We start from the raw sequence: 113434 nt of genomic DNA, 5'->3' as shown, positions 1-113434 counted from the left end.
GCGGACCTCACCAGCACCCGCGATTTGCGGCGGCTGGACGAGCGCCTGCTCGCGCTGGGCCGGTGACGGCGGTGACCCTCATGCCCGCCGCCCGGCACCTGCCCGGCACGTCCCGCCCGGCCGGCCCGGTGCCGGAGCCGCACGGCGCATACCCGTACCAGGACTCTGCCCGCAGGAGTGCCGGGACCAGTGCGCGCACCTTCGCCGGCCTGACGCTGTGGCCGGACCAGGACGAGGCGGTGCACCGCGCCTGCGAGGCGCTGGCCGAGGTCCCGCGGGTCGTCCTGCTGATGGCCTGCGGATCCGGGAAGACCGTGACCGCGGGTGCCATCGCCCAGGAACTCCTCGACCCGCGGACCGGCAGCGTCCTGATCGCCGTGCCCACCCTCGACCTGGTCGCCCAGACCCTCGCGCAGTGGCGGTGGGCCTTTGGCCGCGACGCCCTCGGTGATGTCCTCGCGCTGTGTTCCGACGCACGCGTGCTCGACGGGGTCAGCCACGGCACCGATGGTGCCCGCGCCCGCGTCGTCAGCGACCCCCGGCGACTCGCCGACCACATCGCGGCGGGGCGGCGGATCACCGCCGTCTGCACCTACCAGAGCCTGCACACCGTGGTCGCCGCCCACCAGGACGGGGCCGGCCCGTGGGACCTCGTCATCGCCGACGAGCTCCACCGGGCGGACGGCAACACCTGGGCCCAGATCCATGACGACCGGCTCGTTCCGGCCCGCCGCCGGGTGTCCATGACGGCCACGCTCAAGGACCTCATCGGCACCGACGGCCTCCTCGCGCGGCGCGACCGCTTCGGCCCCCTCGCCTACTGCCTGACCGTCGGCGAGGCGATCGAACGCGACCGGCTCGCCGACTACGCGCTGGTCGTCGCCGGCGCCACCGAGCGGGCCGTCACCGACCACGTCCAGCAGGGCACCTTCCTGACCGTGGGCCCTATGCACGTCGAGGCGAGCGTGCTGGCGAAGGCGATCTCGGTCCTGCGCGCGGCGACCGAGCACGGCGCCAGCCGCATGATCACCTACCACGCGACGGTGGCCTCCGCCCGCGCCTTCGCCCAGGTCCTCCACCACGCGATGGAGTACCTGCCGCCCGAACACCGGCCGCGGTCGCTGTGGACCGGGCACGTCAACGGCCGACAGGACCGCTCCGTCCGCCAGCGCCTCCTCGACCGCTTCCGCGCCGGCACCGACGGGCTCGCGGTGCTCACCAACTGCCGGCTCCTGACCGAGGGATTCGACGCCCCGGACACCGACGCGGTCGCCATCGTCGATCCCCGCCGCTCCAGGATCGAGATCGCCCAGATCGCCGGCCGGGCGCTGCGCCGAGGCGATCGCAGCCGCCGCAAGGTCGCGGCCGTCATCGTCCCGGCCATCGCCACCGAAGGCGCGGCCGAGCGCAAGGACAGCGGCTTCGACGCCGTGATCGCCACCATCGAGGCCATGGCGGCACTGGACGAGCGGCTCCACCTCCACCTCACCCGGATGCGCCGCCCCCAGGACCGCACCGCCCGCCCGGCGCCCCCGTCGCTGCTGCCGGCGTGGATCTCGTTCAGCGGCACCGGCATCCCCACCGGCTTCGTCGAGGCGATCACCACCCGGACGATCCTGTCCACCGCCTCGCGCAGGGAGCGCCACCTGGAGGACCTGCGGGTCTTCCGTGCCAAGAACGGGCACCTGCGGGTCGAGCGGGACTGGATCGGCCCCAGCGGCGAGAGGACCGGGGTCTGGCTGAACAACGCCCGGCACCGGCACCGCCAGGGCTCCCTGCCCGGAGCCGTCGCACGACGGCTCGAAGAGCTGGGCGTGGTCTGGGACGCCCGGGACGCCGAGTGGGAGCAGCTCGTCCAGGATCTGACCGACTACAAGGCCGCGAACGGCGACCTCCTGGTGCCGGCCACCTACGTCACCCCCGTCGGCCAGCGGCCCCTCGGCGCGCAGGTCCGCGGCAGGCGAAAGCAATTCGGCTCTCTCAGCGCGGACCAGCGCCGGAAGCTGACCGGTCTCGGATTCGTGGCCGACGTCGCGGAGGCCAGATTCCGGAACAACCTGAAGCTGCTGAAGGCGTTCGTGGCGCAGAACGGCCACGCGCGGGTTCCGGTGTCGGGGAAGGGCGGTGAGCGCGACCGGCTCGGGAACTGGTTGAAGAACTGCCGGAAGAAGGCCCGTGAGGGCTCGCTCGCCCAGTGGCAGTCCGCCGCCCTCGCGGCGTGCGGAGTCGATCTTCCCCCACAACCCGACAACATGGCCGACGGCACCGCGCCCCAGGACTGTGGAGCCCCCCAGTCATGACATCCGCCCACCTCTTAGCGGAACCACGGCGGGGATGCTCACCGAGCTCACGGTGGCCCGCGCGCGGGTCAGGCCGCTATCTAAGGCTAGGCCTCGCCGCCCCGGCCCCCAGCCGAAAGGCGCCCGGGGGCTCTTCGATCGCGTCGGACTTCGAGACCGAGCTCCAGCGCGAGGAGCGCACTCGGGACTCGGTACGAGCGGCCGTTACGCCGGAGCGGCACGGGATACTCGCCCCGCCGCGCGAGCTCGTACCCGCGAGTGCGGCCGAGGCCGAGCGCGCGGTTGGCGGTGTCAAGGTCGACCACGGTAGGGAGTTCGAGCAGCTGGGCGATGGTCATGCCAGGTCGGGCTTGGACAACGTTGCGTGGCATAGAACGCTCCCACTAGACCAGAAGTTGTTCCCTTTCAGAGAACACCCTGCCATACGATCCGATTCTGATCGAAACTCATGATGTACTGTTCTTATATGGATCAGAAAGCGTGGTCGGCCGCCGTAGACGCGGCCATCGCCCGGGAAGTCAAACGCCGGCGCGCGGAGCTGGGTCTCTCCGCCGAAGCCTTGGGGGCCCGGTGTGCCGATCTCGGCTATCCGCTGACCCGGCAGGTGATCGCCAAACTGGAGTCCGGTGCCCGGAGCGGGCCAACTCCAGCAGAACTCTTCATCCTGGCACGCGCGTTGGAGATGCCGCCGGTCAGCCTGATCCTGCCGCTCGACCAGGGGCCGACGACCCGGCCGACACCTCTCTCGGAGTCCACTCCATGGGAGGCGGCCGCCTGGTTCACCGGCGAAGACCGCGCAACCCTGCCAGATCCCCCGGAAGCCGGTTCGCCCCAGGCCGTCCTTGACGCCTTCCGTCGCCATGACCGGCTCGTCCGCACTGCGCTGCTGTCCACCAGGATGGCCGCCGAACGCCGTCGGGACGCCCAACTGGCGCCGCCGGACGAGTACGAGCGGGCCGACACCGCCGCCGCCCAGCTGGAATACGTCGCGCAGGCGGACCGAAGCGATGTCCTCGCCGCCCGCCGGGCACTGCGCGACCAGGGCCTCTTCCCGCCCCCGCTGCCGGCCGACCTCGCCCACATCGACCGCGAGGAAGCCTGACCAACAACCTGCCGCCGGCTCGCCCCGGCCATCACGGTCTCCGAGACGGCATCCGCCTGCCAGCTTCCGTCCGCCCCGGAGACCCGACCTCCCAGCCATCTAGACGTCGTCGTCGAGGAAGCAACCGTAGCGCAGCCGCGCCGCCACCTCGGCGGGGAGGCCAAGCAGTTCCTTCTGTTCCCACCGTTCAGAGGGCACTTCCCGCACGGCGTCTCGACGCGCGGCCAACAATCGCCACAACGAGCCGAGGGAATGGACACCGCCGGGGAACCGGCAGGCGGCTCCGACGACCGCGACCGGTTCGTCCCGACTTGCTCCGGGCGCCGTGACTGCGGGGTGCACATGCATGACCCGTCCGCCCTTCACCGTGAAACCGGGGAAGTGGCCGATGCCAGCACGTTCCGTACCGCGCTCCGCATCGACCGTGTGATATCCGTTGTGTCGGTACGCGGCGGAGGCCTCCGAAGAGCGCTTTTACCAGCGATTGGTGGAGTGCCAGGGCACATCGACAAGCGAACACGCCAGGTTCAATCCATCGAATGAATCTCTTCTCGTCGACCCGCACGGCTGCTCGCCCGTCGTGCGGCAGGACGGGTCGGCTTCCGGTCGTGATGCGTCCGCGCCGGCCGCCGGTCTCGCGCCCGATGGAACGGTTGCCGCCGGGGAGTCGGGGTATCCGCCCGAGCCGTTCGAGCGCTCCTTCGTGATGGACCACTCGTGGGCGGCTCAGCCAGAGTCGATTTACCTGGAAGGCTGATGAAGATCTTGGTGTGATCCGGGGCGGTCGCCGTCAGGCGGCAGCCCCGGCCTGCAATGTGGTGCCGTTGTGGATGAGACCGAGGCCGACGACAGTCGGCTTGACCGATGCCACCACCCATTACCTCTTGACATGGCTCAAGCGGGACGGAATGGTTGTTTTCGTACGTATTAACTGATTGTCGACAGAGTGTGACGCCACAGATTCGCCGCTCCCCTCCACTCCAGGAACCCTGCCATCGAACTGTCGGTCGTTCGGCTCCGCGCCGTCCGGGATGAGCCCGACGGCGGTTGCAGGGTCGACCTGCACCGGCTCGAACACGGTTTCGGCGTATCCGTGCCGAGGGTCATCATCGGGAGTCACCCGCAGCGTGAGCACTGGCCGACACTCTTGTGACCTCGTGACCCTTCATCTGAGGTAATGAACGAACGATGGACAGATTCACCGCACCCCACCTCGTCGGCGGTCCGCAGGAGTTGCTGCGGACACCGCCGCCGCCCGTCCGCGAGGACGCCGACCGGCTGACGTACCGCTGGCGCAACGGCTACGAGCACTACGAACGCGAGGAGCGCACCACCGACACCCCGTACGAACCGACCTATCGCTGGGCCTACCACACGACGATCGCCGAATGACCTGCCCGGCGGGCCGGAGGAAGACCGCGACCCGTACCCGGGGCCCGGCTCCGAATCCCAGGCCCACCCGGCAGGCCCCGGCCGGACACCTCACCAGGCCACCACCGAAAGGGGGGCCATCCGGTGGACACTTCCCCCATCCTCGTCGTCGGCGCGGGCCCGTGTGGGCTCACCGTGGCCTGCGAACTGCTGCGCCACGGTGTGGCGGTCCGCGTCGTCGACGCTCTCCCGCAGCCCCCCGCCCGGCTCCCGATCCATCCTGCTGTGGCCGCCCCAGCACGCCGTCCTGGACGACCACGGGGTCCTCGACGAGGCGCTCGCGCTCGGCAGGCTCCCGGAAGCCTTCGGGTACAGCACCGGCCCCCGCCGTCTGGCCCGCTTCCGTTTCACCCCCGGCACCGGCCCCCTGATCCTCCCCCAGCACCACACCGACCGACTCCTGGAGAAGGCCCTCATCGCCCGGGGCGTGCACAGGACCAGCACCGTCGCCACACCGTGGCTAGGTGCGGACGGCGTCCGCTCCACCGTCGGCTGCCACGCGGACCGCACCCGCGCCCGCACCCGTTTCCTCCTGGCCGAGGGCTCGCTCGCCCCCGCCCCGGCGGTCACCGACATCGAGTACGTCCTCACTTCGCAGGAGGCGCTCCTCATCGCGCCGCTGCCCGACGGTTCGTACCGGGTCGCCGGAAACGTGGACGCGGCCACCGAGCCCGGCCCCGAGGAAGTGCGGGCACTCCTGAAGCGCAGCCGCAGCGACCTGTCCGCGGGAGACCTCACCGTGCTGACCGGTTCACCTCGGAGGAGTCCCTCGCCCACACGCACTACCCGGTCGGCAGCCAGAGCGCGAACCTCGGCATGCAGGACGCCAGGAACCTGGCGTGGAGGCTCGCCGGCGCCATGCACGGGACCGAGTGCCGGGCCGCCGCCCGGCACGTACTGCACATGACCGGCCTGGTCGCCCGGGTCGCCCTGCTGGGGAAGCCCTGGAGCAGCGCCCGCGACCTCGCGCTGAAGGCGGCCGCGGCGTTCTCGGCCGTCCGGAGCCGGTACACCACCGAACTCGCCGGCCTCAGGATCCGATATCCCCGCACCGCGCTCGGCGCGCCGCCGCCCGAACGGCCCCGGCGGCCGGGCCGACTGTCACCCGCCTCGGCGGTGGCCCGGCCCTTCCCGGACTGGGCCCGGCCACAGGGGCCCGCCACCACCTACCGGCTCGTCACACGCGTGCGGCACGCTCGCCACTGCGGGCCCGCGCCGCAAAACTCGCACGCAACCACCCGCCACCATCCACCAACACCTGAGCGGGCCGGCCGACCGGTACCTCCTCGTCCGACCGGACGGCTGCACCGCCGTCGCCGCGGACACCGCGGGCCTGGAGGACGTGGCCCGCCTGCTGGACCGCTTGGCCGCTCGATGACCACCTCTCGCCGCCGCTGGCGGACAACGGAGGAACCATGAACATCCCGGCAGAACGGGACAGACTCTTCCGCGCCTGGGCGCATGCCGTGTGCGCCGACGACCTCGAAGCGTACCTGTCGTGCTTCGCCGACGACCTGCGCGTGGAGGACCTCGCCACGGAGATCGTGGTGGAGGACAAGTCCGGACTCCGCAAGGCCGGAGAAGCCTGGTTCACCGCGTTCCACGATCACCACCTCACCCTCGACGGCTACCTCGTGGGGGAGAACGGCGACATCGGAACCCAATGGACGCTCTCCGCCACAGTGGTCGGACACTTCCCCCGCCTCACCGAGAACGCCGTGATGGGCCGCCGCTTCACGAAACACGGACTGAGCGTCTTCACCTTCTCGCCCGACGGGCGCTTCCGCACCGAGATCGCCTACTGGAATCTCGCCACCCTCATCCGACAGATCACCTGACTGGCCCGCGCTACATCGCCGACTCCTGGTCGACGATGACCAGGACGGTGGAGGCAATGGCGCGCTCTTCATCCGAAGCGGGGGTTGCGTCCCCGAAGGGAGCGGTCCTGATGTCCACCGAATCGTCCACGGCCACGGCGCCCGCCGAGCAGACGCGGGCCCCGATCGCCGTCATGGGGATGGACTGCCGATTCACCGGGCCCGCGACGTCCCCTGAGGGGCTCTGGCGGATGCTGGCGGCCGGCGAGTACTCGGCCAGGGAGCTGCCGCAGGACCGCGGTTGGAAGCTGGAGGGGCTCTACGACCCGGACCACACCGTCGAGGGCACCACGTACCTGCGGGCGGCGGGCTTCCTCGACGACGTGGCGGGCTTCGACGCCGAGGTGTTCGGGATCGGCCCGCGCGAGGCGTCCGCGATGGACCCGCAGCAGCGGCTGCTGCTGGAGAGTACCTGGCACGCACTGGAGCGCGCTCGCATCGCCCCGAGGAGCCTGCACGGAAGCCGCACCGGCGTCTACGTGGGGATGAACGACAGCGGCTACAGTCAGCTTACCGGCAACGCCCCGTCCGGACTGGAGAGTTACCTCCTCACGGGTACGCAGGCCAGCGTGGCCTCGGGCCGGATCGCCTACGCCCTGGGGCTGAACGGCCCGGCGATCACGGTGGACACCGCCTGCTCGTCCTCCCTGGTGGCCCTGCACCTCGCCGTGCAGGCACTGAGGGCCGGCGAGTGCGATGTGGCCATCGCCGCCGGCGCCACCGTGATCGCCTCGCCCGAGCAGCTGAAGTGGTTCTCCCGTCTGAAGGTCTACGCCGCGGACGGGCGGTGCAAGGCCTTCGCCGCCGAGGCGGACGGCTTCGCCCCGGCCGAGGGCGTCGCGGCGGTGGTGCTGATGCCATGGGAGCACGCTCGGGCCGCCGGGTACCCGGTGCTCGCCCTGGTGCGCGGCAGCGCGATCAACCAGGACGGCGCCAGTGACCGGCTGACGACCCCGAGCGGGCCGGCCCAGCAGGCCGTCATCCTCGCCGCGCTGCGCGACGCCGGCCTGGAACCGGGGGACATCGGGGTGGTCGAGGCGCACGGCCCGGGGACCCGCGCGGGGGACCCGATCGAGGCGGCGTCCCTCCAGGCCTGCTACGGCCGCCACCGCACCCCCGAGGATCCGCTGTGGATCGGTTCGGTGAAGACGAACATCGGGCACACCACCGCCGTCGCGGGCCTGGCCGGCGTGGTGAAGATGGTACTGGCCCTCCAGCACGAGCACCTGCCCGCCACCCTGCACGCGCAGAACCCCACCCCGGCCGTCGACTGGAGCGCGGGCACGATGCGGCTGCTGCACGAGCCGCGGCCCTGGCCGCGCGGGCCGCGCCCGCGCCGGGCGGGGGTCCTGGCGTACGGCATCAGCGGCACCAACGCCCACGTGGTGCTGGAGGAAGCTCCGGTCGGCCTGCGCAGCACCGACCCCGAACGTCCTCCCGGGGATGACGGGGCGAGGAACGAAGGCACCTGGAAGGACGGGACCGGGGTCTGGCTGTGGCCGCTGTCCGGGGCCGGCGAGGAGGGCCTGCGGGCCCAGGCCGCCCGCCTGGCGCGGCACGTCCGCGCGACGCCTGTGGTCGAACCCGCCGACGTGGCCTGGTCCCTGGCCACGACACGCAGCCCGCTCCCGTACCGCGCCACCGTGGTCGGCGAGGGTGTCGACCAACTGCTGGACGGGCTCGACGCCCTCGCGCGGGGAGAGGCGTCCACCGCGGTGGTGAGCGGAAAGGCCCTGCCGGGAACGGCCCCCGTCTTCGTCTTCCCCGGGCAGGGCGCCCAGTGGCCGGGTATGGCCGCGGCGCTGATGGAGGCCTCACCGGTCTTCGCGGCCGCCCTGCGCGACTGTGGCGCGGCACTGCGGCCGTGGCTCGATGCGGACGTGGTGGACGTCGCGTGCGGATCGCCCGGCGCGCCGCCCCTGGAACGGGCCGAGTACGTCCAGCCCGCCCTGTTCGCCGTGTACGTGGCGCTCGCCGCGCTGTGGCGTGCGCACGGTGTCCGGCCCGCGGCGGTGATCGGGCACAGCCAGGGCGAGATCGCCGCCGCGCACGTCGCCGGGGTGCTCCCCCTGGAGGAGGCGGCCCGCGTCGTCGCGCTGCGCAGCCGGGCCCTGCGGCACGTCACCTCCCGGGGAGGGATGGCCTCCCTGGCCGCTCCCGCCGCAACGGCCGCGCTCCTGATCGCCCCCTGGGCGGGCCGGGTGGAGGTGGCGGTGGAGAACGGCCCGGCGGCGACGGTGGTGGCCGGGGACACCGACGCCCTCGCGGAGGTCCTGGAGCGCTGCGCCCACGAGGGAGTGCACGCCCGGCGGCTGCCCGTCGACTACGCCTCCCACAGCCCGCACATGGAGGACGTCCGCGAGGAGATCCTCTCGCTGCTGGGGGACGTGGCGTGCGGGCCCGGCCACACCCCGGTGTTCTCCGCGACCCTGGGAGGTTGCGTCGACCGCACCGTGATGGACGCCGGGTACTGGTACCGCAACCTGCGGCAGACGGTGCGTTTCGACGCGGCCGTGCGGGAGGCGGTGGCCGCCGGGCACCGGCAGTTCGTCGAGGTCTCCCCGCATCCCGTCCTGGCCGCGGCCGTCGCCGACATCCTGGCCGACACCGGCGTCGAGGCCGCGGTGGTCCCCACCCTGTACCGGGACCAGGGCGGCGCGACGGTCTTCGCCACCGCGCTCGCCCGTGCCAACGCCTGCGGTACGCGGTTGGACTGGGGCGCCCTATACCCCGGGGCGCGCACCGTCGACCTGCCCGTCCACGCGTTCCGGCACCGTCGCCACTGGTTGCCCGCCGAGCCGGCCGGAGCCGGCCTGCGGGACGCCGGGCTGGACCCCCTCGGCCACCCCTGGCTCGCCGGGGCGGTCGACCTGCCGGACGGCGGCACCGTGTTCACGGGGAGCCTGTCCCTGTCCGAACACCCCTGGCTCGGCGGGCACGTCGTGCACGGCACGGTCCTACTGCCCGCCACCGGCATGCTGGAACTGCTGCTCCGGGCGGCCGACCGGCTGGGCTGCGAGCGCCTGGAGGACGTCGTCCTCCAGGCGCCGCTCGCGCTGCCCTCCAGCGGCGCCGTCGACGTCCGGGTGAGCTGCGTCCCGCGGGCGGCCGACCGCCAGGCCCTGGCACTGCACTCCCGTACGGCCCTGGGACGGTGGACGTGCCACGCCCAGGCCACCGGTACGGGGGCCGTCGAGACGGAACAGCCGGAACAGCCGGAACAGCCGGAACAACGATGACGGACCGAGGATGTGAGAACGCATGACGACCTGGCCGCCCGCCTCGGCGGAAGAGGTCCCCGTGGAAGAGCTCTACCAGGACCTTCACGCACGCGGCTACGCCTACGGCCCGGAGTTCCGCCTCCACGGCCTGTGGCGCGACGACGCCGGGTTCCACGGCGAGACCGCGCCGAGCGGCCAGGGCGCCGCCGACACCGCCCTGTTCCAGCTCCACCCGGCGCTCATGGACGCGGCCCTGCACCCCCTCCTCCTCGCCTTGCAGCGCACGCGGGAACAGGAGGAGGACGGGGAGGACCGGACGTTCCTGCCCCACTCCATCGGCTCGGTGCGGCTGTACACCCGCGGGGCCGGTGCCCTGCGCTCCACCGTGACCGCCACGGCCGGCGGCGGCTTCGACATCCGCGTCACCGACCTCGCGGGAAGGACCGTGGCCGTCATCCACGACCTCCAGGTACGGTCCACCACGACCCGGGCCCTGCGTGCGGCGCTCGCCGCCGCCGAGCCCGGCGTCTTCCGGATCGCCTGGCGGCCGCTGGCCGAACCCGCCACCTCACAGGACAGTTCCCGGTGGGCCGTCGTCGGGCCCGGCCGGGACCTGCCGGGAACTGCACGCTTCCCCGACCTCGCCGGCCTGGCGCAGGCGCTGGCCGACGGAGCCGCCGCGCCCGACGCCGTCCTGCTCGACCGGCGCATCGCTCCGGACGGCCGCGGCACCACCGTGCGGGCCGACGAGGTCCACCGGCGCCTCTCCGCACTACTGAACGACCTGCAGCGGCACCTGGCGGACCAGCGGCTCGACCGGACACGGCTGGTGGTCCTGGTGCGAGGTGCCCACAGCGTCCGGTTCGGAGATGTTGTGAGCGATCTGCCCGCCGCGGCGTGCGCGGGACTGATCCGTACGGCGCAGCGGGAGAACCCGGGCCGGTGCCAGCTGATCGACCTCGACGACGGCCCGGTGCCGATCCCCGCGCTGGCCGCGGCCATCGCCGATGGCCACCCGACCGTGGCACTGCGCGAAGGCACCGCCTACGTGCCCCGTCTGGTCCTCCCCGACGACGGCGACCTGATCGCCCTGCCCGCCGACGGCAGGCCCTGGCGGTTGGCACCCTCGCGCGACGGCACGCTGGACGGTGTCGCGGCCGTGCCGGCCCCGGACGTCCTCGCGCCGCTGGAGCCCGACCAGCTCCGCGTCCGGGTCCACGCCAGTGGGCTGAACTTCCGTGATCCGATGACCGCGCTCGGCAAGGTGGAGGGCACGGCCATCGGGTGCGAGGTCGCCGGGGAGGTGGTGGCCGTCGGAGCGCGGGTGTCCGGCGTACGGACCGGCGACCGGGTCGCGGCCTTCGCCGGCATCGGCTGCCGGGACGGGCTGCACGCCGCCCTGGCGGTGGTCGACCGTCGCTCGGTGCTGCCGGTGCCTGCCCACTGGAGCGACCAGCAGGCCGCCGGGGTCACCGGCGTCTTCGTCACCGCGTACGAGGCACTGGTCGGACGGGCCGCGGTGCGCAGGGGCGACAAGGTGCTGATCCACGCCGCCGCCGGCGGATTCGGCATGGCGGCCGTCCAGTTGGCCTCCCAGCTGGGTGCCGAGATCCACGCCACCGCCGGCCGGCCCAAATGGGCCCTGGTGGAGTCCCTCGGCATCCCCGCGCACCGAATCGCCGACTCACGGAGCCTGGACTTCGAGGAGCGGCTGCGATCGGCGACCGGCGGCACGGGATTCGACGTGGTCGTCGGCAGCCTGACGGGCGACTTCGTGGACGCCTCCCTGCGGCTGCTACGTCCGGGCGGCCGCTACGTCGAGCTGGGCAAGACCGACGTCAGGCAGGCCGAGGCCGTCCGTGCCCGGTACCCGGGCATCGCCTACCACGTCGTCGACCTGCTCGGCACGCCGCCCGACCGGCTGGAAGCGATCGTCGGGAATCTGGACGCCCTGTTCGCCACCGGGGCCCTGCGGCCGCTGCCCACCCGGTCCTGGAACGTCCGCCACGCCCGCCAGGCCATGCGGTACCTCAGCCAGGGCCGCTCCACGGGCAAGCTGGTCCTCACCCAAGGGCCCGAGCGGCTCGGCCCGGCCGGCACCGTCCTGATCACCGGCGGGACCGGGACGCTCGGCGCGGTCCTGGCACGGCACCTGGTCACCACCCACGGCGTGCGCCGTCTCGTCCTCGTCGGCCGCCGCGGTACCGCGGCCCCGCACGCCCGTCAGCTCGCCGAGGAACTGTCGGAGCTCGGGGCCGTGGTCGAGCTGCCGGCCTGCGACGCGGCCGACCGCTCGGCGCTCGCCGACGTCCTCGCGGCCGTCCCGGCGGAGCACCCGCTGAGCGCCGTCGTCCACGCGGCGGGCGTCCTCGACGACTGCCTGGTCGCCGACCTGACCCCGGAGCGGCTGCGGACCGTGCTGCGCGCCAAGGTCGAGGCCGCCCTCCACCTGCACGAGCTGACCCTCCACGACGACCTGCGGGCCTTCGTGCTCTACTCCTCCATGAGCAGCCTGGTGGGCTACCCGGGCCAGGCCAACTACGCGGCCGCCAACGCCTTCCTCGACGCGCTGGCCCACCACCGGCGCGACCTGGGACTGACCGCCACCTCCGTCGACTGGGGCCTGTGGGAGCAGGCCAGCGGCATGACCGCGCATCTGACGCGCACCGACCTGAGCCGGGTCGAGCGCCACGGCCTGCTGCCCCTGTCGACGGCACGCGCCCTGGCCGGCTTCGACCTGGCGCTGGAACTGGACGAACCGCAACTGGCCGTGGCGCCCGTGCCGAGGCGGGCAGCGGGGGAAGCGCTTCCCGACCTCTTCACCGAGCTCCTGGCGCACGTCCCGCGGCGCGGCGCGGCACCGGCCACGATGTCCGACGGGGGCGGTACGGCGGATCGCGTCCCCGCGGAGGCGGCCCGGCTGCTGCGACTGGCGCCCGACCGGCGTGCCGAGCGGCTCGTCGCCCTCGTCCGCGCTCACACGGCCACGGTCCTGGGGCACCCCGGCCCCGAGGCGGTCGCCGTCGAAACGCCGTTCCGCGACGCCGGACTCGACTCCCTCGCGTCCACCGAACTCCGCAACCGGCTCGGCAACGCCCTGGGCACCCGGCTGGCGGCGACGGCCGTCTTCGACCACCCCACCCCCGCCGCACTCGCCGACCACCTGCACCGAGTGCTCACCGGGGCCGACCCCGCCACCGCGCCCTCCGACGCACGGCGCGCCCGACCGGACAGGGAGGACGGGGACCTGGTCGCCTCCTACCTTGAGGCCTGCTCGGCCCGCCAGTACGAACGGGCGATCCGGCCGGTGGAACTGCGAGCCCGGCGACGCCAGGTCTTCCGCACCGCCGCCGAGGCCCCGGAGCGCCACCCCCTGCTCCTCGCCGACGGGCCGGACCTCCCGGCCGTGGTGTGCGTGCCCAGCATCGGGTCCCCGGACGCCTCCCCCTTCGCCCGGCTGGCCTCCGGATTCACTGGACGGCGCGCCGTCCGGGCCCTGGCGGCACCGGGCTACCGGGACGGCGAACTCCTGCCGGCCTCCCTCGATCTGCTGCTCGACCTCTGGGCCGAGGAACTGGCCACACCGCCGCCCGCCCCCCGTGTCGCCCTGCTCGGGCACTCCTCCGGCGGCTGGTTCGCCCACGCCCTGGCCAGGCGGCTCCGCGAACGCGGCACGCCCGCCGCCGCGCTGGTCCTCCTCGACACGCTTCCCCCGGGCACCCGGTCCCACCCCCTCGTCGAGGAGGCCGCGTTCCGCGTCGCCGACCACGCGAGCGCCGACTTCCCCACCGCCGCGGCCCTGACGGCCGGAATCGCCTACCGCGACCTGATCGCGAACTGGAGCCCGGCGGCCGACATCGCCCCGACGCTGTTCCTCCGCCCCCGGGACAGCTCCATGGGCCTCCCCTGGCCCCTCCCCCACCATGCCGTCGGCGTCCCCGGCGACCACTTCTCCGTCCTCGCCCGGCACGCCCGGCCGGCAGCCGACGCCGTGCGGGCCTGGCTGGACTCCCTGTGAAGGAGCGCACACCATGCCCCCGGAAGACGCCCCCGGCAGACGGATCGCCCCCCTGCCCGCTGACCGCTGGGACGAGCGGGAACGCTCCCTCGTCGCCCGCGTTCCAGAGGCGCTCGGCCCCGGCGTCCCCAACGTCATCGGCACGCTCCTGCACCACCCCGACCTGCTGGAGGCCCTCGCACCGTTCTCACTGTTCCTGTTGACGCGCGGGCGCCTCCCCCACCGCGAACGGGAACTGCTGATCCTGTCCACCGCCTTCCTCGCCGGGGCCCGGTACGTATGGAGCCGCCACGTCCCGCTCGCCAGGAGCGCGGGCCTGCGGAACGCGGAGATCCGGCGCATCCCGCGCGGCCCCGGGGACCCGGAATGGTCGGACCAGGACCGCCACCTGCTCCGGGCCGCACACGAACTCCACCGCGACGCCCGTCTCTCGGAGCACACCTGGCAAGCCCTGGCCGCCCGGTACGGCCACGCCGGGATGATCGAGATCACCATGCTCGCCGGCCACTACCGCATGTTCGCCTACTGCCTGAACTCCGCCGGAACGGAACTCGATCCCGGGTTCACGGCGCAGGCCATGGACTCCTCCGAAGGAGAGTGAGGACACGATGACCACCAGCCCGACGGACACCGCGCGGGTCGCGCCCCACCGGCTCCCCGTCGTCGGACACGCGCTGCCCCTGGTACGGGAGACCCTGCCCTTCCTGCGCTCCCTGCACGCGGCGGGCGACCTGGTCCGCGTGGACATCGGACCGCTGCCGGTGTACTTCGTCACCACCCCCGACCTCTTCCACCAGGTGCTGGTGACGGACGGCCACTCGTTCGCCCGCGGCCGGTTCTTCGCCCGGACCCGCCGCCTCCTCGGGGACGGCCTCGCAACCTCCGACGGTGAGAACCACCACCGCCAGCGGCGGCTGATGCAACCGCTCTTCCACCAGAGCCGGATGCCCTTCTACGCCTCGGTCATCACCCGGCACCTGCAGGCCCTCACCGACTCCTGGCGGCCCGGCCAGGAGGTGCGGGTCGAGAAGGAGATGATGAACATGGCCATCGGGATCATCGCCGACGCGATGATCTCCTGCGACCTCGGGCCCGCGGCGGCCGCGGAGATCCGGCACTGCATGCCCGTGCTCGACAGAACCATCGTCATGCGCGCCCTGATGCCGCGGTGGCTCGACAACATGCCGATCCCGGTGAACCGGCAGTTCGACGCCACTGCGGACCGCATGCGGCGCACCACCGACCGCCTGATCGCCGAGCACCACTCCGCCGACGCCCACGACGACCTGCTGTCCTGGCTGCTGACAGCACACGACAGCACGACCGGCGAGCGCATGAGCGACACCCAGGTCCGCGACGAGATCACCACGATCCTGGGCGCCGGAAGCGTGACCACCGCGCACACCATGGCCTGGATGTTCCACGAGCTGGCCTGCAACCCCGAGGCCGAACGCAGGCTCCACGCGGAGCTCGCCGACGTCCTCGGCGGACGGCCGGCCACCTACGCCGACATCCCCGACCTGGAGTACACCGGCCGGCTGATCCAGGAAGTGCAGCGGCTGTACTCCCCGCCGCTGGGGACCCGGCGGGCCCTCACACCGGTCGAGATCGACGGCGTGCGGATCCCGACGGACACCGAAGTGGGATTCAGCCTGTACGCGCTGCACCGCGACCCGCGGCTGTACGCGGAGCCCGACCGCTTCGACCCCGACCGGTGGCTGCCGGAGCGCAGCCGACAGCTTCCCCGGGGGGCCTTCATCCCCTTCGCCGCCGGCTACCACCGCTGCATCGGCGAATTCTTCGCGAAGACCGAGATGGCCCTGACGGCCGCGCACATCGCGGCGCACTGGCGCCTGCGCCCCGTGCCGGGGCACACGGTACGCCCCGTCGCGGCACTGGTCCCGCGCCCCGACAGCCTCCCGATGAGCCTGGCGACCCGCGACTGACGGTCCCCCGGTCCGCGAGACCTCGAACGGCCGTTGCCGGCCCGCCCGCGGGCTGCCAGCATCGTGCCAGGAAGGACGCATGAAGGAGCGCCAGCCGAACCCGTCACTGGCCGCGCTGCTGTCCGAATCCGATGGAGCACAGGAGAACTGGTACGGGCCGTCGCCGATCTGGCCCGCGCGCAGGGCCTCGAACTGTCGTACCACCGAACATCACCAGGCCGAAGGAACCGACACCCGAACTCATCGCCGAGGCCTTCAGCCGACGCCTCCGAAGTCCCGTCAGCCGCCGACCGGGAACTCGCCCGGGTGCGGTCCCTGCTCCGGACCTTCCGGCGCAACCGGGCCGCGGCCGAGCTCCTCGACCGGGCCGACAGCCTCTTCCCGGTGGTCGGCCCGCCGCCTCCGGCCGCGGTCGGCCCGGGCCGATGAGCGGCTCCGACCAGCAAGCCGGTGGATGAGGCCCAGCCACAGCTTCCGGCGGCTTCGCCCTCCTCAGTCGTCCCGGGCGGTGGGTTGCGGGTCGAGGGACAGGGGCGGGTCGGGGTAGAACTGCTGCGCCCACTTGCGGAACGGACCGATGGGGCCCTCTCCGTAGGCGACTCTCGGAGGGTTCAGGTAGCGCTTGCCGTACCAGATCTGGAAGTCCTGGTTCAGGTCCCCCAGGGCCAGCCGTTGGTAGACCGGCGAGAGCGCCCGGGCGACCGCTTTGGTGACGGCGGGCGGGATGCGGGCGGCGCGGCCGTCGGGCGGGTCGATGAGGACGCTCGTCCCGATGACGAAGTGCACCCGCCAGGGTTCGACCGGGCGTGCCGAGAACAGGAGGCTCTGTTCGAGCCCGAGGGACGGTGCGCGGAAGGCCACGCTGACGAAGCCGAGGCCGTACATGGTGATCTCGGCGTCGACCTGGACGGTCCCGAAGGGGACGTACGTCCGCAGCAACCGTGCGGTGAAGGAGAAGAGGTGTCCGTCGCTGGTCGGGCCCTCGATCAGGGTCGCGTCCCGGTAGCCGTGCATCGCGTTGACGTGGCGGATGTCGACCGTGTTCTCCACGACCTCCTGCGGGTGGGTAAACAGGTCGAAGGTCTGGTAGTGGGGCCGGGTGTGCCGGGGGCTCAGCAGGTCGGGCGGCTGCCAGGCCGGCTCCGCGGCACCCGTCCAGACGAAAACGCCACCGTCGGCCTCGGCGGAGCGCAGCACGGGCAGCCGGCAGCTCTTGGGAAGCCGGGTGTAACCGGGGCCCACGGCGACGACCTCTCCTTGGCCGTCGAAGGCGAAGTGGTGGAAGCCGCAGACGATCGTCTCGCCGTCGACGCGGCCGTTGGCCAGGTGGGCGCCCAGATGCGGACAGTGCGCGCGCACCACGCCCACCCGGCCGCCGCGGGTGCGGTAGACGACGACGTCCTGACCCATCAGTCGTCGGGTGACCACCTGTCCGGTCCGTACCTCGGCGGACGGCACCAGCAGGAACCACCCCTCCGGGTAGGGCAGCGGAGACGGCTCGTCGCCGTAGGTCCGGGCCACCGCGGACGGGTCCGTGGCGAGGTAGCGGCGCCAGTGCTTGGTGAGCTTCATCTGTCTGGCCATGGTGTCGGACTCCTTCGGATGGTGGACGCAGGGCCGGTCCGCCCCGGGTCCGGCGGGCGCGGGAACCCCGGTGGCACGGTGTCTGGTCGCTCTGCCACCGGACGCTCTGCCACCCGACGCCCGGCGGCTGGCGGTTCGGCGCCCGGTCCGGTGATCTGCGCGCGGCTGATGTCACCGCCGAACCACGCCGCGCAGTCGGCGAGTTCACGGGGCCAGGGGCCGGGTTCGTAGTGTTCGCCGTGGCGGTAGGCACTGGCCCACATCTGTTCCCCCCGCGCGACCAGCTCACCTCCCCGCGCGCCGGGTTCGGTGATGCGGTGGTACTCGAAGAGGGCCTTCATCAAGTGCATCCGCACCCAGGGCACGGTGAGCCGGATGGCGACGAGGTCGCCATACCAGAGCTCCTGGAGGTACTCGCAGGAACAGGACTGGGTGAGCATCGCGTAGGGGCCGCTGATGTCGCCGCTGAACAACGGGGCGTTGGCGATCCCGGCCCGTTCGCGGCAGTGGCCCTGCCAGTCGATGAGGCGCGCGAAGTAGACCGGGCCGACGGCGCTGGTGTCGCCGGCCGTGACGACGTGCTCGACGGTGAACCAGCGGAGCGCGGTCGGGGACGGGGACGGGCCGGTGGGAGCGGCGGCCGGTTCGGGAGTCATGCCGGTGCTCCCCGCGAGGTGTCCGGTTCGGCCGGAACCGCGTGCCGGGTGGGCTCCGGCGTCCTGGCGCTCACGGCCGCCACCCCTGGTAGCGGACCCGGGCCGGCAAGCGGCCCGTGACCTCCATCCTCATTCCAGTGACGGCGAGTTGGACGGCGCCGTCGGCCGTGGCGGCGAGCGCCCGGTCGTCGGCGGCGCGGAACCACAGGCGCAGTCCCTCGGGGTGGGCGCGGGCGAGCTGGACGTCATCGGCGCCGGTGTAGAGGTCGATGCGGTCGACGGCCAGCGGCACCCCCGTCACCTGGCAGCCCGTGGCCTCGGGCGGGTAGCGGAAGAGCCTGAGGGTGGCGTCGATGAGCAGCGCGGGCACCGCGAGGCGGGCGAAGACGCTGCCGGGCGGGAAGGCCGGCACCCACAGGGCCCGTGCGGAGGTGCGGCCCGCCTCGGGGTGGAGGTTGGTGCGCCACACACCGGAGAGCTGGACGGAGCTGTCCGGGCGGGTCGCGGGGCACTCCTCCATCCGTGGCAGCGGGCCCGGCGGGCGGGCCTCGGGCGGCCGCGAGCGGGCGGCGAGCACGACGTCGACCCTGGCGTGCAGCCGGTCCCGTTGCAGCGGTCCGCCGTTGCGGGTGCACAGGTCGGACCTGATCTCCACCCGGACGGTGCCGCCCCGCTCGCCCGCGGGGGCCGGCTGCTGCGGCACGGCGGTGATCCGGCAGCGGACCGTGGCGCGCGCCGGGTCGGTGTAGAGGGGCTGGTCGATGGTGAGGTCCCGCAGGATGCTCACCGGAGCGCCGGGCACCAGTTGGACGGCGGCCTCGGCTGCCAGGGCCAGCATCATCGCCGCCGGCATCAGGGGTCGGCCGTCGACCAGGTGTTCGGCGAGGTAGGTGTCCCGGTCCGGCTGTGGGCGCCAGTTCCAGCGGGCCCCGTCCGGGCCGAGCGCTGCGGGCTGCCCCAGCAGTCCGCCATGCGGCTGCGAGCGGGGCGCGGCTGCGGGCGCGGGGGCCCGCCGGGGTGGCGGCGACGTGGCCGGGGTCGCCGGCCCGAGGCTGCCCGTCCAGCCGGGCGGAAGGCCGAGGAACGGCGCCGGGTGAGCCGGGCGGGGGGTCGTGAGTTCGGCGAGGAAGGCGGCTGCGCCTTCCTCGTTGCTCAGCGCGGGGAGTCCCGACCGCCGGGCGATGTCCCGGGAGCGCTCGCGGACCGTTCCGGTCTCGCCCCACAGTCCCCAGCCGAGGGTGAACTCCTCCGTCGCACCGGGGTGCGCGGCCTGCGCGGCGGCGCTCAGATACTCGTTGGCGGCGGCGTAGTCCGTGTCGCCCGCGAAGCCGGTGAGGCCTCCGGCGGAGCCGAAGGAGCACCACAGGCGGGGAGCCGGGTCGGCGAAGGCCTCCTTGAGGTGGTGGTAGCCGAGGATCTTGGTGTCGCGCACCGCGCGGAAGTCCTGGAGGGTCTTGTCGCGGACCCGGGCGGAGCGCAGCAGCCCGGCGCCGTGGACGAGCAGGTCCACGCGGCCCTCCTGCTCGGTGATCCGGCGTGCGGCCGCCGTCACCTGGGCGCGGTCGCGCAGGTCGCAGACCACGTAGTGGACCCGGTCCTCACCGCACAGGGCGCGAAGGCGGCGCAGCGTCAGCCGGATCTCGCGGGCGCGCAGCAGGGTGTCGAAGTGCCGGTTGAGGTCGGCGACCGGGCGGCCCGCGTCGGCGAGCGCGCGGCGCAGGTGGTTGCGGCGGGCCTCGGGCAGGCGTTCGTCGGGGGTGTTCAGCAGGTCCTCGGGCACGTCGTCGGCCGGGGTGGTGCCCAGCAGCCAGATCCGGGGGGCGAGGCGCGCGGCCAGCGCTGCCACGGTGACGGCGGTGGCTCCTCGGGCGCCGCCCGTGGCGACGACGACGCTGTTCCGGTCCAGGGCCAGGGGGGCGCCCGCCCGGGCGGGGGGCAGCGGGGCGGGGCAGACCTGTTCGACGTAGCGCAGGCCCTGCCGGTAGCGGACGACGACGTGGTCGCGGCGGGCGGCGCGCTCCTGGCGCAGTTGGGCGAGCCCCGCGTCGACGGCGGCGTCGGTGACCACCGCGTGGACGGCGCAGGGCATTTCCAGCGCGAGGCTGCGCAGGAAGCCGGTGACGAGCGTGAGGTGCGGGTGGACGGTGTGGCCGCGCAGTGGGTCCAACAGCAGTGCCGTCACCGAGTCGGTGGCGTCCGGCGCGAGGTGCCGGAGCGCGAGCAGCAGACTCTCCTGGAGGCGCAGCAGGCGCGGCGGCGGGGGCGCGGGCCAGGTGTCCGCCGGGCGTCCTGCCGAGGCCACCACGAGGACGTCCCGGCAGGGCGGAGCGGTGGAGCGGGCCGTCGCGGCGAGGGCCGGTTCCTCCCGGCAGGGGGCGAGGACGGGGGGTCCCGTCGTCTCGTCGGCGGTCGCGGTGGGGTCGGTGACCAGGATGCGGGCCGCGCCGGCCCGGGCGGCCGGTGCCAGTTCCCGGGCGAGGGCGGTGTCGTCGACCAGGACGAGGGCGCCGTACGGGATGCCGTCACCGCCCTCGGGTCTCACGCGTGCGGGTACGGCGTCCTGGCGCCGGTAGGCGACCACGCACCGGGCCACGGGGGCCGCGGGCTCCGTCGTCTCGCGTTCGGCCGGGCGGACGGTGGCGGTCGGCGGTCGGGTCGGTGCGGTCGCCGGTGCGGCCTGGGCTCCGGGTGGACCGCCAGGGTCGGGCGGCGCGGCGACGACGGCTTCATCGGGGAGGAGGACCACGCGCGGTCCTCCCTCGACACCGTGCACCTCGGCCCCGGCCTGGCCCGGCCCCGGCCCCAGCCCCCGCAGCAGGGCCAGAGCGCCCTCCGCCCCCTGGTAGTCGCGCCCGCCGGGGACCGGGCCGGCCCCGGCGTACGCCCCCTCCCCCATGGCGTCCCCGGCCGCTCCGGTCCGGATCCGGGCGAGCACGGGCCAGCCCTGGCGGACCGCCAGGGACTTGTGGGTGAGCGCCAGCAGGACGGCCCCCTCGCCGAGGGTGCCGGGCGCGGCACCGGTCAGGGCCTCGGCCAGGGGGCCGGTGTGTCCGGCGGCGGCGATGACCAGGGCCAGGTCGAGTTCGCCTGCGGCCAGGTAGCGCCGTGCGGTGTGGACGGCGGCCTGGGCGGAGGAGCGGCCGTGGTCGAGCGCGAGGACGAGGCCGTGCAGCCGGTGCCGGTTGGCGATCTGGCAGCCGATCATGTTGGTGAGCTGTCCGGGCATGCTCGCGTCGTTGGCGGCCGGCAGCCGGGCACGCAGCCGGTCCAGGTAGCCGCGGAGCTGTTCCCGCTCCTGCGCCGGCAGGCGGGCGGCGGCGTCGAGCAGGTCGTCGGCGGCGACCCGGACCGTGTAGTCCGTCATCGACCGGGTGGGGCCGGTGTGCGCGACGAAGACCCCGGTGGTGTCCCGGTGCGCGGCCCACAGTTCGCCGTGCTCCTCGGCGAAGCGCTCGGTCACCGAGATCGCCATCAGGTGCGTGCGGTCGGTGCTGCGTGCTGTGACCGGGGCCATCCGCAGCCGCGGGAACGGCGGAAGCGGATAGTCCTCGCCGAACGATGCCTCGGGCGCGGGACCGCGGCCGGTCAGCCAGTCCATGACCGCGTCGGGGTCCGGTTCGCCGGGCAGGTGGGCGCTCCAGGCGGTCAGCACCACCGGGTCGTCCCCGTCGGCCGGGTCCGCGCTGAGGGGCGCGGTGGTGGAAGCGGGGCTCGGCGCTTCGCCGGCGGCCGCCGCTTCGGGCCCGTGGACGATCAGATGGGCGTTCCCGCCGCCGAGCCCGTAGCCGCACACTCCCGCCGTCCGGACGCGGCCGGCGCTGGGCGCCCAGCGGACGTCGGAAAGCGGTACGGTCAGCCGGCCCGCCTCGACACCGTCCGGGAAGCCGGCGAAGCGGCGCTGACCCGGGATGCTCCCGTGCCTTAGGGCCAGCAGGACGTGGATCACCGAGATGGCGCCCGCCGCCCAGGCGCCGTGCCCGACGAGCGACTTGTTGGAGGTGATCAACTGGTCGCTCTCATCGGCGAGTTCGGCGAGCCCTTCGAGTTCCACCGAGTCCCCGACCACGGTGCCTGTGCCGTGGCCGACGATCCAGTCCACGTCCCGGGCGGCGGTCCCGCCGACCGCTCGGGCGCGGGCCACCGCCAGCTTCTGGCCCGCCGGGTCGGAGGCCACCAGGCTCCCGGCTCCGTCGACGGAGGCGCCGAACCCGCCGAGCAGTCCCAGGATCCGGTCGCCGTCGGCACGGGCCGGGGCAAGTCGTTTGAGTACCAGAGCGGCGGCGGAATCGGAGAACAGCACGCCGTCCGCGTCCGCGTCGAAGGCTCGGACCTCCCCGCGCCGGGTGAAGCCGCGGGCCTTGGAGAACAGGACGAGATCACGCCGGGGTCCGGTGTTGGCACCGCCGCACACCACCAGGTCCCGCTCCCCGGCCAGCAGTTCCTTCACGGCCAGGTCGACCGCGTACAGCGAGGAGGAGCAGGCCGAGTCCACCGCCCGCACCTCGCCGCCGGCGGCCAGCAGCCCCTCGCACGCGTCGGCGAGCACCAGGTCGGCGAAGGCCCGCCGGGGCGTGGCGGGGGCGTGCGGGTAGCGGCCGGCCAGGCAGGCCCGCAGAACGGCTCCCGCAGGGCAGGCGGCATCGGCGACGGCGCACAGCGTGGCCTCCTCCAGGGCGAGGCTGCCGGGCGGCAACCCGACGAACGCCGCCTCCCGGCCCGCGGGGGCGCGTGCGACCCCGTCGAGCGCCTGCCGCAGGGCGTGCCGCAGCAGCAGTGCGGTCCGGTCCAGGCGGGGCGCCCGCTCCCGGTCATCGGGGTGCAGCGGTATCCGCCGGGGGTAGCCGGCGGCCCGGACGTAGGACTTGTCCTCCGCCCTTTCGTCGGGCGAGTACCAGTTCCCCAGCGCCAGGTGGTCCGGCTCGGTGAACGCGTCGCGGTCGCCGTGCAGGACCGTCCAGAACTCCTCGGGGCTCTCGGCCCCCGGCACCACGAGCCCCATGCCGACCACCGCGACGGCGGTGGCGTCCTTCCCGCCCGGTCCCGCCCGGCCCGTGCGGGACTCGCCGGAACGCGCCGCCGAAGGCCCGTTCATGCCGCCCGCCCCGCTCCCGTGCCCGGGCCGCCGGCGGCGTTCCCGGCGGCCAGGACGGCCATGAGATCGGCCAGCTTGGCCAGCGTGTTGTACTCCCGCATCCGCAGATCCGCCGGGGGCGTGGGGAGGTGGTACCGGTCGAGCAGGGACACCAGGATCTCCGTCCGCTTCACCGAGGCGATTCCCAGGTCCGCCTCCAGGTGGGCGTCGTCGGTGAGCACCTCCTCCGGGTAGCCGAGCGCCTCGGCGAAGATCCCGCGCAGTTCGGCGACCAGGGCGTCGTGCTCCGGAACCGCCGGCCCGGGCGCGACGGCCTCAGGTTCCTCCCCGGGCGCCTCCGGTGACGGACCGGTTCGGCTGCGCCCGCCCGGTTCACCGCCGACCGGCTCGCCCGCCGTCGTCGGGGGCGGCCCCGTTGCGGCCACGGACCACGACGGGGAACGGCCGGGCCCCGCCCACGATTCGGACAGGTCGGGGGCCGGCGCCTTCGCTCCCCCGGACGGCGCGGCCGCGACCGGTTCCTCTCCGCACCGCCCGAAGGGAGCCGGCTCCCGGTCGCCGGGCGTCAGGAGCGCCTCCAGGACCGTCCTCCCCTCCGTCTCCCCGGGCACGGCGCCCACCAGACGGACGTCCGGCGGCAGGCACTCGGCGGCGCACTGGGTCAGCAGCGGCCGGGGACCGACCTCCAGGAAGGTGTCGACCTCGTGGTGGGCGTGCAGTTCCCGTACCGCCCCCAGGTAGTCGACTGAATCCGTGAGGTGCCGGCCGATGATCCGGCGCACGTCGTCCACCGTCCGCACCAACCGCCCCAGCAAGGGCGAGTGGAGCCGGACCAGCGGCTCGTGGACCGGGTAGCAGGCGCTCGCCCCGGCCACCTGGCGGGCCGCGCCGGACAGGACTGGATTGTGGTGCGGATACACCACGAGCAGCCTGGTCGCCTGCACTCCCAGGGCCCGCGCCGCCTTCTCCACGAGGGCGAGTTCGTCGGCGAGACCCGAGACGACCGTCTGCCGGGGCGCGTTGAACAGGGAGGGCTGCACCGTCCAGCCGCCCACGGCCCCGCACAGGTACGCGGCCCGGCGCGCACCGGTCCGCAGCACGGTGAGCCCGCCGGCCCAGTCGCCCCCGGCCAGGGCGATCTCCCGCTCGCACAGCACCCGGGCCGCGTCGTACGTGCTCAGACAGCCCGCCGCGGCCAGAGCGGACAGTTCGCCGGTACTGTGCCCGACGAGCACGTCGCCGGGGCGGCCGTGCGCGGCGAGCGCCCGGTACAGCGAGAGCCCGCTCGCGAGCGCCGCCAAGTGCAACCGGACCGGCGTCCGGGCCAGTTCCTCGATGGCGGGACCGCCGGGATCCAGCAGCGGGGCGGACGCCGGCGGCAGCCCGTACTCCCTGGCCGCGCGATCCACTTCGGCCAGAACCCCGGCCACGGGCGACCCGGCTTCCGCGAGGTGACGGAGGTGCCCGGGCGCGTACGCACCGAGGCCGGGGAACTGAACGGCTGTTCGGAAGGTCATGGCAGTGCCCTCCTGCTCCGGGAGGAGAACCCAGGGCAGCGCGCGCTCGCGCTCCGGCCCTCCGCGCCACCTGGCGGGCGGTCAGGGCCAGCTTCCGGAGCAGAATCTCTACAGCAGAATCTTCACAAAATAATAGCAGAATCATCACAACCGGTCGACGGAAGGCGCCTCGACGACCCCTCCGACGGACCTTCCCTCAACTTCTGCGCCGACGAGCCCTCGCTCCCCCGCCGCCTGCCTGCCCACGGCACCCCTGATCTGCGCGCACGAGAGGGCCGCTGAGGAACCGGGCCCCCGGAACGGCCTCACCGTGCTTACCCCGCCCGGGAAAAGAGGCATCAGTGGCTCCGGCGCGACTACGCTGGGGACCATGGCCTCCTCGGAGAGACCCCCGGTGCGGGACACCGCGGTGGTGATCGGCGGCGGGCTGGCCGGGATGACAGCAGCCTGGGCTCTGCGCGGATACGCGGAGCGGATCGTCGTGGTGGAACGGGACCGCTACCCGGCGGCGGCAGTGCAGCGCGCGGGCCTGCCGCAGGGTCATCACGCGCACCTGGTACTCGAAGCCGGGCAGCGGCTGCTGGAGGAGATGATGCCCGGGATCACGCGGGAGCTGATGGCGGCGGGCGCCCGCCGGGTGAACGCCTCGGAGGTCAGATGGCTCAGCTCCGCCGGTTGGATGGCCGAATTCCCGGCGCGGATGTCCTTGCTCTGCTGTACCCGGCCGGTACTCGACGCGTCCGTCCTGAAGCGCGTGCGCACCGCGGCACCGATCGAGTTCGTCGAGGGCGCCGATGTGGTGGGCCTGCTCGGCTCACCGCAGGCCGTGACCGGTGCACGGGTCCGCGAGCGCCGCACGGCGCACGGCGCGGTCCGCGACCTGCCGGCCGGGCTGGTGGTCGACGCCTCGGGCCGCTCGACCTCGGTGCCGAGATGGCTCGCCGCACTCGGCTGTCCACCGGTACCGCACGAGCAGGTGGACGTCGGCGTCACCTACGCCTCCCGCATGTTCCGACGCCCCGCCGACACCCCCCTCGGCAGCCACCTCGCCGTGTACCTCCAGACCAAGGCCCCGGACGACCCGAGGATGGGCGCACTGCTCCCGGTCGAGGGCGACCGCTGGATCGTCAGCCTCGCCGGGATGCGCGGCGCCGAGCCGGAACCCGGCGAGCGGGGATTCACCGAGCACCTGCACCAACTGCGCGACCCGATCCTCAGCGAGGCCCTGCGGAACGCCGAGCCGCTGAGCCGGGTGCGCGGCTTCCGCCCCGGCCCGAGCGTGCGCCGGCACTACGAACGCGGCTGCCCGGACGGCCTGGTGGCGGTCGGCGACGCCGTGAACGCCTTCAACCCGGTGTACGCGCAGGGGATCACCGTCGCGTTGCTCTGCGCCGAGGTGCTGCGCCGGTCGGCGCTGCGGCACGGCGGCATCGGCGCAGCCATGGGCCGCGACGCCCGGAACGGCATCGCCAGGGTGTCGAGGACCCCGTGGGTGATGGCCTCCGCCGAGGACGCCCGCTTCGCCGCGACCACGGGCGCGCCCTCCGGCGCCCTGCTCAAGGCGCAGCACCGATTCCTGGACCTGGTGCTGGCCGCTGCCACCAGGGACCCGGTGGTCACCGCGGCCTTCCAGGAGGTGATGTCCATGGTGTCGCCGCCGTCGACGCTCCTGCGGCCCTCAGTGCTCGCCGCCGTTCTGCGGAGCAGGCTCTCCGGAGGGCTGGCGGGGAGCTAGGTGGTCCGACCCATGAGGCGAACGACTTCCCCCGACGACCACGTCTTCGGCCGGGACGACGGGATCGGCACCGAGCGAACCCCGCCAGCCGGAGCACTCCTGTCCTCACCACAGCCCTCCCACGTCACAAGGGTCCGTCATGAGCAGATCACCGGCCCTGTCCGCCACCGCCGCCACCACACGACGGCTCCGCACCACCCCGGCCTTCCGGTGGGCCCTCACCGGCACCGTCTTCACCGCGGCCGGGGCCTGGGTCCTGACCGGATGGGCGGTCGCCGGAGTGACCTCCCCGGCCTACGGTGGCGACAGCATCTCGGGCGCCCGCCACACCGCCGTCGTCGCCGCCCAGGTCCTCCTTGCCACCGTGCTGGCCGGTTGCGCCGTGCACCTGATCCGCAGCAGCCTGCGCTGCGGACAGGTCACCCTCTCCGCCGGCATCACGCTCGGCTTCCTGCTCTCCTCCTGGCAGAGCCCCCTGCTCAACTACCACAACGTCACCATGGTGGTGAACCGCCACCTGGTCCACGTCAACTCATGGGGCCCGTACATCCCCGGCTGGCACCCCCCGCGCCCGGAGGCGCAGATCGAAGCACCCCTCACCACCACCGGCGTCGGATTCGGCCTGCTCATCCTCTGCGTCTGGGCGCAGGCGGTGTTCGGCCTCAAGCTCGTCGAACGCTTCCCACGCTGGAGGCCGCCGCGGGTCTTGGCGGCCGTCATCGGCCTCGGCATCGTCACCGACATCCTGTTGGAGGCGGCCCTGATCAACACCGGCGTCTTCTCCTACGCGCACGCCTGGCGGCCGGCCACCCTCTTCGCGGGCCACTGGTACAACATCCCGTTGTCCGCCCCGTTCACGGCGACAGCCGTCACCACCCCCTTCGCCGTCATGTGGATCCTGGAACGAACCCGCGGCACCGTCCCGCGGATCTACCGGGGCGCCGAACTCGCGTCCACCGCCACCCGGCAGAACGTCGTCCGCGCACTCGCCGGCGTCGGTGCGGGCAACCTCGCCCTGCTGGTCTACCTGGCACTGAACGTCCTGTGCGGCCTGATCGGCGGCCCCCAACCCGGTGATACGCCCTCGTACATGTGGCCTGCGGGAACCGGGTGGCCGCAGTGACAGCCGAACAGGGTGTGCGGCACAACGCTGCTGCCGACTCGCGACGCTGGCCGGCGGGCCGCGCCGGCCAGGGCCGGCGCCGAGCGGACGGGCACGCGCCGAAGACACGTCCTGCCCGGGAGGACTGTGCGGTGGGACAACCGGGGAAGAGATCGGTATGGACGGTCTTGCCTCGGTACCGCCGGCGCCCGGGCACGTGCCGCTGCTGGGGCACGCGCCGGCCCTGTTGCGCGATCCCCTGGGGTTCGTCGCGTCACTGCCCGCCCGGGGTGATCTCGTGCGGCTGCGCCTGGGGCCGCAGACCGTGGTGATGGTGTGCGACCCCGGTCTGGTGCGGCACGTCCTGGTCCAGGACGACGTCTTCGACAAGGGCGGGCCGCTGTTCGAGCGCCTGCGCGACGTCCTGGGGTACGGGCTCGGCACCTGCCCGCACAGCCTCCACCGCCGCCAGCGGCGGCTGTGCAGGCCGGCCTTCGGCGCCGATCGCCTTCCCGGCTACGCGGCCGTCATGACGGGCACCGCCGAGGAGACCCTCGCCGCGTGGCGCGACGGCCAGGTCGTCGACGTGCCGCGCGAGCTCGCCACGATGACCGCCCGGGTCGCGCTCGCCGCCATGTTCTCCTCGTCCCTGCCCGCGCACGTGACCCAGGGGATGCTGGGGGACCTCGACGCCGTCATGAGGGGACTCATCCGGCAGGTGATCACCCCGTCGCCGCTGACGAAGGTGCCCACCCCGGCCGCCCGCCGCTACCGACGGGCGTGCATCCGGCTGCGCCGCTCGGTCGAACAGGTCATCGCGGAGCGGCGGCGCGACGGCGGCGACCATCACGACCTGCTCGCCGCCCTGATGGCCGCCCACGATCCGGAGACCGCTCGCGACGACCAGGTCCTGAGCGACGAGGAGCTCACCGACCAGGTGGTCACGTTCTTCGTCACCGGCGCCGATCCCATCGCGAGCACGGTCGCCTTCGCGCTCGCTCTTCTCGCCCGCCACCCGGAGGTCGAGCGGGGCCTGCACGAGGAGGTGGACCGCGTCCGGGCCACGGGCCCCGTCACCTTCGACCGCCTCCCCGCCCTGGAACTGACCGGGCGGGTGATCGCGGAGACGCTGCGGCTGTACCCGCCCGGGTGGCTGTTCACCCGCGTCCTGACGGTCGACAGCGACCTCGGCGCGGCACACCTGTCGGCCGGGACCGTGGTCGCGTACAGCCCCTACCTCATCCACCGGCGGCCCGACCTCTTCGAGGCCCCCGACGCCTTCCGACCCGACCGCTGGCAGGATCCGCGGGGCCCGCACGACGGCTACCTGCCCTTCGGCGCCGGGGCCCGCATGTGCATCGGGGAACGCTTCGCGCGGACCGAGGCGGTCCTGGCGCTCGCGGAGATCACCGCCCGGTGGCGGCTGGTCCCGGTCACCGACCGGCCCCTGCGGTGCGCGCTGTCCACCACGCTGCGGCCCGCGCACCTGCGCATGCGCGTGGTCGAACGGGCCTGACCGCCGAACGGTCGACCTCTCACCGTGCGCGGTCGGCCCGGTGCCGGCCGGCCCGGTAGCGGCCGGACATCCGCTCCCACGCGTAGTCGCCGCGGATCAGGCCGTGCAGTCCCGTCACCAGTCGCCGCACGTCCGCGGCGCCGCCCTCGGTGAGCACGCAGTCGAGATCGGCCATCCGCTCCTCCACCGCGACGAACCGCGCGACGCGCTCCGTGATCGCGCCGACGACCTCCTCGACCGCCTCCGCACGGCCGCACCCGCGCTCCCGCTGAAGGACCAGGACCACGTTGTTCCTGACGTCCCCGGCAGCCTCCTCCTTCTCCGCCGAGCACAGGTCGTTGGACAGCCCGATGACCTCCGCCGTGAGGCCTCTCAGCTCGGCGAGCACCGGGGTGTGCCATACCAGCGCGGGCACCTCGAACCCGCCCACCCGCTCGATCATGTCGATCACCACGAACGACGACGTGGAGAGGGCACGTCGGCGCACGCATTCCTCCGCGCCCATCACCCGCCCGTGGTGGCGGTCCACCGTCTCCGCGAGGTGCGCGGCCAGGTAGGCCCGCCAGTCGTGCGCGGCGCGCACCCGCCACGCCTCGCTCATCCCCCGGCAGCTGCGCCGCCAGATGTCGGCCAGTCCACGAACCGCCACCGGTGCCGCCCCCGCGTCCGCGTCCGCGTTTACCACCAGGACGGCAGCGAGTTCCTCGCACACGGCAGCGGCCTGCCGGGGCAGGCGTCCCAGCGGGCCGTCGAACCGGTCGTCGAACGGGGCAAAGTACCAGCCCATCAGGTCGCCCGCGAGCTCCAGCCCCTCCCCGGTGGCGTCCGGGAAGAAGAAGGCCGCCAGTTCGGCCAACTTCCAGTCGTCGAACTCCGCGGCGGTGAAGGTCCGGCCATCGAGCAGGCCGTACTCCCCCAGCCAGGCCAGGGAATGGGCCCGGGCGCGCGGCAGATGGGGACTGCTCCGCAGCGGCCAGGGAAGGGCGAACTCCACATCCTGCGGCATGCCGCCTCCTTCCCGGAGCCCACCGGCACACGCGCCTCCGGCCCGGCGCCGAACCCTGTCCGGGCGGCGGCGGGGGCCATGACACCCTGATTCGATGCTCGCACAGGACAGGTCTCCGGTCACCGGACTCTTCGCCCGGAGCCCGGCGTCCGGTTCCGGTACGGGCGGTGACGACCACCAGCCGGCGTGCGGCCGTCGACCTGCCCTTGCTGATCGGCGGTGTGCGTGTTCGCGCGTCGGACTGGTCTCACGCTGCGGCGAGTCGGAAGAGCGGCTTCGCGCGGCGGAAATCCGGGCATCCTCACAGGTGAACGGGATGACCGGGCACACGCCCTGGCCCGTGGCCGTTCCCGCAGTGCGGCCTCGGGACCCACCACCCGACGAAGCGGCCGGCGACGGATTCGTTTCCGCCACCCGCCGCGCCGTGGTCGTCGTGCCGTGGCCGGCCGGGAGCACGGATCGCTCCGCCCTGGGCGCGTTCTTCGCCGAGCCATCTGGAGGAGTTCGTGAGCCATCCGCCAACGAATCCGAACGCCCTGTCCTCCCCGCAGGCTCACGGGCACATCGTGGACTTCGGCATCCAGGACGTCTTCCGTCTGCGAGTGCACCCGTGTGCCGAAGAGGCCGTGGCGCGCCACCGCCATTGGGCACGCGGCATCGGCCTGATCAGCGATGTCCCCACCGCCGACGCCTATCCCGCCAACCGCTACGAGCTGATCGGACCCGACTACCTGTCCGCCATGTGCTTTCGGGAGACCGCCGTCGACGACCTGGTCCTCTCCATGGACTGGATGGGATGGACCATGGTCTACGACGACCGGTTCGACGGCCCCGCCAACCGTGACCCCGCCACCGCGACGCGCACCATGACGCGGATGCTGTCGGTCCTCCACCACGGCCTCGACGGCGTTCCCCCGCCCCACCACCCCACCGAAACGGCGTTCGCGGACATCTGGGCGCGCGAGTGCGAGGGGATGTCCCCCGCTTGGAAGGCCCGCGCCGCCACCGACCAGCAGAGCTTCATCGCCGCGTTCGTGCCCGAGATCCTCGCCCGTCGGCGCGGCCACTGCTACGGTGTGAAGGGGTACTACGCGGTCCGCCGTGCCACGAGCGCCATGCAGAGCGTCATCGACCTCATCGAACGCGTCGGCCGCTTCGAGGTCCCGCCCAGCGCGTTCCAGAGCCCGGAACTGCTCCTCATCCGCCGGGCGACGGCGGACATCTCCGCCCTCACCAACGACGTGAACTCCCTCGCCAAGGAGGAGGAACAGGGCGATGTCTGCAACCTCGTCATCGTCCTCCGCACGGAAGGCGGCATGAGCCGCGACGATGCCGTCGCAGAGGTCCGCCGCCGCGTCGACGAATGCGTCCACACGATCACCGCCATGGAAGAACGCCTGCCCGACCTGTGCACAAGCCTTGGCCTCGACCGGACCGGCCGTGACGCTGTCCGCCACTACGTCCAAGGGATGAAGGACTACACCGCCGGCTTCACCCAGTGGGAGATGCGCACCCCCCGCTATGCCGGGTCGTAACGCCGGAGCCGGTGACCAGGCCCGGCACCACGCCGCCCGATACTCAAGGCGGCGGGGCGGCAACGCCACGCCCCGGCACGGTCGGCAAGATCGGCGACGCCGGAGCGGCAGGCGTTCCCGGAGCCGTACGAGACCTGCGCTCCTCCGGGGACGGCCCGAGTCCGTCCCCGGCCAGGACGGCAAGCCCGCCCGACCATCCCCACGCACGTACACTGGGGACATGACGGCCTCGGACCGCCCCCGGGCGGTCCGGGCGTCCGCAACAGCGGGGACGGACACCGTGAAGGACCGCAGGATCTACCGCGTGCCGGCCTTGACGAGCGTGTATCCCTCTCGGCGGCACCCCGGCCATCAGGCTGTCCGGGCCGACGACGCCCGGTTCGTCGTAACCGTCCTCAACCCCCTCGCGCGCGCCGAGTACGACGAGGTCCGCGGAGACTACGTCCACGTCGGGGCCGACTACATGTGCGAGATCTTCCCTAGCGGACAGGTGGACCGCCTCAAGCTGCTGTCCCGTTTCTCCAGCAGTTGGGCGTTCGTCGACGACCTGATGGACGATTCCGTGGACGCCGATCACATCGAGACGCTCCTCGGCGCCTGCGCTGAAGCGGTGCTCGGACGGTCGGTGGCCGGCCCCGAGTTCCGGCCTTTCGCCGACGTCTTCGCGCCCCGGGGATGGGCACCAGGTGCTCATCAGCTGTGCGTGGAGGAGATGCTGGCGTGGATCGCCTCGGTGCGCGCAATGCGATCCGCGGAGATCGGTCACGAGGTGCTCTCCGTCGCAAGGTACCTCGATCTGCGGTCCCGCAACGACGCGGTCCAGGCCGTTCACTCCCTGGCCGGATACGCCATGCCGGAGTTGGCCCCCCAGCTGTACGCCGCCGCCGGCACCGACGGCTACCGGCAGGCCGTGCGGCACAGCGCGGCGGCCGTCGGCATCGCCCTCGACCTGTCCATGGTCAACGCCGAGCGCGCGGAGATCACCGAATGGGCCCACATCGTGCCGGTCGTCGAACGCTCCCAGGGCCCCGGCCGCCAGCGCGCCATCGACACCGCCGTGGCCCTGTTCCATCAGCACGAACAGCGGCTGGGCGCTCACCTCACCGAACTGAGAGCGACGCACCCTGCCGTCGCCGAGGCGGTCCGCGCCTGCCACGGGGGCAACATGGGCTGGATCGCACGGTCACGCAAGCGCGGCCTGCGCTACGCCGAATCATGAAGGCGGCCGACGCGACCGGACTGTCACGGCCCTCCCGGCGGCGGTGCGCCCTGCGAACGACTCGCCCATGAACACCCGCCGGGAAGTCAGACCGATTCTCCTGCGGCCTACCGGTACCGACCCGGTTCAGATGTTCCAGTACCAGGCGGCGGCCGGGTAGGGGATCGGAGCGGTGGAGGCGGGAGCCTTGGAGAGCGGCTGGACCATGCCGCCCTTGTAGTGGTAGCGCTCGCGGCGCGCATGACTCTCGTACTGGCTGGTGGCGAGGGTGACCATCATGGTGCTGTCGATGTGCTCGTGCAGGGCCTCGGGGACCCCGCCGGCCGCTCGCCGTCCGGACCTCGCTCTACCCACCCAGGAGCGGACACTGCCGGCTCCCCGTTCAACCGTCCCGTCCGCTCGTCCCGAGGAGACGCAGGCCGTCGTCGTCGGGCGCGACCTCGGCCACCTCCGCGCCCAGGCGCTGCCACGCCTCGCGGGCGGCGGCCAACGCCCCGTCGTCCGGGCCGAGGGCGATGACGCAGTCCCCGCCCACGGCGCCGGAACCCTTGGCGGCCGTCCCGCAGGCCGCCGCGGCGCGGGTCAGCCATGCCACGCGTTCGGCGGCCTCCCGGGGGGCGATGCGGTGGGCGAGGTCCTCCAGCAGGCGGCCGTAGGCCCGGATCTCGTCCTGGAGCGCGGCCCGGTCCGCGGTGCGCGAGGCGGTCCAGAAGCGGTCGAGCACGCCGAGCAGGGCGTCCACGACCCCGGCCACTTCGCGTGGCCGGCCCATCCGGTGGAAGCGGTCGATGCTCGTCGCGGTGTCGGCCGCGAGCCCGCTCCAGGCCACGGCGAGGCCCAGCCGGGGCGGCACCGCGGCGGGCTCGGCGTACGGGGTGCCGTGCAGGGTGCGGTAGTCGACCCATCCGCCGTGCACGCTGGCCGCGACGTCGCCGCCGCTGCCGCGGCCGTGCTGGTGCGCGCGGTGGACGTCGACCGCGGCCGGCAGCAGGTCGCGGCGGAAGGCGGCCGAGCACACGTCGTGGCCCGCGGCGGCCGCGAGGGCGCCGAGGACGGCGACGGTGCTCGCCGCGCTGCCGCCGAGCCCGAGCTTCCTGCCCGCTCCCCAGCCGCGGCCCCGGACCGTGAGGCGCAGCGGCCCGGGCACCGCGAACACCTGCCTCCCGGCGTCGACGGCGTCGGCCAGCAGGCGGGCACCCGTGTCCTGGGGCACGGCCTCCGGCGGGCCGTCGACGCCGAGGTCCGGTGCGCTGAGCGACCAGCCGTCGTCCGAGGGCGCGGCACGGCACTCGATCCCGGAGTCGACGGCGACGACCAGGGCCCGCCCGCCGTGGAGCACGGCGTACTCCCCGATGACGAACAGGCTCCCCGGCGCGAACACCGCCACCTCGGTCATCCGCTCAGGTCCTTTCGTCCGCCGGGGAGCCATCAAGGAGCGCCGGCGCGGCCCAGGCGGGAGGCGTCGCGAGGACGCAGGGCGCGCCGCCGGGGCGCGAGCGCAGGACGTGCGAGACCCCCGGGACGCCGCCCAGGGCCCGCTCGACGCGTTGGCGGTCGGCGGGTTCGCACAGGACCTTGACCTGCGGCCCGGCGTCGATGGTGAAGTACGCCGGCACGCCGTCCTCCCGCAGGCGCCACACCTCGCGGATCACGGCGACGGTGGCCGGCTCCCAGTACAGCAGGGGCGGGTCGGCTCCCAGCGCGGTGGCGTGCATGCGCAGGGCGTTGCGTTCGGCCGCGGTGCCCAGTGCGGGGAGGTCGCGTGAGCGGACGGCCTTCCGGACGGCGGCGAGGTCCGCCTCTCCCGCGGTGAGCCAGGCGTCGAAGAAGGGTGAGGTCGCCCGCGTGCGGTGCATCCCCTCGCGGGACGGAACGCGTTTGGGGCCCGTGCCGGTCACCGCGACGAGGACGGCCAGCGGCCAGTGCTCCGGTCCGGCGAGCTGGGTGACGGCTCCGCTGTCCTCGCCCGGACGCCACTGGACGAACCCGCCGAACATCGAGCGGCAGGCCGAGCCCGAGCCGTGCCGGGCGAGTGCCGCCAACCGGCCGGCGGGGAGAGGTTCGGCCGCCAGCGCCGCCAGCGCGGTGGTCAGCGCGGCGTAGGCAGAGGCCGAGGACGCCAGGCCGGCGGCGACCGGGAAGTTCGAGGTGACCAGGACGTCGAGCGGGCGCGCGATACCCAACTCCGCACGCGCTCCCTCCACGAACCGCGTCAGATCCGTCACGGGCCCCGGAGGCGCCCAGGCGGCGCGGCTCTCGCCGCCCGCCGGCCGTTCCTCGACCCGGGCCGCGGAGGCGAGGCCGTCGAGCGTCAGCGACACGCTGGTGCCCGCCGGCTGATGACCCGGCCCGGGCGCTCTCCCCCAGTACTTCACCAGGGCGACATTCGCCTGCGCCACGGCCCAGATCACGGCCGGCACCGCGCAGCGTCCCGGAACGAACCGCACACAAACCCTGCCATGGTTCGATGATGCACCCGGACAACGGCCGCGCGAGAGCGCCCGGTCCACGACCGGGAAGTATTCTCGTTCACCGGGACACGCTCCGGCAGTAGCATGGAAAACGCCGCCGCGACCGCAGCCGACCGGGCCTCGCCCCGCCATCCGCCCCACCGTGCGGATCGTCCGGCAGCGACAGCGGCGACGGGGCCGCACGACGCCTCTCCAGGAAAAAGGAGAGTCATGAGTTCCCGCCTGCCGGGCTTCTACCGGCTTCCCGTGCACCAGCGCCAGGACGTCCTGGCCGAAGCCGTCGGCCTGTCACCGGCCGACCACGCCGCTCTGGCGAGTGAGACCCCTCTCGATCTCGCCCAAGCCGACCTGATGATCGAGAACGCGGTCGGGATATTCGCCTTACCGTACGGAGTGGCGGTCAACTTCCTCGTGAACGGGCGCGACTACCTCGTCCCGATGGTGACGGAAGAGCCCTCGATCGTGGCCGCGGCGTCGTTCGCCGCACGCCTCGTCCGCGACTGCGGCGGCATCGAGGCCGAGGCGGAGCCCTCACTGATGACCGGGCAGATCCACGTGATCGACCTGGCCGACGCCGAGGCGGCGGCGGTCCGCGTACGACAGGCCGCACCGCGACTGGTCGAGACCGCCCGCGCCCTCCAGCCCCGGATGACGGCCCGCGGCTGCGGGGCCCGCGAGGTCACCGCCACCGCGCTGCCCGACGGCACCCTGCTCGTCCACCTGGTGGCCGACGTCGGCGACGCGATGGGCGCCAACGCCGTCAACACCCTCGTGGAGGCGATGGCCCCGCACATCGTCAACGTGACCGGGGGCACGGCCAACATCCGCATCGTCTCCAACCTCGCCGATCGGCGCCTCGCCCGTGCCCGCACCACGATCCCGCAGGAGTTGCTGCGCACCCGGGAACGCACCGGCGACGACGTGGCCCGCCGCATCGCGCGGGCCTGCGACCTCGCGACCCACAGCCCGCACCGGGCGGCCACCCACAACAAGGGCATCATGAACGGCGTCGACTCCGTGGCGCTGGCGACCGGCCAGGACTGGCGGGCGATCGAGGCCGGCGCCCACGCGTACGCCGCCCACGCCGGCACCTACCTGCCCCTCGCCACGTGGCGATACGGCGACGGGTACCTCCACGGCCGCATCGAGCTCCCGCTCGCCGTCGGCACCGTCGGCGCCCGGATCAGCAACAGCCCCCGGGCCGGTCTGTCCCTGCGACTGCTGGGGGTCGCCGGCGCCCGCGAACTGGCCGCCGTCATGGCGGCCGTGGGTCTGGCGCAGAACCTCGCCGCGCTGCGCGCCTTGGCGGACGAGGGCATCCAGCACGGTCACATGGCACTCCACCTGCGCACCGAGAACCACCCCTCCCCCGCACCCAGCCGGCCGGAACCGCATCCGGCCGCCCCATGAGCGCCGTCGCGAGCACGAGGAGCGCGCCGGGAAAGGTCATCCTCTTCGGAGAGCACTCCGTCGTCTACGGCCACCCGGCCGTCGCCACCCCGGTCGAGCGCACGCTCACCCTCACCGCCACCCTGCACGACCACGGACCGGACACCCGCCGGAAGGACCCCCGCCTGGAAGCCGCGGTCCGCACCGCCGCGCGGTTCTTCTCCTTCAGCCCCCGGCGGATCACCACGTCGATCGCATCCGACCTCCCCGTCGGCTGCGGCCTCGGCAGCTCCGCCGCCCTCAGCGTCACCCTGCTCCGCGCGCTGGCGGATCTCGCGTACGGCGGACCTGACCGGGCCGAACCCCTTCTGGAGCGGGCCACGGCGATCGAAGCCGCCTTCCACGGCACCTCCTCCGGGCTCGACGTGGCGGCGGTCGCCCTCGGCGGCCCGGTGTGGTTCCGGCGCGCGCCCCAGCCCCACGCGACGCCGCTCCCGATCGGACGGCCCTTCGCGCTCGTGGTGGCGACCACCCCACGGGAGCGGTCCACCGCCGATCAGGTCCGGCGGATGCGCGGGCAGGCGGCGACCCGGCCCGAAGCCCTCGACCGCCACTTCACCCGCCTCGGCGCCCTCACCCGCGCCGGACGCGACGCACTGCGCACGGGCGACCTCCCCGCCCTCGGCCTGCTCCTCGACGAGGCACACGGCGTGCTCGCCGACCTCGGCCTGTCCACACCGGCGCTCGAACACGCGGTCACCACCGCACGCGCGGCCGGCGCCCTCGGCGCCAAGCTCACCGGGGCGGGCGGCGGCGGCGCCGTCATCGCGCTCGCCCCGGACAACGCCCCGGCCGTCGCCTCGGCCCTGCGCCGCACCGGGTACGGCGCGTTCACCAGCCGCGTCGGCGCGACGGCCCGGCTCCACCCTCAGGAGATGTGAAGCCCGGTCGTCCCGCGCTCCCAGGAACGCATGACGGCCCGGAAGACGGCCTCGGAGGTCAGGAACTCCTCCACACCGCCTTGTCGGCCAGGACGCGCAGCCGGTGCCGCACCCCTCCGGGGGCGGCGAGGGCCTCCAGAGCGGTCAGCGCATGCTCGTAACGGTCCGTGATGAGGCGCTCGACGGCCCGGTCCGCGCCGGTGTCCCTCAGCACCGCACGCACGGTCGCCGCGTCCTCCTCCGTCAGGCCGGGCTTGCCGTACAGGCCGTGCAGCAGCCGCAGCTGGGCGGCGGTGGCGGACCGGAGGGCCAGGCTGACGAGGACGGTGTGCTTCCCTTCGCGCAGGTCGTCGAGGTCGGGCTTGCCGGTCTCCCCGGGGTCGCCGAAGGCTCCCAGCAGATCGTCGCGCAACTGGAACGCCTCCCCCAGCGGCAGCGCGAACGCGCTCAGCTGCCGCAAGAGCGCCCCGTCGGCTCCGGCGAGGACGGCGCCGATCTGCAGCGGCCGCTCGCACGTGTACTTGGCGGTCTTGTAGCGGATGACGGCCAGGGCCGGCCCGGTGTCCGGGGTGGGGCGGCCAGTGGCGATCAGGTCGAGGCACTGGCCGTACATCACCTCTTCCCGCATCAGCCCGACCCACGGCCTGAGGCGGGAGAACTCCTCCGGTCGCAGACCGTGTTCGGGGTCGTGGAGGAGTTCGTCGGACCACAGCAGGGCCAGGTCCCCGGCGAGGATCGCGGCACTGGTGCCGACGGCGTCGGCCAGCTCCCGGCCGCGGTCCGCGGCGTAGCGGGCGGCCAGCGCGCGGTGCACCGTCGGTTGTCCGCGGCGGGTGTCGGAGTTGTCCATGACGTCGTCGTGGACCAGGCAGAAGGCGTGGAACATCTCCAGCGAGGCGCCCACCTGGACCGCCCGGGCCAGTGCGCGTTCCCCGGTGCCGCCGGCGGCCTGCCATCCCAGCACGCACAGCAACGGGCGGAGCCGCTTGCCGCCCGCCGCGAGGAAATCGGCGAGTGCGGCGGGCACGTCGTCGGGCAGCCCCTTCCGGCCGGCCTCGGACCTCTTGCGGTCGATGAAGCCGTGGAGGACCGCGTCGACCCGGTGGCGCACACGGTCGAGGTCGACCCGCTGCGCCTCCACCGTCGACACTGCCCGGTGTCCGTCGTCGTGTGCTGATCCGTCGAAGGTCATGGGAAGGGGACCGTTCCATCGAGCGGCGGCCGTCTGCCCTGCGAACGGCGTCGTCGTCGCACCAACGGCCACTCGGTTCCTACCCTCCCCGTCCGCCTCGGAACCCGCCGGCGCGAGAAGGCGGGCGGCACAGGGGCCTGGCGCGACAGGGCGATTCGGGGTGAAATGTCCAAGAGGCACGCGGGCGCCCGGACTCCTTCGCTCTCCGGGTGGGCGGCGACGGAGAAGAACCCGCGGGCGAGCGCCCCGGCTCGCAAGCATCCCGCCCGCAGCGGCAGGAACAGCCCTGCCGGATACCACGGAACCGGGAGGCCCGATGACCACGACAAGTGGAACGACGGTCGAACTGCCCCCGATGTACACGCCTTTCCCCTCCGGGGTCAACCCCGCCGTGGACGTGCTGACCGAGGAAGGCCTGGCCTGGATGCGGTCCCTGGGCCTGCGCGCCGGCGACTGGGAAGGCAAGGTCGTCAGGACCGCCTCAGGACTGTTCTGTTCCCGGGTGTCGCCCCGGGCACCCGCCGAGTTGCTCCGACTCCAGGTCGACCTCACCTACCTGGGGTTCCTCCTCGACGACCTGTGGCAGGAGACCGACAACAGGCTGCCGACCGTGCAGGACGGCAACGCCCACAGCGCGGCGTTCATGCACGCGCTGCGCACGGGCGACGGTTCGATCGCGGACGCGGCCCCGTTCGGCCCGGCCGCGGCGGACCTGGGGCGCCGCATCCGCAGGAACGCGACCGAAGCACAGGTACGCGGCCTCCTGGACGCCATGGACTCCTGCAACCTCGCGGTCGCCTGGCAGGTCGCCTACAGCCACCGGAAGACCACGCCGGACCTGAACACTCTGCTGGCGTACCGAACCGTCTGCTGCGGCGGCGCCCTCGTATCGCCCTGGTTCTCGATGTACCTGGACACCGCGCGCAGGGACGTCGTGACCGCGGGCACCTTCAACGCGATGTCCATGTACGCCTTCATCCGGGCCACCTGGGCCGTGGCGGCCTTCGACAACGACATCGTGTCCTACGGGAAGGAGGAGCGGGGAAACCGCCGGCACGGCGGCTCCGTCGCGCCGCACAACATCGTCGGGGCCATCGCCGCGATCGACGACGTCGACCTCGCCACGGCGATGCGCCGCGCGGCCGTCATGCGCAACGCCCTGGTGCTGCGCGTGGTGGAACTGCGCGAGCGCGTCCTCGCCGAAACGACGGATCCTGTGGAGGCCGTGGAGCGCTACCTCGACAACTACTGCACCATGATCAGCGGAAACCTGGACTGGTCCCTGGAATGCGACCGCTATCGCGACCCGGAGCATCCCGAAGGGCCGATCACGTTCGTCCGCCAGGTCATGACCGACCCCCCGCGAACAGCTGGCCCCCTGCCGTACCCGGCCGTGCGCTGGCTGTGGAGCGAGCCGGGAAGCCAGGCCGTCGAGCACGGCGGCCAATGACCGGTCGTCCGCACCGCCACTCGGCGCGGACGGACCGGCCGGAACACCGCCCCGCCCGGGCGGCGGGCACGGCGCCGCGGGCGCACCCTGGAGTGAGCGGCCGGTGCGCCCCGCCGCGGTCGCTGCCCGCCGGGCATTCCTGGATCCGATCCGAACCCGCCTGCGTTCCGACACGGGAGGGGCCGATGCCCCAGTGCGCCCATGTCCCCGAAGGGGCCGTCGTCGAACTCACCGCCCTGCCCCGCACCGTCCCGCCGCGCGTCAGCGAGCACGGTCCCCGGCTGCTGCGGGAGAGCAGGGCGTGGGCCCGAGCAGCCCTCCAACCGTTCGTCGAGGCGAACATCGAACCGTTCCTCGCCGACGAGTCGCCGCTCTGGATGAGCCACTGCTTCCCGGACGCCGACCCGGTGGCCGTCCGCCCCTTCTACGACCTGTACCAGATCATGTTCCTCCTGGACGACCTGAGCGCCGTCCCGGACGCCAGGCCGGACGGGCGGACGCTGGCCGCGCTCGCCGCCGTCCTGTCCGACACCCGGCGCCCCGCCACCGGCCTCGAACACCTGGCCTCCGAGGCCTTCCTCGCCACCCTGAGCGGTGATCCGCCCGGCCTGGCGGCGCGCACCCGGGCGGGGATGGCCACGATGCTCAACGGGTTCACCGAGCAGTCGGCGCTCTGGGACCGGGCGAGCACCGCCCGGCCGTTGACCCTCGCCCGGGCCATGCCGGTGCGTGAACGGGCCATCGGCATCGCGTGGTACATGACGAACCCGGAGCACGTCCACTCCTGCGACATGACCGGCATGCGCGAGCAGTGGCCGCTCCTGCGGGAACTGGCCACCGCCCTGGCGCACCAGACCTGGTTCGTCAATGACGTGTGCTCCTTCCGCAAGGAGCACTTTCACGGCGAGCACCAGAACCTCGTCTGCGTCTGCCTCACCTCCGGGGCCACCCTCCAGGAGGCCTTCTCCCTGGTGTCCGGCTGGGCGGCGCAGATGCAGCGCGACTACGCCTCGCTCGCCGCGCTCGCCCGGGACGACCCCCGCGGCGCCCGCCCGCCCGTCGCCACCTACCTGGACGCCCTGGACACCATGCTGGCCGGGGCGAACGCCTGGCAGTACAGCACCCCCCGCTACCACGGCCCCGGTTTCCACTGCCCGCCCACCGAGCGGAGCAGGTGGGCGCTCTTCGCCGACCGCACGGAGTTGCTGGACCCGGGGCAGGCCCCGCCGTAGGCTCCGGCGGATCGCCCCGCCGGAGCCTTGATCACGAGGACGGTCTTCTCGCGGGCCCCGTACGGCGGGTTCTCATTCGGCGATGGTCGTGTGGTAGGCCCACTGGTAGGTCGGTTGGTGGTGAGCGGAGGAGGCGGCCTCTTCGAACTCGTAGCGCTCGTAGCCGTTGCGCCAGCGGTACGTGAGCCGGTCGTCGTCCTCACGGACAGGCGAAGGCGACTCCCGGAGCAACTCCTCTGGGACACCGATGAGTTGTGGTTCGGTGAATCTGTGCATCGTCAGCCCCCTCAGGCGGGAGTCCACCCGGGTCGACCCGGCGCCGGCTCCCGTGGACGTCATCCGGATCCTGCCCCGGAACAACGTGATGCGCAGGGAGAAATCGGTGTTCGCCGTCTTCCGGGGGCTCGAAGTGCCGTAGAGATCGAAGGCCCCCTGGGGTGGCAACGAGGAGCTGGACGCGGATCCACCCTGGCGATCACAATCAACCTCTACGGCCGCCCCCTCAAGGACTCCGCCGACGAAGCCGTCACGGCACTCTTCTCCGCCCTCGACCGGGCGGACGCCCACGTGGCAAGCCCGGCCGATCCCACCACCGGCCGCCGCTTCGGACAGGCGGCGCAAGCCAGCCGATACTCCTCGGCACGCGTCGAGGACGTGGTCGCTGCGGTTGCGATCCCCGCCGGGCCGGCCACGGCGTGCAGCCAGGTCGAGCCGCCTCGGTCAGACGACATCTCATGGGTTCGGATGTCACGCCCGCATCAGGTGCGATGGGAGAGTGACGGTTGCCCGGTACGGCGCGCGGTGTGACTATTCGTCCGTCAGGGTGGCTATTCCATCATGCGCTGCACCGCGCGCGGAGGATCGTGTTTGGGTGTGCATGCCACACCCTTCCGAGGCGTATCGCCTTCCCGAGAAGGGCCGCCATGATGACCCGTACCTCCAAGATCAGGGCTGCCCTGATCGCCACGCTCAGCGCCGCCGCCCTGACCGCCGCGGCGGTCACCCCCGCCCAGGCAGCCACGGGAACCGTGACGTACCGGGCGAGGCCGGACTACCGCACCGTCACGGAGACGAACCCGGCCAAGGGCTGCCACGTGAACGGGGGGCAGGCTTTTGTCAATAACACGAATGCGTTCATCAACATCTACACGGGCAACGCGAGCTGCCAGCACGGCGTCGGCAAGTCGTACACCGTGGCGCCGCACAACTCCTTCGGCGGTGACTTCCTGAGCTTCGAGCCCACGAGCTGACCGGCCAGGCGCGCGTGCCCGCCCTCCCTGAGCCGGAGGGCGGGCACGCGCGCCTCTGGCGTCAGCATGGCGGGACCCGGCAGCAACGGGCCGACCTCACCGCCGTCCGCGCCAGACACCCTGCGGAGACGCCCTCGGGTCGGCCAGGACGGTGCCGGCGTCATAGTCGGCCTCCGCCGCCTCCCGGTACGAACCGACGCCACCTCAAGGCCCGTCGTTCGACGAGCGTGTCGCGCCTGTCACCACTTGTCGGCGGAGTCCGGCGCCACAGTGGGACGGAGGAGCCCGACGGTCCGGCGGTGGCTGTGGCGGACGGGCGGCTTGACGGCGTTGGCCGCTGCGAGGATTCTCCGCCCATCGCGGTGAGGTTCGGGGGCGGCCGCCCGACTACGTCGTCGAACCCGCAGCCCATCGGCGGTGTTGCAGTCGCCGGACATCGAACCATCTCCCAGGGCGCAAAGGGAACGGGGCATCCTGACACATCATCCGGGCCGTGATCGAACCGTCTCCCGTCCCCGCCCGCTATGCCCTCCGCCGAACCACCGAGGCGAGGAGCCGCTGGCGACGCGACGCGCGATGCAGCTGTGGACAGTTGGGCGTCACGGTCGGTGCGTACTACTCCAGTCCGACCCTATATTCGATCAGTTTGTCGACAACGCTTCGTCGGCTGAGGGTGGTAGTGGTTCCCAAGTGGCAGTGATCCGGTACTTGGCTTCGAGCGGAATGCCGCGCCCCTTGTTCACGGTGATGGCCCGGACGATGTCCTTGATCATGCTGTTGCGCCGGTCGGGCGTCGCATCGTCCCAAGCAGCGAGGACACGCTCGATCGCCGCGGGCCCGGGATGTGGCCGAACCTTCGCCCGCGCGGACTCCAGCTCCCCCAGCTTTGCGTTGAGTTCGATGCGGCGCTGGTCGATCCGCCCCTTCTTGCGCTCCGCGGCCTGATAGTCGATCACCTGGGAGACAATGGCGTCCGCGAGGGTGTCCTCCTCCTCGATCAGCTTCTTGAGCTCAGCCTGGACCGCCTCCTCACATTTGACGAGGCCCGCCTGAGCCTCAGCGATCTCACGCTCATAGCGAGGGTCAGCCGGGGCCACCTGGTTCCGGAGCCAGTCCACGACCCGGGTCTCTATGTGCTCGAGGTTGCCGTATCCGGAGTCGGGGCAGTTGCCGAACTCGGCCTGGTTGCGGCAGCGCCACGTCACGTCGAAGGGGTGGGGGCGGCCGTTCACCGGTGGCCGGCGCTTCTTCTTCGTGCGCAGGAGGGGCTGCATGCCACCGTGGCAGTAGGGGCATTGCATTCGTCCGCTGACCGAGTAGCGGGGCCGATGCCTGTCTTCGATGGCCGGGCGCTGCGGCATCGTCCCGCGCCGTGCCGTGTACCGATCCCAGAGCCGCTCCGCAGTGGCACGGTCGCCCGTCACGGGCTCGTGGCGCCCGGGAAGGTAAAGACCGAACTGTTCCGGACGGCGCGATCGGTTGCGTCTCTTCTGCGGCACCCCCTCCTTGTCGCGGGCGAGGACGTGCTGTTGCTCGGGCAGGCGGTAGCGGACCAGCCCCAGACCGAAACCCGAGTCCAGGATGTCGTACAGGTGCGCTGGCGTCACCGGCTTACCGGTCACCGGGTCGGTGATGCCGGCCGCGTGCCATTCGTGGGTGATCGAGACGGTGTTCACCCCATCCGCTACACGCTCATAGGCATCCCACAACCGTGGTCCCAGGGCAGCATGTTCCACCTTCAGCACGCCTTCCCTGCACATCGGACAGGTCTCCAGGGGCACACCACGCTTCTTGGGCGGGCATGTCTCGCACCGGTAGTACCCGAACCGGCCCTGGTTGGCGTGCGGCAGCCCCCGCCGTCGGCGCCTGGCGATCGTCTCCTTCCACGTCTCCGACAACTGGTCCGAGAACAGCTCCGCGATGTTCAGCATCTGGCGGATCGCGAACCGCCCGATCACCGTCCGCCCATCGAAGTCCTCCTTCGCCGCACGCACCTCGATGCCCAGCTCAGTCAACCGGTCCAGGTTCTTCAACGACTCCAGCGTGTTGCGCCCGAACCTCGACCACACCCACAGCACCAGCACCTCGAACTCACCACGCTCCGCCATGGCGATGATCTCCGCGATCTGCCGGTCGGTGAAGCCCCGCCCCGACTTCCCCAGATCCATCAACGGAGCCCGTACCAGCATCAGCCCCTCCCGATCCACCAACCCCCGGCACTGATGCTCCTGCAACTCCGGACTGATCATCTCCTCCCGAGCCACACTCACCCGGATGTAGATCACCGCACGCCGCATTCGTAGACGAATATTCACAACGAGCCTATCGGTCATGCCTGTTGGCAATGGGCGACACTCGTCATGCATTCGCCGGGGCGACAAAGCTCGCGCCGAACATGGCCACCACGTGCTGGGCGCCGAGCCCCGCCGTCCGGGGCCAGGAGAGCCGTTCGTCGGGGCGGACGACCGCTCCCGGTGCGGGCGTCCGCCCGTCACCGTGCAGCTTCCAGCGCACGCCGAGATCCATGTGGGGGTTCGCTTTCTCTGTACTTCCGGGGACTGTCGGCACCATTGTCCTGGTCACCCGGCGTTCACCCCGCCACCACCCCCCTGTTGACCTGCGCGCTTGCGCGGCGCGCCCGGTCCGTCCAGGCCGTCCGGTCCCGTCAGCGGCGCGCCAGCGGGAAGGAGGCGCGTGCCCGCCAGGCCGTGCCGTCGTGGACGACGAGGTCGACGGCGGTGACCCGGGCGGTGACCGGCAGCAGTGCGGCGACGTCGGCCTCGGCCCGCGCGAGGACCCCTTCGTCCTCGTGGTGGGCGACGGTCAGGTGCGGGACGACGTCGGGGAAGCGGCCGCCGAAGGGCGGGGCCTCCGGCCAGCGGTCGGCGATCGCCTCGGTGAGCCGGCGCAGCCGCCCATCGGGTTCGGGGGCGAGGTACAGGATCCCGGGGAACCGGCCGAAGGAGGCGAAGCGCACCGCGAAGGCGGGGTGGCCGTCGAGGACGGCGGCGACGGCGGCGCAGACGAGGCTGTCCAGGCGGGCCTCCGCCAGGAAGGGGAAGAGCACCGTCACATGGGCGGGGACGCCCGCGCGGGCGGACGGGTCGAGCCGTTCGCGCCAGGAGCGGACGGCGGTCTCGGCCTCCGGGATCCTGACGATCAGTCCGGTGCGGCCCGCCTCGGCCGGGGCGGTGGCGGTGGCGGTCATGGGCGGGCTCCCGGGGGCGTGGCGGGCTGGTGGCGGGCGTGCAGCAGGGCGGCGTCGAGCGGGAGGGCGGTGTGGGCGAGCAGGTCGAGGCCGGCCGCGGCGAGGAGGGCGGCGTAGTGGTCGGCGCGGCGTTCGCGGCCGCCGACGTTGCAGAGCATGTGGAGGTCCCAGGCGGTGGCCAGGGAGGGGGATCCGTCGGCGGGCAGCAGGCGTTCCAGGACCAGCAGGTCGGCGTGGGCGGGCATCGCGCGGGCGCAGTGGCGCAGGATCTCGCGGCAGCGTTCGTCGTCCCAGTCGTGCAGCACCCGGGAGAGGAGGTAGACATCGCCGCCCTCGGGGACGTCGGCGAAGTCGCCGGCGCGGTACTCGCAGCGGTCGGCGCAGCCCGCCGCCGCCATGGTGCGGCGGGCGGCCTCGACGGCGTGCGGGCGTTCCAGCAGGACGCCGCGCAGGTGGGGGTGGGCGGTGAGGACGCGGGCGAGGAGTTCGCCGTTGCCGCCGGCGACGTCGACGACGGTGGCGCCGGCCGGGGAGCGGGCCGCGGCGGTGAGGACCGGGTGGTCGGGGACGGGGTCGAACATCCGGGCGCTCGCCGCCATCGAGCGGTCGAAGAGGTCGGCGAGGGCGGGGTCGCGGGCGAAGTGGTCGAAGTGGTTCTCGCCGAACAGGTGGTCGAAGGCGGGTTCGCCGGTGCGGACGCTGTGGTCGAGCTCGCCGAAGGACCGGTAGAAGGGGCCGCCGTACATCAGGGCCAGCGGGCGCATCGAGCCGGGGGCGTCCTCGCGCAGCAGGGCTCCGGCGGCGGTGAGGCGGTGGCCGTCGCCGTCGGGCGCGACCACGCCGAGCATGGCGAGGTAGCGCAGCAGGGTGGCCAGGGCGCGGGGGTGGGTGCCGGTGCGGCGGGCGAGGGTGGCGGTGGGGAGGGCCTCGCCGGTGGACAGGGCGTCGGGCAGTCGGAGGCGGGCGGCGGCCGCGAGGGCCTGGGTGGTCCACGCGCCGGTCAGCAGGCGCAGCAGGGTCTCGGCCGGCGGTCGGGCGGCGACCGGGCGGGCGGCGGAGGCGGTCAGGTGGGCGGCGAGGGCGTCGCGGTGGTCGCCCGGCGCGTACAGCTCCAGGCGGCGGAAGCCGGCCCGGGCGGCGGCGGGGGCGGTGAAGTAGAGGACGGTGCCGTCCTCGTGGGGGTTGTGGCCGCCGCCGTCGGGGGTGGCGCCGTGGTCGGTGAGCAGGGCGCAGAGCCCGCGCAGGAGCAGCGGGTCCGGGTCGAGGACCTCGAAGGCGAGGTGGGCCTCGTGCTGCTCCGCCCGTTCGTGGTCCGCGACCGGCCGCAGGTCCGAGCCGGGCGGCACGGTGAGCGCGAACACCTCGACGGTGCGGGGCGTCGGGCCGGCGCCGGGGACGGCGGGGCGCCGGATGGTGACGTCGAGCGCGGCCGGGTCGCGGTGGTGACGCTCGGCCAGCCGCCGGCGGACGACGGTGCTGGGGCCGGGCGGGGTGTCGGGGTCCAGGCCGCAGGCGGCGAGGTCGGCGCGCAGGGCCGGTACGTCGGGCGGGAAGACCAGCAGCGCGGCGTGCACGAAGCGCAGCCGGCGGGTGAGGGTGTGCAGCCCGTCGTCGTCGAGGTCGGGCAGGAGGAGGGGGAGCAGGGCGGCGGTGTCGTGGCGGCGGACGAAGTCGGCCGTCGCACGCAGGCGGGACGTGTCGTCCTCGGTGGTCATCGTGGTGCTTCCTCGGTGCGGGGGCTCGGGGGGATGCCCGGAGGGGGGTGGTCAGAGGGGGGTGGTCAGAGGGGGGTCAGAGGGGGTGGTCAGAGGCCGACGTAGTTCTCGGCGAACCAGTCCTGCTGGGCGCGCGAGGTGCGCAGGGCCGACAGGCGCGCCCGGCGCAGTCCCTCGTCGAAGGACGACGGTCCGCCGTGCGGGGTGGGCATCGCGTGCAGCAGCCGCACCATCCAGTGGGAGAACTCCTGGGCGCGCCAGATGTACTCCAGGCAGCGGTCCGAGTAGTCGGCCAGGGCGCGGCCGTCGCCGTGCGCGAGCTCCTCGACGAGGGCGGCGGCCAGCAGCTCCGCCTCCAGCACCGCGAGGTTGGCGCCCTTGGCGGCCGACGGGGTGATCAGGCTCGCGGCGTCGCCCGCGAGCAGCAGCGCGCCGTGCCGCAGCGGTTCGACGACGTCGCACTCCAGGTCGACGACGGTCCGCTGGACGACGCTCCCCCGGTGCAGCGGGCCGTGGTCGGCCGCGCGCATCCGGACGTCGAGCTCGTGCCAGATCCGGTCCTCGGTCCACGCCTCCGGCGGGGTGCCGCGCTCGCACTGCAGGTAGTAGCGGGTGATCTGCGCGGTGCGGGCCATGTGGCCGGCGAAGCCGCGCTCGTGCACGGCATAGCCGACGGCGTCCAGGCTGGGCGGCGCCTCGGCGAGCAGGCCCAGCCAGGACAGGCCGTGGTCGTGGTGGTGGACGACGGCGCCGGGCGCCAGCGAGCGGCGGGCGGCGCCGTGGCGGCCGTCGCAGCCGGCGACGTAGCGGGCCCGCCAGCGGACCGGGCGGCCGTCCGGTCCGGTCGCCTCCACCGTGGGACGGTCGCCGTCGGTGTCGAGCACCCGGTGGGCCTCGGTGCCGAAGTGCAGCCGGCCGCCGGCGTCCAGGTAGTGGGCGAGCAGGTCGGCGACGAGGTGCTGCTGCGGGTAGACGGTGTGGCGCTCGCCGCGGCCGAGGTGCGCGTAGTCGAGGCGGAAGCGGCCGTCGCCGGTGCGGAACTCGCAGGTGGCGTGGGGCCGGCCGCGTCGGTGCAGGCCGTCGGCGAGGTTGTGGCGGTCGAGGACGCGGACGGTGTTCTCGGCGAGGAAGCCGGCCCGGGCGCGGGCGTGGAGCCGGGTGCGGTCGGCGCGTTCCAGGACGACGCAGTCGACGCCGGCCCGGTGCAGGAGGTTGCCGAGGACGAGGCCGGCCGGGCCCGCGCCGAGGATCACCACCTCGGCCGAGCCGTCGGCCATGTCGGCTGCTGTTTCAGGATTCTGACGACTGGTCACAGCATTGTGATGATAGTCGCCCACCGGGTCGGGGGAAGGGTGGCGCCCACTCGCGAGGGTGAACAGGATGATGAACTGCCTGGCCCCGGGGCATCGGAAGGATCACCAGGCGGGGCGCTCCAGGATCTCGACGACGGCCGCGGCGAGGGAGATGCCGGCGCCGTTGCCGGTGAGCAGGACGTGGTCGCCCGGGCCGACGGCGCCGGTGTCCAGGAGGTGGGCCAGCGAGACGAACTGGTCGCAGGCGCCCAGGTGGCCGAGGGTGCGGCCGAGGTCGAGCATGCCGCGCGCGGGGTCGATGCCCAGCGGGCGCAGCAGGCCCTCCGGGTAGCGCGGGTGGCCGCTGAAGACATGGGTGACCCGGGTGATGTCGGCGGGGGTGACGCCCGCCTCCTCGATCGCCCGGCGGGCGACGGCGGTGCGCGCCTCGGTGAGTTCGCGGGCCATGGCCCGGCGCAGGTCCCGGTCGGTCACCCGGTCGGCGTAGGCGCCCATCCGCCGGCCGATCGGGATGGGGGTGCCGCCGGCGGGGCCGGGCGGGAACAGCTCCTCGGTCCCCCGGTAGAGCCGTTCCCAGGAGGAGAGCGAGGACTGGACGAGCGAGCGGATCCGCAGCGGCCCCTCGGTGGCGGAGAGCAGCACCGCGCAGCCGGCGTCACCGAGGATCGAGCCGCGCCCGGTGCCGAAGCCGTGGGCGTAGGTGAAGCGGTCGATGGTCGTGGTGCCGAAGTTGTCGGCCGCCGCGACCAGGACGGCGGACCGCTCCGGGGCGTGCGCCAGGTGGTCGTGTGCCAGGCGGGCGGCGTCCAGCATCGCGGTGCAGCCCTGGTCGAGGCCGATCGCCGGCGCCGAGGTGCCGAGGACGTGGTGCTGCACGTAGTGGGCGGCGTACCAGCCGTCCGGGCCCTGGTGGAAGGTGCCCGCGTGCAGTACCAGGCGGATGTCCTCGGCGTGCAGGCCGGAGCGCTTGAGGGCGAGCCGGGCCGCCTCGGCGGCGAGTTCCGGCGCCGGGGTGTCGTCGGCGACCGACACGCTCGTCCAGCCGTCGGCCAGCGCCTGGTCCGCGCCCGCCCGGCCGGCGGCGACCGCGTCGGCGAGCGGCCAGAGCCGGGGCAGGTGGGCGGCCAGGCCGGCGATGTACAGGTGGTCCGTCCTCATGAGGTGCCCCCCAGGCCGATCAGCAGATGGCAGACGAAGACGGCCGGCAGGTAGCCGGCCACCGCGGCGACGGGCCAGCGGGCCGCCCCGGTGCGGGTGAAGGTCCCGGCGGCGAGGGCCGCGAGGACGGCGGGCAGCAAGGCGAGCCAGCCCCAGGCGGCCGCGCCGCCGTCCCAGGGGCGCAGCACCGCCAGGGACGCCGCGGCGGACGCGGCGGCGAAACCGGCGGCCAGGGCGACGGTGGCGCGCAGGCCGAACACGCGGACGTAGGTGCGCTCGTGCGGGCCGGGCGCGCGCACGATCTTGCGGGCGAGTTCGTGATGGGTGGCCGCCAGCATGATCACGGCGAGCAGCGGGAGCGCGTGGCGGCCCTCCTGCCACAGGGAGCCGGTGCCGACGCCGCTGTCGTGCAGGAACACGGCGTAGAGGTAGAGGTTGAGCAGGATCTGCACCGGGGAGCTCAGCAGGACGCCGGTGACCACCGCGTCGCCGCGCGGCCGGCCGAACCGCAGCTCGGCGCCCACCAGCAGGACGGTGTAGGCGAACTGGGCGCAGAGCAGGAGCAGGGCGGACCGGTCGCCGGCGTTGAGCAGGAGCAGCAGGGCGGCGCCGGCGGCGGCGAGGGCGTACAGGTCGCGGGGCAGCACGGCGCCGCGGGCCAGCGGGCGGCCCGGGTTGTGGCGCCGGTCGTAGGGCAGATCGCGCAGGTCGTCGGCGGCGCGCAGGAGCAGCAGGTCGACCAGGACGGTGAGCGCGGCGGCCGCCGTGCCCCAGCCGGGCCGCCAGTGCGCGACGCGGTCGTCGGCGGCGGCGAACAGGCCGGTGGCGCCGAGCGCCCAGGCGGTGGCGAACACCAGGGACAAGGGCAGCGGGAAGCTGCCGCGGACGAACGCGGCGAGGCGGGCGGCCGGCGGGCCCGGTTCGGCGGTCGCGGCGGCCGGTGCCGGGAGGACGGGGGGCCGGGTCATGCCGGCCGCCCGGCGGTGGGCACGGTACCCGGCTCGGCGGTGCGCTCGGCGGTGCGCTCGGCGGTGGTCCAGCGCACGGGCAGGCGCCGGACGCCGTTGATGAACATCGTCCGGCGCCACTCCAACGCCTCCTCGGGGACGGCGAGTTCCAGCTCGGCGAAGCGGCGCAGCAGCGCGCCGAGGCCGATCCGCAGCTCGGCGCGGGCGAGTTCGGCGCCCAGGCAGAGGTGGCGGCCGTGGCCGAAGGCGAGGTGGGAGGCGGCGTCCGGGCGGTCGGGGTCGAAGGCGTCCGGGTCGGTGAAGACCGCCGGGTCGCGGTTGGCGGCGTCGGTGAGCGGGACGACGATCCGCCCGGCCGCCACCGGGCAGCCGCCCAGCTCGGTGTCCTCGGTCACCAGATGGGGCGCCCCGCCGGTGTTGTTGAGGGAGCTGAAGCGGAGCATCTCCTCGACGGCCGCCGGGATCCGGCCGGGGTGCTCGCGCAGCGACGCGGCCAGGGCGGGGTGCCGCAGGAGCAGCAGCACGCACATGCCGAAGGAGTTGCCGGTGGTCTCGTAGCCGGCCATCAGCATCCCGGAGCCGAGGGCCACCACCTCCCGGTCGGACAGCCGCTGGTCGGGGTCGTCGCCGGGGCGCAGCGCGAGCCGGGTGAGCAGGTCGTCGGCCGGGTGTCCGGCCTCGGCGGCGCGCCGCTTGCCGGCGACCAGGGCCGCGAAGTAGTCGTCCACCCGGGTCTGGGTGGCGGCGACCTCCTCGCGGGTGTGGCCGGAGGTGGACATCAGGATGTCGACCTCCGCGCGCAGCATCGCGCCGTCGTCGAGCGGGACGCCGAGCAGCTCGCAGATGACCCGCATCGCGAAGGGCACGGTGAAGCCGCCGACCAGGTCGGCCTCACCGGTGGCGGCGCCGCCGGTCAGGTCGTCGAGCAGCCGCTCGGCGAGGGCCTCCAGCCGGGGGTGCAGCAGACGGACCCGGCGGGCGGTGAAGTCGGGCAGGATCGCGCGGCGGCGTCGGGTGTGGTCGGGCGCGTCGGCGGTGGCCAGCAGGACGGACTCGCTCTTGCGGGCGAACAGCGGGCGGGCGAGCTCGGTGTAGCCGGCCCGGCTGAAGCGGTCGTCGCCGAGGACGGCGGTGACGTCCTCGTGGCGGGTGATCAGCAGGGCGGGCTGTCCGCTGGACAGCTCGACGGGGTGCGGGGTGCCGGTGCGCAGCACGCCGTGGTACCCGTCGGGCGGGCGGACGTCGCCGGCGGGTGGGAAGGGGAAGCGGGCCGGGCCGGTCATGTCGTCTCGCCCTTCTCGGTGGTGACGGTGGGGCCGCCGTCGGTGTCGGCGGGCTGTTCCGTGGGCTGTTCCGTGGGCTGTTCCGTGGGCTGTTCCGTGGGCTGTTCCGTGGGCTGTTCGGTGGGCTGTTCGGTGGGCGGGAGCAGGCGGACGGTGCCGGCGGTGCCGTCGATCTCGATCCAGGCGCCGTCGGGGATCGCGGTGGTGGCCCCCGGGACGGCGACCACGGTGGGCACGCCCAGCAGGCGTCCGGTGATCGCGGTGTGCGACAGCAGGGTGCCGCGTTCCACGACCATGCCGGTGGCGGACATCATCAGGAACAGCCAGCCCGGGTCGGTCTCCCGGGCGACCAGGATCCGCCCGGCGGCGAGGTCGGGGTCGGTGGACGGGTCGAGCACCACCTTCGCCCGGCCGCGGACCACGCCGCCGCTGGAGCCGATCCCGCGCAGGCGGTCGTCGCTCGCGGCGCCGGCCTCACCCACCGCCGCGGCGTGCGGCAGGGCCCGGGCGAGCGGCAGCCCGGCCGGGGTGCTCAGCAGGGCGGGGCGCTGCGGGGTGCCGGCCCACCGCTCGCGCTGGGCGCGGCGCAGCGCGACCAGGGCGCGCAGGTCGCTGACGGTCCCGGTGCCGTCGAAGGCGCCGATGACCTCCTCGACGGTCAGGTCGGCGACGTCGAGCCGGTCGTCCAGGACGCCGGTGCGGGCGAGTTCGGCGCCGAGCTTCCACATCACGTCGCGGGAGAGGCCGAACAGCTGGGTGCGGCAGAACCGGGTGTCCTCGCGGATCCGCGCGAGGTCCCGGGCCAGCGAGGTGAGGCCCAGCAGGACGGCGCGCCGGGCCGGGTTGGGGCACACCTCGCGCAGCCGCTCACGGGCGCGCCGGGCGGCGGCCTGCTCGTCGGCGCGGTTGGCCGCGACGGTCGCGCCCTGGCGCACCAGCGGGCGGACCAGGGCGAGCACGGTCCACGGGCGCTGGCGGGGAGTGGGCTCCTCCAGCTTGAGGTCGTGCAGCGCGCGGTCACCGTAGCGGGCGAGGTAGCCGCGGGCGGCGTCGGCGACCGTCACCCCGTAGCGGCCGGTGACGATCCGCCGCCACAGCTCTTCGGGGTCGCCGTCGTCGCCGAGCACGGCGGCGCGCAACTCGGGGTCGGCACCGATGAGTTCGGCCAGGCCCATGGCGGCGCGCACCGCTGCCAGGGAGCGGTTCTCGCGCCCGCCGCTCATCAGCCCCACCAGGACCTGCGGGCCCTCGCCGGTCCAGCGGCGCAGCAGGGCGCCGCCCGCGCCGAGCACCACCAGGGCGATGAACGCGTTGACCAGGGTGACGCCCCAGCGCTCGCCGGCGCGCTCCCAGAGCCGGCGGTGGAAGGCGATCAGCTCCTCGGGCGAGTCGCCGACGGTCTCCGCCTCGGCCATCTGCCGGTCCCACCAGCGCAGGAAGCCCTTGACCTGCCAGGGGTGCAGGGCGCTGCGCCAGGCGAAGCGCGGCAGCGCGCGGGCGACCGCCGGGGCGGCCCAGCGGCGTTCGCCGCGGGCCGTGCCGGTGATGCCCATCGCCTGTTCCCAGCCCCCGCGGACCAGTTCGAACATCGGCATCCGCCCGTGCAGGGCGTGCCAGTCGTCGAGCCGGTAGTAGACCTGGCCCTCCAGGTAGCCGACCATCCGGGCGAGGCGGTGCGCGTTGTCCCGCACCCAGGACTCGGGGACGCCCATCCGCCGGTAGAGGTCGGCGAAGGAGCGGCGGTAGAACTCGCGGGACTGGGAGTAGGTGAGGGCGCCCGAGACGCCGGGGAAGCTCTCGGTGATGTTGTGGTTGCCCCAGTGGACGCGGGCGGGGGCGTCGTCCGCCGGCCGCGCGGCGGCGGGCTGCCGTGCCGGGGCGGCGGCGGGCGCGGTGACCATCGGGCGGGCCTGGACCAGGTGGACGGTGCCGTCCTCGGTGAGGGCGCCCTCGATGTCCTGCGGGACGCCGAACAGCTCCTCCACCCGGGCGGCCAACTCCCCCACCGCGCGCACCTGGTCGTCGTCGAGGACCGGCACGTCGGCCAGCTCCCCGGGGACCGGCAGGAGCGCCGGGGCGCCGGAGGCGGCGCCCTCGGGCAGGCCCATCGACCACCGCTTGCGCACGGTCCGGGCGCTCACCGCACCGGTGGCCGGGTCGAGGAAGAAGTGGTCGACGTCCGCCTTCTCCTGGACGACGCCCTCGCCGATGCCGTACGCGGCCGCGATCACGCGGCGCGCCGAGCCGTCCCGCGGGTCCCGGGTGAACGCCACGAAGGAGCGGGTGCCGAGCACCATCCGCTGCACGCCGACCGCGACCCGGGCCCGGCGCGGGTCGAGCCCGCGCAGCACCCGGTAGCGGACCGCCTGAGGGTTGAACGCGGAGGCCCAGCAGCGCACCACCGCGTCGGCCAGGCCGTCCTCGTCGACGTAGAGGAAGCTGTCGCTCATGCCGGCGAAGGGGTCGACGGCGCTGTCCTCCCCCACCGCCCCGGCCGCGTCCTGGGTGTCCGGTCCGGCGGCGGGCACCACGCAGGCGCGGACCGCGACCAGGCCGTCGGGCCCGGCGAGCGCGGCGGATTCCTTGCGGATCCGCTCGGTCAGCGCCGGCGGCGGCGCCGAGGAGGCCAGCGCGGCGCGGGCGGCCGCGCACCAGGCCTCGACGGCCGCCTGCCCGGCGTCGTCGGCCGGGAGCGGCGGCAGCGCGGGGCGCAGCGCGTCCAGGGCGGCGTCGAAGGCCTCGGCCGGCAGGCAGAAGAACTCCGGCACCCGGAACCCGGCCTGCCGCAGCACCTGCTGACGGGCGAACTTGTTCCCCACCCGCGCGGCGTCCGCCAGCGGTCCTTCGTCGCTCGCCGTGGTCACCACGAGCTCAGTCATCCGGTCCACCGCTCCCCGCCCCGCCGCCCCAGCCGTCCAGGTGCAGCACACTGTCCACGGACCGGCGCGGCGCCGGTCCGAATCCGTCGCCCACCACGTGCGCGGTGGGGATCAGCGCCCCCTGGCGGACGTCGGCCGGCAGTCCGAGGAGGTCCGCGACCTCCTGCTCCGCGTCCAGGTGCACCGTGGTCCACGCGGTCCCGAGGCCGCGGGCGCGCGCGGCGAGCATGTAGCTCCAGGCCGCCGGCAGCAGCGAGCCCCACACGCCCGCCTGGTTGCCCGCCGGCAGCGGCCGGCCGCCGAGGTCCAGGCACGGGATCACCAGGACCGGTACCTCGTGCAGGTGTTCCGCCAGGTGCCGGCCGCCGGCCAGCATCCGGTCGGTCAACCCGGGGCCGGACGTCGCGGCGGAGGCCGACGACGGATAGCGGGCCTCGAAGACCCGCCGGTAGACCTCCGCGATCCGCTCGCGCAGTCCCTCGTCGGCCACCACCAGCCAGTGCCAGCGCTGGGTGTTGCCGCCGTTGGGTGCCTGGAGCGCGGTCTCCACGCAGGCGCGCACGTCGGCGAGGTCGACCGGGCGCGTCAGGTCCAGCCGCAGGCGCACCGAGCGGGTGGTCGTCAGCAGTTCGTCCGGGGTCGCCGGCGTGCGGACCCGCGCCGCGCGGACGGGCGCGCTCACCAGAGCCCCGGCACGAGACGGGCATGGCCGTCCGCGTACGCGCGGTAGCCGGGGATGTCGGCCAGCATCCGTTCCTCGGTGCGGATCCGGAAGGTGATCGCGGCGGCGAGGGCGGCCATCAGGACGGCGCTCAGCGGGTTCAGGAAGAAGGCGACGAAGCCGAGGTGGGCCGAGAGCATCCCCGCGTAGGCGGGGTGCCGGATGAAGCGGTAGACGCCCCAGGTGACGACCTGGTGGTCGTGCTGGCGGGTGACGTGGTGGGAGTAGAACCGGCCGAGGGTGTGGATCGCCACCTGGCGCAGCACCACCCCGCCGGCGAACACCGCCACCGGGAGGAGCAGCAGCGGCGACCAGCCGTCCCAGGGCAGCGGGCCGAGCACGGCCGCGGAGACCGTCGCGATCCGGGCCGCCGCGTAGAGCAGCAGCGTCGCCGACTCGCGCGGCGCGGCGCCGGAGCCGCGGAAGGTCACCGGGATCTCGACGGCCAGCCACGCCAGGTAGCAGGCGGCCAGGACGGCCGCGACCAGGTCCACCGGGTCGCCGGCGTGCCGCAGATGGACCACCAGACCGGTTCCGACCGCGAGGACCGCGACGACGAACAGCAGCCGTGGGGCCCGCACCGCCCAGGACGGGCCGGCGCCCGCCGTCGGTCGCACCGTACTCATCGGGCCGCCCTCCGCTTCCGGTAGCCGGCGCGGCTGAGGGTGTGGACGCCGATCTCGATCCGCCCGTACCGCTCGCCGCTCTCCGCGTGCACCACCACGAACCGGTACACCGCCCGCGCGCCGCGGGCCGGTGCGAACTCCCAGCACAGCTCCAGCGGCACCGCCACCGGCAGGGCGGTCGGCACGTCGGCCTCCAGCGACAGCCAGAGCATCTGCGCGTCGGCGTCCCGGCCGTGGGCCGTGTGGCCGAGCAGCGTCGCCAGCTGCCGGGCCGACTCGATCAGCGCGCCCGGGGCGTGCGTCCCGGCGCCCGCCAGCCGGTGCCCCGGCGGCGGCACCAGCACGGCCGCCCGCTCGACCCGCTTCGGCCCGCCCACCAGGACGTTCTCCGGCAGATGGCGGTGCACCAGGGCCTGGTCCGCGGGCGCCCCGTCCTCCCGGACGCCGCCGGGCGGCACGGCCCGGGCGGCGGCGGACGGCACGGCCCGGGCGGCGGCGGGCGGCACGGCCGGCCCGTCGACGCGGCCGAGGGCGACCGAGGCGCGGCAGACGGCCACGTCGTCCTGGACGGCCAGCAGTCGCCACGCCGGCCCGTCGTCGGCGGTGGCGGGTTCGCTGTGCAGCGACACCGGCCGGCCCAGTTCGCACATCCGGTCGAAGGTCAGCGACAGCCGCAGCCGGCCGTCGGCCGCGCCCGCCGACCGTGGTTCCCGCGCCCCGACCAGGTCCAGGATCGCGGCGACCAGCACCATGCCCGGCACATGGTCGAGGGGGTGGTCGAAGAAGCACCGGTCCCCCTGGTCCACCAGCACCGGGACGCCCGCTCCGGGGCTCGCCGCGGGGCCGGCGGAAGAACCTGACGGCTCGCCGGCCGTTCGCTCAACACCAGCCCCCGGTAAGTCTTCTAATGATCCGTCATGAGCTGCTGAAACATCAGGTTCATATGAGACTTCTGATACCAATGAATTCACGAGGACCGAGGAAACCATCGATCACCAGTCCGGGCAACCCGCTCGCGGCAACACCTCGACGGTCCAGCCCGGCCGACCAAAAACACACCCCTCGGTGACCAAAAACACCATGAGCCCCTCCCGTCCCGACCGCAACCGGGCAGGGTCGGGACGGCGATTGGCCGGAATCCGTCACCACCACCCGGTCGCCGCCGCCGACGTGACGGCCGGCGGCGGCGATCGGGACGGCAGGAGAGGTGAGGCGGTCAGACGGTGGCCTCCGCCGCCGCGCGGCCGGCCGCGCGACCGGAGAACAGGCAGCCGCCGAGGAAGGTGCCCTCCAGCGCGTTGTAGCCGTGCACGCCGCCGCCGCCGAACCCGGCCGCCTCACCGGCCGCGTAGAGCCCCGGCACCGGCTCGCCGTCGACGCCGAGCGCGCGGGAGGAGAGGTCGGTCTGGATGCCGCCGAGCGTCTTGCGGGTGAGCACGTGCAGCTTGACGCCGATCAGCGGGCCCGCCGCCGGATCGAGCAGCCGGTGCGGGGCGGCGGTGCGGCCGAGCCGGTCGCCCAGGTAGCGGCGGGAGTTGCGCACGCCCTGCACCTGGGCGTCCTTGGTGTAGGGGTTGGCCAGCTGCCGGTCCCGGGCCTCGATCTGGCGTCGCATCACCGCCGCGTCCAGCAGCGGGGTCGCGGTCAGCGCGTTCATCCGCTCGACCAGTTCCTCCAGCGTCGTGGCGACGACGAAGTCCTCGCCGTGCCGCTTGAACGCCTCGACCGGGGCCGGCGCGCCCTTGCCGAGCAGGCGCTCGCGCACGAAGGCCTTGCGGTCGCCGGCGGTGATGTCGGGGTTCTGCTCGGAGCCGGAGAGGGCGAACTCCTTCTCGATGATCTTCTGGGTGAGCACGAACCAGGAGTGGTCGTGCCCGGTCAGCTCGGGGTCGGTGCGCAGATGGCGCAGGGTGCCCAGGGTGTCGTAGCCGGGCAGGCAGGGTTCGGGCAGCCGGCGGCCGAGCGCGTCGAACCACATCGAGGAGGGGCCGGGCAGGATCCGGATGCCGTGGCCGGGCCAGACCGGATCCCAGTTGTGCAGGCCCTCGGTGTAGTGCCACATCCGGTCGCTGTTGACCAGCCGCGCCCCGGCGTCGGCGCTGATGCCGAGCATCCGGCCGTCGACGTGGGCCGGGACTCCGGTGACCATGTGCCGGGGCGGGGTGCCCAGCCGGGCCGGCCAGTGGGCGCGCACCAGGTCGTGGTTGGCGCCGATGCCGCCGGCGGCCACCACCACGGCCTGCGCGGTCAGTTCGAAGTCGCCGGTCTCCTCGCGGCTGGAGGCCGCGCCGCGCGCCGCGTCGTCCGGCGCCAGGACGCGGCCCCGGACGCCGGTCACCGCCCCGTCGGTGACGATCAGCTCGTCGACCCGGTGGCGGTGGCGGAAGGTGAGCAGCCCCTTGGCGGCGGCCTGTCGGGCGGAGCGGGCGAAGGGCGCGACCACGCCGGTGCCGGTGCCCCAGGCGACGTGGAAGCGCGGGACCGAGTTGCCGTGGCCGTCGGCGCGCAGGTCGCCGCGCTCGGCCCAGCCGACCGTGGGCAGGAAGCGCAGCCCGTGCCCGGCCAGCCAGGAGCGCTTCTCCCCGGCGGCGAACTCGACGTACGCCCGGGCCCAGCGCACCGCCCAGCGGTCCTCGCCGTCGTGACGGTCGAACTGCGCGCTGCCCTGCCAGTCGCTCCAGGCGAGGTCGAAGGAGTCCTTGACGCGCATCCGGCGCTGCTCGGGCGAGTCGACGAGGAACAGGCCGCCGAAGGACCACCAGGCCTGGCCGCCGAGGTTGGCGGCGTTCTCCTGGTCGACGAGGATCACCTTGCGTCCCCGGGAGGTGAGTTCGTGGGCGGCGGTGAGTCCGGCCAGGCCGGCTCCGACGATGATGACGTCAGTGTCCATGGGTGTCCTCGGGGAAGTGCCGTCACGGGCCCGCACGGACGGCGGGGGCGGTGGGCGCCGGTCCGGCCGGCGGGCGCGGGGTGCTGAGGGAGGGTCGGACTGCCGAAGGCGGCCGGCCGCGGCGCTGGCGCGGCGTCGGCGACCGGCCGGGCGCGCGTCGGTGCCCTGGTTTCGCTTCGGGTCGGGAGGTGACCGAAACAGTACAGCGTTCGGTTTTTCGCGACAAGGGTTCACCCGGGGAGACCTGCGGCCGGTCGCATAAACTCCCCCCGTGGCCAACCGCAGCTCGACGCCCAAGGGACGCGCGCAGCGTGAACGCGCCCTGGCGGCGGCCTTCGAGGTGTTCGCCCGCGAGGGCGAGCGCGGCACGTCCCTGCGCGCCATCGCCCGGGAGAGCGGGATGAGCCTGACCGGGCTCATGCACCACTTCGCCTCCAAGGACGAGCTGCTCACCGAGGTCCTGCGCGGCACCGACGAGCTGGCGGCGCTGCGCTGGGACGCGCTGGCCGGGGCGGGCGATCCCGGCGAGTTCATGGCGCGGGTGATGGAGGCCAACGCGGCGAACCCGGCGCGCACGCGGCTCTACGTCCACCTCGCCGCGTCCTCGCTCGACCCCGGGCATCCCGCCCACCGGTACTTCCGGGAGCGGTTCGAGCGGTTCCGCGCGGCGGTCCGCGGCCACCTGGAGGCGCGGCGGGCGGAGGGCTCGGTGAGCGCGGGCCTGGACGCGGACTTCACGGCCGCCGCGTTCCTGGCGCTCGTCGAGGGGGCGCAGCTGCAGGGGCTGAACGACCCCTCGGTGGACGTTCCGGGGCTGGTCCGGCGGGGCTGGCGGGCACTGCTGGCCGGTCCGGTCAGCTGACCCGGCGCTCCCGGTCCGCCAGGGTGTCCAGCAGGACGCCGGCGAGTCGGCGGATGTCGTCGGCCATGTCGATCCGGGGGTCGAGCAGCCACTGGAGCTGCAGCCCGTCCGTCGCGGCGATCAGGATCCGGGCCGCCCAGGCGGCCTCGGCGGCGCGGTCGGCGGCCACGGCGTCCGGCTCGGCGGTGGCCGGTTCCACGGCCGCCGACCGGGCGGCGGCCTGCTCGACGAGTTGCTCGGTGAACCGCTCGCGGTAGCGGTCGTAGCGCTCCTCGAAGTAGTCGTGGGCCGGGTGGTCCGGCTCGGCGGCGGCCGCGGCGAGGTCCACGAAGAGCTTGACCAGGCCGGGGGTCGAGGCGTTGGCGGCCAGGATGCGCAGGAAGTCGTCCGCGGCACGGGCCTCGAACACCCCGAACCGCTCCTCGGCGGCGGCGTCACGGGCCACGAGGACCGCGGTGAGCAGGGACTCCCGGCCGCCGAAGTGGTGCAGCACCCCGGCGTCGGTCATCCCGACGCGCTGGGCGATGTCGCGCACCGACACCTTGCGGCTGCCCGCCTCGGCGTAGGCGGCGAGCGCGGCCTCGATGATCTGCTGCCGCTTCGAGGACGTCTTGGCGTAGGGGCCCCTGGGCTTGCTCATGAGCGGATTCTACGAGGCCGCGGCGGGGCGCGAGGACGAAAACCTTGAGTGTCTAAGTTTTCATGGCTAGGGTGACGTCACCCCCGGACCCGCACGGCGAAGGAGCCGTCCGTGAGCACCACCCCCACCCACCTCCGCCCGCCGGCTCCGGCGCCCCCACCGCCCGGACCCCCCGAACCGGCGCGCGTCCTCGCCATCGCCGTCACCGTCGGCGGCGGCCTGGCCGTCCTCCCCGTGCGCCGCGTCCGCTGACCGGCCGCCGCTCCCCGGGGACCGCGCCCCCGCGCGTCCCGCCGTCGCCGGACGCGCCCTGACCGGCGAGACCCCCGCCCCCGCCCCAGCGCAGAGAGAGCAGAACCACCATGACCTCCGACCGGATTTCCGAGCTGACCCTCGCCGAACAGGCCTCGCTCACCTCCGGCGCGACCTCGTGGACCACCACCCCGGTGCGCGACGCGGTCCGCGCGCTCACCCTCTCCGACGGCCCGCACGGCATCCGCCGCCCCGCCGAGGACGGCCCCGGCGTCTCCTTCCTCGGCGCCAGCCTGCCCGCCACCTGCTACCCGCCCGCCGTCACCCTCGGCTCCAGCTGGGACACCGACCTCGCGCGCCGCGTCGGCACGGCCCTCGCCCGGGAGGCGTCCGTCTTCGGCGTGGACGTCGTCCTCGGCCCCGGCGTCAACATCAAGCGCAGCCCGCTGTGCGGCCGCAACTTCGAGTACCTCTCCGAGGACCCGCACGTCAGCGGACGGATGGGAGCCGCCGTCGTCACCGGCATCCAGTCCCTGGGGATCGGCGCCTGCGTCAAGCACTTCGCCGCCAACAACCAGGAGACGGAGCGGATGCGGGTCAGCGCGGACGTCGACGAGCGGACGCTGCGCGAGCTGTACCTGCCGGCCTTCGAGCACATCGTCCGCGAGGCCGCGCCGTACACCGTGATGTGCTCCTACAACCGCGTCAACGGCGTGCACGCCAGCCAGCACCGCGAGCTGCTGACCGGGATCCTGCGCGAGGAGTGGGGCTTCGACGGCCTGGTGATGTCCGACTGGGGCGCCGTCAACGACCGGGTCGCCGCCCTGGCCGCCGGGCTCGACCTGGAGATGCCGCCGACCGGCACCGACGACGAGATCGTCACCGCCGTCGAGGAGGGCCGGCTGGAGGCGGCCGCCGTCGCCACCGCCGCCGAGCGCGTGCTGCGGCTGCGCGACCGGGTGGACCGGGCCGAGCGCCTGGCCGCCTGGGACACCGACGCCCACCACGAACTGGCCCGCGAGGCCGCCCGCGACGGCGCCGTGCTGCTCAAGAACGACGGCGGACTGCTGCCGCTCGACCCGCAGGCCAACCAACGCGTCGCGGTCATCGGCGAGTTCGCCCGCACCCCCCGCTACCAGGGCCACGGCAGCTCCCGGGTCACCCCGACCCGGGTCGACACCGCCTGGGACGCACTGCGCGCCCAGGCCGGACCGGACCTCGCGCTCGCCTTCGCCCCCGGCTTCACCCTGGACGGCGCCCCCGACGCCGTCCTCGCCACCGAGGCGGTCGCCCTCGCCGCCGAGTCCGACACCGTGCTGCTGTTCCTCGGCCTCCCGGACACCGCCGAGACCGAGGGCCTCGACCGCGCCGACATCGCCCTGCCCGCCGAGCAGGTGGAGCTGCTGCGGCACGTGGCCGCCGTCTGCCCCCGGGTCGCGGTGGTGCTCGCCAACGGGTCGGTGGTGTCCGTCGCCGAGTGGCAGGACGACGCGGCGGCCGTCCTGGAGACCTGGCTCGGCGGCCAGGCCGGCGGCAGCGCCGTCGCCGACCTGCTGTTCGGCGCGCACAGCCCGTCCGGCAAGCTCACCGAGTCCATCCCGCTCCGGCTCCAGGACACCCCGTCCTACCCCCACTTCCCCGGCCAGGACGGGCACAGCGTCTACGGCGAGGGCCGCTACGTCGGCTACCGCCACTACGACACCGTCGACCTCCCCGTCGCCTACCCCTTCGGCCACGGCCTGAGCTACACCACCTTCCGCTACGACGACCTGGAGGTGGAGCGGACCGGGGAGAACACCTGGACGGCCCGCGTCACCGTCACCAACACCGGCCCGCGCGGCGGCGCCGAGGTGGTCCAGCTCTACCTCGCCGTCGACGAGCCCCGGCCCACCCGGCCGCGCCACGAGCTGCGCGGCTTCGCCAAGCTCCGCCTGGAGCCGGGCGCTTCGGGCCGGGCCGAGTTCCACCTCACCGGCCGCGACCTCGCCCGCTGGTCGACCACCCGCGGCGGCTGGCGCATCGACCCCGGCACCTTCACCGTCGAGGTCGGCGCCTCCTCCCGCGACATCCGCCTGCGCAGCTGGCTGCGCACGCCGGGCGACGGGGTCCTCGACCCGCTGACCCCCCAGTCCAGCCTGGGCGAGTGGCTCGCGCACCCGATCGGCTCCGCCGTCCTCGCCGAGCACCTGGCCGATCTCCCGTTCGCCTCCACCCTGGCCGAGAGCGACGCCCAACTCCTCGCCACCGCCGTCCAGGTGCCGCTGCTGAAGTTCACCGGCTTCGGCCTCGGCGTCACCCGCGCCCACATCACCGCCCTGGTCGCGGAGGTGGCGGAACGGCAGAAGCGGTAGCCGCGGGCCGGAGCGGGGGACGGCCGCGCCCGCGCTTCCGGCTGGGACCAGAAGCCGTGCGCTGACACGCGAACGCGGGGCACCGCGCGTTCCTACGGTGAGGTGACGCCGCACCCGGCGTCACCTCACCCGTCACGCACCAAGGGACCGCACCATGCGTTTCACGCCCCTGCTCCAGGCCTCCGCGGTGGCTCTCGCCACCGTGGCCTCGACCGTCACCGCCGTCGCCACCCCGGCCCGGGCCTCGACTCCCCCGCTGACCGCGCCGACGGCGGTCGCCCACCTCGACCTCGCCCGGGGCCAGCAGCCGGAGAACCTCACCCTGCTGCCGAACGGCGGCACCGTCGTGACCTTCGCCTTCTCCCGCCAGGTGGCCGAGATCGACCGCCGCGGCGCCGTCCGCGTCCTCGCCACCCTGCCCGCCCCCGCGCCCGGCGCGACCACCCCGGTGCTGGCCTCCCCGTTCCTCGGCGGCGTCGTGCGCTCGGACGACGGCGTCCTCCACTTCCTCTACGCGACCGGGACCGCCGACCTCACCGGGGTCTGGCGGCTCGCCCCCGGCGGCACCCCCGAGCGCGTCGCCGCGCTGCCCGCCGACGCCCTGCCCAACGGCCTCGCCCGGGACGAGTGCACCGGCGAGCTCTACGCCGCGGACTCCGTCCTCGGCACGGTCTGGCGGATCCCCGCCGGCGGCGGAACCGCCGTCCCGTGGGCGACCGGCGCCGCCCTGCGGCCCGCCGGCTTCCTCGGTGCCAACGGCGTCAAGGTCCACCGCGGGGCCGTCTGGGTCACCAACCTCGACCACGGCACCCTGCTGCGCATCCCGATCCGGTCCGACGGCAGCGCGGGTGCGACCCGGGTCGCCGCCACCGGCCTGCCCGGCATCGACGACTTCGCCTTCACCGGCCGGGGCAACCAGGCCCTGGCGGCCCTCAACGGCAGCAGCGAGGTCGCCCTGATCGCCGACGACGGCACCCACACCATCGTGCTCGACCGGACGGACGGCCTGCAGAACCCCACCTCCGTCGCCGTCCGCGGCGACCGCGTCTGGATCGCGGACGCCGCGTACCTGACCCAGCAGGACCCCAACCTCCTGACGGCCCGCCTGCGCCGGAGCGCCTAGGGTCCGCCGGCGCCCCCGTGGTCCGCCCTGAGGGGGCGGGCCCGGGGTGTGCCCCCCGGGGTTCTACGGGCGGGGCGCCGGGCAGTCGTGGTCCCGGGCGGGGAGGAGGCCGTCGAGGAGGTAGCGGTCGACGGCGGTGTCCACGCAGGTGTCGCGGGGGGCGAACAGGCCCGCGTAGACGGTGTGGCGGAAGGCGCCGCGCAGGGTCACCAGGCGGGAGCCGGTCAGGGCGCGGTGGGCGGAGAGCTGGCCGGGGTAGGTGGCGGCCGGGTCGCCGTCCGCGCCGACCAGGAGGACCGGGACGGCGTTGCGCACCCGGGTGGGCGGTTCGGCGGGCTCGACGGGCCAGAAGGTGCAGGGGGTGAGGTTGCGGGTGAGCGGGCCGAACAGCGGCTCGTCGGCGCGGTGGGCCTGGATGTCGCGGTAGTAGCCGAGCGGGTCGCGCGAGGCGGGGCGGTCCGCGCACATGATCGCGGTCTGCACGGCGGCGTAGCCTCCCGTGTCGGGGGCCGCCAGGCCGGTCAGCACCGCCTCCAGCAGCGCGGTCGGCGGGGCCGGCCGGCCGGCGGCGGCGTCGGCCAGGACGCGCACCAGGGCGGAGAACTCCTCGTACGTGGCGGCGTCGTCGCCGGCCGACACCGTCCAGAGCACCTGCGGCAGTGCCCGGGCGTCGACCCGGTGGGCGCCGACCGTCAGCGGGGCGCGCCCGGCGGCCAGCCGCACGCGTTCGACCGAGGCCAGCACCTCCGCGGTGGTCGCGCCCAGGTGGTGGCGGTCGTCGTGGCCGGCCGCCCAGGCGGCCCAGGCGGTGAGCGCGGCCGCCATCGCGGGGCCCTGGGTGGCGGTCAGGTCGGGGCCGAAGCGGTCCGGGTCCATCGCGGCGTCGAACACCGCCCGCCCGACGCGCCCGGGGAACAGCTGGAGGTAGACCTCGCCGAGGTAACTCCCGTAGGAGGAGCCGAGATAGGCGATCGTCGGCTCATCGAGGACGGCGCGCACCAGGTCCATGTCCCGGGCGGTGTTGCGGGTGGAGGCGTGCGGCAGCAGCGCGCGGTACGGCGCGCAGCGGGACGCGAGGTCCTTGGCGACCTCGGCGGCCCGGTCGAAGCCCAGCCGGTCGGGGCCGGCCGAACCGGGGCCGGCCGTGGGCCAGCCGCAGTCGAGCGGGGTGCTGGCGCCGACGAAGCGCGGGTCCATGCCGACGATGTCGTAGCGCTCGCCCACGGCGGGGGCGGCCTGCCGCAGGGCGAGGGCGAGGTGACGGGCGGGGACGCCGGGTCCGCCGGGGTTGTAGAAGAGGGTGCCGAGGCGGCGGGCGGGGTCGGTGGCCGGGAGCCGGGAGAGGGCGACGCCGGTCGTCGGCCCGTCCGGGTGGCGGTAGTCCAGTGGGACGGTGACCTCGGTGCAGCGGGCGCCGGCGGCGTCGAGCTCGGCCCCGGCGGTGTCGTCCGGGCCGCTCGCGCAGGAGTGCCAGAGCGGCCGCTGGTCGCGCAGCGCGGCGAGCGGGTCGGCGGCGGCCTCCGCGGCCGGCGTGGTGAGGAGCGTCAGGGCCAGCGCCGCCAGGGCGGCGGCCGACTTGGCGGCGCGGATCACGTGGTTTCCCCTCGGGTGCTTCGGCGGGCCGTCGGGGTGACGCTAGGCGCCCCCGCCGGCCGGCCGCATCCGCCGCCGGTAGCGCACTCCCCCGCCGAAGTGCCCCTCCCCCGCTACGACTTCAGGACCACGCGCGGCCGGCGCACGGAAGGAACCAGGACGTGGCTTTCGCAGAACATCAAGGAGTGCACCGAGAAGGCCGAGAATCCCTACCCGTCCGACCAGCGAGGCAAGGGCGGCGAGCTGGACCCGGACGGCGAGCACGCCCCCGCCGTCGGGGTTCTTTCCGTCAGTCCGACGGAGAACGCGAGGGTCCGCCTCAAGCGGCCGCCCGGCTCCGTCCAGCGGCTCACCGGAAGGAGCACGGAGAACCGTCGACGCCACGTCCTGCGAGCCGGAGAGCCGCCCGCAGGACGTGGCCGTCACCGGACCGCCGCGGCCGGGTTACGACCCGGTGGCCGGAGTCGTGTCGTTGCGGCCCTCCAGCACGACGGCCGGCTCCAGCGGGGAGGCGATCTCCTGCCCCTTGCTGCGCGCGGCCCAGTCGCGGATCCCGATGAGGACCATGATGAAGAAGATCCCGTAGACGATGCCGGAGAAGTACAGCTCGGAGTGGATGGCGAGCGGGACGCCGACGAGGTCGACGGCCAGCCAGACGAACCAGAACTCCACGTACCGGCGGGCCTGGGTGTACATCGCGAGGATCGAGCCGACGAAGATCCAGGCGTCCGCGAGGACCATCCACCAGGGGGCGCCCGGGTAGAACGAGGCGTCGTTGGCCTTGAGCAGCGCGGCGAACGCGAAGGTGCCGACGGCCATGACGGCGATCAGAACCGCGCGCTCGCGCCAGGAGGCCCAGCGGACGTTGATCGTGCCCTCCTGCTGCCTGCTGCGCCGCCAGGTGGCCCAGCCCCAGGACGCCGAGGCGATGATCACGATCTGCCGGGCGGCGTTGCCGCCGAGGTGGACGTTCAGGCTCGCGATCAGCAGCAGGATCGAGCCGAGGATCTGCACCGGCCAGGCGACGAGCGAGCGGCGCAGGGCGAGCCAGACGGTCGCGAGCGCCAGGATGTTGCCGAGGAAGTCGGACCAGTAGACGGGGATGCCGAAGAAGCTGAACTGGTCGTTCAGCCACTCAAGTGCGCTCATGACCTACACCTTTGTTTGCTGGGGGAACAAGCCTGGGTGTGAGCTGCGGCCCGGGACGGGGCCGGTCGGACGAGGCGCGGAGCACGGCGGTGGGGGCAGGACCGTGCGGGGGCCTCAGGGAGTGGTGATGGTGCCGCGGTGCGCGGCGAGCGCGTCGTCGCGGACGCGCCGCCCGCGGTCCGAGGCGAGGACGGCCTCGGACCGCCGGACGTCCTCCCGCACGGCGCGCACCAGGGCGGCGGGGGACGGGAACTTCACGGTGTCGCGGATCCGTTCGGCGAACCAGACGGTGACCCGCTCGCCGTAGACGTCCTCCGCCAGGTCGTGGCAGTACGCCTCGACGTGGACGTCGGCGGTGTCGCAGAAGGTCGGGTTGGACCCGACGCTGATCGTCGCGGGGTGGGCCGCGCCGGTGCGGTGGCGGACCACCCACCCGCTGTACACCGCGGCCGGCGGGACCGGGGAGTCCGGGCCGGCCGCGATGTTGGCGGTGGGGAACCCGAGCCCGTGGCCCCGGCCGGCGCCGTGCACCACCGTGCCGGTGAGGTGCGGGCGGGCGGCCGGGGTGCCGGGCCCGGGGGTCTCAGGCATGGGGCAGCAGCTCGCGGAACTGGCTGGTGTGGAAGACCAGCGGCTCCACACCGGCGAAGAGTCGCACGCTCAGCAGTTCCAGCAGCACGATCTCGTGGTCGCCGCCGTCGTAGACCGCGCCCACCCCGGCGGTCAGCCAGAGCGCGGCGTCCTCGATGAGCACGGCGCCCTCGGGCGTCGCCGTCCACCCGACGCCGTCGAAACGCCTGCCCTCGCGGGAGGCCAGGCGCCGGCAGAGCGCGCCCTGGCCGTGGCTGAGCACGCTCAGTCCCAGCACGCCGGCCTCCGCCAGGCGCGGCCAGGTGGTGGAGGTGCGGGCGACGCTGACGGCGACCATGGGCGGCTGCAGCGAGATCGAGACGAAGGAGCTCGCGGCGAACCCGACCGGCTCGTCCCCGCGCAGCGCGCTGATCGCGACCACGCCGGTCGGGTAGGCGCCGAACGCCTGCCGCAGGGTCGCCGTGTCCAGCCCGTCCGGTTCGGTCGGCACGGTCTGGCTGGAAGTCCCGGCCGGTTCGGGGGCACGGGTGGCCATGGTCATCGACATCCTCTCCTCGCGGGTGCTGTTCTCAGTGCCGGTACTGGGCCGCCGGGTGGCTGGCCGGCAGCGCGCGGTCGCCCGCACCGGTGAGCCGCTCGCGCAGGCTCTCGCCCTCCGTGTACTCGCCGCGGAAGACGCCGCGCTTGTGGAGGATCGGCAGCACCGACTCGACGAACTCGACGGTCGAGGCCGGCTGGACCGCCGGCGACAGCAGGAACCCGTCGAGGTCGGCACCCTCGGCGAGGGCGCAGATCTCGTCGGCGATCTCCTCGGCGGTGCCGACCACCGGCCGCGCGCCGACGCCGTGGGTGTGCCAGTCGGCGAGCACGTCGCCGACGGTCTTGCCGGCGAAGCGGGCCACCTGGGTCTGCGACATCTCGGTGGACAGCTCCGTCATGGGCGTGTCCGGCGCGTAGGAGGAGAGGTCGAGCCCGGTGAACATGGCGTAGCTGGCGACGGTGACCTCGGGCCGCTGGGCGTCCAGGATCCGCTGGTAGCGGCGCTCGGCGTCGGAGCTCGTGGCGCCGACGACGCAGGAGAACGCCGACATCACCTTCACCTCGTCGGCCCGGCGGCCCGCCTTGACGGCCTCCTCGCGGATGGAGGCGGTGTGCCCGGCGAGCTGCTGCACCGAGCCGCTGCCCACGAACATGCACTCGCCGTGCCGTCCGCCGACGCGGCGCCCGGCGGGCGAGGCGCCGGCCTGGAAGAGGACCGGGGTGCCCTGCGGGGAGCGGGCGGTGTTGCCGTAGCCCTGCGAGCGGAAGAACGGGCCCTCGTGCTCGACCAGGTGGACCTTGGCCGGGTCGGCGAAGCGGCCGTCCTTGTCCTTCTCCAGGGCGTCCGCCTCCCAGGCGCCCTCCCAGTACTTGTAGACCAGGTCGAGGAAGTCCTCGGCCATCCGGTAGCGGTCGTCGTGCGCCACCATCTCCATGCCGAACGCCTTGACCGCGGTGTCGGCGGTGCCGGTCGTCACGATGTTCCAGCCGATCCGGCCGCCGGAGAGCTGGTCGAGGGTGGCCATCCGGCGGGCGAAGGCGTACGGCGGCTCGACGAGGACGGAGCCGGTCATCACCAGGCCCAGGTGGGTGGTGGTCGACAGCAGCGCGGAGGCCACCACCACCGGGTCGAGCCGCGGCAGGTCGAGGGTCTCCTCGGTGGCGATCGGCGGGCGGGTGCCGTCGATCTCCGACCAGCCCCAGGCGTCGGCCAGGAAGAGGAAGTCCAGCTTGGCGTCCTCGCAGAGGGTGGCCAGCTCGCGCCAGTACCCGAGGGTGTCGAAGAGGTGCCGCCGGCTGTCGGGGTGGCGCCAGGTGGCGGTGCCGCTCGCGTTGGTCTGGGCGTTCTCGAACAGGCCGATCTTGAGGTTCTTCATGGGTGGTTCTCCGTTGTGCTGGTGAGGGGCCCGTGGGGGAGGTGTCAGGAGGCGGAGGGGAGGGAGGGGTCGTCGAGCTGGGCCGCGTAGGGCATGGAGGACTGGGCGCCGAGGCCGGTGACGGCGAGCGAGGCGGCGCGCACCGCCCGTTCGACGGCGGCCGGCAGGGCGGCGCCGCGGCCGAGCGAGTCCGCGAGGGCGCCGCAGAAGGTGTCGCCGGCGCCCACGGTGTCGACCGCGTCCACGCGCGGCGCGGGGACGTGGAGGACGCCGGGGCCGTGGGCCTCCTTGAGCAGGGCGCCGTCGGCCCCGAGGGTGACCACGACGGACCGGCACGGGAGCACGGCGTGCTCCAGCAGCGCGCGGGCCTCGGACAGGCCGGCGGGCCGCGCGGCGCCGAGCAGCGAGGCGAGTTCGCCGAGGTTGGGGACCAGGACGTCGACCGCCGCCAGCACCCCCGGGGCGACCGGGCGGGCCGGCGCGGGGTTGAAGACGACGGTCCCGCCCTGCTCTCGGGTGCGCAGGACCGCCAGGTCGACCACGCCGGGGGCGATCTCGTTCTGCACGAGGACGACCTCGCCGGGTGAGCGGACCAGCCGCGCGGGCAGGTCCTCGACACCGAGGGCGGCGTTGGCGCCCGGGTTCACGACGATGGTGTTCTCGCCCGCGCCGTCGACGACCACCGCGGCCAGGCCGGTCGGGTGCTGCTCGTCCGAGCGCACCGCGGTGACGTCCACGCCCTCGGCGGCGAGCGCGGCCAGCAGGCCGGCCGCGTCCGCGCCGACCCGGGCCACCAGGCGCACCCGCGATCCGAGGCGGGCGGCCGCGACCGCCTGGTTGGCGCCCTTGCCGCCGGTCCCCTCGGCGAAGTGCCGCGCGAGCACGGTCTCGCCGGGGTGCGGCAGGCCCTCGACGCTCAGCACGAGGTCGCGGTTCACCGAACCGACGACGGTGATGGACGGCATTGACGCTCCTTGGGGAATCCTTGGGAGATCGATTTCCGACATGCTGTACCAGCACCCCCCGGCCGTCAAGTAGCCTCCTCATGAAAAGACCGCCCCGATGTCGTGGCCACTCCCCGCTCACCGATCCCGAAGGACACCCACGTGACAGCGCCCCGACTCCTCGACGTGGCCGAGGCCGCCGGCGTCTCCCGCGCGACGGCCTCACGGGTACTCGCCGGTACGCCGCGCAACGTCGACCCCGAGCTCGCCCGCCGCGTCGAGGAGGCCGCCCACCGGCTCGGCTACCAGGCCAACCACTCGGCCCGCGCCCTGCGCACCGGCACCACCGGCACCGTCGGCGTGGTCGTCCCCTCGCTCGCCAACCCGTACTTCGTCCAGCTCGCCGACGCGATCGCCCAGCACGTCCGGGCGGCCGGCGGCACGCTGGTGGTCTCCGACGCGGCGAACGACCCGGCGATCGAGGCCGAGCAGATCGACACCCTGCTCGGCGGGCGGGTCGACGGCCTGTTCGTCGTCCCGGTGTCGGCCGGCGAGTCCGGGCCGGCGATCCGCAACGCCGCCGCCCGGCGCCCCGTCGTCCTGTTCGACCGCTGGGCCGAGGGATCCGGCACCGTCGCGGTCACCCTCGACAACGCGGCCGCCGTCCGACTGCTGGTCGACCACCTGGAACAGACGGGCCGTCACCGGATCGCGCTGGTCGCCGCGGACCAGGCCTCCTCCTCGGGCGCGGAGCGGCTCGCGGCCTTCACCGAGCTCCAGGGCGACGGCGCCACGACCGTCCTGCTGCCCAACTTCACCACCGACGCCGGCCGGACGGCGGGGCGGCGCATCGTCGAACAGCGCGACCGGATCGACGCGGTGGTCTGCGGCGCGGACGTCCTCGCCGTCGGGCTGGTCAGCACGCTGCACCGCTCCTCGGTCCCCGTGCCCGGGAAGATCGCCGTCACCGGCTTCGACGACACCGAGATACTCGAACTCTTCGACCCGCCCATCACCTCCATCCGCCACCCGCTCTCCGCGATGGCCGAACGCGCGCTGACCCTCCTTCAGGCGCCGAGCCGCGAACGGACCGAGCGGGTCGAGCGCTTCCAGCCCCAGCTCGTGGTCCGCGCCTCGACGGACACCGGCTCCTGACCCGGCGTCAATCGGCAGGCCCCGCCGCACGGACCACGGTGCCGCGGGCGCCCGCCCGGCGGCGGGCCGACAGCTTGCCCAGCTCCCACAGCAGCAGGAGCGCGACGGCCGCCAGCAGGGCCCAGCCGAACTGCCGGGCGTCGAGTTCGGTGGTCCCGAGGATCCGGTGGAAGGCGTCCATCTGGGTGACCAGCACCGCCAGGACGAACTCCGCCAGGGCGGCGGTGTTCATCTGCCGGCTGTCGAAGGTGCTGACGGTCAGCACCGACTCGCGCTCGCTGCGGCACTCGTAGGCCGCCACGATGAGACAGAGCGCGAAGGCGGTGAACGCGATCGAGTTGCCGATCGCCAGGCTTCCGTAGTGCGCCTCGCCCAGCTTGATCAACGCGAGCAGGGCGGCCGCGATCGCCGACCCGGCGAGCCCGACGGTGAGCACCACGGGCCCGGTCAGCACCGTCTCGCCGCGCGGGCGCGGGGTGCGCCGCATCAGACCGGGGCTCTCCCGGTCGAAGCCCAGCGCGAAGCCGAACGGGGCGTTGACGACGAAGTGGATCCACAGCACCTGCGCGGGGGTGAACGGCTCCCCCGCCGCGAGGTCGAAGACCGTGGCCCCGAGGAACGTCAGCACGAAGGTCACCAGCAGCACCAGGACGAACCGGATGTACTTGGTGAGGTTGTCGTAGAGCTTCCGGCCCTCCGCCACGGCGTGCACGATGGTGGCGAAGTTGTCGTCGGCGAGGACCATGCGGCCCGCGTTCTTGGCGACGTCGGTGCCGCTGCCCATCGCGATGCCGATGTCGGCGGCCTTGATGGCGGGCGCGTCGTTCACCCCGTCGCCGGTCATCGCGACCACGTCGCCCTTCTGCTTGAGCGTGGCGGCGAGCAGGACCTTGTGCTCGGGCGCGACCCGGCCGACCACGCCGACGGCGTCGATCCGGGCCAGCCGCTCGGCCTCGGACAGCGCGGCGAAGTCCGCGCCGAGCATGGACTCGCCGTGGATGCCGAGTTGGCGGGCGATGGCCGCACCGGTGGTGACGTCGTCGCCCGTCACCATGCGGACCCGGATGTGGGCGGCCCGCGCGCTGGCGACCGCGGCCTTCGACTCCTCGCGCGGCGGGTCGACCATGCCCACCAGGCTGGTCATCCGCAGGTCGGTGACGAGCGCCAGCAGGTCGCCGTCCGGGTCGAAGTCCGCCGGGTCGAGGTCGCGGACCGCCCCGGCCATCACCCGCAGCCCCTCGCCGCCCATCCGCTCGGTCTGCGCCCGGACCCGCGCGCCGAGGTCCTGGTCCCAGGGGATGGCCACCCCGGCCGCGAGCGCGGTGGTGGCGCGGGCCGTCACGGCCGGGGCCGCGCCCTTCACGAAGCACCGCACCACCGGCCGGCCGTCCGCGTCCTTCGCCTCGTTGAAAGTGGCCATCAGTTTGTAGCCCGGGTCGAACGGGAGTGTGGCGAGCCGGGGGAAGCGCTCGCGGGTGGCCTCGATGTCCAGCCCGGCCTTGTGGCCCAGGACGAGCAGGGCGCCCTCGGTCGGGTCTCCCACCACCTGGCCCTCCACCAGCTTGGCGTCGTTCGCGATCAGGTAGGGCACGACGGCGTCCTCGATGCCCGCCGAGGTGCCGGCCGCGTGGTGGACCTTTCCGTCGAGGCGGTAGCCGGTGCCGGAGACGGTGTAGCGGTCGGTGGGGCTGAGCACCTCGACGACGGTCATCTGGTTCATCGTCAAGGTGCCGGTCTTGTCCGAGTTGATGGCCGAGGTGAAGCCGAGCGTCTCGACCGACGGCAGTTCCTTGACGATCGCGTGGCGCTTGGCCAGGTTGAGGCTGCCGACCGAGAGGATCACCTGGCTGACCGTCGGCAGCGCCTCCGGGATCGCGGCGACGGCCAGCGAGACCGCGCTGACGAACAGGGCGTCCCACGCCTGGTCGCGGCTGCGGCCGAGGGCGAACATCACGACCATGGTCAGGCCGGCCGCCGCCGCGATCCACAGCGTGAGGGTGTTGAGCTCCCTGGTGAGCGGCGACTGCTCCTTCTCGGTGGCCGACAGCATCCCGGAGATCTTCCCCAGTTCGGTACCGGATCCCGTCGCGGTGACGACGAGCAGTCCGCTGCCGTGCGTGACCGGGGTGTTCATGAACGCCATGTTGGTCTGGTCGCCGGGCCCGAGCCGCTCGGCCGGCAGCGTGCCCGCGTCCTTCACCGCCGGGACGCTCTCGCCGGTCAGCGCCGACTCGTCGATCTGCAGGGCGCTGGCCTCGACGATCCGCCCGTCCGCCGGGACCTCGTCGCCGGCCGAGATCAGCACGACGTCGCCCGCCACCAGCCGCTCCGCCGGGATCTCGGTCTCGGTGCCGTCCCGCCGGACCCGGGCCGTCGCCTCCATCATCGACTTCAGCGTGTTCATCGCGCTCTCGGCCTTGCCCTCCTGGCGCAGGCCGACGACCGCGTTGAACAGCGTCAGCACCAGGAGCAGGATCGCGGTCGTCCACTCCTTGATCGCCAGAGAGACCACCGCCGACGCCACCAGGATGATCTGCATGTAGCTGCGGTACTGGTCGAGGAAGCGCAGCCACCCGGGCCTCGGCTTCTCCTCGGGGAGCGCGTTCGGCCCGTTCGCGGCGAGCAGCTCGGCCGCCCGGGTGCCGGTGAGCCCCACCGCCGGGTCCACCCCGAACCGCGCCGCGACCTCCTCGGGGGGCCGGGCGTACCACGGTTCCCGGGCTTCCCGCCCTGCGGGGTCGGCCTGCTCCGTCATCGTCGCTCCTCAAGATCCTGGGTCGGTCCGCCGCGCTCGGCCGGGGCCGGTCCGCCGCGCTCGCTCCGCCCTGGGCCGTCGGTCGGTCCGGTGCCGCGCCGCGTACGGGTCGCGCGCCGCGCCCCCGGGCGCCTCGCCCTCCAGCCGGCGCCTGGCCGCGAGCAGGTCCTTCCGGGCCCGCGCGTCGACCGCCGGGTACTGCGGATCGATCGTCATCAGCGCGTGCGCGAGCACCGCCGCCGCGCAGATGCGCGCGAACCACTTGCGGTCGGCCGGCACCACGTACCAGGGGGCCCACGGCGTGCTGGTGGCCGACAGCATCCCGGAGAACGCCCGCTGGTAGTCGTCCCACCGCTCGCGTTCGCGGATGTCGGCCGCGGAGAACTTCCAATTCTTCTCCGGCACGTCGATCCGCTTCAGGAAGCGGATGCGCTGCTCCTCCTTGGAGAGGTTCAGGAAGATCTTGACGACCTTGAACCCGTTGTCGCAGAGGTGGCGTTCCCAGTCGTTGATCTCCCGGTAGCGGCGGTCCCACACATCCGGACCCTTCGCCTCCTCCGGCAGCTTCTGCCGGTCGAGGTTCTCCGGGTGGACCCGTACGACGAGGACCTCCTCGTAGTGCGACCGGTTGAAGATCCCGATCTCGCCGCGGGCCGGGAGCCGGCGCGCGTACCGCCACAGGTAGTCGTGGTCGAGCTCCTCGGCGGACGGCACCTTGAAGCTGCTCACATGGACGCCCTGCGGGTTCACCCCGCTCATGACGTGCCGGATCGTCCCGTCCTTCCCGCCGGCGTCGAGCGCCTGGAGGCAGAGCAGCACGGCCTCGGAGTCCTGGGCGGCCAGCCGGGCCTGGTACTCGGCCAGCAACGACACGCCGGTGCGCAGCAGTTCCACGCCCTCGCGCTTGCGCATGCCCGCCTTGAAGCGGGGATCGAAGTCCTCCGCGAGGTCCACGGTCGAGCCGGGCTTCACCCGCAGCGGCTTGACGAACTTCGCGATGCGGGCGGCCGACCTCGCGTCCGGCTTCTCCTGCACCAGTACCTCCCGGGTCCGGCGGGCGTCGCGCGCGTGCTGCTGTCACGCTGCGGCCCGCGGTACGGCGGCGGCAATCCGGCGGCGTCCGTCCGGTGGCCCCGGTCGCCCGTCCGGCGGCCGGGTGTGGCGGCACCGACGGCCCGGGTCGACGATGGGGATGTCCCGCGCTCCGCTTCGGCCGATGCCGTCGCCGCCTGGCATCCTCCGGGCATGGAGATGACACTGCAGCTGGTGATCGACTGCGCCGACCCGCGGCGGCTGGTGGCCTTCTGGGCGGAGGCCCTGGGGTACGTTCCGGAGCCGCCGCCGGGCGGCCACGCCACCTGGCGGGAGTACTGGGCGGACATGGGGGTGCCCGCCGGGGAACTGTCCGACGGCGCCGGGGAGACGCCGGAGTCGATCGTCGATCCGGCGGGGCGGGGGCCGAGGGTGTGGTTCCAGCGGGTCCCCGAACCGAAGACCGCCAAGAACCGGGTGCACCTCGACCTGAAGGTGGGCGGCGGGCGCGAGGTACCGCCGGCCGTCCGCACCCGTCGGGTCACCGCCACGGTGGAACGGCTCACCGGCGCCGGCGCCACCGTGCTGCGGATCATGGACGAGCCGGACATGGCGTACTACGCCGTCGTCCTGCAGGATCCGGAGGGCAACGAGTTCTGCGTCGTTTAGGACTCCGGGTCGCGGGTGTGGCGCAGGTCACGCCGCGGCCGCGTCACATTCCGCCGCGCCGTCCGGTCAACAGGGTGAATCCCCACGACACGAGGAGCACACCATGGACGCCCGTCTCGACTACTTCCACAACGGCGTCGGGGCCAAGGTCCTGCGGCACTTCAACTCGGCCGGCAAGGCGCTGTCGGACTCGGGCCTGCCGCACGCGACGCAGGAGCTGGTGAAGCTCCGCGCGAGCCAGATCAACGGCTGCGGCTTCTGCACCGACATGCACACCAAGGACGCCGCGCACGCGGGCGAGAGCGCCCAGCGGCTGAACCTGGTGGCGGCCTGGCGGGAGGCCACCGTCTTCACCGAGGCCGAGCGCGCCGCGCTGGAGCTGGCGGAGCAGGGCACCCGGATCGCGGACGCCGCCGGCGGCGTCACCGACGAGGCCTGGGAGAACGCCGCCAAGCACTACGACGAGGACCAGCTGGCCGCGCTGATCTCGCTGATCGCCGTGATCAACGCCTACAACCGGATCAACGTCATCAACCGGCAGCCCGCCGGGGCCTACCAGCCCGGCCAGTTCGGCTGAGCCGGCGCCGGTCCGGCGCTCCCACCGGCCGCCGCCCCCGTAAGGGCCGCGGCCGGCTTCGGGTGTCCGGGCGGGGCCGGCTCAGCCGGCCGGGCGGGGCGCGCGCAGGTGGGCGCGCTTCTCCAGCTCGTCCTCGTCGACCAGTTCGAGCATCGGCCGGCCCGGCGCGCACATCATGGTCACCACGAACCGGGTGCGCGCGTCCGCGAGGGCGTTGCCGTCCTGGTAGTGGATCACGTCGCCGCCGGGCTCCCAGAAGGTGCCGCCGGCCTCGACGATCCGCTCGGGCTCGCCCTCGAGTTCGAAGCGGACGGCGCCCTCGATGACGTACCCGAACGCCGGACCCGAGTGGCGGTGCGGCGGGGTGCCCGGGTCGCCCGGCTCCCACTCGATGAGCACCGTCATCGCCGAGGCGCCCTCGGGGACGGTGATCGGCGAGGCGTCCTGCAGCATCCGCGCCGCCGTCGTCCAGCCCGCCGGTCCGCCGTGCCCGCCGGCTCCGTGCCCGGCCGCCCGGTCCTGCTCCGTCATACGCTCGTTCCTTCCGTGCGTCGGCCCTCCCCCGGGGCCCGCGCCCCCGACCGTTCGACAGTACTGACCACGGAGCGCGCGGTTCTGTGACACGCCCGCCCGGGTCCGCACTTGCCCGCCGCACGCACCGTACGAAGCCGGAGGAGACCCACCATGCAGGCCGCCGCGGAACCCGACCCGCTCGACCCGGCGACCCGGGACTTCCTCGCGGTCCGCCCTCAGCTGTTCGGGATCGTGTACCGGGTGCTCGGCAGCACCTCGGAGGCCGAGGACATCCTCCAGGAGACCTGGCTGCGGTGGCGGGGCACCGACCACGCGGAGGTCCTCGACCCGGCCGCGTTCCTGGCCACCATCACCACCCGGCTGGCCATCAACCTCGCCCAGTCGGCCCGGGTGCGGCGGGAGTCCTACGTCGGGCCGTGGCTCCCGGACCCGGTCGACACCCGGGCCGATCCCCAGCTCGGCGCCGAGCGCGCCGAGGCGGTGGAACTGGCCGTCCTGCTGCTCCTGGAGCGGCTCAACCCGGTGGAGCGGGCGGCGTACGTGCTCCGCGAGGCCTTCGACTACCCGTACGGGCGGATCGCGGAGATCGTGGAGACCAGCGAGGCCAACGCCCGCCAGCTGGTGAGCCGGGCGCGCAAGCACCTGGCCGCCGCGCGCCGGGAGCGGGTGGACCGCGCCGAGCACCGGCGGCTGCTGGAGGTCTTCGTCGGCGCGGCGCGGACCGGCGACCTGGCGGTGCTGGAGAAGCTGCTCGCGGCGGACGTGGTCAGCTACTCCGACGGCGGGGGCACCCGGGGCGCCTCCCGGATCCCGGTGGTGGGCCGCCCCGTCGTGGCCAGGTACCTGGCGGCCTTCGCGCCGCGCTTCTGGCCCGGGACACAGCTGCGGTGGGTGGAGGCCAACGGGCTGCCCGCCGTCCTGGTCTCGTCCGGCGGCGGCGCGACGGCCCTGCTCTGCCTGGACGTCTCCGCCATGGGGATCGAGCGGATCATGTGGGTGATGAACCCGGTCAGGCTGGCGCCCTTCGTGGCCTCGCTGGACGGCTGATCCCGCCGACACCACCCGGTTCGCCCGGGGTCGTTGTCACAGATCCGGGGACCTCCCTGTCTTACTGGTGCGGGCGGGGCCGGCCGGCGCGCGTCCAGGGCCGGCCGGGCCGCCCGCGGGAACCGGAACACGTCTCAGAGAGGATCCCCCATGAAGGTCGTCGTGATCGGTGGTACCGGACTCATCGGCTCCAAGCTGGTCGCCGGGCTCGGGGAGCAGGGCCACGAGGCGGTGCCGGCCGCGCCGAGCACCGGTGTCGACACGCTGACCGGCGAGGGCCTGGCCGAGGTCCTGGAGGGCGCCGCCGTGCTGGTCGACGTGTCGAACTCCCCGTCGTTCGAGGACGACGCCGTCCTGGAGTTCTTCCGAACCTCGACCGCCAACCTGCTGAAGGCCGGGGCGGACGCCGGGGTGGGCCACCATGTGGCGCTCTCGGTGGTCGGCACCGAACGGCTCCAGCAGAGCGGCTACTTCCGCGCCAAGCAGGCGCAGGAGGAACTGATCAAGGCCTCCGGCCTGCCCTACTCGATCGTCCACGCCACCCAGTTCTTCGAGTTCGCCAAGGGCATCGCGGCGGCGGCGACCGACGGGGACACCGTGCGGCTGTCCGCCGCGAAGATCCAGCCGATCCGCTCCGACGACGTGGCCGCCGCCGTGGGCCGCACGGCCGTCGGCGCGCCGGTGAACGGTGTGGTGGAGGTGGCCGGCCCCGAGGTCTTCGGGCTGGACGAGCTGGTGCGCACGGCGCTGGCCGGGACGGACGACCCGCGCACGGTGGTGACGGACCCCGGCGCCCGCTACTTCGGCGCCGAGCTGGCGGAGAGCACGCTGCTGCCCGGCCCGGGGGCGCGGCTGGCCGAGGCCCGGTTCGCCGACTGGCTGGCCGGGCAGCGCTGAGTCCGCCGGTGGGACGGCCCGCACGCGCCGGTGCGTGCGGGCCGTCCCGCCCGCTCAGCGGGGCGGCGCCGGCGCGTCGGCCGGCGGCACGGCGGCCGGCGCTACGGCGACCGGCGAGGAGCCGCCGGGGACCAGCAGCCGCGGTGCGCCGCTGCCGTCCGCGGGGACGGACCAGAGGTCGCCGCCCTTGCCCTCCCGGGCCGGCAGGGCGTAGCCGAGGGTGGCGTCGTCCAGCCAGGCCGCCTGGTCGTCGACGCTGTGCGACTCGGCCGTCGGGTGCTCCCGCAGGTCCGCCAGGTCGAGCACATACAGCCGCCAGGGGGCGGCCGGGTCCTCCGAGACCTTCTTCTTGAAGGCGATCCGGGTGCCGTCCGGGGAGAGCGAGGGACACTCGACGTTCTCCCGCAGGGTGCGGGCCGACCACGCCCCGAGGTCGCCCTCGACCAGGTGGGTGCGGCCGCCGGTCGCGACGGTGGCGTAGAAGCGGTTGTCGTCGGCGGCGAAGTTGACGCCCCAGTAGTTGACGTCGGCGGCGTGGTAGCGGCTGCCGCCGACGGTCAGCGGGATCTCCTCGATCGACTTGACCAGGTAGCCGGTGCGCAGGTCCAGGATCGAGGTGCGGGTGGAGAAGCCGCTCGCCGCGTAGGAGTCCCCGACCGCGAAGGTGGTCCAGGAGAGCACCTGTCCGGAGGGCGAGACCCGGGCCCGGTTGGGGATGCCGGGGACGGTCACCGTCCGCAGTTCGGTGAACGCCCGGTCGTAGACCACCGCCTGGGTGCGGGCCGGGGTGCCGGGCAGCGCCCGCAGGCACAGGGCCCGCTCCCCCGCCGCGTAGAACCGCGCGCAGGACGGCCCGTCCGGTGCGCCCGGGGTGCGGGCGACCCGTCCGGTGGCGCCGTCGCGGTAGTAGAGGCCGGGCTCGTTCAGGGTGAACGAGGCCTCCGCCGCGACGAGTCGGGGCCCGCCGCCACGCTCGCGGGCGTGCAGGACGTAGCCGAGCGAACCGCCCAGCAGGACGAGGACCGCGAGGACCAGGACGGTCGAGCGCGCCTTGACGGTCGCGGGCGGGGTCATGGGGTGTTCCTTCCGGGCAGGATCCGCCAGGCGGCGGCGAGGGCGGCCGCCAGCGCGAGGGCGGCCGCCAGCAGCGCCGGACGCGGCCCCCACCACGTCCAGGCGACGCCGAACCCGGCCGCCCCGACCAGCCGGGCCAGTGCCTGCCCGGTCTGCAGCACCGCGAGCCCGCCCGCCCGGCCCTCCGCCGGCAGGACCGGCCCGGCCAGCGCCATCAGCACGCCGTCGGTGGCGGCGTAGAAGACGCCGAGCAGGACCAGGACGACCACGGCGGTCGCCCGGCCGAGCGGCGCCAGCAGGGTGAGGTAGGCCGCGAGCAGGGCGCCGTGCCCGAGGAGGAACGGGGTCCGCCGCCCGGTGCGGTCGGCGAGCCGCCCGGCCGGGACGGCCAGCAGCAGGTAGCAGGCCGCCGCGCCGAGCGGCAGCAGCGGGAAGAGCATGGGCGAGAGGTCCAGGCCGCGCTGGAGGAGCAGGTAGAGGAAGGAGTCGCCGACGGTCGCGGCGCCCAGCAGCGCGGCGGCTGCGGTCACCCGGCGGAAGACGGGGTCGCGCAGCGGCCGGTGCTTCGGCCGCGCGGGTTTCGGCGCGGCCGCCACCGGCATCGGCGTACGGGCCGGGACCGGGCGGGCCGGGGCCGTGCGGATCGGGGCCGTGCGGATCGGGGCCGCACCGGCCGGGACGAAGAGCAGCAGCACCAGGACGCCCAGCAGGCCGGTGGCGAAGCTGACCACGAAGACGGCGTCGTACGCGTCCGCCGTCGCCCACAGCACCACGAACGCGACCAGCGGACCGAGCAGCGCCCCAGTGGTGTCCATCGCCCGGTGCACGCCGAAGGCCCGGCCGAGTGCCTCCGGCGGTGCGCTGAGGGTGATCAGCGCGTCCCGGGGGGCGGTCCGCACGCCCTTGCCGAGCCGGTCGGCGGCCAGCGCGGCGGCGATCCCGCCGGCCGCGCCGCCGGCCAGCAGCAGCCCGAGCCGGGAGAGCGCGGAGAGCAGGTAGCCCGCCCCGGCGACCGTCCGGTGGCGGCCGCCGCCACGGTCGGCGAGCCGGCCGCCGAGCAGCCGGACCAGCGCGGTGGCGCCGTTGAACAGCCCGTCGAGGAAACCGAATTGGAGGGGTGAGAGGCCGAGGCCCAGCACCAGGTAGAGCGGCAGCACCGCGGTGACCATCTCCGAGGAGACGTCGGTGACCAGGCTGACCGCTCCGAGCGCGACGACCGTACCGGGGACGCGCCGCCCCACCCCGGCGGGGCGGGGCGGCGCGTCCGGGCGGCGGCCGGTGGTGGCCAGGTACATCATCAGTGGCAGTTGTAGCTCGGGCCGGTGTCCTTGACCTGACCGTCCGTGCCCACGTAGCTCCAGCCGTACCCGGAGTCGGTGAGGTCCAGCTTCAGCACGCCGTAGTCACCGCTGATCCGCTTCTGGCTGTTGGGCTGGACCTGCTCGATCGGGTACGGCTCGGCGCCGCCCATCCCGCCGACGATCTCGACGATGCCGTCCGCGGTGGCCCGGCCGTCCGGGTCCTGCGGGGCGAACCGCTCGTAGTGGTGGTCGTGCCCGTTCAGCACCAGGTCGGCCCGGGCGTCGTAGAGGATCCGCCACACCGGGCGGGAGACCGGGTCGTTGCCGTGCCCGCCCGAGGAGAACAGCGGGTGGTGCCAGTAGGCGGCGACGCACTTCTTGGCGTTGGCCGCCAGGTCGGCCTTCAGCCAGTCGATCTGGGCGCTCTGGTCGAAGGCGTTGGAGTCCAGCGCGACGAAGTGCCAGTTGCCCTCGTCGAAGCTGTACCAGCTCTTGCCCTGCGGATAGGCGATGCTGCCGAAGTAGGACTTGTAGCCGGCCATCGCCCCGGCCGGGTCGTAGGTCTCGTGGTTGCCCGGCACCGGGTGGGTCTTCGCCTTGAACGCGCCCCAGCTCTTGTCGTAGTAGTTCTTGAAGTCGGCCAACCTGGCGTCGTCGTACTGGTTGTCACCCATCGTCAGGTAGAAGCGCGGGTCGATCCGCTGGGCCAGCGCGGCGGTCTTCGGGTGCGCGCAGCCGCTGTCGGAGGCGGTGCACTGCGCGGCGATGTCGCCGGCCGCGACCACGGTGAACGACCCGCCGGAGGGCCCGGTGGGCGTGGGCCCGGTCGGCGACGGCCCGGTGCCGAGGCTCCCGTACACCTCCAGCTCGAACAGCGAGTAGCCGTACGAGGTGCCGCGCGCCGTGCCGTACATCCGGACGTAGCGGCCCTTGCCGGACAGGCCCGTCCAGTCGTCCGTCCCGCCGTTGCCGGCCTTCTCCTCCGCGATCGCCGTCCAGGTCACCCCGTCCGCCGACACCTCCAGCCGGTAGGCCTTCGCGTACGCGGCCTCCCAGCTCAGCTTCACCCGCGAGACGGTGGCGTCCGCCCCGAGATCCACCCGCAGCCACTGCGGGTCCTTGCCCTCCTCGCTCGCCCACCGCGTGGTGGAACTGCCGTCGAACGCCTTGCCGGCCGCGTACGACGACCCCTCCGTGGAGGAGGCCGTCGCGGCCTTCCCCCGCGAGAGCAGCGGATCGGCCGCCGCTCCCGCCCGCCCGGACCACCCGAGCACCAGACCGCCGATCAGCACGAGGACGGCGGCGAACACACCGACATGAACAGGCCTTACCGAGACACCCGGACGCATCCTTGGACTCCCTGACCTTGGGAAACGGTGAGTGCTGGACGCCGGTGCGCACCACGCACGCGCCCACCGGCGAGGGGAGCGTAGTAGAAAGTAAAGTTTCCTGACAATAGCGCCTGCGCGTCGAACTCCCGTCCGGATCCGGACACCGGGCCTCTCCCCCGGCCCGCTCCCGCCCCACCCCGACCCGACCGCGCCGACGGCACCCTTCGCCGAAATTTACCCCCGGGGGTATGGTGGAGAGCGTACGGATACCCCACTGGGTATTTTGGAATCGGTTGCAGGAGCGATCCACGTGTTCTTCGCCCAGTACTACCTCGACTGCCTCTCCCAGGCCTCCTACCTGGTCGCCGACGAGACCACCGGCCGCGCCGTGGTGATCGACCCGCGCCGGGACATCGACGAGTACGTCGCCGACGCCGAGGCGCACGGCTTCACCGTCGAGGCCGTCATCAACACCCACTTCCACGCCGACTTCCTGGCCGGCCACCTGGAGCTGGCGGCCCGCACCGGCGCGTGGATCGGCTACGGGAGCCGCGCGGTGACCGAGTACCCGATCCGCAAGCTCGCCGACGGGGAGCGGATCGACCTGGGCGGGGTCGCCCTGCAGATCATGGAGACCCCCGGGCACACCCCCGAGTCCATCAGCGTCCTGGTGTTCGAGCACACCGGCGACACCGTCCCCTACGGCGTGCTGACCGGCGACGCGCTGTTCATCGGCGACGTCGGCCGCCCCGACCTGCTGGCCTCGGCGGGCAGCACGGCCGAGGAGCTCGGCCGGATGCTCCACCACAGCGTCCAGCACAAGCTGATGGCGCTGCCCGACGAGGTCCGGGTCTTCCCCGCCCACGGCGCCGGCTCGTCCTGCGGCAAGAACCTGTCCACCGAGCGCCAGTCCACCATCGGCGCGCAGCGCGCCACCAACTACGCCTGCGCGCCGATGAGCGAGGAGGACTTCGTCGCGATCGTCACCGCCGGACAGTCCGCCGCGCCCGGGTACTTCGGCCACGACGCCGCCCTCAACCGGCAGGACCGCGGCCTGTTCGACGCCGCGCTCGCCCACCGCCCGCTGACCGCCGAGGAGTTCGCGGCCCGCCGGAGCGAGGGCGCGGTGGTGGTCGACGCCCGCGACCCGCAGGAGTTCGCCGCCGGACACCTGCGCGGCGCCGTCAACGTCCCCGCCGACGGCCGCTTCGCCGAACAGGCCGGCGCGATGCTCGGCCCGGACTCCGCGCTGCTCGTCGTCGCGCCGGACGGCCGCGAGGGCGAGATCGTCACCCGCCTCGCCCGCATCGGCTTCGACCGCACCGTCGGCCACCTGGCCGATCCCGGGACGAGCCTGGCCGCGCTCGCCGAGGACCTCGCCCCCGCCGCCCGCCTCACCGTCGACCAGCTGCGCACCGCCCTCGCCGCCGACCTCCCCCCGCTGGTGATCGACGTCCGCACCTGTGGCGAGCGCGCGGAGGGCGCCGTCGAGGGCTCCGTGCACATCCCCCTCAACGAGCTCCCCGGCCGCCTCGCGGAGATCCCCCGGGACCGGTCGCTGGTCGTCCACTGCGCCGGCGGCCACCGCTCCTCCATCGCCGCCAGCCTGCTGCGCCACCACGGCCTCGACCAGGTCGCCGACCTGCTGGGCGGCTACGCCGCCTGGGACGCGGCGCACCGGCCGGCGGCCGTCTGAGCGGCGCGGCCACGAGCACGGAGAACGGCATGGCGAAGGAAACGGCCGTACGGGTCGACGACGACGCGGCGGGCGCGGTACTCAACCGGCTGCGCCGGGCGCAGGGCCAGCCGGCCGGCGTGATCGCGATGACCGAGGCCGGGCGGGACTGCCGGGACATCGTGACGCAGTGGGCCGCGGCCTCCCGCGCCCTCGACCGGGCCGGGTTCAAGATCGTGGCCAGCGGCATGCGCCGGTGCACGGCCGCGGACGACGGCACACCAGCGATGAGTGAGGGCGAACCGGAGAGGCTGTTCCTCGCCCTCACCTGACCCACCTGACCCACCTGTCCCACCAGGAATGGAGCACCCCATGGAGTACGGGATCCCCGTCACCCTCGACCTGCCCTTCGCCGAGACCGTCGAACGGGTGCGCGGCGCGCTCGCCGAGCAGGGGTTCGGCGTCCTCACCGAGATCGACGTCCGCGCGACCCTGCGGGCCAAGCTCGGCGAGGAGATCGAGGACTACCTGATCCTCGGCGCCTGCAACCCGCCGCTGGCCCACCGCGCCCTCCAGGCCGACCGGCGCATCGGACTGCTGCTGCCGTGCAACGTCGTGGTCCGCGCGGACGGCGGACGCACGGTCGTCGAGGCGATGGACCCGCAGGTGATGGTCCGGGTGAGCGGGCAGCCCGCGCTGGAGGCCGTCGCCGACGAGGCGGCCACCCGGCTGCGCGCCGCGCTGGCGGCGCTCACCGGCTGAGCCGCCCGCCCCCTTTCGGCCCGGACCGCCCCCGCGGCGGTCCGGGCCGTCGTTCGTGGTGCGCGCACGGATCGGGCCGTGCCGGAGTCTCCGGCACGGCCCGATCGAGCGGCCGGCGCGAGCTCAGCGGCCGGCGCGGGTTCAGCGGCGGCCGAAGATCCTCGCGAGGAAGCCCCCGCCCTTCTGCGCGTCGCGGTCGCAGCCGCAGCGGTCGGCCTTGGGGACTCCGGCCAGCACCTGGTCGACGTGCATGCCGCACCCCGCGTAGCTGGCCTTGCCGCAGTTCCGGCACGTCGTACGTCGGCACATCACAGGACTCCTCGCATCCGGAGGGAGACAGGGGCTCTCCCACTCCTCCAGTATACCGGTGGGGGTATTTTTCCCCCGCAAAACGCCCCTCGGCGGGCCGACAGGGTCCCCCGGGAGCCGGCGCACACGGGCTGATCGATTTCGGTTCGATCACGGCGTGTCCCTTTGGTCGGCCCTTGGGCGGGAGTGTGGTGATTGATCTTGTTGGCGGCGGAACCGGCGCGCTCCCATAATTCCAGCCAGACGCGCGACGGGCGGCCATGAGAGCCGCCGCAGGGTGCCCATGAGAGGCCCGTGCGCATACATCCTGATCTTTCCCTGGGGGGATCCCTTGTCCGCGCACGATCACGTGCCGCCCGCCGCCGATCCCGCCCAGGGGTCGGAATCCGGCCACTCCGCGGAGCCCGGCCCCGGTACCGAGACCGCCACCACACCTGACCCCGCACCCGCGTCGCCGGCGACGGCGCCGGACGCCGCGGGACGGAAGCTTCCGCGCGCCGTCGGCGTGGCGCTGGCCACCGCGGGCCTGCTCGCGGTCACCGCGACCAGCGCCGCCGTGACGGTGGCCGTCGGCAAGCCCGAGAGCCGGCCGGCCGTCGCCGCGACGGCCGGCCGCGCAGTCGCCCCCGCGAGTGCGAGCCCGACGGCGTCACCCTCGGCATCCGCCACCGCCACCGCCACGACCCCACCGCCCGCACCCGTACCCGCGCCCACTCCGACGAGCACCCTCCAGGGCTCGGTCAGCGGCGCCCGGCACGACGGCGACCTGCGGTACTTCCTGCTCCCGATCCCCGCGGGCGGCGAGTCCTACGGCCCGGCCGACGGCATGCCGTTGACCGACGAGGAGATGATCGAGCAGTTCGACGACGGAGCGGACATCATGCGCGTCCTCCGCACGCTCGGGTACAAGGACGCCGCCACCCGGACCTACCGCACGGCGGACGGCAAGGCCGAGGTCACCGTCACCCTGCTGCGCTTCACGAGCGCCACGCAGGCGGAGTTCTTCGCCAAGAACGACACCAGGGACCTCCCCGCCATCGAGATCACCGGCGACCCCGCCGCCCACGGGTACATCGACAAGCCCAAGCACCAGGCCTACACCGGCTCGATGACCGGCATCTCCAGCCAGGGCGACGTGCAGTACACGGTCGACGTCGAGGTGAAGGGCGCCCCGGACAAGGCCCTGCTGAGCGAGCTGATGAAGCGCCAGCGCGACTGGCTGACCTCCGGCCGCTGACCATCTCCCCTCTTCCCCCTGGAGAATTCGCGTGACCACCGACCCCGGGGCACCGTCGCCCGTCGACGCGCCGCCGTCGACCCCGCCCCTGCCGCCCCCGCCGGCCGAACCGCCCGTCACCGACCCCGGCATCGAGTCCGCCGCAGCGCCGGCGCCCGCCCGAAAGACGCGCCGACCGCGTCCGGTGCTGCTGCTGGTCTCCGGGCTGGTGCTCGGAACCGCGGCCGGCGGCGGCATCGGCTACGCCGTCCAGGCCGGCCGGCCCCCGACGCCGCTGCCGCCGATCCAGGTGGCGCTGCCGACGTACCCCTCCGAGGTGCTGGACCCGGCCGTCGCCGCCGCGTCCGCGCCCACGCCGCTCGCCATCGACGGTGACCTGCGGAAGCTGCTGATCACCGCCCCGAGCGGCAGCAAGCCGTGGGACGACTACCCGGAGACGCCGAGCTGGATCACCGTCGGCGAGCGCGCCGAGCAGAGCGGGAACACCGTCAACGCGTTCAAGAACCTCAACGAGACCGGCTTCCGGCGAGCCGTCGAGGTCGACTGGAAGCAGAGCGATCTGCTGGTCCGGGTCTCGCTGGTCCAGTACTCGGCCGACTTCGCCGACGAGGCCGACCGGACCACGTTCATCAAGGCCGCGCTGAAGCCGTTCGCCGACGAGGCCAACGGCGGCTACATGGTCGACGACGAGCCCTCGTACTGGGCCGAGACCACCGAGAAGTTCTACCTCGGCGTCGCCTACGCCCAGCGCGGCACCGTGCTGATGGAGATCAAGGTGTTCGGGACGCGTCCGGTGGACCCCGAGGTCGTGAAGGACCTCGCCAAGAAGCAGTGGGAGCGGCTGGTATGACCGACAGCAGCGTGACCGATCCGGTGGCCCCCGAGCCGCAGGCCGGACCCGTCGTCAGCGGCCCCGCCGCCGGGCCCGAGGCCGGCGGGCTCGCCCTCCCCGAAGCTGCGGCGCCGGCCGGTGCCGCCGCCCCGGCGGCTTCCACCACGTCCCGCCGCGTCGCGCGCGCCGGCGGCGCGACGGTGGCGGCGGCCCTGGTCGGCGTGGTCATCGGCGTCGGCATCATCGAGGTGCGGTACGACGATCCGGCGCCCACCGCGGCCGCCGCGCCCTCCAGCGCGGCGCCCGCCCCGACGGCGACGCCCACCCCGTTCGGCGCGAAGCCCAACGGCAACCACTTCGGGTCCCTCCGCGACCTGCTGCTGCCGGTCCCGGGCGACTTCGGGCTCGGGCCGGACGACGGCCCCGAGGGCAACGACACCGAGCTGACGGCCGACCAGCTGGCCGCCACGTTCGACGACGACCTCGGGCACGTCCCCAAGGAGCAGCAGGACAAGCTCCGCCAGTACTTCAAGGACCTGCACATCAAGGCCGCCGGTGTGCGCACCTACAAGAGCCGCCTGGGCGACCTCGTCGTCGGGATCAAGCTGCACCAGTTCAACCAGCAGGAGGTGCAGAAGATGAACGAGTACACCGCCGTGTTCACCGGCGACACCGGGCTCTTCCGCCTCGGCCCGACCGTCCCGGGCCACCCCGAGGCGCACTGCTACCTGATGCCCGCGCCGCCGTCGGCACCGATCGACCGGATGGAGTGCTCGGCCGCCGAGGGCGACCTCCTGGTGGTGCTGAGCGCCGAGGGCGTGGCGCCGCTGCCCAAGGACAAGATCGTCGCCCTCCTGACCCAGCAGCTCGACCGCCTCGCCCGCCCGGGAGCCTCCATATGACCGCCAACAGCGACACCCCCGCCGTGCCGGACGGTCCGGCACTCCCGGACGCCCCCGCGGCGGTCACCGACGTTCCCCCGGTCGTGCCGCTCACGGACGAGGAGCGCGCCGCGCGGCGCGGCCGCCGCCGCAAGGCCGCGCTGCGGTGGGGCGCCGCCGCCGTGGTGTGCGCGCTGGCCGGGACGGGGAGCGCGCTCGCCGTCACCGCGGCGGAGCGCACCGATCTCCCGGGACTGGCCACCAGGAGCGACGGCCGCTACACCTTCCCCGCGCTGGTGCTGCCGCCGCTGCCGTCCGGCAAGGCCGTCCCGAGGGAGGAGAGGAGCCGGCACGCGGCGGACCTGCGGCGGCTGCTCCTGCCGGTGCCCGAGGAGGCGGGCGGCTCGCTCGTCCCGGCGGAGTACCCGGTGCCGTCCGTGACCGCCGGCGGGACCCCGGGCGCGACCGCGAGCGCGAGTGCGGGCACGACCGAGTCGGCCACGTCCTCGGGCTCCCCCACGGCTGTGCCCGCCGGCCCCGGCGCCGGCGCCGATCTGGTCGACTGCAACACCTTCGCCGCCGACCAGAAGGAGCAGGCCGAGGTCCGGGCCCTGCTGCTGCAGTACGCCTGCCGGGCCGCCACCGTCCGCGAGTGGACGGCCTCCGACGGCACTCGCACCCAGATCCGCCTGCTCTCGTTCGGTTCCTCCAGCGAGGCCTGGTCCGTCTTCACCGAGCTGCGCGACGGCGAGGGCCCGAAGGACGTCGCGACCTTCGGGTCCAAGACGCCCCCGGACTGGGACGAGGTCTACGGCGTCACCGTGGCGACCCGGGCCTCCGGGCCCGGCGACACGCCGACCGCCCGGCTGGCGTACCTGTCCGCGGGCGACCTCGTGGGCGTCGTCACCATGACCAACCCCAAGGGCGTCGCCGCCGCCGCGTTCCGGCAGGTGGTGACGCTCCAGTCGGACCTGCTGGGCTGAGGCCGCGGGCGGGGCCCCTGGGTCCGCCCGACGGTGGGGCCCGCCGGGCGGACGTCACGGCCGGGGCGGCGCGGCCCCGTCCGCCGACAGGACGCGGCGCAGCAGGCCGAGCAGGCCGGTGTCCTCGGTGGGCGGGTGCGCGGCGCGCCAGGCCAGGTGGCCGTCCGGGCGGACCAGCAGGGCTCCGGTCGCGGGGAGGCCGGAGAACTGCGTCCAGCGGGGCTCGTCGAGCGGCACGGCGCGCGGGGTGACGGGGTGTCCGGCCGCCGCGGCGGTGTCGGCCTGGTGCTGCCAGGCGGCGTCGGGGGCGGGTGTGAGGAGGGTGAAGCCGGGGCCCACGAGGTCCAGGGTGGAGGCCGCGCCGGGGGTTCCGGGCAGGCTCAGGTGCGGGAGGCGGCCGCCGGGGACGGCGTCCCAGTGCTCGCAGGCCGGGTCCAGCGGCGCGCGGTCGAGGGCGCCGGGTTCGGCCAGGACGGCGGTCGAGCGGTACGCGGCGGTGAGCAGCAGTTCGTCGTCGATCCGGTAGCCGGTGCGGGCCCGGGCGTTGGCCAGCGAGAGGTCGATGACCTGGCGGGCGAGGGGGCGGCGTTCGTCCTGGTAGGTGTCGAGCAGCCGCTCGCCGGCGCGGCCGTCGAGCACGGCGGCCAGCTTCCAGGCGAGGTTGTCGGCGTCGCCGATGCCGGTGTTCATGCCGTGGCCGCCGGTCGGTGGCACCACGTGGGCGGCGTCGCCCGCGAGCAGCGCCCGGGAGCGGCGGTAGGCGGCGGCGAGGCGGGCGTCCATCCGCCAGGTCATGGTGTCGCGGACGGTGACGTCGAGCGCCGGCAGGCCGGCGGCGTCACGGACCAGGCGGGCGAGCGCCCGGTGGTCGGCCAGGAGCGCGGCGAGGTCGTCGTGCGCGGGGTCGTAGGGGTGCTGGTAGACCCAGTGGCGGTCGTTGTCCACCGCCAGGAAGCCGCCGCGGCCCGGGGCGGTGAGGAAGTAGGAGGCGCTGGCACGGTCGGCCACGACCTCGCCGAGCGGGGCCTCGAAGCGGATGCTGAGGAAGTGGCCGAGGCCGCTCGGGCCCTCCATCGCGATCCCGGCGCCGGTGCGCACGGTGCTCGCGGCGCCGTCGCAGCCGATCAGCCAGTCGGCGTGAACCGTGCGGCGGGCGCCGGTTGCCCTGTCCTCCAGCTCGGCGTGCACGCCCCCGTCGTCCTGGGTGAAGGACAGCATCCGGGTGTGGAACCGGATGTCGGCGGGCACGCGCTCCCGGGCGTGTCGCAGCAGCACCGCCTCCAGGGCGTCCTGCGAGCAGATCAGCCCCGGTGCGGGGGTGCGTTCGGCGCCCGGTCGCGGGTCGGCCGTGATGCCGGTGCGGACGAAGTCCGGGTCGACGAGGTCGCGGCCCCGGTAGAAGTGGACGTGCGAGGGCGGCAGTCCGGCACGCCGCAGGTCCGCTTCCAGCCCCAGCCGCCGGAAGACCTCGGCGGAGCGCGCCGAGACGCCCCGGGCCTTGGGGTGGCGCGAGGTCCCCGGGTGCGCCTCGACCAGCAGGTGGCGCACGCCGTGCGCGGAGAGCAGCAGCGAGAGCGTCAGGCCGACCGGGCCTCCTCCCACCACCAGGACGGACGTCGTCGTCGGCCGTGACCGCATACTGCCCCCTCGGGTTGTAACGCTCAAACTTAATTTCGACGTTACCATGGAGGTGTCGACATCACCGGAAGGGGCGGACGCATGACCGAAGACCTCCAGGGCGGCAATCCGCGCGGGCTGCTCTTTGTCGCCGAACTCGCCAATACCGTGCGGCAGCACCCCGAGGTGGGCGCCGCCGAGCTCCAGGCCCTGCTGGCGCGCCATCAGGGCCCCCCGTTCCGGCTCACCGAGGCGGACGCCCGCGAGCTCCGGGAGGCCACCGCCCCGCTCGTCCGTCTGCTGGGCACCGGTGACGCGGACGAGGCGGCCGAGCAGATCAACGCCCTGCTGGGCCGCTACCCCGCCCGGCCCCGGCTGATGCGGCTGCCCGGCCGGCCCTGGTCGCTGCACACCGAGGCGCCGCCGGCCGCCGGCCTCACCCACTGGCTGCTGTCGACGGCGGCCCTCGCGCTCGGCCTCTGGCTGAGCGAGCGGGGGCGGTGCGCCTGGGGCCGGTGCGCGGCACCCGGCTGCGAGCGCTTCTTCGTCGACACCGGCCGCCGCACGCCGCAGCGCTACTGCACGCCGCGCTGCGCCACCCGGGTCCGGGTCGCCGCACACCGGGCCCAGGAGCAGCGGGCCCGGGCGCACCGGGCCACCGACGGCTGACGGGGCGGGGCCCGGGCGGGCACCGGTAGCGCCTCAGACCAGCCCGGCGGCCTCGGCGAGCAGGCGGTAGGAGTCCAGCAGCTCCACCCGGTCGTAGGTGCTGGTGGTCACCAGGAACTCGTCGGCGCCGGTGCGCTCCATCAGCGCCGCGAGGTCGGCGACGGCGCGCTCGGGGGTCCCCGCGAGATGGCCGGTGAGGGCCTGCTCGAAGGCGGCGCGCTCGCGCGGGGTCATCGCCCGGGCCAGGACCTCCTCGGTGGATTCGAGCGGGGAGAACTCCCCGTGGGTCCGGCCGTGGGCGCTCGACCAGGCCTCCGGGACGAGCAGCGCGCGGGCCCGCTCCCCGGTCGGCGCCACGGCGACCGTCCCGGAGACCACGACATAGGGCCGCTCGGCCCGGGCGGAGGGGCGGAAGCGCGCCCGGTAGCGGTCGATCGCCGCCAGCATCGCCTCCTCCCCGCGCACTGCCGCGATCACCAGCGGCAGCCCCGCCTCGGCGGCGACGTCCGCGCCCGCACCGGTGGCCAGCACGAACGCGGGGACGTCCAGACCCTCGGCCGGGCGGGCGTGCACGCCCCCGGGGCCGCGCGCGGCGGGGTCGAACCAGGAGAGCAGTTCGGCGAGCTGTTCGGGGAAGCGGTCCGCGGCGTCCTTCTCCCGGCCCAGCGCCCGGCGCACACCGTCGGTGAAGCCCACCGACCGGCCCAGGCCCATGTCGATCCGGCCCGGGAACAGCGCCGCGAGGACGCCGAACTGCTCGGCCACCACGAGCGGCTGGTGGTTGGGGAGCATCACCCCGCCGGTGCCGACCCGGATCCGGGAGGTCGCGGCGGCCACGGCGGCGGCCAGCACCGTCGGCGCCGAGCCCGCCACGCCCGGTACGCCGTGGTGCTCGGAGACCCAGAACCGGTGGTAGCCGAGCCGTTCGGCCTCCACCGCGAACGCGACGGTGTCCCGCAGCGCCCGGGCGGGCTCCTCCCCCCGGCGGGTCCGGGAGCGGTCCAGGACGGAGAGGCGGAGGGCGGGCGCGGCGGTCACCTCGGTGCCAACGGCCGACCGCGCCATCGTCATTCCCGGGCCGTGGAGCGGAAATCCGCTTGCGGGGTACCGGGGGCCACTGTTAACCATGTGACATGCTACAGACCTCCCGCATCGCGCTCCGGGCCCGCCAGGACAGCGACGTCCCGGTGCTCCACACCGAGCTCTACGACGACGTCGTCACCCGCTCCCGGGCCGACAGCCGCCCCTGGCGGCCCCTCGCGCCCGACTCCCCGGAGTCCCCGTTCGTCGTGGGGCCGGGCGACGACACGGTCGCCTTCTTCTCCGTGGTGGACATCGCGTCGGGCGAGCTGGCCGGGGAGGCGCTGCTCTGGGGCATCGACGCCCACCAGCGGCGCGGGCATCTCGGCCTGGCGCTGCGGCCCGGGTTCCGCGGGCGCGGGCTGGCCGGCGACATCGTGCGGCTGCTCTGCCACTACGGGTTCACGGTGCGCGGGCTGCACCGGCTCCAGGTCGACACGCTGGCCGACAACCTGCCGATGATCAAGGCCGCCACGGGCGCGGGGTTCGTGCTCGAGGGCACGCTGCGCCGGGCCGCCTGGGTGTACGGGGCGTTCGAGGACGAGGTGGTGCTGGGACTGCTGGCCCCGGAGTGGCGCGACGAACCGGATCCGGCCGACACCGCCGCCGTCAGGGCCTGAGCCGGACGCCGCCGTCAGTCGAGGCCCTCGCCGAGCCCGAACCAGTGCTCGGCGAGGGCCTCCAGGCTCTCCGTCCCCGGGGGCGGCGGCACCTCCCGCAGGTACCAGGGCAGGTTGCTGTAGACGTGCAGCAGCGTGTGGGCGAGGGCCGCGCGCGGGTCGACGGCCCGCCCGTACCCCGCCGCGAACCGCGCCATCAGCCCGGGTTCGGCCCGGGTGACGAAGACGCCGACGCCGACGAAGTCGTAGGCCGGGTCGCCGATCATCGCGGGCTCGAAGTCGATCAGTCCGGACAACCGCCCGGCCGCCCGGTCGAGCAGCAGGTGCTGGCGCATGAACTCGGTGTGCAGCAGCACCGGTTCGGGCTCGCGCGGCAGGGCGACGGCGTCCAGGAAGCCGGGGATCCGCTCCAGCCAGGCGTCACGCAGGCCGCGCTCGCGCTGGCGCCCGACGGCGCCGGCGCGCTGCCGGTCGATGAAGGCGCCCCAGTCGCCGGGGCCGAGCGCATCGGCGAGCGGCCGCGGATCGAGCGCGTGCAGCGCCGCCAGGGCCTCCCCGGCCCCGGTGGCGATCCGCTCGCGCTCACCGGCCGTCAGCCCGGCCCAGGCCGGGGCGAGTTCCGCGCCGCGCAGCCGGGACATCAGTACGTAGCGCCAGCCGTTCTCGTACTCCCCGGCGTCGTACAGGGCGGGCGTCGGCACCGGCAGCCGTCCGTCGAGGTGGGCGAGTACCCGGGCCTCGGTGACACCGTCCTCGGCGGAGGCCTTGGGGTAGAGCTTGAGCACCCGGGCGTCGCCGACCGCGTACACCGGCTGCGAGCCGCCGGCGAAGCGCTCCAGCGGGAGCCCGCGCAGCCCCAGCCGGGCGCAGAGGTCCTCCGCTCCCGGACGCATGATCGTCTCATCGGGCAGGACGGTGTCCCACTGTTCGTCGGTCTCGACCACGGGCAGCATGCCGGGGACGCTAGATCGCGGACGGCCGGGTGGCAAACGGATTTCCGCCGGTCAGGGCGCCGGACGTCGGAGCCACCGGCGTCAGAGCGGCCGGCGCCCGGAGCGGTGCCGGGCGCGGTAGGCGCGCGGGGTGGTACCGGTGAGGCGCGCGAAGTGCGGGCGGAGGGCGGCGGGGGACGCGAAGCCGGTGCGGGCCGCGATCGCCTCGACCGGTTCGTCGGTCCGTTCCAGCAGCTCCCGGGCGCGCTGGAGGCGCAGGCGGAGCAGGTAGCGCGGGGCGCTGACGCCGGTGCGGGCCAGGAAGCGCCGGTTCAGGCTGCTGACGCTGACGCCCGCGTGGGCGGCGATGTCGGCGGGGGCGAGCGGCAGGTGCAGGCTGCTCTCCAGCCACTCCAGGGTCGCGGAGAGGCCGCTGGTGTCGGCGAGGGTGCGGTCGATGGACTCGGCGACCCGCTCGGCGTGGACCAGCAGGGGGCTGAGCAGTTCCCGGCGGGTGCGGCCGGCGATCCGCTCACCGTGGTCCTCGGCCAGCAGGCGCAGGCAGACGTCCAGCCCGCCGAACACCCCGCCGGAGGTGCGGAAGGGGCCGTCGGCCACCAGCGTGCCCCCGGGGTCGACCTCGACACGGGGGTGCCGGCGGGCGAGTTCCCCGGTGTGGCGCCAGGCGGTGGTCGCACGGCGGCCGTCCAGCAGGCCCGTGGCGGCGAGGGTCAGCACGCCGGTGCCGCAGGCGCCGATCCGGGCGCCCCGGACGGCGGCGGCGCGGAGCGTGTCGAGCAGCGCGGGCGCGGGGCGGGCGCCATCGTCCCGGTGGGCGGGCAACAGCAGGACGTCGGCCTCGGCGGCGTCGGCGAGACCGTACGGGAGCAGGGCCTCGACGGGGGCGGGCGCGCCGAGCCGGACGGTGCCGGGAGCGCCCGTGGCGCAGAGCCGGACGTCGTACGCGACGCCGGGGTGCTCCCGGGCGGCGGCGCCGAAGACGAGTCCGGGGGTGGTGAGGTGATGGCCGGGCAGGCCGTCGAGCGCGAGGACGGCGATCACGGGCATGGTGGCAGCGTAGTCCGGGACGGGTACGGGGGCGGACGGGGGCGAGGGCCCGGCGCACCGGCGGCGTGGTGCGCCGGTGCGCGGTGCGCCGGTGCGCGGTGTGCCGGGCCGAATGAGCGGTCAGTCGCCGTACGCCCGGAGCGTGGCCCGGATCCAGTCCGCGTACGCGGGCACGGCGCTGTAGAGCCCGGGGCCGGTCGAGCAGGTCGGGTCGGAGTCGCCGTCCCCTGAGGTGGTCCCGACCAGCTCCCAGCGCCCGCCCCGGCCGCGCTGCAGCTGCGGGCCGCCGGAGTCCCCGATGCAGGCCATCGCGCCGGGCACCCGGCTCACCGTGCAGATCCGGGTCAGACCGGCACGGCCCGGCGCGCACTCCTCGACGGCGCCGATGCGGGTGTCGAGCTGGCGCAGCCGCTCGGCGAAAGCCGCCTCGGTGATGTCCGTGGTGTCGGCGGTGGTACCGAAGCCCAGCAGCCGGGTCGGCGTGCCCGGAGCGCCGACCCGGTCGGCGATCGGGATCGGCTTCTGCGGCGCGGCGCGGTCGAGGCGGACGAGCGCGAGGTCGTCCTGGTTCGCGCCGGCCGCCGCGCCCAGCGTGTAGCCGGGGTGGGTGACGGTCCGCTCGATGCCGCGCACGGTACCGCCGCCGGTGCGCCGCTCGGAGGCGATCCGCACGATGCCGTCGGGGCGCACCAGCGAGGTGTCCACGCAGTGGGCGGCGGTGAGCACCCAGCGGGGGTGGATCAGGGTCGCGCCGCACACGCCGTCGTCGATTCCCGCCTCGGGGACGGTCATCGGGATCGAGGCCATGAAGGGGTAGCGCTCGGTGGCCGCCCGGCCGTTGACGATGGCCCCGGCGGGTCCGGTCAGGGTCGCGGCACAGGCCGCGGCGGCGAGGGCGACGGTGGCGGCGCGGGCCGCGCGGCGGGACCGGGAGGCGGTGCGGGACATGGCTGTTCCGTTCCTTCGAGGGCGTGCGCGGGCGCGCCCGGGGATGGTGGGAACCGTCCGCCGCAGGGCCGATGACCTGCGGCGTCGGTACGTCCCATCCTTCGCGCCCGGCCCCGGGGCCGACAGCGGCGGCGAGGTCGTCCTGGGCTAAATTCTGGACATGCCTGTGATCGCCGTCCTGCTGATCGACGGGGTGCCGGGTCATCACGTCACCACGCCCGCGGTCGCCTTCGGCACGGCCGACCGCTGTCACCCGCGGGTCTCGTACGAGATGCGGCTCTGTGCCTCGCCGGGCTTCCGGTCGACCGGCGGGCCCCCGGCCTTCGGCCTGGCGACGCCATGGGGCCTGAACGGCCTGGAGGGACTGGCGGAGGGCGACACCGTGCTGGTGCCGGGTGACCCGGAGCGCCTCGACGCTCCGCCGCCCGAGGTGCTCGGGGCGTTGCGGGCCGCCGCCGCGCGGGGGTGCCGGGTCGGGGCGTTCGGCGCGGGGACGTTCACGCTGGCGGCGACCGGGCTGCTGGACGGCCGCCGGGCCGCGACCGCGCGCGGGCTCGCCGCCGAACTCGCGCGGCGTCACCCCCGGATCGCGGTGGACCCGGACGGTGAGGTGGTGGCGGACGGTCCGTTCCACTCCGCCGCCGGGGTGCTGGGCGGGGTCGACCTCTGCCTGCGGCTGATCACCCTGGACCACGGGGTGGCGGTGGCCGTCGAGACGGAGCGGCAACTGTTCCTGGACCTGTACCAGGAGGGCGGGGAAGGATGCGGCGCCGGCGCGTCGGCGTCCGGCGACGGGCTCGGACCCACGCTCCGCTGGCTGGAGGCCCGGCTCGACCGCCCGCTGACCCTGGAGGACATCGCGGCCCACGCCGGGCTCACCGTCCGGGGGCTGAGCCGGCGGTTCCGGGCGGAGACCGGTCTGCCACCGCTGCAGTACCTGCTGCGGGTGCGGATCCAGCGGGCGCAGTACCTGCTGGAGCGCGGGGACGAGCCGGTGGCGCGGATCGCCGCCCGCACGGGTCTGGGGACACCGGCCAACCTCCGCCACCATTTCCAGCGGTACACCGGCACCACGCCGAGCGTCTACCGGGCGGCGTTCCGGTCGCTGGTGGACTCGCTGACCTGGCCGGAGGACGGGTCGGAAGCGGCGGGCCGGGACTCCCGCTCGTAGCCGGCCGGACGTCCCGGCCCCGGGGTTCGGACCGGGCCGTCCGGGCGGCTGCGGGCGGATCAGCCGACGGGCACGGGCCGGGTGTCGCGCGCGGTGTCATCGGCGTCCGCCGCGGCGGACGGGTGCGGGTTGTCGACGCAGTGGTCCGCGACGGTTTCGCCGTGCTTGAAGTAGCAGGCCTTCAGCAGGAGGCCGCCGCGCACCCCGCCGACGTACCCGAACTCCACCGGGTTCGGGGGCACGGGGTTGTAGCTCAGCCTGTCGAGGAGGTCGGTGCGGAAGCCGTGGGCGGCCCCGAGCGTGTAGACCCAACCGCCGTTCTTGCCCATGCTCGCCAGTGCCGCAGCGTCCGCCTGGCTGGTGAAGCCGGGAACGGCGGCCCCGGCGGCCGCCGTCTCCCAGTCCGGCAGCGGCTTGTCGATCACGTACTTCTTGAACAGCCCCAGCCACGGGTCGGTGGTGGCCTTCGGCTTGAGCCCTTCCCTGAACGCGTCCTCGCCCTCGTAGGGGTTCAGCGTGCCGGTCCCCACCGCGTAGGCGGTCACGCCGTCCGACTGCCACGGCAGGTCGGAGACGTCCTCGGTGGGCCACACCTTGCTCCAGTCGATCGTGACCGCGGCGACGTCCTCCATGGTGCTCACGCCCGACGGGTCGAAGCCGGGGTTGTCCTGGCAGACGCCGGTGTCCACCTTGCAGCCCTGCTTGATGAACCGCGGCTTGACGCCGCCCGGGAAGGTGATCTCCTGCTCCCCGTGATAGGTGCCGAACATGGTCTGATAGGTGCCGGACTTCGTCTGGTCGACCCCGAACGGCGCGTGGATCTCGTACACCCAGCCCTTGGCGCCCGCGAAGTCCACCGCCACCTGACGCGAACGCGAGGTTCCCGAGTAGACGGTACCGGTCTCCGAGTTGTGGACCTGGCCGACCCAGTTGTACTGACGCTTCTCCTCCGGGTCCTTGGCGCCTCTCGGCTGGAGCCCCTCCTTGAAGATCACCTCGGGCGCCCGCGTGCCAGCACCCCGCCAGAGCACGTCCTGGTCGGTACGCCAGGACAGCCGGGGTTTCGTCGCGTAGACCGGTGCGCCGAGGTCGGCCGTGGTCTTCGTCCACTGGGTGTACCAGTTCTCGCCGGCCAGAATGCGCTCGCCCGCGGGCGACGGTACCTGGGCGCCCTCGGCCAGGGCGGGGAGCTGCAGCCAGGCCGCCGCCGCGACGAGGACCGCGGTGGTCCGGGCGACGCGGCGGCGGATGGTGGTTCGCGGCATGCGCCGACATCCTTTCGATCGGGGAGGCGGAGGGGGTGGTGCGGCCTCCGGATCGAATATGTGGGCCTGCGGACCGCGGCAATCAGGACTGGTGCGCACACACTCCTTTCGGGCTCCGCCGTGCGGGCCACCCGGCGCACCGGGCGGCGGCGGCCCTCCGGGGTCAGCCGCGCGGGAGGACCAGGGACTGGACGCCGGGGAGCTTGCGCCAGTCGCTGGAGACGATGGTCGCGTGGGCGCGGGCGAGCTGCTCGGCGCGGGTGCGGGCCTGGTCGGCGGTGGGGTCGGTGTTGCTGATCGCGGGGGCGACGTTGTGGGCGTCGGTCATCGTCAGCAGGTAGTGGTTGGTGTCGTACCAGGTGGTGTCGATGCCGTTCACATAGGTGGCGGCGTCACCGTCGAACACCACGAACCAGGGGCGGATCGAGGTCTCGCCGTACCGGGTGCGCGGGTCGCCGGCCGCCGCGCCGAGCGCGGTGGGGAACATCCTGGCCTCGCCGATCCGTCCGGCCGCGGCCAGGTCGCGCAGGTGGCGCCCGTACTCGACGTCGGTGTGCAGGGTGTCGAACGGGTTGTCCAGCTCGACGGTGCCGGGGATGACGTACACCAGGGCGCGGCCCGCGAGCGCCGACCTGGTCGGCCAGTTGCCGGCGCGGACGGCGTCGTCGAGGGTCGGGAAGGAGCCGCCGCCCGGCTTGGCGAGCAGGTCGGCCGGGCGCAGCGCGGCGGAGCCGAGGTGGGCGGCGATCAGCGCGTCGAGCTGGGCGGGGCCCATGCCGAGGTTCCCGGAGAAGCCCGGCTTGAGCTCCAGCTTGATCACCAGCGGGCCGGCGCCGGGGTGGGCGCCGAGCCAGATCCGCACGTCGTCCAGGCAGCTCTCCAGGTTCTTGTTGCCGCTGCCGGAGTAGAGCTGGGCAGGCGTGGTGGCGCTGACGCAGTTGTTGGAGTTGCCCAGCGGGTTGGAGTGGCTGACCTTCCACTCCTTGGTGATGGCGTTCGGCCAGGCGTCCAGCTCGATCATGCCGGTGCCGGTGTCCAGGCCCTGGGCGAGGTAGCCGAAGGCGGCCGGGTCGTAGGTGTTGTGCAGGCCGACGGTGGTCGCGGAGGAGAACGGAAGCTCGCCCGGGGCGGTGCCGGCGGCGGCCTGCGCGCTGCTGCCGACGGGCAGGACGGCGGCGGCCGCGGCGAGCAGGCCGGCGCCGAGGGTGCCGATGAGGGTACGGCGGACGGTCACGGTGTCAGTCCCCTTGTCAGTGCGCCTGCTGGCCGGCGCGCCTTCGGCGGTGGCTACCGCCGGTGCAGAGCATGACCCGGCCGGTCGTCGACGCGGTGAAGAGGACATAACAACTTCGTGACCGTCAGCTTCCGGACCGTCACCAGCCGGAACCGTCGTCGTCGGCCACCGGTCGTCTCCGCAGCCGCCGCGGCCCTGCCGCCGTCAGAACACGGACCAGCCGGTGGCCGTCGTCAGGGCGTCCAGAGCCGCGACGCCGAGCACCGAGTTGCCCGCCGCGTCCAGGCCGGGGCTCCAGGTGCAGACCGCGCCCCGGCCGGGCAGGACCGCGAGGACGCCGCCGCCGACGCCGCTCTTGCCGGGCAGGCCCACCCGGTAGGCGAACTCGCCGGCCGCGTCGTAGGTGCCGCAGGTGAGCAGCACGGCGTTGATCCGCTTGGCCTCGCTGCGCGACAGCAGGCGCGAGCCGTCGACCCGCACGCCGTGCCGGGCGAGGAAGAGGCCGGCCAGCGCCAGGTCGCGGCAGTCGGCCTCGATCGCGCAGTGCGCGTAGTAGTGGGCGAGGACGTCCTCGACCGGATTGCGCAGGTTGCCGTAGCTCGCCATGAAGTGCGCCATGGCGGCGTTGCGGTGGCCGTGCTCGGCCTCGGAGGCGGCCACCGCGCGGTTCACGTCGACGTTCGGGTCGCCGGACTCCGCGCGCAGCAGGTCCAGGACGGCACCGGCCGCGTCGCCGGTGAGGTCCAGCAGGCGGTCGGTCACCACGAGGGCGCCGGCGTTGATGAAGGGGTTGCGCGGGATGCCGTGCTCGGACTCCAGCTGGACCAGTGAGTTGAACGGGTTGCCGGACGGCTCGCGGCCGACGCCGGTCCACAGGACGTCGCCGCCCTCGGCGAGCGCCAGGGCGAGGGTGAACAGCTTCGACACCGACTGGACGGAGAACGGCTGCCGCCAGTCCCCGGCGCCGAACACCCGGCCGTCCACGGTGGCGATCGCCATGCCGAACGCGGCCGGGTCGGCCTCGGCGAGGGCCGGGATGTAGTCGGCGACCCGGCCGCGCAGCGGCGAGCGCACGGCGGCCGCCATGGCATCGCGCACCAGGGCCCGGAGGTCCTCGTCGGTCTCGTACAGGCCGTCCGTGCTGCTCGCGCTGTTCGTGCTGCTCATGCCGTTCGCGTCGTTCACCGCGCCATTGTCGTCGCCGCGGGCCGGCGGGCCGCGGGCGGGGGTGCGGCCGGGGTGTCGGGCGGCACCCCGCCACCGCCCCACGGCCCCTCAGCGGCGGACCATGCGCACGCCCGAGACCTCCAGCAGGCCGTCGAGCTCCACCCGGCCGACCCGCTGCTCCGGGCTCACCACCAGGCCCTCGCGCCGGACGATGTCGAGGATCCGCTCGGCCAGCGGCATCACCATGTGGCGGCCCCAGCAGCGCTCGTTGGCGTGCCCGAACGGCAGGTAGCCGGGCTGGGTGTCGGGATCGAGGTCCTTCCAGCGCTCCGGGCGGAAGGCCTCCGGGTCGTCCCAGAGCCGGGGGTCGCGGTGGCTCAGCAGCGGCAGCATCAGGATGTCGTCCCGGCCGCCGATCCGGCCGTCGACCTCGCCGAACTCCGGGGAGGCGACCCGCAGGATGTTCCAGGACGGCGGCAGCAGGCGCAACGCCTCCAGCAGCACGTCCCGGTTGGGCACGTCGTCGTCGAAGGGCGCTCCCAGCCAGACCGCGTTGGTCACCAGGGCCGCCACGGTGAAGCAGATCGGCGCCGCCACCCGCCGGTAGAGGTACATCGCGTAGCGACGGTCGTCGTACGTCTCGGCGTCCAGCACCCGGGCCGCCAGATTCGACAGCGGGATTTCGGTGCCCGGTTTTCCGAGCATCGCCGTGCCGGCCGCGACGGCCATCCAGGTCAATTTCGGGGTGAGTTCCAGCCGGCGGTCCACGAGCACCCGGAATCGGAAACTCTCCCGGCCGAAGACGAGGTCCCGGAGATACACGTGCGGGGTGTGCGGCCATTTCCCGGCGAGGTCGGTCCGCTCGCCCAGCGGCTTCTTCAGCGCGGCCCGGACGTCGGCGGAGACGGCCTGCATGAGCGCGGCCGCGTCCGCCCGGGTGACCTGCCGTCCCTGCACGGGTTTGAAGGTCGGACGCTCCTCCGCGTTGGCCGGCCTGCTGCGCAGCAGTCCGTCCATGAGGTCGACGCCGGCGACCCCGACGGTGTCCGCCTCCAGGCGGAACAGGTCCTGACCTCGGTACCTGCGCAGGAGCTCCTCGATCCGCGGCGCGAAGAGGGTGACGCGGGTGCTCCGGCCGGTGCTGGACATAGCCATCCGTGACTCCAAGGGTGAGCGGCTGTGGGCGGCCGGCTCGCGAGGAGCGGCCCGTGCCCGGCGAGTGCAGGTGGCACCCGCGCTCGCCGGGCACGCGTCCGACAGCGGAAGAACCGCCGGGACTTAGATCCAGCCGTACCAGGCGTAGGCCTTCAGGCTCTTCTCCGGCATGACCTTCTTCACGAAGTGAACGAGCTTCATGACAGCACCTCCATCTCAAAAGGGGAACGATGACCACTCTTCGGCGGACGGCCCGCGATCCGCGGACTCCGGGGTGGGCCCGACGGAATTCCGTGATTCGCATTCCGTGCCGCCGGGAAAAAGTGAATCCCAGCCCGAAAAGACGGTCAAGTGACGCAGCTCACCCGGAAGACCGGCCGCCCGGCAGGTTTGACGCCCCCTCGGGCGGCCCGGCCATCTTGACGCGAGCGCGACATTGCTGGTCAGCGCCCGGTCGGCAGATGGCGCGAAGATGAACGGGGCGTTCCGCTCAGCGGGCCGGGCGGGGGCGGACCAGCACCGACGGAACGTTCGGTCTGCCCCTTGGGGCAGCCCGGCTGCCCCTTCCGTTTCGTGCCCCGGTCCGCGCATCTTTGACGGATCGTTACCGCGACTTGGCACCCGGACGCCCGTTCCCCGTGGCGACGCCGCTACCCTGTGCTCCGCAGCGGAACGGCCGACCGGCCGCCAAGCACTCGCTGGGGGCGATTGTGGTCGAACGTCTGGTGCTGGATCTCCACGCCGACGGCCGGATGTCCGTGACGGAGTGGCCGCCGGGAGACGAGGTCCCGGCGCCCGCCGTCGACGCCGGATGGCTGCGCAGGCCCCTGGGCGACCCGGCCCTGGACAGCCTGCGCTGGTACCTGGAGGACCACCTCCGGACCCCGTTCGGGGCCTACGGCGAGCGGGGCCCGCACACCGCCCGTCAGCTCCCGGGCTGGGGAGCGCGGATGTTCGCCGCGCTGTTCGGCGACGGCCCCGCCCGCGACTCCTACCTGCGGGCGCGGGCCCGGGCACGGGTCCGCGGCGGCGCGCTGGAGATCGTGCTGCGCTCGGACTCCGCGCCGCTGCTCGCCCTGCCCTGGGACCTGGCGGCGGACCCGGACCGCCCGTTCCCGCCGGCCCTCGACGACATGACGGTGATCCGCAGCCCGGCGGCGGCCGACCCCCGCGACGCGGTCACGGTGGCGGACGGTTCACCCCTTCGGGTGCTTCTGGTGGTCACCCGGGCGGGCGGCCCCGGGGACTCCACTCGACCGACCGTCGCCCTCCCCCTGCTGCGGCGGCTCGGCGCGGACGGCGGAGCGGTCGAGCTGCGGGTACTGCGCCCGCCGACCCTCGCCGGGCTCGGCGAGACGCTCCGTGCGGCGCGCGAGGAGGGCCGGCCGTTCCAGGTCGTGCACTTCGACGGTCCCGGAGTACTCCCCGAACAGTCCGCCCTCGGACGCGACCTCCTCGGCGGGCTGCTGTTCGAGCGGCCGGACGGGGACCCGGACGGGAGCCCGGAGCCGGTGCCGGTCCAGCGCGTCGCCCGGCTGCTGGCCTCGGCCGCGGTCCCGCTGGTGGTCCTGGGCACCCGCAGGTCGGGCAACCCGGCCGGACAGGCCGAGGCCGAGGCGGCCCTCCGGCTGCTCCAGGAGGGCGCCGCCGCCGTGCTCGCGCTGCCCTACGGCCTCGACGCGACGGCCGCCGCCGGGTTCCTGACGGCGGTCTACGAGCGGCTGGGCTCCGGCGACCCGCTCACCCGTGCGGTGGCGGCCGGCCGTCGGCGCCTCGCCGAGCAGGACCGGCGGGTCTCGCTCAGGGGTCCGCTGCCGCTGGCCGACTGGCTGGTCCCGGCCCTCTACCGCCGGAACGAGCTGACCTTCCCCGCGACGCGGACGGAGCGGACCGGCCGGCAACCCGTGCTGTCCGGCGCCGGCGAGGCTTCCCCGGTCGACGCCCGGGACGGGCTGGCGGACCTCGCCGCCGTCGGGGAGTTCGTCGGACGGGACGGGTTGCTGCTCGGCCTGGACGCGGCGGCCCGGCTCCACCGCGTCGTCGTCCTCCACGGCCCCGCGGGTGTCGGCAAGACGGAGCTGGCGAAGGCCTACGGCCGCTGGTGCCGGGACACCGGCGCGGTGGACGGACCGGACTCGGTCGTCCTGCACCCCTTCGAGCCGGGGGTGGCCTCCTTCGGCCTGGCCGGGGTGGTCGACCGGATCGGCCGCCGGCTGTGCGCCCCCGAGGACTTCGACCCGCTCGCGCCCGCCGAGCGCCGGGAGGCCGTCGAGGAGGCGCTCGCCGCCGGCGACGTCCTGCTGATCTGGGACGGCGTCGAGTCCCTGGACACGGAGCACGACCCGGCCCTGGCCACCCCGGCCCCGACCGAGGAGGAACGCGCCGAACTGCGGGCGTTCCTGGAACGGGTGGCCCGGGGCGGGCGCGGCGCGGTGGTTCTCACCAGCCGTGGCACGGAGGACTGGCTGGGCCCCGGGCCACTGCGGATCGAGGTGCCGGGCCTGGCCCCGGACGAGGCCGTCGCGTACGCCGACCGGCTGCTCGCCCCCGACCCCGACACCGACCGCAAGCGCGGTCTGCGGGTCTTCGGCCAGTTGCTGGAGTGGCTGGGCGGGCACCCGTTGAGCATGCGGCTGGTCCTGTCGTCGCTCGGCGCGCATGAACCGTGGCACACCCTGGACACCCTGGTGCGCGGCGCGGCGGCCGGGGCCGGCGGTCCGGCGGGCGGGGACACGGCGGCCGGGGCCAGCGGTCCGGCGGGCGAGGACACGGCGGCCGGGGACACGGTGCTCGCGGTCAGTACCGGCTACGCGCTGGCCCGGCTCTCCGCCGCCGACCGGCGGGCGCTGGCGGCCGTCACGCTCTTCCACGGAACCGCCGACGCCACCGTGCTCGCCCTGCTCTCCCGTCAGCCGCTCGCGCCCGAGCCCTTCCGGGACCGCGGCACCGAGGACTGGCAGCGGCTGCTGGAGCGGGCGGCCGGTCTCGGTCTGCTCACCCCCGCGAACGGCACCGCCTTCCGGGTCCCCCCGGCGGTCGCCGCCGTCCTGGCCGCCCGGTGGCGTGCGGAGGAGCCCGGGTTCGCCGGGCAGCACGCGGCCGCGGCGCAGGCGCTGCTCGGCGCGCAGGTCAACTTCTGCCTGCTGCTCACCCGCGAACTGCTCGGCGGAAGCACCGAGTTCGCACTGACCGCGCTCGACCTCCAGCGGCGGACCATCGGCGGCCTGCTCGACCGGGCCGTCGAGCAGGGTCTGTGGCTGCAGGCCCTGGCGCTCGTCCGGCCGCTGTACGCCCACTGGAGCGCCCACGGGCTGGACACCGAGGCACGCGGCTGGACCGACCGGGTGCGGACCGCGCTGGAGGCGCCCGACGGCGACCCGCCGGCGGCCGACACCCCGGCCGGCGCGCTCTGGCTGTCCGTGGTCGGCGCCGACGCCCGGCGCCTGGTCCGGGCGGGCCGGACGGAGGAGGCCGAGCGCTCCTTCCGGGAGATCCACCACGCCGTCGACCAGCGGACGCCGGACCCCGACCAGCTCGACGACCTCGCGGACGGCTATCAGCAGCTCGGCCGGATCGCGGTGGACCGGGGCGAGTTCGCCGAGGCCGAGGCCTGGTACCTGCGCGCGCTCGCCGTCCTGGAGCGGCTCGGCGACGCCCACGGCATCGCGATCGGCCACCACCAGCTGGCGGTGATCGCCCACCGCCTCGACCGGCCGGAGGACGCCGAGCGGCGGACCCGGGAGGCGCTCGACGCCTTCGAACGCCTCGGCGAGTCCCAGCGGGCGGCGGCCTGCCGGCACCAGCTCGGCGTCCTGGCCCAGGAACAGGGCCGTTTCGAGGAGGCCTACCTCTGCTTCGGGCGCGCGCTGGCCTCCGCCGACCCGTCGGCCGACCGGCCCCTGGCGACCGACCTCCACCACCGGCTCGCCGCCGTCGCGGCCGAACTGGGGCGCCTCGCCGCGGCCGAGAAGTGGTGCACGGAGGCGCTGGCCCTGGCCGAGGAGTCGGGCAGCCTGCCCGACACCGCCCGCGGCTACCACCAGCTCGGCGTCCTGGCGTCGGCGCAGGAGCGGTTCGAGCAGGCCGAGTCCTGGCACCGCAAGGCGCTGGGGATCCGGCAGGACCTCGGCGACCGGCACGGCACGGCCATCAGCCAGCACCAGCTCGGCGTCGTCGCCGCCCGGCGCGGCGACCTGGCCGGCGCGGAGACCTGGTACGCGCACGCGCTGACCGTCCGGGAGGAGCTGGGCGACCAGGCGGGCGTCTCGGTGAGCTACCACCAGCTCGGCATGACCGCGCAGAACGACGGCCGGGCGGCGGACGCCGAGGCCCGGTACCGCAAGGCCCTGGACGTCTCGCACCGGATCGGCGACACCCCCGGCCTGGCTCGGACGTTCGGCCAGTTCGGCCTGTTCGCCGCGGAGCAGGGCCGCCCGCGCGAGGCGATGGAGTGGCTGGTCCGCAGCATCACCTGCTACGAGGAGTTCCCCCATCCCCTGACCTGGCCCAGCGTGCTCAACCTCGGCCACCTGGCCCGCGACCTCGGCCCCCGCGCCGTGGAACGCGCCTGGCGCTCCGTCACCGGCCGCCGCCTGCCGGACGCCCTCCGCGACCACATCGGCGCCTGACCGGCCCCGGCCAGGGCTGGGCGACCGCCCGGGAGCCTCCGGAACAGCCCCGGCGAGGACGAGCTCGGCGCGCGCCGTCCGGTGTCCCGCGCGAGTGCGCCCGGCGAGGCCTCCCCGCCGCCCCGGCCCGGTGGCCGTGCCGCGCGGCGTCGGCACGGCTGCCCGCGTGCACAAGGAGCATCAAATCGCCCCCGGCCCCGGCCTCCCGGACGCGAGTCACCTGCCGCCGGTCGCGGCCGCCGGAGTCCCGCCCGGCGCGGCGCCCGTTCGGCAGCCCTGGCCGGTCACGGGGCGATGGGGTGGTCCCCGAGGAGGAGGTGGCGGACACGGGCGACGGTCTCCCCGTCGCGGGCCGTGGTGAAGGGCAGGTCGTTGCCGCCGGCGAGGCGGAAGGGGGTGCCGGCGAGGGTGGCGTGGGCGCCGCCCGCCTCGGCGACCAGGAGCAGGCCGGCCGCGTGGTCCCAGGCGTTCTCCCAGGCGAACACGGTCGCGTCGAGGCCGCCGCGGGCGATCTCCACGTACTCCAGCCCCGCCGAGCCCGCGCAGGGCCGGGTGTGCACGCCCTCGGCGCGCAGGCGCAGCAGGGCGCGCTTGGCCGCGGGCGTGGTGTGGAAGGGGAAGGAGGCGGCGATCTCCAGCGGCGCGCCGTCGGCCGGTGAACCCGCGTGCAGCGGAACGCCGTCCAGGAGGGCGCCGCCGCCCCGCAGGGCCGTCGCCATCCGGTCACGGGCCGGGGCGTACGTCCAGGAGGCCAGCAGTTCGCCGCGGTGGGCGAGGGCGACCAGCGTGCAGAACCCCTCGTCGCCGCGGACGAAGGTGCGGGTGCCGTCGATCGGGTCGACGATCCAGACCGGGCGGTCCCCGGCCAGCTCCGTGTACAGGCCCGGGTCGGCGGCGACCGCCTCTTCCCCCACCACGACCGAGCCGGGGAGCAGCGCGGTCAGAGCGGCGGTCAGGTGCGCCTCGGCGCCCCGGTCCGCGACGGTGACGAGGTCGTGCGGGCCGTTCTTCTCGGCCACCTGGTCGGCGGTCAGCGCGCGGAAGCGCGGCATGATCTCGGCGGCCGCCGCCCGCCGGACCGCCTCCTCCACCGGGCCCAGGCACTCCGCGGCGAACTGTTCCTCGATCATCCGTCCATCACATCACAGCTTCGGTTCCCCGGGCCCCGACCGAACAGACGGACGGTCCGGGCGGCTTGGCGCGCCCCTGGCGTCCGTCGGGCGCTCCGCGTCCGACGAGCACTCCGCGTCCGACGGGGCCGGGCGGGTCCGCAGCACGGCGAGCGCCAGGACGGCCGCCACTCCCGCCACTGCGGCGAGAGCGGAGCGCAGGCCCGCCACCGAGGCGGTCAGGCCGACGGCGGCGGGCCCGACGAGGAAGCCGCCGTAACCGACCGAGGCGACGACGGCCACAGCCGACGACCGCACCTCGGGGCGGGCCCGCGCTCCGGCCAGCGACAGGATCGTCGGCGCGCACACCGAGGTGCCGAGGCCGGCCACCACGAGCCCCGCGAGCATCGTCCCCACGCCCGGGGCCAGCGCGGCGCCCAGCGTGCCGGCTGCCGCGACCGCCGCGCCCAGGGCGAGCAGGTGACGCTGCGGCAGGCGGGCGGTGAGCCCGTGCCCGGCCAGCCGGCCGACGGCGGCGGAGGCCGCGAACACCACGGGCCCGGCCGCGGCCGTGGCGGAGCCGGTGTGGAGGACGGAGCGCAGCATCACCGCGCTCCAGCTCTGCCAGGCGTTCTCGACCAGGAACGCGAGCGCGCACAGCACCCCGAGCCGCAGTAGCGACCGGTTGGCGGCGCCGCCGCCCGCCGGCCGTCGAGCGCGGCCCGCGGCGGGCGGGCGTGCGGGTGCGGGTGCGGGACGCGCCCGGTCCGGACCCGGGACGCCGACCACGGCGGCGGCCCCGGCGAGCAGCGCGGCCACCGGCAGCAGGACCGTGTCGGCGGCGAGGCCGCGGCCCAGTGCCAGGCCCGTTCCGAGGGCGCCGCACACCACGCAGGCGGAGAAGCAGGCGTGGGCGGCGTTCATCAGCGGGTCGGACCGGCTCTCCTCCGCGCTCGCCAGCGCGTTGACGCCCACGTCGACGGCCCCGGACGCCGCGCCGAGCACGGCGAGCGCGGCCATCAGCGCCGGTGCGCCGCGCGCCAGGCCGGGCAGCACGGCCGCCACCGCCATCAGCAGCAGGAGCGCCGCGACGGCGGTGCGGCCGAAGCGGTCCACGGCCGCACCGGCCGGGCGCATCGAGCAGAGCGCGCCGAGGCCGATCATCAGGACGGCGACACCGAGCTCGCCGTCGTCCACCCGCGCCCGCCGCTGGATCTCCGGAATCAGCGCACCCCACGTGCCCCAGAACACCCCGAACACCGCGAACCCCAGCAGCACCCGCCCCCGCGCCCGCAGCACCGACACCGCCCCCCATCGATCGCGCTGCCGTCCGGTCAGGATGATGCCCACCGCCGCCCGCCGGCCCGCTCCCCCACGGACGGCGCAGAGGAGCGCGCCACAGCGCGTCGGCACCGACGGCCGCCCCCTCCGGCGGATCCCGGGACGGCCAGCCGTCGGACTCGCGGCCGGTCACGGCCCCACACCCGACACCATGCGCCTGCACAACCGGACACCCCCTCCGGCGAACCGCCGGAGCGGCAAGCCGTGGGACCCACGCCAGCCGCCGCCCAGCACACCGTGCAGACGGCGATTCCCACCCGGCAGACCCAGCACCACCAGAGGCGTCGGGCGCAACACCAGCCACGATCCAGCACAGTCTCCCGGCGGCTGCAGAGCGGCCAATCCCGAGCAGCCAGCACCGGTCACGGCCCCACACCCAACCGGACGCGCCCACACGCGCGGACACCACCTCCCAACCGCACCGCGAGCAACCAGACCTGCCGCCAACGCGGGTCACCGCCCAACCTGCACCCCTCCGTACTGCGGCCGGAACGGCCAGACTCGCAGTCGGCCCAGGTCGCAGGCCGGCGCCCAGAACAACACGGACGTGGAGGCGCCGGATGCAGCGGAGCAGGTCAGCCGGCCGGTGCCCGACGTCAGCCGCGCACCCCATGTCGCCGGCGAGTTCGGGCCGCTCGGCATCCGCCCCACCGCTGGTGCCTGCCGGCCCGGCAGGGACGGCCCGACCGCCTGCCTGCGACCTACCACCGCACCCACGGCGTCACCTGCTTTCACGGCTTCTGGTCCATCGGCGACGACACGCTGTGGGGAGTCGACCGGCGCCGCAAGGGCACCGCGAACACTGTGGCCGCACTGAAGTCGGTCCGGGCCGCCCGCCCGGACGGAGCCCCCATCTACGTGATCCTGGACAACCTCTCCGCCAACACCGGCAAGCAGATCGGGCGCTCGGCGAAGAACAACAACGTCCAGCTGTGCTTCACCCCGACCAACGCCTCCTGGGCGAACCCGATCGAGGCGCACTTCGGAACGCTGCGGCGGTTCACCCCGGCGAACTCCCGCCACCCCGACCACACCGTCCAGACCCGGGCGCTGCACGCCCATCTGCGCTGGCGCAACGCCAACGCCCGCCACCCCGGCGTCCTGGCCGCCCCGCGCCGCGAACGTGCCCGCATCCGCAGCCAGAAGGAACTTCGCTGGGACGGCAGACCAGCACTCGCGGCCTGACCCAGCCCCATCAAAACGGCTCAGGTCAGCCGGGCCAGTGCCTCCAGTTCGGACTTTTTGGCACCGTGCGCGATGAGATAGGCAGGGATGGAGCCGTGGTGGCTTCGGATCCAGACCAGAGCCCGCCGGAGGTGGTGGGCGGCGATCGATCGGGTGCCGTGAGTCAGCCCCGACGACGCCCTTGGACCGGTCAGGCCCAACTCGGCATTGGAACGTAGGAAGTCCCCGGTGACCTCGGCTTCGGACGCACCCAGCAACGTCTGAACGACAGCAACCACCACACCCGTACGGTCCTTCCCCGAGGCGCAGTGCACCAGGACGGGCGGCCCGCCGGCCACCAGGAGCCTGCGGATGACCGCGACCACCGACCATCCGGCGTGCTCGGCCATGGAGGGATAGAGCTCCAGCTGGTCTGCAGGCCATCTCTGCTCGGCGTACACCGGAACGTGCAGGTACTCGAAACCGAGGCCGTACAGCGCATCCGGCCGCTCCGCGACCTCGGGAACACTCCTCAGGTCCACGACCGTACGCACACCCAGACCGCCCAGAGATCGCGCCCCCTCCACCGTCAACTCCCCCAACGCACCGGAACGGTAGAGCACGCCTCGGGGCAAGAGGCCGACCCCGCCGGCGTCCCGGAAGTTCCTCACACCGGCAACGGCGGCTCGCACCGCGCCGCTTCCCACCTCGTCAACGATCACCTCGCCACGCTAGGCCATCCGCTGAAGGGACCCTCACCACCCTCCTGGCGGGCACGAGACCCGGCAAACATATGCGGTCACGGCACCAGGCAGGTCGGTCCGGGCGGCCCTCACCATCAGCGGCACGGCGATGTCGTCGGTGGGGCCGGAGTCGGGGAGGGAGCCGGCGGGCGGGCGGCGCTCCGGTGGCGGGTAGGTCGGGCCCGTACGCTTCGCCACGTCGCGGGCCGTGCGGGCGGGCGGCTCGTCGCCCGGCCCGGAGGGGGCCGCGGTACCCGGCGGGACGTCAGCGGGCGGGGGCGGACGAGGTTCTGCAGTGGTCGCGGGCTTCGGCCAGGGCGGCGGCGAGGGCTTCGGGGCGGCGGGTGGAGAGGTAGACGTACGGGCAGAGCAGGGAGGGTTCGGCGACCTCGACGCGGACCGCGCGCGGCAGGTAGCTGCGGATGAGCAGGCGGGCGCGGGGGCCGGCCAGGCGGGTACGCCAGGCGAAGGCGGCGGCCTGGTCGAGGACTTCGACCGCGCCCGTGTGCTCGCCGCGCAGGACGACCGGTCCGGCCACCAGGACGCCGTCGCAGACCCGGATCCGGACCGCGCCGTAGCCGTTCAGCGCCGGGGCCGCCACCGCCATCAGCAGGGCGCCGCCGGCCAGGGCGGGCAGCGGGCCGAGCGGGAGCAGCGCGGCCGTGAGCGCGGCGGCGGCCGTCAGGGCGGCCAGCCACCAGCGCAGCGGGACGGAGAGTCGTTCGTCGTAGATCACCACATCCGGGATGCTGCCACGCCGCCGGCCGTTCTCCACAGCCGGGCCGCCGCGGACGGGCTCAGGCCTCGTCGTGCCAGGAGAAGGCGGCGATCCGCCAGCCCTCGGGGGTGCGGACGAACTGGAAGGTCTTGGTGCCGCCGCCCCCGTACGGCCGGCCGTCCAGCGTCCCGGACTTGCGGTACTCGCCGGTGCGGGTGGCGATGCCGCCGACGATCTCGGTCCGTTCGGAGGTCTCCCACTCCGCGAAGCCGACCAGCCGCCCGTCGTTCAGCAGCCGCTCGCGCGGCTCGACGAACTCCTCGACGGAGTAGACCGTGAAGGTCGGCGCGGCGCAGACGATCACTCCCTGCGGGAGCATCAGCCGCCGGATCCGGGCCACGTCGGCGCGCCGGCCGTCGCGGTTGTCGAACGCCCCGAAGAACTCGGCGGTCAGCTGGTCGATCTCGGTCTTGGACATGGGCCCGACCGTAGCACCGCGGATTCCCTCGGTCTGCCGTTCGATGACATGTCACACATCGTCATGCGACGCCCCTGCTCCCGGTGTTCCGAATGTGACGATGTCGCGCCCCTATGGTGAACGCCAGGAGCTGGCTAGCATGAGCATGCCGTCGAACAGGTATCCACCGACCCTCTACGGGAGGAGCCCATCATGAGCGCACAGGTTCTGGAGATCCGCGACGCCGGCCTGCTGGACATCGACGAGGAGACCATCGCCTTCGAGGACGAGTTCAACGCGGACCTCGCCCCGGTGATGTGTCTCGCCGACCCG

At 74.3% G+C, this 113434-nt stretch carries 95 protein-coding genes and 3 pseudogenes (2 of these 98 cut by a window edge); 44 read left to right on the top strand and 54 right to left on the bottom strand.

Going from position 1 to position 113434, the window contains the following annotated elements; translation table 11 throughout:
- Both ABTX81_RS01500 and ABTX81_RS01495 read left to right on the top strand, forming a co-directional pair.
- Positions 1-66, top strand: partial view of a tetratricopeptide repeat protein gene (locus tag ABTX81_RS01500; RefSeq protein WP_350540869.1) — the end only. The gene continues 1830 nt to the left of window position 1, outside the view; only the last 66 of its 1896 coding nucleotides appear in the window; its start codon lies beyond the left edge, outside the window; its stop codon occupies positions 64-66.
- A gap of 14 nt (positions 67-80) precedes the next feature.
- Positions 81-2300, top strand: a complete 2220-nt coding sequence (locus ABTX81_RS01495) for a DEAD/DEAH box helicase (RefSeq protein ID WP_350540989.1) — start codon at positions 81-83, stop codon at positions 2298-2300.
- Positions 2301-2386: 86 nt separating this feature from the next.
- Here the strand turns inward: ABTX81_RS01495 and ABTX81_RS01490 are convergent, their stop codons facing one another.
- On the bottom strand, positions 2387-2671 hold the full coding sequence (locus ABTX81_RS01490) for a hypothetical protein (protein WP_502892681.1): 285 nt from the start codon (positions 2669-2671) through the stop codon (positions 2387-2389).
- Positions 2672-2766: 95 nt separating this feature from the next.
- Here ABTX81_RS01490 and ABTX81_RS01485 point away from each other — a divergent pair, with 95 nt between their 5' ends.
- Positions 2767-3402, top strand: a complete 636-nt coding sequence (locus tag ABTX81_RS01485) for a helix-turn-helix transcriptional regulator (RefSeq protein WP_350540868.1) — start codon at positions 2767-2769, stop codon at positions 3400-3402.
- 99 nt (positions 3403-3501) lie between these two features.
- Here ABTX81_RS01485 and ABTX81_RS01480 read toward each other — a convergent pair whose 3' ends face one another.
- Complete coding sequence (locus tag ABTX81_RS01480) at positions 3502-3750, bottom strand: beta-ketoacyl synthase N-terminal-like domain-containing protein (protein WP_350540867.1); 249 nt, start codon at positions 3748-3750, stop codon at positions 3502-3504.
- A gap of 840 nt (positions 3751-4590) precedes the next feature.
- Here ABTX81_RS01480 and ABTX81_RS01475 point away from each other — a divergent pair.
- From ABTX81_RS01475 to ABTX81_RS01435, 9 genes and pseudogenes are all read left to right on the top strand, one after another.
- Positions 4591-4794, top strand: coding sequence for a DUF5988 family protein (locus ABTX81_RS01475; protein WP_350540866.1), 204 nt, complete (start codon positions 4591-4593; stop codon positions 4792-4794).
- Between the two features lie 123 nt (positions 4795-4917).
- Positions 4918-4980 (top strand): annotated as a pseudogene (locus ABTX81_RS01470) (hypothetical protein); the annotation flags it as partial.
- Between the two features lie 13 nt (positions 4981-4993).
- Entirely contained in the window at positions 4994-5740 is a 747-nt protein-coding gene (locus ABTX81_RS01465) for an FAD-dependent monooxygenase family protein (protein ID WP_350540998.1), read from the top strand.
- Positions 5650-6252 carry a hypothetical protein gene (locus tag ABTX81_RS01460; protein ID WP_350540988.1) on the top strand — a complete coding sequence of 201 codons (603 nt, stop codon included), beginning with the start codon at positions 5650-5652 and terminating at the stop codon, positions 6250-6252. The genes ABTX81_RS01465 and ABTX81_RS01460 overlap by 91 nt, the downstream gene beginning before the upstream one ends.
- The gene (locus ABTX81_RS01455) at positions 6249-6671 is read left to right on the top strand and encodes a nuclear transport factor 2 family protein (RefSeq protein ID WP_350540865.1); all 423 of its coding nucleotides are present in this window, start codon (positions 6249-6251) and stop codon (positions 6669-6671) included. The genes ABTX81_RS01460 and ABTX81_RS01455 overlap by 4 nt, the downstream gene beginning before the upstream one ends.
- A 110-nt stretch (positions 6672-6781) precedes the next feature.
- The gene (locus tag ABTX81_RS01450) at positions 6782-9949 is read left to right on the top strand and encodes a type I polyketide synthase (RefSeq protein ID WP_350540864.1); all 3168 of its coding nucleotides are present in this window, start codon (positions 6782-6784) and stop codon (positions 9947-9949) included.
- A gap of 22 nt (positions 9950-9971) precedes the next feature.
- Positions 9972-13949 carry an SDR family NAD(P)-dependent oxidoreductase gene (locus ABTX81_RS01445; protein ID WP_350540863.1) on the top strand — a complete coding sequence of 1326 codons (3978 nt, stop codon included), beginning with the start codon at positions 9972-9974 and terminating at the stop codon, positions 13947-13949.
- Between the two features lie 13 nt (positions 13950-13962).
- The gene (locus ABTX81_RS01440; protein ID WP_350540862.1) at positions 13963-14550 is read left to right on the top strand and encodes a carboxymuconolactone decarboxylase family protein; all 588 of its coding nucleotides are present in this window, start codon (positions 13963-13965) and stop codon (positions 14548-14550) included.
- Between the two features lie 7 nt (positions 14551-14557).
- On the top strand, positions 14558-15895 hold the full coding sequence (locus ABTX81_RS01435) for a cytochrome P450 (RefSeq protein WP_350540861.1): 1338 nt from the start codon (positions 14558-14560) through the stop codon (positions 15893-15895).
- Positions 15896-16387: 492 nt separating this feature from the next.
- Here ABTX81_RS01435 and ABTX81_RS01430 read toward each other — a convergent pair whose 3' ends face one another.
- The 4 genes from ABTX81_RS01430 to ABTX81_RS01415 all read right to left on the bottom strand — a co-directional run bounded on the left by ABTX81_RS01430 (position 16388) and on the right by ABTX81_RS01415 (position 24744).
- On the bottom strand, positions 16388-17479 hold the full coding sequence (locus ABTX81_RS01430; RefSeq protein WP_350540860.1) for a Rieske 2Fe-2S domain-containing protein: 1092 nt from the start codon (positions 17477-17479) through the stop codon (positions 16388-16390).
- Positions 17464-18135, bottom strand: coding sequence for an acyl-CoA thioesterase (locus ABTX81_RS01425; RefSeq protein ID WP_350540859.1), 672 nt, complete (start codon positions 18133-18135; stop codon positions 17464-17466). The genes ABTX81_RS01430 and ABTX81_RS01425 overlap by 16 nt, the downstream gene beginning before the upstream one ends.
- 70 nt (positions 18136-18205) lie before the next feature.
- Positions 18206-23227, bottom strand: a complete 5022-nt coding sequence (locus ABTX81_RS01420) for an SDR family NAD(P)-dependent oxidoreductase (protein WP_350540858.1) — start codon at positions 23225-23227, stop codon at positions 18206-18208.
- Complete coding sequence (locus ABTX81_RS01415; protein WP_350540857.1) at positions 23224-24744, bottom strand: acyltransferase domain-containing protein; 1521 nt, start codon at positions 24742-24744, stop codon at positions 23224-23226. The genes ABTX81_RS01420 and ABTX81_RS01415 overlap by 4 nt, the downstream gene beginning before the upstream one ends.
- A 370-nt stretch (positions 24745-25114) precedes the next feature.
- Here ABTX81_RS01415 and ABTX81_RS01410 point away from each other — a divergent pair, with 370 nt between their 5' ends.
- From ABTX81_RS01410 to ABTX81_RS01400, 3 genes are all read left to right on the top strand, one after another.
- Positions 25115-26479 (top strand): NAD(P)/FAD-dependent oxidoreductase, encoded by a 1365-nt coding sequence (locus ABTX81_RS01410; protein ID WP_350540856.1) that lies wholly within the window; start codon positions 25115-25117, stop codon positions 26477-26479.
- Between the two features lie 139 nt (positions 26480-26618).
- The gene (locus ABTX81_RS01405; protein WP_350540855.1) at positions 26619-27602 is read left to right on the top strand and encodes a spirocyclase AveC family protein; all 984 of its coding nucleotides are present in this window, start codon (positions 26619-26621) and stop codon (positions 27600-27602) included.
- A 157-nt stretch (positions 27603-27759) separates the two neighbouring features.
- On the top strand, positions 27760-29097 hold the full coding sequence (locus ABTX81_RS01400; protein WP_350540854.1) for a cytochrome P450: 1338 nt from the start codon (positions 27760-27762) through the stop codon (positions 29095-29097).
- A gap of 19 nt (positions 29098-29116) precedes the next feature.
- Here ABTX81_RS01400 and ABTX81_RS01395 read toward each other — a convergent pair whose 3' ends face one another.
- On the bottom strand, positions 29117-30103 hold the full coding sequence (locus tag ABTX81_RS01395; protein WP_350540853.1) for a terpene synthase family protein: 987 nt from the start codon (positions 30101-30103) through the stop codon (positions 29117-29119).
- Positions 30104-30609: 506 nt separating this feature from the next.
- On the opposite strand from ABTX81_RS01395, the gene ABTX81_RS01390 reads away from it, so the two are divergent.
- Positions 30610-31638 carry a terpene synthase family protein gene (locus ABTX81_RS01390; RefSeq protein ID WP_350540852.1) on the top strand — a complete coding sequence of 343 codons (1029 nt, stop codon included), beginning with the start codon at positions 30610-30612 and terminating at the stop codon, positions 31636-31638.
- Between the two features lie 220 nt (positions 31639-31858).
- Positions 31859-32857 carry a terpene synthase family protein gene (locus ABTX81_RS01385; protein ID WP_350540851.1) on the top strand — a complete coding sequence of 333 codons (999 nt, stop codon included), beginning with the start codon at positions 31859-31861 and terminating at the stop codon, positions 32855-32857.
- A 126-nt stretch (positions 32858-32983) separates the two neighbouring features.
- Here ABTX81_RS01385 and ABTX81_RS01380 read toward each other — a convergent pair whose 3' ends face one another.
- Genes ABTX81_RS01380 through mvaD form a run of 3 tightly spaced genes read right to left on the bottom strand, consistent with a single transcriptional unit; the run spans position 32984 to position 35268 of the window.
- The gene (locus ABTX81_RS01380) at positions 32984-33211 is read right to left on the bottom strand and encodes a hypothetical protein (RefSeq protein WP_350540850.1); all 228 of its coding nucleotides are present in this window, start codon (positions 33209-33211) and stop codon (positions 32984-32986) included.
- Positions 33212-33239: 28 nt separating this feature from the next.
- Entirely contained in the window at positions 33240-34253 is a 1014-nt protein-coding gene (locus tag ABTX81_RS01375; RefSeq protein ID WP_350540849.1) for a mevalonate kinase family protein, read from the bottom strand.
- Positions 34254-34257: 4 nt separating this feature from the next.
- On the bottom strand, positions 34258-35268 hold the full coding sequence (mvaD, locus tag ABTX81_RS01370; RefSeq protein ID WP_350540848.1) for a diphosphomevalonate decarboxylase: 1011 nt from the start codon (positions 35266-35268) through the stop codon (positions 34258-34260).
- A 144-nt stretch (positions 35269-35412) separates the two neighbouring features.
- Between mvaD and ABTX81_RS01365 the strand changes: the two genes are divergently transcribed.
- Both ABTX81_RS01365 and mvk read left to right on the top strand, forming a co-directional pair.
- Positions 35413-36738 carry a hydroxymethylglutaryl-CoA reductase, degradative gene (locus ABTX81_RS01365; protein WP_350540847.1) on the top strand — a complete coding sequence of 442 codons (1326 nt, stop codon included), beginning with the start codon at positions 35413-35415 and terminating at the stop codon, positions 36736-36738.
- Complete coding sequence (gene mvk, locus ABTX81_RS01360) at positions 36735-37658, top strand: mevalonate kinase (protein WP_350540846.1); 924 nt, start codon at positions 36735-36737, stop codon at positions 37656-37658. Before ABTX81_RS01365 ends, mvk begins: the two co-directional genes overlap by 4 nt.
- Before the next feature lie 58 nt (positions 37659-37716).
- Here the strand turns inward: mvk and ABTX81_RS01355 are convergent, their stop codons facing one another.
- Positions 37717-38850, bottom strand: coding sequence for a polyprenyl synthetase family protein (locus ABTX81_RS01355; protein WP_350540845.1), 1134 nt, complete (start codon positions 38848-38850; stop codon positions 37717-37719).
- A gap of 316 nt (positions 38851-39166) precedes the next feature.
- Here ABTX81_RS01355 and ABTX81_RS01350 point away from each other — a divergent pair, with 316 nt between their 5' ends.
- Together ABTX81_RS01350 and ABTX81_RS01345 are read left to right on the top strand one after the other, a co-directional pair.
- The gene (locus tag ABTX81_RS01350) at positions 39167-40300 is read left to right on the top strand and encodes a terpene synthase family protein (RefSeq protein WP_350540844.1); all 1134 of its coding nucleotides are present in this window, start codon (positions 39167-39169) and stop codon (positions 40298-40300) included.
- 185 nt (positions 40301-40485) lie between these two features.
- Positions 40486-41532, top strand: coding sequence for a terpene synthase family protein (locus ABTX81_RS01345; protein ID WP_350540843.1), 1047 nt, complete (start codon positions 40486-40488; stop codon positions 41530-41532).
- A 72-nt stretch (positions 41533-41604) separates the two neighbouring features.
- On the opposite strand, the gene ABTX81_RS01340 is transcribed toward ABTX81_RS01345, so the two are convergent.
- Positions 41605-42153, bottom strand: a complete 549-nt coding sequence (locus ABTX81_RS01340) for a DUF5988 family protein (protein WP_350540842.1) — start codon at positions 42151-42153, stop codon at positions 41605-41607.
- 302 nt (positions 42154-42455) lie between these two features.
- Here ABTX81_RS01340 and ABTX81_RS01335 point away from each other — a divergent pair, with 302 nt between their 5' ends.
- Positions 42456-42782: a hypothetical protein gene (locus ABTX81_RS01335; protein ID WP_350540841.1), complete on the top strand. Its 327-nt coding sequence runs from the start codon at positions 42456-42458 to the stop codon at positions 42780-42782.
- Between the two features lie 641 nt (positions 42783-43423).
- Here ABTX81_RS01335 and ABTX81_RS01330 read toward each other — a convergent pair.
- From ABTX81_RS01330 to ABTX81_RS01270, 13 genes and pseudogenes are all read right to left on the bottom strand, one after another.
- Positions 43424-45115 carry a recombinase family protein gene (locus ABTX81_RS01330; RefSeq protein WP_350540840.1) on the bottom strand — a complete coding sequence of 564 codons (1692 nt, stop codon included), beginning with the start codon at positions 45113-45115 and terminating at the stop codon, positions 43424-43426.
- A gap of 37 nt (positions 45116-45152) precedes the next feature.
- Positions 45153-45308 (bottom strand): annotated as a pseudogene (locus tag ABTX81_RS01325) (nitrate reductase); the annotation flags it as partial.
- Positions 45309-45447: 139 nt separating this feature from the next.
- Positions 45448-45990 carry a 2'-5' RNA ligase family protein gene (locus tag ABTX81_RS01320; RefSeq protein ID WP_350540839.1) on the bottom strand — a complete coding sequence of 181 codons (543 nt, stop codon included), beginning with the start codon at positions 45988-45990 and terminating at the stop codon, positions 45448-45450.
- Entirely contained in the window at positions 45987-47705 is a 1719-nt protein-coding gene (locus ABTX81_RS01315; RefSeq protein WP_350540838.1) for a methyltransferase, read from the bottom strand. Before ABTX81_RS01315 ends, ABTX81_RS01320 begins: the two co-directional genes overlap by 4 nt.
- Positions 47706-47794: 89 nt before the next feature.
- A complete protein-coding gene (locus ABTX81_RS01310; protein WP_502892689.1) occupies positions 47795-48982 on the bottom strand; it encodes a 4-hydroxybenzoate 3-monooxygenase in 1188 nt (395 codons plus the stop codon).
- 138 nt (positions 48983-49120) lie between these two features.
- The gene (locus tag ABTX81_RS01305; protein WP_350540837.1) at positions 49121-50176 is read right to left on the bottom strand and encodes a ketoacyl-ACP synthase III family protein; all 1056 of its coding nucleotides are present in this window, start codon (positions 50174-50176) and stop codon (positions 49121-49123) included.
- A complete protein-coding gene (locus ABTX81_RS01300; protein ID WP_350540836.1) occupies positions 50173-51144 on the bottom strand; it encodes a hypothetical protein in 972 nt (323 codons plus the stop codon). The genes ABTX81_RS01305 and ABTX81_RS01300 overlap by 4 nt, the downstream gene beginning before the upstream one ends.
- The gene (locus ABTX81_RS01295; RefSeq protein WP_350540835.1) at positions 51141-52427 is read right to left on the bottom strand and encodes a cytochrome P450; all 1287 of its coding nucleotides are present in this window, start codon (positions 52425-52427) and stop codon (positions 51141-51143) included. The genes ABTX81_RS01300 and ABTX81_RS01295 overlap by 4 nt, the downstream gene beginning before the upstream one ends.
- Positions 52424-55306: a PEP/pyruvate-binding domain-containing protein gene (locus ABTX81_RS01290; protein WP_350540834.1), complete on the bottom strand. Its 2883-nt coding sequence runs from the start codon at positions 55304-55306 to the stop codon at positions 52424-52426. The genes ABTX81_RS01295 and ABTX81_RS01290 overlap by 4 nt, the downstream gene beginning before the upstream one ends.
- Positions 55299-55988 carry a nitroreductase family protein gene (locus tag ABTX81_RS01285; protein ID WP_350540833.1) on the bottom strand — a complete coding sequence of 230 codons (690 nt, stop codon included), beginning with the start codon at positions 55986-55988 and terminating at the stop codon, positions 55299-55301. Before ABTX81_RS01285 ends, ABTX81_RS01290 begins: the two co-directional genes overlap by 8 nt.
- The gene (locus ABTX81_RS01280; RefSeq protein WP_350540832.1) at positions 55985-56653 is read right to left on the bottom strand and encodes a methyltransferase family protein; all 669 of its coding nucleotides are present in this window, start codon (positions 56651-56653) and stop codon (positions 55985-55987) included. Before ABTX81_RS01280 ends, ABTX81_RS01285 begins: the two co-directional genes overlap by 4 nt.
- Positions 56650-57465 carry an AfsA-related hotdog domain-containing protein gene (locus tag ABTX81_RS01275; RefSeq protein WP_350540831.1) on the bottom strand — a complete coding sequence of 272 codons (816 nt, stop codon included), beginning with the start codon at positions 57463-57465 and terminating at the stop codon, positions 56650-56652. The genes ABTX81_RS01280 and ABTX81_RS01275 overlap by 4 nt, the downstream gene beginning before the upstream one ends.
- Before the next feature lie 404 nt (positions 57466-57869).
- Positions 57870-59543, bottom strand: coding sequence for an FAD-binding dehydrogenase (locus ABTX81_RS01270; protein ID WP_350540830.1), 1674 nt, complete (start codon positions 59541-59543; stop codon positions 57870-57872).
- Positions 59544-59814: 271 nt separating this feature from the next.
- On the opposite strand from ABTX81_RS01270, the gene ABTX81_RS01265 reads away from it, so the two are divergent.
- Positions 59815-60405, top strand: coding sequence for a TetR/AcrR family transcriptional regulator (locus ABTX81_RS01265; RefSeq protein ID WP_350540829.1), 591 nt, complete (start codon positions 59815-59817; stop codon positions 60403-60405).
- Here the strand turns inward: ABTX81_RS01265 and ABTX81_RS01260 are convergent.
- A complete protein-coding gene (locus ABTX81_RS01260; RefSeq protein WP_350540828.1) occupies positions 60398-61045 on the bottom strand; it encodes a TetR family transcriptional regulator in 648 nt (215 codons plus the stop codon). The genes ABTX81_RS01265 and ABTX81_RS01260 overlap by 8 nt on opposite strands.
- A 111-nt stretch (positions 61046-61156) precedes the next feature.
- Between ABTX81_RS01260 and ABTX81_RS01255 the strand changes: the two genes are divergently transcribed.
- The 3 genes from ABTX81_RS01255 (at position 61157) to ABTX81_RS01245 (ending at position 64771) form a co-directional block, all read left to right on the top strand.
- Entirely contained in the window at positions 61157-61297 is a 141-nt protein-coding gene (locus tag ABTX81_RS01255; RefSeq protein WP_350540827.1) for a hypothetical protein, read from the top strand.
- 110 nt (positions 61298-61407) lie between these two features.
- Positions 61408-63648: a glycoside hydrolase family 3 C-terminal domain-containing protein gene (locus ABTX81_RS01250; RefSeq protein WP_350540826.1), complete on the top strand. Its 2241-nt coding sequence runs from the start codon at positions 61408-61410 to the stop codon at positions 63646-63648.
- A gap of 154 nt (positions 63649-63802) precedes the next feature.
- Complete coding sequence (locus ABTX81_RS01245; protein ID WP_350540825.1) at positions 63803-64771, top strand: SMP-30/gluconolactonase/LRE family protein; 969 nt, start codon at positions 63803-63805, stop codon at positions 64769-64771.
- Between the two features lie 63 nt (positions 64772-64834).
- Here the strand turns inward: ABTX81_RS01245 and ABTX81_RS01240 are convergent, their stop codons facing one another.
- The 6 genes from ABTX81_RS01240 to ABTX81_RS01215 form a co-directional block, all read right to left on the bottom strand.
- The gene (locus tag ABTX81_RS01240; protein WP_350540824.1) at positions 64835-66364 is read right to left on the bottom strand and encodes an alpha/beta fold hydrolase; all 1530 of its coding nucleotides are present in this window, start codon (positions 66362-66364) and stop codon (positions 64835-64837) included.
- A 444-nt stretch (positions 66365-66808) separates the two neighbouring features.
- Complete coding sequence (locus tag ABTX81_RS01235; RefSeq protein WP_350540823.1) at positions 66809-67513, bottom strand: nicotinamide mononucleotide transporter family protein; 705 nt, start codon at positions 67511-67513, stop codon at positions 66809-66811.
- Between the two features lie 114 nt (positions 67514-67627).
- Positions 67628-68104, bottom strand: coding sequence for a riboflavin kinase (locus ABTX81_RS01230; RefSeq protein ID WP_350540822.1), 477 nt, complete (start codon positions 68102-68104; stop codon positions 67628-67630).
- Positions 68097-68645, bottom strand: a complete 549-nt coding sequence (locus ABTX81_RS01225; RefSeq protein ID WP_350540821.1) for a flavin reductase family protein — start codon at positions 68643-68645, stop codon at positions 68097-68099. Before ABTX81_RS01225 ends, ABTX81_RS01230 begins: the two co-directional genes overlap by 8 nt.
- Before the next feature lie 28 nt (positions 68646-68673).
- A complete protein-coding gene (locus ABTX81_RS01220) occupies positions 68674-70020 on the bottom strand; it encodes an NtaA/DmoA family FMN-dependent monooxygenase (protein ID WP_350540820.1) in 1347 nt (448 codons plus the stop codon).
- 44 nt (positions 70021-70064) lie between these two features.
- Positions 70065-70985, bottom strand: coding sequence for a ribokinase (locus ABTX81_RS01215; protein ID WP_350540819.1), 921 nt, complete (start codon positions 70983-70985; stop codon positions 70065-70067).
- A gap of 141 nt (positions 70986-71126) precedes the next feature.
- Here ABTX81_RS01215 and ABTX81_RS01210 point away from each other — a divergent pair, with 141 nt between their 5' ends.
- Positions 71127-72119, top strand: a complete 993-nt coding sequence (locus tag ABTX81_RS01210; protein WP_350540818.1) for a LacI family DNA-binding transcriptional regulator — start codon at positions 71127-71129, stop codon at positions 72117-72119.
- A 7-nt stretch (positions 72120-72126) separates the two neighbouring features.
- On the opposite strand, the gene ABTX81_RS01205 is transcribed toward ABTX81_RS01210, so the two are convergent.
- A complete protein-coding gene (locus ABTX81_RS01205) occupies positions 72127-74874 on the bottom strand; it encodes a cation-translocating P-type ATPase (RefSeq protein WP_350540817.1) in 2748 nt (915 codons plus the stop codon).
- 9 nt (positions 74875-74883) lie between these two features.
- Positions 74884-75909: a polyphosphate kinase 2 family protein gene (locus ABTX81_RS01200; protein WP_350540816.1), complete on the bottom strand. Its 1026-nt coding sequence runs from the start codon at positions 75907-75909 to the stop codon at positions 74884-74886.
- Positions 75910-76119: 210 nt separating this feature from the next.
- Between ABTX81_RS01200 and ABTX81_RS01195 the strand changes: the two genes are divergently transcribed.
- Positions 76120-76575 (top strand): VOC family protein, encoded by a 456-nt coding sequence (locus ABTX81_RS01195; RefSeq protein WP_350540815.1) that lies wholly within the window; start codon positions 76120-76122, stop codon positions 76573-76575.
- Between the two features lie 103 nt (positions 76576-76678).
- Positions 76679-77152, top strand: a complete 474-nt coding sequence (locus ABTX81_RS01190) for a carboxymuconolactone decarboxylase family protein (RefSeq protein ID WP_350540814.1) — start codon at positions 76679-76681, stop codon at positions 77150-77152.
- Between the two features lie 81 nt (positions 77153-77233).
- Here ABTX81_RS01190 and ABTX81_RS01185 read toward each other — a convergent pair whose 3' ends face one another.
- Positions 77234-77683, bottom strand: a complete 450-nt coding sequence (locus tag ABTX81_RS01185) for a cupin domain-containing protein (protein WP_350540813.1) — start codon at positions 77681-77683, stop codon at positions 77234-77236.
- Between the two features lie 153 nt (positions 77684-77836).
- Between ABTX81_RS01185 and ABTX81_RS01180 the strand changes: the two genes are divergently transcribed.
- Both ABTX81_RS01180 and ABTX81_RS01175 read left to right on the top strand, forming a co-directional pair.
- Positions 77837-78733, top strand: coding sequence for an RNA polymerase sigma-70 factor (locus ABTX81_RS01180; RefSeq protein ID WP_350540812.1), 897 nt, complete (start codon positions 77837-77839; stop codon positions 78731-78733).
- A 150-nt stretch (positions 78734-78883) separates the two neighbouring features.
- Positions 78884-79630 carry an SDR family oxidoreductase gene (locus ABTX81_RS01175; RefSeq protein ID WP_350540811.1) on the top strand — a complete coding sequence of 249 codons (747 nt, stop codon included), beginning with the start codon at positions 78884-78886 and terminating at the stop codon, positions 79628-79630.
- Positions 79631-79684: 54 nt separating this feature from the next.
- Here ABTX81_RS01175 and ABTX81_RS01170 read toward each other — a convergent pair whose 3' ends face one another.
- The 3 genes from ABTX81_RS01170 to ABTX81_RS01160 are packed head-to-tail and all read right to left on the bottom strand — an operon-like array spanning position 79685 to position 83315.
- The gene (locus ABTX81_RS01170; protein WP_350540810.1) at positions 79685-80704 is read right to left on the bottom strand and encodes a TolB-like translocation protein; all 1020 of its coding nucleotides are present in this window, start codon (positions 80702-80704) and stop codon (positions 79685-79687) included.
- Positions 80701-81999: an MFS transporter gene (locus ABTX81_RS01165; protein ID WP_350540986.1), complete on the bottom strand. Its 1299-nt coding sequence runs from the start codon at positions 81997-81999 to the stop codon at positions 80701-80703. The genes ABTX81_RS01170 and ABTX81_RS01165 overlap by 4 nt, the downstream gene beginning before the upstream one ends.
- A 2-nt stretch (positions 82000-82001) precedes the next feature.
- Positions 82002-83315 carry a discoidin domain-containing protein gene (locus ABTX81_RS01160; protein ID WP_350540809.1) on the bottom strand — a complete coding sequence of 438 codons (1314 nt, stop codon included), beginning with the start codon at positions 83313-83315 and terminating at the stop codon, positions 82002-82004.
- Positions 83316-83646: 331 nt separating this feature from the next.
- Between ABTX81_RS01160 and ABTX81_RS01155 the strand changes: the two genes are divergently transcribed.
- Genes ABTX81_RS01155 through ABTX81_RS01145 form a run of 3 tightly spaced genes read left to right on the top strand, consistent with a single transcriptional unit; the run spans position 83647 to position 85773 of the window.
- Positions 83647-85032, top strand: a complete 1386-nt coding sequence (locus tag ABTX81_RS01155) for an MBL fold metallo-hydrolase (protein WP_350540808.1) — start codon at positions 83647-83649, stop codon at positions 85030-85032.
- 29 nt (positions 85033-85061) lie between these two features.
- Complete coding sequence (locus ABTX81_RS01150) at positions 85062-85343, top strand: metal-sensitive transcriptional regulator (RefSeq protein WP_350540807.1); 282 nt, start codon at positions 85062-85064, stop codon at positions 85341-85343.
- Positions 85344-85383: 40 nt separating this feature from the next.
- Complete coding sequence (locus ABTX81_RS01145; RefSeq protein ID WP_350540806.1) at positions 85384-85773, top strand: DUF302 domain-containing protein; 390 nt, start codon at positions 85384-85386, stop codon at positions 85771-85773.
- Between the two features lie 141 nt (positions 85774-85914).
- Here the strand turns inward: ABTX81_RS01145 and ABTX81_RS01140 are convergent, their stop codons facing one another.
- Positions 85915-86082, bottom strand: a complete 168-nt coding sequence (locus ABTX81_RS01140) for a DUF8730 family Cys-rich protein (RefSeq protein ID WP_350540805.1) — start codon at positions 86080-86082, stop codon at positions 85915-85917.
- 331 nt (positions 86083-86413) lie between these two features.
- On the opposite strand from ABTX81_RS01140, the gene ABTX81_RS01135 reads away from it, so the two are divergent.
- From ABTX81_RS01135 to ABTX81_RS01120, 4 genes are read left to right on the top strand one after another with little or no spacing between them, the layout of a single operon-like run.
- Positions 86414-87319, top strand: coding sequence for a hypothetical protein (locus tag ABTX81_RS01135; RefSeq protein WP_350540804.1), 906 nt, complete (start codon positions 86414-86416; stop codon positions 87317-87319).
- A 31-nt stretch (positions 87320-87350) separates the two neighbouring features.
- Complete coding sequence (locus tag ABTX81_RS01130) at positions 87351-88169, top strand: hypothetical protein (RefSeq protein ID WP_350540803.1); 819 nt, start codon at positions 87351-87353, stop codon at positions 88167-88169.
- Entirely contained in the window at positions 88166-89053 is an 888-nt protein-coding gene (locus tag ABTX81_RS01125) for a hypothetical protein (RefSeq protein ID WP_350540802.1), read from the top strand. The genes ABTX81_RS01130 and ABTX81_RS01125 overlap by 4 nt, the downstream gene beginning before the upstream one ends.
- Complete coding sequence (locus ABTX81_RS01120) at positions 89050-90015, top strand: hypothetical protein (protein WP_350540801.1); 966 nt, start codon at positions 89050-89052, stop codon at positions 90013-90015. Before ABTX81_RS01125 ends, ABTX81_RS01120 begins: the two co-directional genes overlap by 4 nt.
- 54 nt (positions 90016-90069) lie before the next feature.
- Here the strand turns inward: ABTX81_RS01120 and ABTX81_RS01115 are convergent, their stop codons facing one another.
- Positions 90070-91653 (bottom strand): FAD-dependent monooxygenase, encoded by a 1584-nt coding sequence (locus ABTX81_RS01115; RefSeq protein WP_350540800.1) that lies wholly within the window; start codon positions 91651-91653, stop codon positions 90070-90072.
- An 81-nt stretch (positions 91654-91734) separates the two neighbouring features.
- Here ABTX81_RS01115 and ABTX81_RS01110 point away from each other — a divergent pair, with 81 nt between their 5' ends.
- Entirely contained in the window at positions 91735-92301 is a 567-nt protein-coding gene (locus tag ABTX81_RS01110; RefSeq protein ID WP_350540799.1) for a CGNR zinc finger domain-containing protein, read from the top strand.
- Positions 92302-92334: 33 nt separating this feature from the next.
- On the opposite strand, the gene ABTX81_RS01105 is transcribed toward ABTX81_RS01110, so the two are convergent.
- Positions 92335-93372, bottom strand: coding sequence for an LLM class flavin-dependent oxidoreductase (locus ABTX81_RS01105; RefSeq protein ID WP_350540798.1), 1038 nt, complete (start codon positions 93370-93372; stop codon positions 92335-92337).
- A gap of 62 nt (positions 93373-93434) precedes the next feature.
- Between ABTX81_RS01105 and ABTX81_RS01100 the strand changes: the two genes are divergently transcribed.
- On the top strand, positions 93435-94001 hold the full coding sequence (locus ABTX81_RS01100) for a GNAT family N-acetyltransferase (RefSeq protein WP_350540797.1): 567 nt from the start codon (positions 93435-93437) through the stop codon (positions 93999-94001).
- A 14-nt stretch (positions 94002-94015) separates the two neighbouring features.
- Here ABTX81_RS01100 and ABTX81_RS01095 read toward each other — a convergent pair whose 3' ends face one another.
- The 3 genes from ABTX81_RS01095 to ABTX81_RS01085 all read right to left on the bottom strand — a co-directional run bounded on the left by ABTX81_RS01095 (position 94016) and on the right by ABTX81_RS01085 (position 96949).
- The gene (locus tag ABTX81_RS01095) at positions 94016-94954 is read right to left on the bottom strand and encodes a phosphotransferase family protein (RefSeq protein ID WP_350540796.1); all 939 of its coding nucleotides are present in this window, start codon (positions 94952-94954) and stop codon (positions 94016-94018) included.
- 81 nt (positions 94955-95035) lie between these two features.
- Positions 95036-96001, bottom strand: coding sequence for a GlxA family transcriptional regulator (locus ABTX81_RS01090; RefSeq protein ID WP_350540795.1), 966 nt, complete (start codon positions 95999-96001; stop codon positions 95036-95038).
- A gap of 120 nt (positions 96002-96121) precedes the next feature.
- Positions 96122-96949 carry a S1 family peptidase gene (locus ABTX81_RS01085; RefSeq protein WP_350540794.1) on the bottom strand — a complete coding sequence of 276 codons (828 nt, stop codon included), beginning with the start codon at positions 96947-96949 and terminating at the stop codon, positions 96122-96124.
- Between the two features lie 160 nt (positions 96950-97109).
- On the opposite strand from ABTX81_RS01085, the gene ABTX81_RS01080 reads away from it, so the two are divergent.
- Positions 97110-98120, top strand: a complete 1011-nt coding sequence (locus ABTX81_RS01080) for a GlxA family transcriptional regulator (RefSeq protein WP_350540793.1) — start codon at positions 97110-97112, stop codon at positions 98118-98120.
- A gap of 59 nt (positions 98121-98179) precedes the next feature.
- On the opposite strand, the gene ABTX81_RS01075 is transcribed toward ABTX81_RS01080, so the two are convergent.
- From ABTX81_RS01075 to ABTX81_RS01055, 5 genes are all read right to left on the bottom strand, one after another.
- On the bottom strand, positions 98180-99385 hold the full coding sequence (locus ABTX81_RS01075; RefSeq protein WP_350540792.1) for a scabin-related ADP-ribosyltransferase: 1206 nt from the start codon (positions 99383-99385) through the stop codon (positions 98180-98182).
- 163 nt (positions 99386-99548) lie between these two features.
- The gene (locus ABTX81_RS01070) at positions 99549-100619 is read right to left on the bottom strand and encodes a phosphatidylinositol-specific phospholipase C domain-containing protein (protein ID WP_350540791.1); all 1071 of its coding nucleotides are present in this window, start codon (positions 100617-100619) and stop codon (positions 99549-99551) included.
- Between the two features lie 204 nt (positions 100620-100823).
- Positions 100824-101804 (bottom strand): glutaminase, encoded by a 981-nt coding sequence (locus tag ABTX81_RS01065; protein ID WP_350540790.1) that lies wholly within the window; start codon positions 101802-101804, stop codon positions 100824-100826.
- Positions 101805-101894: 90 nt separating this feature from the next.
- Positions 101895-102941 carry a cytochrome P450 gene (locus ABTX81_RS01060; protein ID WP_350540789.1) on the bottom strand — a complete coding sequence of 349 codons (1047 nt, stop codon included), beginning with the start codon at positions 102939-102941 and terminating at the stop codon, positions 101895-101897.
- A 123-nt stretch (positions 102942-103064) separates the two neighbouring features.
- On the bottom strand, positions 103065-103142 hold the full coding sequence (locus ABTX81_RS01055) for a tryptorubin family RiPP precursor (RefSeq protein WP_350540985.1): 78 nt from the start codon (positions 103140-103142) through the stop codon (positions 103065-103067).
- A gap of 524 nt (positions 103143-103666) precedes the next feature.
- Between ABTX81_RS01055 and ABTX81_RS01050 the strand changes: the two genes are divergently transcribed.
- A complete protein-coding gene (locus tag ABTX81_RS01050; RefSeq protein ID WP_350540788.1) occupies positions 103667-107569 on the top strand; it encodes a tetratricopeptide repeat protein in 3903 nt (1300 codons plus the stop codon).
- Between the two features lie 284 nt (positions 107570-107853).
- On the opposite strand, the gene ABTX81_RS01045 is transcribed toward ABTX81_RS01050, so the two are convergent.
- Positions 107854-108699, bottom strand: a complete 846-nt coding sequence (locus ABTX81_RS01045; protein ID WP_350540787.1) for an inositol monophosphatase family protein — start codon at positions 108697-108699, stop codon at positions 107854-107856.
- Between the two features lie 12 nt (positions 108700-108711).
- A complete protein-coding gene (locus tag ABTX81_RS01040; protein ID WP_350540786.1) occupies positions 108712-110028 on the bottom strand; it encodes an MFS transporter in 1317 nt (438 codons plus the stop codon).
- 610 nt (positions 110029-110638) lie between these two features.
- Here ABTX81_RS01040 and ABTX81_RS01035 point away from each other — a divergent pair.
- A pseudogene (locus tag ABTX81_RS01035) lies at positions 110639-111204 on the top strand (transposase); the annotation flags it as partial.
- A gap of 20 nt (positions 111205-111224) precedes the next feature.
- Here ABTX81_RS01035 and ABTX81_RS01030 read toward each other — a convergent pair.
- The 3 genes from ABTX81_RS01030 to ABTX81_RS01020 form a co-directional block, all read right to left on the bottom strand.
- Positions 111225-111905, bottom strand: coding sequence for a tyrosine-protein phosphatase (locus ABTX81_RS01030; protein ID WP_350540785.1), 681 nt, complete (start codon positions 111903-111905; stop codon positions 111225-111227).
- A gap of 286 nt (positions 111906-112191) precedes the next feature.
- Positions 112192-112665 carry a DUF3093 family protein gene (locus ABTX81_RS01025; RefSeq protein WP_350540784.1) on the bottom strand — a complete coding sequence of 158 codons (474 nt, stop codon included), beginning with the start codon at positions 112663-112665 and terminating at the stop codon, positions 112192-112194.
- 58 nt (positions 112666-112723) lie between these two features.
- Positions 112724-113122, bottom strand: coding sequence for a nuclear transport factor 2 family protein (locus tag ABTX81_RS01020; protein ID WP_350540783.1), 399 nt, complete (start codon positions 113120-113122; stop codon positions 112724-112726).
- 192 nt (positions 113123-113314) lie between these two features.
- Between ABTX81_RS01020 and ABTX81_RS01015 the strand changes: the two genes are divergently transcribed.
- Positions 113315-113434, top strand: partial view of an SflA family class IV lanthipeptide gene (locus ABTX81_RS01015; RefSeq protein WP_350540782.1) — the 5' portion only. Its footprint extends 48 nt past the window's final position; the window shows 120 of its 168 coding nt (coding positions 1-120); it begins with the start codon at positions 113315-113317; its stop codon lies beyond the right edge, outside the window.

The organism is Kitasatospora sp. NPDC097605 (assembly GCF_040302725.1).
Lineage (GTDB): Bacteria > Actinomycetota > Actinomycetes > Streptomycetales > Streptomycetaceae > Kitasatospora.
Note: the sequence above shows the minus strand (reverse complement) of the source record. Positions and strands in the feature narration are given on the sequence as shown.

What these genes read in the sequence shown, in the direction of transcription:
- ABTX81_RS01495 (WP_350540989.1), top strand. Translation starts at nt 81, where the DNA reads ATGCCCGCCGCCCGGCACCTGCCCGGCACGTCCCGCCCGGCCGGCCCG.
- ABTX81_RS01490 (WP_502892681.1), bottom strand. Translation starts at nt 2,671, where the DNA reads ATGCCACGCAACGTTGTCCAAGCCCGACCTGGCATGACCATCGCCCAG.
- ABTX81_RS01485 (WP_350540868.1), top strand. Translation starts at nt 2,767, where the DNA reads ATGGATCAGAAAGCGTGGTCGGCCGCCGTAGACGCGGCCATCGCCCGG.
- ABTX81_RS01480 (WP_350540867.1), bottom strand. Translation starts at nt 3,750, where the DNA reads ATGCATGTGCACCCCGCAGTCACGGCGCCCGGAGCAAGTCGGGACGAA.
- ABTX81_RS01475 (WP_350540866.1), top strand. Translation starts at nt 4,591, where the DNA reads ATGGACAGATTCACCGCACCCCACCTCGTCGGCGGTCCGCAGGAGTTG.
- ABTX81_RS01460 (WP_350540988.1), top strand. Translation starts at nt 5,650, where the DNA reads ATGCAGGACGCCAGGAACCTGGCGTGGAGGCTCGCCGGCGCCATGCAC.
- ABTX81_RS01455 (WP_350540865.1), top strand. Translation starts at nt 6,249, where the DNA reads ATGAACATCCCGGCAGAACGGGACAGACTCTTCCGCGCCTGGGCGCAT.
- ABTX81_RS01450 (WP_350540864.1), top strand. Translation starts at nt 6,782, where the DNA reads ATGTCCACCGAATCGTCCACGGCCACGGCGCCCGCCGAGCAGACGCGG.
- ABTX81_RS01445 (WP_350540863.1), top strand. Translation starts at nt 9,972, where the DNA reads ATGACGACCTGGCCGCCCGCCTCGGCGGAAGAGGTCCCCGTGGAAGAG.
- ABTX81_RS01440 (WP_350540862.1), top strand. Translation starts at nt 13,963, where the DNA reads ATGCCCCCGGAAGACGCCCCCGGCAGACGGATCGCCCCCCTGCCCGCT.
- ABTX81_RS01435 (WP_350540861.1), top strand. Translation starts at nt 14,558, where the DNA reads ATGACCACCAGCCCGACGGACACCGCGCGGGTCGCGCCCCACCGGCTC.
- ABTX81_RS01430 (WP_350540860.1), bottom strand. Translation starts at nt 17,479, where the DNA reads ATGGCCAGACAGATGAAGCTCACCAAGCACTGGCGCCGCTACCTCGCC.
- ABTX81_RS01425 (WP_350540859.1), bottom strand. Translation starts at nt 18,135, where the DNA reads ATGACTCCCGAACCGGCCGCCGCTCCCACCGGCCCGTCCCCGTCCCCG.
- ABTX81_RS01420 (WP_350540858.1), bottom strand. Translation starts at nt 23,227, where the DNA reads ATGAACGGGCCTTCGGCGGCGCGTTCCGGCGAGTCCCGCACGGGCCGG.
- ABTX81_RS01415 (WP_350540857.1), bottom strand. Translation starts at nt 24,744, where the DNA reads ATGACCTTCCGAACAGCCGTTCAGTTCCCCGGCCTCGGTGCGTACGCG.
- ABTX81_RS01410 (WP_350540856.1), top strand. Translation starts at nt 25,115, where the DNA reads ATGGCCTCCTCGGAGAGACCCCCGGTGCGGGACACCGCGGTGGTGATC.
- ABTX81_RS01405 (WP_350540855.1), top strand. Translation starts at nt 26,619, where the DNA reads ATGAGCAGATCACCGGCCCTGTCCGCCACCGCCGCCACCACACGACGG.
- ABTX81_RS01400 (WP_350540854.1), top strand. Translation starts at nt 27,760, where the DNA reads ATGGACGGTCTTGCCTCGGTACCGCCGGCGCCCGGGCACGTGCCGCTG.
- ABTX81_RS01395 (WP_350540853.1), bottom strand. Translation starts at nt 30,103, where the DNA reads ATGCCGCAGGATGTGGAGTTCGCCCTTCCCTGGCCGCTGCGGAGCAGT.
- ABTX81_RS01385 (WP_350540851.1), top strand. Translation starts at nt 31,859, where the DNA reads ATGACGGCCTCGGACCGCCCCCGGGCGGTCCGGGCGTCCGCAACAGCG.
- ABTX81_RS01375 (WP_350540849.1), bottom strand. Translation starts at nt 34,253, where the DNA reads ATGACCGAGGTGGCGGTGTTCGCGCCGGGGAGCCTGTTCGTCATCGGG.
- ABTX81_RS01365 (WP_350540847.1), top strand. Translation starts at nt 35,413, where the DNA reads ATGGAAAACGCCGCCGCGACCGCAGCCGACCGGGCCTCGCCCCGCCAT.
- mvk (WP_350540846.1), top strand. Translation starts at nt 36,735, where the DNA reads ATGAGCGCCGTCGCGAGCACGAGGAGCGCGCCGGGAAAGGTCATCCTC.
- ABTX81_RS01355 (WP_350540845.1), bottom strand. Translation starts at nt 38,850, where the DNA reads ATGACCTTCGACGGATCAGCACACGACGACGGACACCGGGCAGTGTCG.
- ABTX81_RS01350 (WP_350540844.1), top strand. Translation starts at nt 39,167, where the DNA reads ATGACCACGACAAGTGGAACGACGGTCGAACTGCCCCCGATGTACACG.
- ABTX81_RS01345 (WP_350540843.1), top strand. Translation starts at nt 40,486, where the DNA reads ATGCCCCAGTGCGCCCATGTCCCCGAAGGGGCCGTCGTCGAACTCACC.
- ABTX81_RS01335 (WP_350540841.1), top strand. Translation starts at nt 42,456, where the DNA reads ATGATGACCCGTACCTCCAAGATCAGGGCTGCCCTGATCGCCACGCTC.
- ABTX81_RS01330 (WP_350540840.1), bottom strand. Translation starts at nt 45,115, where the DNA reads ATGACCGATAGGCTCGTTGTGAATATTCGTCTACGAATGCGGCGTGCG.
- ABTX81_RS01320 (WP_350540839.1), bottom strand. Translation starts at nt 45,990, where the DNA reads ATGACCGCCACCGCCACCGCCCCGGCCGAGGCGGGCCGCACCGGACTG.
- ABTX81_RS01315 (WP_350540838.1), bottom strand. Translation starts at nt 47,705, where the DNA reads ATGACCACCGAGGACGACACGTCCCGCCTGCGTGCGACGGCCGACTTC.
- ABTX81_RS01310 (WP_502892689.1), bottom strand. Translation starts at nt 48,982, where the DNA reads ATGGCCGACGGCTCGGCCGAGGTGGTGATCCTCGGCGCGGGCCCGGCC.
- ABTX81_RS01305 (WP_350540837.1), bottom strand. Translation starts at nt 50,176, where the DNA reads ATGAGGACGGACCACCTGTACATCGCCGGCCTGGCCGCCCACCTGCCC.
- ABTX81_RS01300 (WP_350540836.1), bottom strand. Translation starts at nt 51,144, where the DNA reads ATGACCCGGCCCCCCGTCCTCCCGGCACCGGCCGCCGCGACCGCCGAA.
- ABTX81_RS01295 (WP_350540835.1), bottom strand. Translation starts at nt 52,427, where the DNA reads ATGACCGGCCCGGCCCGCTTCCCCTTCCCACCCGCCGGCGACGTCCGC.
- ABTX81_RS01290 (WP_350540834.1), bottom strand. Translation starts at nt 55,306, where the DNA reads ATGACTGAGCTCGTGGTGACCACGGCGAGCGACGAAGGACCGCTGGCG.
- ABTX81_RS01280 (WP_350540832.1), bottom strand. Translation starts at nt 56,653, where the DNA reads ATGAGTACGGTGCGACCGACGGCGGGCGCCGGCCCGTCCTGGGCGGTG.
- ABTX81_RS01270 (WP_350540830.1), bottom strand. Translation starts at nt 59,543, where the DNA reads ATGGACACTGACGTCATCATCGTCGGAGCCGGCCTGGCCGGACTCACC.
- ABTX81_RS01260 (WP_350540828.1), bottom strand. Translation starts at nt 61,045, where the DNA reads ATGAGCAAGCCCAGGGGCCCCTACGCCAAGACGTCCTCGAAGCGGCAG.
- ABTX81_RS01250 (WP_350540826.1), top strand. Translation starts at nt 61,408, where the DNA reads ATGACCTCCGACCGGATTTCCGAGCTGACCCTCGCCGAACAGGCCTCG.
- ABTX81_RS01245 (WP_350540825.1), top strand. Translation starts at nt 63,803, where the DNA reads ATGCGTTTCACGCCCCTGCTCCAGGCCTCCGCGGTGGCTCTCGCCACC.
- ABTX81_RS01235 (WP_350540823.1), bottom strand. Translation starts at nt 67,513, where the DNA reads ATGAGCGCACTTGAGTGGCTGAACGACCAGTTCAGCTTCTTCGGCATC.
- ABTX81_RS01230 (WP_350540822.1), bottom strand. Translation starts at nt 68,104, where the DNA reads ATGCCTGAGACCCCCGGGCCCGGCACCCCGGCCGCCCGCCCGCACCTC.
- ABTX81_RS01225 (WP_350540821.1), bottom strand. Translation starts at nt 68,645, where the DNA reads ATGACCATGGCCACCCGTGCCCCCGAACCGGCCGGGACTTCCAGCCAG.
- ABTX81_RS01220 (WP_350540820.1), bottom strand. Translation starts at nt 70,020, where the DNA reads ATGAAGAACCTCAAGATCGGCCTGTTCGAGAACGCCCAGACCAACGCG.
- ABTX81_RS01215 (WP_350540819.1), bottom strand. Translation starts at nt 70,985, where the DNA reads ATGCCGTCCATCACCGTCGTCGGTTCGGTGAACCGCGACCTCGTGCTG.
- ABTX81_RS01205 (WP_350540817.1), bottom strand. Translation starts at nt 74,874, where the DNA reads ATGACGGAGCAGGCCGACCCCGCAGGGCGGGAAGCCCGGGAACCGTGG.
- ABTX81_RS01195 (WP_350540815.1), top strand. Translation starts at nt 76,120, where the DNA reads ATGGAGATGACACTGCAGCTGGTGATCGACTGCGCCGACCCGCGGCGG.
- ABTX81_RS01190 (WP_350540814.1), top strand. Translation starts at nt 76,679, where the DNA reads ATGGACGCCCGTCTCGACTACTTCCACAACGGCGTCGGGGCCAAGGTC.
- ABTX81_RS01185 (WP_350540813.1), bottom strand. Translation starts at nt 77,683, where the DNA reads ATGACGGAGCAGGACCGGGCGGCCGGGCACGGAGCCGGCGGGCACGGC.
- ABTX81_RS01180 (WP_350540812.1), top strand. Translation starts at nt 77,837, where the DNA reads ATGCAGGCCGCCGCGGAACCCGACCCGCTCGACCCGGCGACCCGGGAC.
- ABTX81_RS01175 (WP_350540811.1), top strand. Translation starts at nt 78,884, where the DNA reads ATGAAGGTCGTCGTGATCGGTGGTACCGGACTCATCGGCTCCAAGCTG.
- ABTX81_RS01170 (WP_350540810.1), bottom strand. Translation starts at nt 80,704, where the DNA reads ATGACCCCGCCCGCGACCGTCAAGGCGCGCTCGACCGTCCTGGTCCTC.
- ABTX81_RS01165 (WP_350540986.1), bottom strand. Translation starts at nt 81,999, where the DNA reads ATGTACCTGGCCACCACCGGCCGCCGCCCGGACGCGCCGCCCCGCCCC.
- ABTX81_RS01150 (WP_350540807.1), top strand. Translation starts at nt 85,062, where the DNA reads ATGGCGAAGGAAACGGCCGTACGGGTCGACGACGACGCGGCGGGCGCG.
- ABTX81_RS01145 (WP_350540806.1), top strand. Translation starts at nt 85,384, where the DNA reads ATGGAGTACGGGATCCCCGTCACCCTCGACCTGCCCTTCGCCGAGACC.
- ABTX81_RS01140 (WP_350540805.1), bottom strand. Translation starts at nt 86,082, where the DNA reads ATGTGCCGACGTACGACGTGCCGGAACTGCGGCAAGGCCAGCTACGCG.
- ABTX81_RS01125 (WP_350540802.1), top strand. Translation starts at nt 88,166, where the DNA reads ATGACCGACAGCAGCGTGACCGATCCGGTGGCCCCCGAGCCGCAGGCC.
- ABTX81_RS01120 (WP_350540801.1), top strand. Translation starts at nt 89,050, where the DNA reads ATGACCGCCAACAGCGACACCCCCGCCGTGCCGGACGGTCCGGCACTC.
- ABTX81_RS01115 (WP_350540800.1), bottom strand. Translation starts at nt 91,653, where the DNA reads ATGCGGTCACGGCCGACGACGACGTCCGTCCTGGTGGTGGGAGGAGGC.
- ABTX81_RS01110 (WP_350540799.1), top strand. Translation starts at nt 91,735, where the DNA reads ATGACCGAAGACCTCCAGGGCGGCAATCCGCGCGGGCTGCTCTTTGTC.
- ABTX81_RS01105 (WP_350540798.1), bottom strand. Translation starts at nt 93,372, where the DNA reads ATGACGATGGCGCGGTCGGCCGTTGGCACCGAGGTGACCGCCGCGCCC.
- ABTX81_RS01100 (WP_350540797.1), top strand. Translation starts at nt 93,435, where the DNA reads ATGCTACAGACCTCCCGCATCGCGCTCCGGGCCCGCCAGGACAGCGAC.
- ABTX81_RS01095 (WP_350540796.1), bottom strand. Translation starts at nt 94,954, where the DNA reads ATGCTGCCCGTGGTCGAGACCGACGAACAGTGGGACACCGTCCTGCCC.
- ABTX81_RS01090 (WP_350540795.1), bottom strand. Translation starts at nt 96,001, where the DNA reads ATGCCCGTGATCGCCGTCCTCGCGCTCGACGGCCTGCCCGGCCATCAC.
- ABTX81_RS01085 (WP_350540794.1), bottom strand. Translation starts at nt 96,949, where the DNA reads ATGTCCCGCACCGCCTCCCGGTCCCGCCGCGCGGCCCGCGCCGCCACC.
- ABTX81_RS01080 (WP_350540793.1), top strand. Translation starts at nt 97,110, where the DNA reads ATGCCTGTGATCGCCGTCCTGCTGATCGACGGGGTGCCGGGTCATCAC.
- ABTX81_RS01075 (WP_350540792.1), bottom strand. Translation starts at nt 99,385, where the DNA reads ATGCCGCGAACCACCATCCGCCGCCGCGTCGCCCGGACCACCGCGGTC.
- ABTX81_RS01060 (WP_350540789.1), bottom strand. Translation starts at nt 102,941, where the DNA reads ATGGCTATGTCCAGCACCGGCCGGAGCACCCGCGTCACCCTCTTCGCG.
- ABTX81_RS01055 (WP_350540985.1), bottom strand. Translation starts at nt 103,142, where the DNA reads ATGAAGCTCGTTCACTTCGTGAAGAAGGTCATGCCGGAGAAGAGCCTG.
- ABTX81_RS01045 (WP_350540787.1), bottom strand. Translation starts at nt 108,699, where the DNA reads ATGATCGAGGAACAGTTCGCCGCGGAGTGCCTGGGCCCGGTGGAGGAG.
- ABTX81_RS01020 (WP_350540783.1), bottom strand. Translation starts at nt 113,122, where the DNA reads ATGTCCAAGACCGAGATCGACCAGCTGACCGCCGAGTTCTTCGGGGCG.